Consider the following 112,025-nt stretch of genomic DNA (forward strand, 5'->3'; position numbering starts at 1 on the left):
CGGCCGTACCGCCCCAACACCAGGGGCCCGGGACCCAGCAGCCGCCACAACGCCAGGGCCGGGAACCCCCGGAACCGTGTGCCTCCATGAGGCCCTTCAGCCCCTCGCCTGCGCCGCTCGCGGCGCCCCGCGCACCCACGGCGACACTTCTTCGAGCCCGTGCCACCTGCAGCCCGCCCCCACAGCCGGCCCACCACGCCGCGGCACCCGCCCCTTCAAGCACCGGCTCCAGCTTCAAGCACCGGCTCCAGCCCGGACGCCCGGCCGCACCGACCAGCGGCCCTCTGGCCACCGACGGCCCCCGAGCCCTCGCCCCCAGGCACCCGCGACCTCCGCGCCCCCCGCGACCTCCGCGACCTCTGCGAGATCAACGCGCCCAAGCCGTATGCCAGCGTTTGCCTTTATAGCGCGTGTGCAACTATTGTCGAAGCCTGCAAGAAGCAGTAGCAATAGTAAGAAGGGTCGCGCGATGCCTCTCGCACTCCTCGCCCTGGCCATCGGGGCCTTCGGGATCGGCACCACCGAGTTCGTGATCATGGGCCTGCTGCCCGAGATCGCCGGCGACTACGGTGTCTCCATCCCCACCGCCGGCCTGCTGGTCACCGGCTACGCGATCGGCGTGGTCATCGGCGCGCCGCTGATGACGGTGCTCGGCACCAGGGTCAGCCGCAAGACGATGCTGCTCGTGCTGATGGGCCTGTTCGTGATCGGCAACCTGCTGTCCGCACTGGCGCCCGGGTTCGGCGTGATGCTCGGCGGCCGGATCGTGGCCTCGATGGCCCACGGCGCGTTCTTCGGCATCGGCTCGGTGGCCGCCGCCGGTCTGGTCGCCCCGCACAAGAAGGCCGGCGCCATCGCCACCATGTTCACCGGCCTGACCGTCGCGAACGTCGTGGGCGTGCCGCTGGGCACCTTCATCGGGCAGGCGGTGGGCTGGCGCACCACCTTCGCGATCGTCGCGGGGCTGGGCCTGGTCGGCCTGCTCGGCATCGCCGTGCTCGTGCCCGCCATGCCCCGGCCCGAAGGCACCCGCCTGCGCCCGGAGCTGACGGCGTTCCGCAACCCGCAGGTGCTGCTCGCGATGGCGATGACCGTGCTCGGCTTCGGCGGCGTCTTCGCCGCGATCACCTACGTCGCGCCGATGATGACGCAGGTGGCCGGCTACTCCGCCGACGCCGTCACCTGGCTGCTCGTGCTGTTCGGCGCCGGCATGTTCCTCGGCAACCTGCTCGGCGGCCGGTTCGCCGACCGCGCCCTGATGCCGCTGCTCTACACCACCCTCGGCGGTCTCGCGGTCGTGCTGGCGCTGTTCACCCTGACCGCGCACGACAAGGTCGCCGCCGCGGCGGGCATCTTCCTGGTCGGGGCGCTGGGCTTCGCCACCGTGCCGCCGCTGCAGAAGCGCGTCCTCGACCAGGCGCACGGCGCGCCGACGCTGGCCTCCGCGGTCAACATCGGCGCGTTCAACCTCGGCAACGCGCTCGCGGCCTGGCTGGGCGGCCTCGTCATCGCCGCGGGCCTGGGCTACACCGCGCCGAACTGGGTCGGCGCCCTGCTCGCCGCCGCGGCCCTCGCCCTGGCGTTCTGGTCCGCCGCTCTGGAGCGCCGTGCGCCCGCGCGTGAACCGGCCGGCGCCGCCGTCCCGGTTCCCGCCCTCGTCCGCGACTGAACGTCCTGGCCGCGCGTCCGTCCCACCCTAGGTGGATCATCACGAACGCCACCACCCTCACCCCGCTGACCACCGCCGATGCCGAGGCCCTGATCTCGGCCGCCCGCGCCGCCGCCGAGGCGGCCGGGGTCCGGTCAGCGTCACCGTCCTCGACGCCGGCGGTCATCTGCCGGCCTTCCGCCGCGACGGCCGCTTGATCGGCGCGATCGGCCTCGGCGGCGGCGCTCCCGAGCAGGACCACGGCTTCGCCACCGCCGCACCGGCGGAACTCCCCCGCTGACCACGCGGTTCCCGGGCCAGGTCAGCGCGTGGTCCGCACGCTCCTGGCCGCGGCGGCCATCTCCGTCAGGACGTCGTCCACCGGTGTCGCCACGACGCCGAGGATCTCGACCGTCGAGGACGCGTCGAGCACGTTGGGCCGGTCGTACAGGTACAACATCTCGGGGAGCTCGGCCATGATCGAGTCGGTGCGCCCGATCTCCGCCAGCTCGCGCAGGGACATGCGCCCCAGCCGCGGCGCGGGCGCGTGGGCGGCTTCCGCCAGGCGCCGGGCGAGCCCGCGCACCGGAAGCTCGCTGGTGGAGGGCACGTGCCAGGCCCGTCCCCAGGACGCCTCGTTCCCCGCGGCGGCCACGAGCGTGCGGGCCGTGTCGCCGGTGTAGGACCAGCTGTGCGGCGCGTCCAGATCACCGGGATAGGAGACCGGCGCGCCGGCCAGCACCTGCGCCCCGACCATGAGCGTGAACGGCGAGTACGCGCCGGCGCCGAGGAAGTCGGCGGCCCTGACCTCGGTCACCCGCACCCGGCCCGCCTGGTGGGCGGCGAGGGCGTCCTGCCACATCCGCGCCCGGACCTGCCCCTTGCGGCTGGTCGGCGCCATCGGCGCCCCGTCGGCGACGGGCCCCTCGACCGGCCCGTACCCGTAGGTGTTGCCCAGCATGACGTAATCGGCGCCGCTGCGCCCGGCGGCGGCCAGCAACGCGGCGGCCAGCGGCGGCCACTCGGCCGGCCAGCGATCGTAGGGCGGCATCGCGCAGTTGAACAGGACGGCGGCTCCCTCGGCCAGTTCCGCCAGCCGGTCGGCGTCGCCGGCGTCGGCGGGCACGCGTTCGATCCGGGGATGGACCGGGCCACTGCCACTCCGGGTGACCAGGCGGACCTGCCGCCCGGATTCGGCCAGCAACCGGGCGGTGGCCGATCCGGTGGCTCCGGCGCCGACGACGACATGAAAAGACACGATCTTCTCCAAGGACAGGGGACAGTGACACCGGTTGTCCACCCTGTACCGCCGGCGATCAGTACGATAGTGGCCCGAATGCCAAGTATCTGGAGGTTCGGGCCATGCACCGGGTGGCCGTCATCGCCGTCCCGCCGGCCACGACGTTCGACCTGTCCATTCCGGAGCTGGTGCTCGGCGAGATGACCGTGGACGGCCGGCCCGGCTACGACGTCCGGATCTGCACCGCCGACCCCGGCCCCGTCGCCACCGGCGGCAGCCTCCACGTCACCGTCACGCACGGGCTGGAGATCGTCGAGGACGCCGACACCGTCATCGTCACCGGAACGGGCGCCCGCGACGACGTCGACCCCCGGGTCCTGCGGGCCCTGCGCCGGGCGGCGGAGACCGGCAGGCGCGTCGCCTCGATCTGCACGGGGGCCTTCGTCCTGGCGCGGGCGGGGTTGCTGGCGGGCCGCAGCGCCACCACGTACTGGGCCAGGTCGGAGGAGTTCCGCCGCCGCTTCCCGTCCGTCGACCTGCGTCCTGACGTGCTCTACGTCGAGGACGGCAACATCTGGACCTCCGCCGGCCTGTCCGCCGGCATCGACCTGTGCCTGCACATGGTGCGCGGCGACTACGGCGCCGCCGCGGCCAACGCCGTGGCCCGGCTGGTCGTGGCCGCGCCGGTGCGTCCCGGCGGGCAGGCCCAGTTCATCGCCTCGCCGCTGCCGCCCGAGACCGGGCTCTCCCTCGCCGCCACCCGGGCATGGGCGCTGGAGCGGCTGCACGAGCCCCTCACCCGCGCCGACCTGGCCGCCCACGCCCGCACCAGCGTGCGCACGCTGACCCGTCGCTTCCACGCCGAGACCGGCCACAGCCCGCTGCAATGGCTGCTCCACCAGCGGGTGGAGCAGGCCAGGGAACTGCTGGAGAGCACGGACCTGCCCATGGGCCAGGTGGCCCAGCTCAGCGGCCTGGTCACCACGGACTCGCTGCGCCAGCACATCTCCCACCGCACCGGCCTCACGCCCACCGCCTACCGGGCGGCCTTCACCCGCGGAACCACGGCCGGCGCGCCCGACGTATTGCACCAATCGATGCAAAACCGGTAGCGCGCCCGCATGGCGAGGCCGAGATCGTTCGACGAGGACCGCGCCCTGGACACCGCGATGCGCACGTTCTGGGCGAACGGCTACGAGTCCACCTCCACCCGAGACCTGTGCGAGGCGCTCGGCCTCGACCGCAGCAGCGTGTACAACGCCTTCACCAACAAGCGCGAGCTGTTCAAGCGCGCCCTGACCCGATACATGGACGCCACGACCGCCGACCAGCTGCGCATCCTCGCCGATCAGGAGCTGCCGGCGATCGAGCGCGTCCGCGCGCTGTTCGCCAGGATCCTGCGGACCGAGGCGGAGAACCGGCGCGACGGCCACGGCCTCGGCTGCCTGACCGTCAACACCACGATGGAGCTCGCCGGCCGCGACCCGGAGATCGCCCTGATGCTCGCCCGCGACGCCGAGCGCCGGGCCGCCGGCCTGAGCGCGGTCATCAGGAGCGGGCAGCGCGACGGCGACATCGGCTCCACCCGCGACCCCGCCGAACTCGCCCAGTTCGTCAACGCCGTGATCGCCGGGATCCGGGTGGCCGCGCAGGGCGGCGCCGACGACGCCACCATCGAGGCCATCGCCGCCACGGCCATCGACGCCCTGAGCTGACCGCCGTTCTTTCGTGCCCGAGTTCTACACCGATCGACGCAAAAAGCAGCCCCCTTGCCCAAAGCCGTCTATGTCCTGGCCGTCGGCATCTTCGCGATGGTGACCAGCGAGTTCGCCGTCGGTGGCCTGATGCCCCAGATGGCGGGCGGGCTCGGCGTGACCATCTCCCAGATCGGCTACCTGATCACCGCCTTCGCGGTGGCCATGTCGGCGGGCGGCCCGCTGATGACCGTCGCCCTGGTACGGATCCGCCCCAAACCCGCACTCATGCTGCTGTTCGCCCACCTGAGCGTGCCCGCGGTGATCGCCATGCTGGGCGTCGGGCTGGTCGGCGTGACCATGAACCCGGCGATGGCCGTACGCGTCCAGCGCGTCGGCAACCCGGGGCCTCTGGTCAACACCGTCCACGCCTCCTTCATCACCCTGGGAGTGATCGTCGGCTCGTCGGTCGGCGGGCTGGTCATCGACGGCTTCGGGCTGCGCGCTCCCCTCTGGCTGGGCGCCGGGCCGGCCGTGCTCGGAGTGGTGTCCCTGCTGCCCGAGCTCGGCCGCCGTACCGGGGCGCGGTCTTCGGCGCCGGGCCGCGTCGACCCCTGCCTGGCCTCGCCCGCCGGACAGGAGCGTCCCTAGGAGAACCAGCTTCCGCCGAGCTCCTGGACGGCCTTGCTGCCCTTGGGCACCAGCACCGCCTCGCTCAGCACGTTGTTGACGCTCTTGGCGTCGTTGAGCAGGGCGAACAGGAAGAACATGCCGCCACTCGCCGTACGGAAGCCGAAGACGGAGCCGCGGCCGGCGAACCCGACGTACATCCCCTTGTTGACCTGGGGGAACGCCTTGCGGCTGTAGCTGTCCTTGGCCAGGCGGTAGCCGGAGTCGCCCTCCTTCTTCCTGTCCCCGTTCCAGAAGTTGCGGTACTCCTCGGCCACGGCGGCCGCCATCGCGTCGTCCATGTCCGTGATGTAGCCGTCGGCGTCGAGCAGCGGCTTGGGCATCTGCTGTCCCCAGTGCAGCGGGGTCGCGACGGCCAGCCGGAAGGACTGCCCGGGAGAGCGCAGGAACGCCAGCACGTGCGGACGGCTGTGGCCCTTGGTGTCCCGGTAGGTCGCCTTCGCGATGAACCAGTCCCCGGCCGGTGGCTGCCGCTCCGGCCTGGGCACATAGATCGTCGGGGTGCCCGTCGGGTTGATCGGTTTGTGCGCCGGCTTCCATCCGAAGCCTTCACGGCTGCGTTCCAGGACGCCCTCGTACAGGGCGCCTTCGACGAACAGCGCGTCGAGCCGGGCGTTCGACCGCCACCACTTGCGCTTCTTGATCGCCGCGTTGTACGCGGCCACCCACGTGCGCATGGCCGTCCGGGCCTGGGCGACGGTCAGGGCCCGCACGGTCGCCGAGGGAGCCGGGGTGGCGCTCGCGGACGGCGTGGCGTCCGACGACTGAGACTGAGGCCGAGACGGAGACTGAGACGGCGAGGTGGCGGGCGAGGCGGCCCGGCTCGGCGTCGGCGGGTCGGCGGGGCGATAGGGCAGTCCCGGGATCGCGCCGCAGCCGGCCAGGCTCAGCACGAGAGCCACGATCAGCGGTAGTGCGCGCACCGACAACTCCCCCAAGACAACGCAAAGACCTGACAAACAAGAACATATCGGATGCGTCCCGCCGCGCCGGTATCCCCGCAGCTCAGCAGGCACGCGCGCGAACCGGCACCCGTGGACCGGCTCTGTGGACCGGCGGACCATACACTGCCGGTCATGCCACCCAGGCGCAGGCGCAGCCCTGCGGAATCACGTGCCGAGCTGCTGGCCGCCGCGGCCGAGCTGATCAGGGAACGAGGTCCGGACAACGTCAGCCTGCGGCAGATCGCCGAGGCCGCCGGGGTCGCCCACGGGCTCGTCTCCCACTATTTCGGCACGTACGCCGTCCTGGTCCGGGAGGTGCTGCGGGCCGAGAACGACCGGATCGAGGCCCGCGTACGCGAGCGCATCCAGGCCGAGGACGGCGTGCCCACCGCGGCGGGAATGATGGACGTGCTCTTCGACACCCTGGCCGACGAACGTTATCTGCGCCTGTTCGTCTGGACCGAGATGCACGCCGACTACCGGGGCGCCGCGCGGCCGGAGCTGGTGGAGCTGATCGACACGATGGAGGCCGGGATCCGCGCCGCGCTCGCCGGACGGCCCGCGCCCAGCCGGTCGCGCATCGAGGCGGTCGTCCTGGTGGGCCTGTCGGCCGCGTACGGGTTCGCGATCGGCGGCCGGTCGTGGCTGGCGGGCCTGGGCCACGATCCCGACGACCCGGCCCGCGAGGCGGAGTTCCGCGTCCAGCTCGCCCGGATGATGGGCGCCCACATGGTCGAGGAGTCCGGACTGGAGCCGCCCGGCTGACTTGTTCTCCACTTGGAGAATAGGATGGTCCCGTCACTTCGACCACACGGACAGGACCGCCCATGCCCGAGCACCCCGACCTCATCCCCGCCCGGCCGGTACGCCCCTCCGACGAGGACCGCGAGCAGGCGGCCCGGCGACTCCAGCAGGCCGCCGCCGCGGGCCGGATCGAGCTGGCCGAGCTGGACCAGCGGCTCGGCGAGATCTACACGGCCCGCACCCAGGGCGAGCTCGCGCACGCGGGCCGCGACCTGCCCGAACCGGCCCGGACGGACTCACTGGTGGTCCGGGACGAGCCTCACTCGCGCTTCGCCTTCAGCGTGTTCGGCTGGTTCAGCCGCAAGGGCCGCTGGATCGCCCCGCGCGTGTTCACCTCCCTGTCGGTCTTCGGCGGCGGCGAGATCGACCTGCGCGACGCCCGCTTCGCCGGCCAGGAGATCCGGGTCCGCGCCTTCGCCCTGTGGGGGTACACCGAGGTCGTGGTCCCCGACGACGTCGAGGTGGAGGTCAAGGGCCTCGGGCTGTTCGGCGCGTTCGACCGGAGCGCCGTCAACAGGAGGCAGGGGGCGCCGCGGGTCATCGTCAGCGGCCTGGCCCTGTTCGGCGGCGTCGGAACGAAGACCAAGCGGCCCGCCGCCAGGTGAACCGCCCTTCGCCGGTCAGAGGCGGGGGATCTCCACCTCGCGCACGGCCGACAGCGCGGCCGGCGGGAAGTCCGGCCAGTGAGGCCCGTGGTGCTCCTCGCCCTGGAGGTGCTTGTCGGCGAACGCCTGGGCGGCGGCCAGCACGTCCGCGACCTGCCGCGCGGTGAGCCTCCCGGACGTCAGCGCCTCCCCCAGCTCGTGCAGATCCAGCACCCGGTACGGAAGCCCAGGCGGGCCGACGACGAAGTCGACGTAGTGGTCGGCCACCCGGACCGTGTCACCGCTCTCCCGGATCCCGACCAGGTCGATGTACCACCAGCCGGCGCGCTCCGGCCCGAACACCACGGGCTGGTGGAGTTGCACCGACTCGTCCAGCAGCAGGAACGCCCGTTGCCGGCGCCCCGCGCCGGGACGCACGTACCTGCCCTCCGGGATGTCGAACTCGTACGCCGCCACCCGCCCCACCCGGACCCCCGGGCACGGCAGCTCACCGCGCACAACGGTGACCCGCTCCTGAAGAGTTCGGCCCGCGCTCACACGGCGGATCGTATCGGGGGCCGGCCGTTCAGCGGGACGGATCGGCGGCGGGCGTCTCCCGGGATGGGCGGCCGTCAGGCCGGCCAGGTGCGCCGGCCCCCCCCGCCGCCTGGTGTATGACCAGGTCAGGAGGGGAGGAGCCAGGAACCCGGGATGCTCGGACCCGCTCGCGAACACCTCGTAAGAACGAATCGGAGAACTTCTGATGCGCGCAGCCCTGATGTACGGCGCCGGCGACGTCCGCGTCGAGCAGGTGCCCGACCCGGCCGTCGAACTGCCCACCGACGCGCTGGTCCGCGTCACCGCGTCCTGCATCTGCGGCAGCGACCTGTGGCCCTACGGCTCGATGAAGCCGGAGGAGGGCCCCGCCCGGATGGGTCACGAGTTCATCGGCGTCGTCGAGGACATCGGCTCCCAGGTGACCACCCTCTGGGCGCCGAGCAGATCATCCTCATGGGACGTCACCAGGCCCGCACCGACCTCGGCCGCGAGTTCGGCGCCACCGACGTCGTGGCCGCCCGCGGCGCGGAGGGCATCGAGCAGGTACACGACCTCACCGGCGGCGACGGCACCCACGTCGTCCTGGAGGCCGTCGGCACCATGCCCGCCTACCGGCAGGCACTCGGGGTCGTCCGGCCGGGCGGCGTCATCAGCCGCGTCGGCGTCCCGCAGTACGACGACGCGCCGATCGGCATGGGCAGCCTGTTTCGCCACAACCTGCGGCTGGCCGGCGGCCCGGCCCCGGTCCGGGCCTACATCGAGGAGCTGATGCCCGACATCCTCAACGGCGTCATCGAACCCGGCAAGGTCTTCGACGCCACCACCGACCTCGACGGCGTCCCGGCCGGCTACCGGGACATGGCCGACCGCAAAAGCCTCAAAGTCCTCATCAAGCTCTGACCTGTCGAAGCTCACCCGAGGCGCCGGCCACGCCGGAACACCACCCGCGGGCGAAGCCGCTGCCAAGCGGGAGGAAGGAAACAACCCCGCGAGGAACGATCCTCAGCCCGCCAGGCCACCCCGCCCGTCCCTCCCCGGCGCACGGTCGCCATACTGCAGAAGGCGCACGGTGAAGAGCCCCCTGGCGGCCTGAGCACAGACCACCACGGCACCTCCCGCCGACCCGGTGCTCCGGAGCCGCCGTCGGCCCGGAGCACCCGCGCCCACGACATCCACGACGTCGGAAGGCCCTGATGACAGCCGACCAGCCCATCTGCTGCCCCACCTGCAAGGGAGTCCTCCCCGGCCGGCAGCCCAGCGACTACACGGCCGCCCGCGGACGCCTCGTCGTCGTCAACGGCTACTGCCAGGGCCGCTGCCCGGCCCCCGAACAGCGGCCCCGCCTCCAGGCGCCCGCGGAACACCCCGCACCCGCCGAGCACGGCACCCGGCAGCCGCTGAACGTCCCGGCGCCGGCACTCTGACCCCGGCACACGAGACGGGGCCGCCGCCGCTCAGTCAAGGAGCTCCACGTACCCGTCGGTCCCGTGAACGCGGATCCGCTGCCCGTCCCGGATCAGCCGGGTGGCCCCCTCCACCCCCACCACCGCCGGCAGCCCGTACTCCCGCGCGATCACCGCTCCATGCGTCATCAGGCCGCCCACCTCCGTCACCAGCCCGGCGATGCCCACGAACAACGGGGTCCAGCTCGGGTCGGTGAAGGCGGTGACCAGGATGTCACCCGCCGCCAGATCGGCCCGCGCCATGTCCAGCACCACCCGGGCACGTCCCTCGACGGTTCCCGCCGACACCGCCAGACCGGCCAGCGCCCCCGGTGGCACGTCCTCGCGCTGGTACCGGCCGGCGAGCACCTCGCCGTCCGACGTGAGCACGCGCGGCGGGCGCAGCGTCTCGTGCCACCGGAAGTCCTCCCGACGCCGCAGGACGAGCTCGCCGTCCGCCTCGCCCGTGCGCACGACCTCCTGCAGTTCCTGGAACCGCAGGAAGAAGACGTCCTCCCGGTCCCGCAACACGCCCGCCCGGACGAGCCGATCGGCCTCCCGCCACAACGCCTGCTTGTAGGCCAGGTAACGGCAGACCATGCCGTACTTGGGGAACTCCCGATAGCCCGCGAACGTGCGCACCCGGGCGATCATCCGCTCGGTCTCCGCCGCCTTCCGCTCCCCGTCGGGCAGGGCCCGCAGGCGCGCCAGCACCTCCCGCTCCTTGCGCAGGGCCTCCTGACGTCCCTGCTCGAAACGCCGCGCACCGGCACCCGCCTCGAAATTCCGGACGTTGCCGAGAATCACCGGAACGAGCATGGCGGGCCGCTCACTCCAGCGCGTCCGGGTGATGTCGATCTCCCCCGCGCAACGCATGCCGTACTGCTCCAGGAAGCCCCGCACGGCCTCGGCCGCCTCCTCGCCGCCGGGCAGCTCGCCCAGTTCCTCCAGGAATGCGTCGCCCTCCCGCTCCTCCGCCGCCACCCGCTGCAGGAACGCCACCACCTCCGCGTGCGGACGGATCACGTCCGCCACGTCCAGCAGCGCCAGCCCCATCTCCGACGTGACATTGTGCGGGACGGACTGCGTCAGCACATCGGCCGCGTTCCGCTCCCCCAGCCACTCCTCCAGATGATCGTTCAGCCACCAGGCCGCCTCCATCCCCGCCATGATCGCCTGGAAGCTCCGCGGGCCGAACAGCAGACGCCGCAGCTCCGCGATGTCCGCCAGGATGAACTCGAACAGCTCCGGCCCGGACAGCTCCTCGATGCGGCGCCGCAACGCGGCCACCGACTCCCGGCCGTCCCGGACGAGCTCGGCGACCAGCTCCGGATCGGTCTCGATCGGCGCGGGCGGAGCAGCCGCAGGCGCGACACCCGACTCCTCCTCCGGCACCGCGCCGACGAAGTCGCCACGATCCACCACCGTCTGCAACGCGTCCCGGATGAGCGGATCGGACTTCCCCAGCGTCCCGATGAGGTTCGCCCGGCCCGCCGCCGTCGCCAGGACCGGGGCCACGTCCACGAACAGCCGCCCGCCCGCCTCCGCCATCGGCCGCGACGTCGTCAGCTGCCAGAAGGACAACCCCAGCGGCTTCATCGCGTCGGTCATCATCTGCTGATGCCCCACGGAGACGTAGACGTGGTTTTCCTGGTCGTCGGCGACCGGAACCGGGAACAACGTCGTGATCGGCCGGCTCTGGACGACATGGAACTCCTCACCGGCCAGACACCACTCGATGTCCTGCGGCCGGCCGAACCACGCCTCGATCCGCCGCCCCAACCCCACCAGACGAACCGTCTGCTCATCGGTCAGAGCCCGCCGGACCGACCGCTCGGCCTCGACCGGCCCCTCCTCGGTGCCGCCCGCCGGCGACGCCCGCACCACCCGCGCCTTGGCCCCCACCGACACGTCCACGACCCGGTCGTCCCGCACCGTGTAGACGTCCCCCGCGACCACGCCCGAGACCAGCGCCTCGCCCAGCCCCCACACCGCCTCCACGACGGCGGCCTTGCGGTCCGACGTCACCGGATCGGCGGTGAACAGGACCCCCGCCGCCTCCGGGAACACCATCCGCTGCACGACCACCGCCATCCGCACCCCGCGGTGATCGAACCCGTTGCGACGCCGATAGACCACCGCCCGCTCCGTGAACAGCGAGGCCCAGCACCGCCGCACGTGCCGGAGCACCTCCGCCGGCCCCACGACGTTCAGGTACGAATCCTGCTGCCCGGCGAAGGACGCCGTCGGCAGGTCCTCGGCCGTCGCGCTCGACCGCACCGCGCAGGCGGTGTGCTCGCCGAGCCGGGCCAGCGACTCCCCGATCGCCGCCACCACGTCGTCGGGCACCGGCGCGCCCTCGACGACGGCGCGGATCTCCGCGCTCAGCGCGCGGACCGCCGCACGGTCGTCCGGGTCCACCTTCGACAGCAGATCGAGCTGGGCGTCGAACGACGGCACCGCGGACACGACCTGCTGGAAGGCGTCGGTCGTGACGCAGAAGCCGTCCGGCACGCGGACGCCGTCGATCCGCGAGAGCTCGCCCAGGGCGACGCCCTTCCCGCCGACGTCCGCGAGGTTCGCCGCGTTGATCTGCCCGAACTCCAGCACGTAACCCAATTCCGTCGCTCCATCCTTCGTCGGGGTTGGTTCGCAACGGGCAGTATGAACGACTTTTCGAGGTCTCATGAGGGGCGGGGATCCGCTATAAAGTGAAAGTGAGGGGACGTTTCCCCAGCATCGTGCCCGACCGCCGATCCCGGCCGGTCCGACGAGCCGTTCGATCCAAGATCACATTCGCGCCTGGACATCGCCTTTACTTCGTAGATTAATAGTGGCGCGCCGGGACGAGACGGTGGCGACACGCCCTAGCGCGCGCAATCACCAAAAAGCCGATAAGGCTACCCCCATCCGGGACGCCCCTCACCGCACCATCACCCAGAGACATGAAAAACTAGCGTCCGGGATACGGAAGCACAGCGCCCCCGACGCGGGAGTCGCAAATCCCCATATAACCGGAAATACCCCCAGCTTCCCGGCGCTCCCCGTGCGCGACGGGTTCGGGAATCGCACGAGTTCTCCGCCTTTGTCACCCAGCGAGGCTTTCTGGCGAATTATTCCAAATGCGGGATTTTGCGTTTCCCCCGCCGCCAAAGAGCTGGTCACCCACGCGTCAGGTTCCGTTATAGAGTCTGCACCCGGACCCCGCCGAAGAAAGGTGACAGGCATGCAAGACGCGGCCATCGACCGAGTAAAACTCATCTTCACCCTGTTCGACGCCGACGGCACCGGTTACCTTGAGGCCGAGGACTTCGACCGCATGGCCAACCGGGTATTGGCGGCGTCCCCTCGTTCCACGGAAGCCGCCAAGAGCGCGATCAGTGACGCTTTCCGCCGTTACTGGACAACTCTTGTCGAGGAACTCGATTTGGACAAAGACGGCCGCATCAGCTTCGAGGAGTACAGCGCGTGCGTCCTGTCCCCCGAACGCTTCGACGACGCGCTGACCGACTTCGCCGAGGCGCTGGCCGAGCTGGGTGACCCCGACGGCGACGGCCTCATCCACCGCACCGATTTCATGGCGCTCATGACCGCCATCGGCTTCAAGCGGCGCAATGTCAACACCCTGTTCGACGCGTTCGGCCCCTCCCAGGACGACCAGGTCAAGGTCCCGGTCTGGGCCGAGGGCATCAAGGAGTACTACAGCCCCGAAAAGGCGGACATCGCGGGCGACCTCCTGCTCGGAGAGTCCAGCTGACGGCCGCCACGAGCCGGCGCGTCCGGCCTTCGACGACGAAAAGGGAGCAGTAGTGGAACCAGTCATCGGACTTGCCATCGGCCGGGGGACGGGCCCCGAGCTCGCGGCCGTCTTCGAGCGGGTGCTGGGCGGGATCGCCGACGCCTGCGACACGAAGGTGGCCCTCACCCGCTCTGAGCGGATCTATCACTCCTACGTGTCCTTGAAGGCCGGCGCGGAGGCCGAGGAGATCCGCGAGAGCACGCGGCAGGACGCCGACCACTACACGCGCTTCTGCCGCTCGCTCGCGGCCGCCGGCGTCCCCGCCGTCTTCCGTACGGCGATCAACGCCCAGTCGCTCTACCTGGTCCGCCAGCGCCTGCAGGCGGTGAAGATCGACGCCATCACCACGGCGGGGGCGTCGCTGCTGCTGGTCAGAGACCAGGCCCAGGGCTTCTACACCGGCGAGAACGTGCACCTTCCCGGCGCGCTCGTCCGCACGATGACCTTCAGCAGGGAGATCACCGAGAAGGTCATCGCGCTGGCCGTGCGCCGGGCGCGCCAGGAGTGGCCCGACGGCCGCATCGACGAGATCGTCATGGCCTACAAGTTCCACCTGCTCGACGGCGCGCTCGACGAGTGGGTGGCCGAGAGCGCCGCCCGCCACGGCGTGCAGATCGGCCTGTTCCAGCCCGACACCGTCAACCGCAACCTCATCGAACGCGGCCCCCGCCCCCGCACGGTGATCATCGCGGGCAACGAATGGGCCGACATCATGCACGTGGTGCTGCTCGACCGCTTCGGCTCCGAGCGGCAGGAGAACCGCTGCACCGAGAACGTCTACCTGCATCCCGACGCGCGCGGCCTGGTCGAGTACCAGACCGTGCACGGCTCCGCCGACGACCTGGCGGGCACCGGGAGGGTCAACCCGGTGGCCACCGTCCGGGCCGCGGCGGCCATCGCCGAGCGGCACGCGGGGTGCGCCGGAGCGGTGCGGATGGTCGAACGCGCCCTGATGACGCTCGACCGGCACGGCGTCGCCACCCCTGACGCCGGCGGACGCCACTCCACCACCGGCGTGGTCGACGCCCTCCTCGACGCCCTGGAGCCCGCGGCCCGGCCGGTATCGATGGCGGACTCATGACCGACGAGCAGCCACAGTCCCAGAAGGAACGTTCCATTCTGGTCGGCGGGGAACACCAGGAACGTGCCGCCGGCGTGATCGCCGAGGAGCACCGGCCCGTCCAGGAAGGTGCCGGCCCGGCCGCCGAGGAGCGCCCGCCCGTCCAGGAAGGTGCCGGCCCGGCCGCCGAGGAGCGCCCGCCCGGCACCGAGCGTGCGGCTCTGGTCGTCGTCGACCTGCAGAACGACTTCTGTACCGGTCCCACCGCCCGTGCTCGTTACGCCGGTGACCCGGCGGCTCTGGAGACGGCCGCGGCCAACACGGCCAGAGCCCTCGCATCGGCTCGAGCCCGCGGCATGGACGTGGTGTTCGTCCGCTTCGTCGGTGACGCCGAGCATCAGGGGCCGAGCTGGCGGCGGCGCGACCTCGCCCAGGGCAAACCCCTCAAATGTCTCGAAGGCACCTGGGGCGCGCAGTTCCACAAGGTCGAGCCCGCGCCCGGGGAGCCGGTCTTCACCAAGTGGGCCTGCTTCGACGCCTTCCTCAGCGAGGGCTTCGAGCGGCACCTGCGCGGGCGCGGCATCGTCCGCCTGGTGTTCGCCGGCCTGTACACCGACGTCTGCGTGGACAGCACCGCCCGCACCGCATTCCAGAAGGGCTTCCACATCACGGTGCTGACCGACTGCACCGCCAGCCGCCACCTGCCCGACTCGGAGATTCTGCGCTTCATGGCCGTCCTCTACGGCGCCCATCTCAGCTCCCACGACCTCCCCGGCTCGTGGATCCCGGAACAGGAGACCGCCGCGGTGTCAGCGGACGGTCGACCGGCCCGAGAGGAGCGCACGTGCCGGACAACCGACAGCTCGAAATCGACAGCGGCGTCGGCCTGACCGCGCTCATGGTCGCCGCCGCGCGGGCGATCGAGACCCACCGCCCCGACTCCCTGGCCGCCGACCCCTACGCCGAGCACTTCGTCCGCGCCTCCGCCGCCTCGGCCGCCTGGCCGACCCGTCCGCAGGACGTGCCCGGTGGCGACGCCAACCCTCTGTGGGGCAGGCTCGGGCGCTACTTCGGTCTGCGTACCCGGGTCCTCGACGACTTCCTGCTGCGCGCGGCCAAGGCGGGCATCCGGCAGGTCGTCCTGCTCGGCGCGGGGCTCGACAGCCGGGCTCTGCGGCTCGGCTGGCCTCGGGGACAGGTCGTGTACGAGATCGACCGGCCGGGTGTGCTGGCGTTCAAGGAGCACGTGCTCGCCTCGCTCGCCGTCGAGCCGTCTTCCCCGGTTCGGGGCGTCCCGGCGGCACGGCGTCGGGTGGTCGCGGCCGACGTGGGCGACGACTGGGCCGACGCGCTGCTGGCCGCGGGCTTCGACGCGAACGCGCCGACCGCCTGGCTGGCCGAGGGGCTGCTGCTCTACCTGGATCCGGAGGTCGAGCGGCGGCTCCAGCGGACCATCGACGTCCTCAGCGCCGAGGGGAGCGTCCTGGCGTTCGAGGCGAAGCTCGGGCTGGGGTCGCCGGCGGTCCGCGCCAACCCGGTCTACGCGGCGACCAAGGCGCAGATCGGCGTGGATCTGCTCGCGTTGTTCGACCGGAAGCCGCGTCCTGACTCCATCGGGCTGCTGAGGGGGCGGGGCTGGTCCGCCACCGTCCGCACGCCCTTCGACTTCACCCGTCAACACGGTCGCGGCCCCCTCCCCGAACCGGACGACGCCTTGGCCACCAACCGCTGGGTGTTCGCCGACAAACCACGACAGAGCCACGTCCTGGGCGTCTCCGTGCCCACGTTCCGCGACTGCTGACGGCCGGCTCCCGGGCCAGCCACGAACAGACGGCGAGACCCCCTCGGCTGCCCCGACCGGTCGCGCCCCGCGAACGGTCGGAGAGCGGGGCGGCCCAGGTGGCGGAGCCGCGAATGGTGCCATGTGCGGCTGTCGGGACGCTGGTCCGGCTCGGGTCGGGGCGCTGGTCCGGCTCGGGTCGGGGCTTGGGGGTTGGTGTCTGGGGGCGGTTGATGGTGGGGGTGGTTCTCAGGCGGTGGGGGCGTGTTCTCGTGCTGAGATCAGGATGTCCAGGATTGCGAGGGTTTCGGCCCATGGCACTGGGTTCGGGGCGCCGTTCACCATGCTGAGGAACGCCTCCATCGTCCGGACGTATCCCAGGTTGTGGACCGGGTCGGGGCCGCTTTCGATCACGATCGACTCGCTGCCGTGCCGGCCGTGGAGGGTCACCGTGTAGGCGTTGTCGTCCGAGACGCCCAGGATCTCGACCGTTCCGACTATGCCGTTCGCCCACTGCAGTGCCAGGACGCCGGTGTCCTCGGAGCTGAGTGTCCGGTAGTGGCGTCTGGTTCCGGCTGCGCCGACCAGGCGCACGTCCGGGCCCAGCAGGGCGACCAGCGGCTCGACGCCGTGGATGCCCATGGTCACCATCGTCCCGCCGCCCTCGCCGGGAGTGTCCTGCCAGGCGTTGTAGCCGTCGGCCCACTGGCCCACGTCGTGCCGGACCGTCGCCCGTACCGACAGCACGTCCTGCGCGTCGGCGCGGACCTCGGCGAAGGCGGGCGCGAAACGCAGCACCGAGCCCGACATCACCCGATCGTGCACCAGCAGCCGGCGCAGGGCGTCGAGCTGCTCCCTGGTCGCTGCGGCGGGCTTGTTCACGAAACACGGCACGCCGGTCTCCAGCACCCGGCCGAGGGCGGCGGGCACGTGCGGGTTGGGCAGCGTCAGCACGACGCCGTCCGGGTTTCCCGCCAGCAGCTCGTCGAGGTCGCCCGCCGCCTTCGCCTCGGGATGCTCCTCGGTGAAGCGCCACAGCCGCTCGGCGTCGGGCTCCCAGACGGTCAGCTCGGCGTGGCGGGTGAGGGTTCGGGCGTCGGTGTACGGATGGCTGGTGGCGAGCCCGGCGAGCGCGATGCGCACAGCTTCCTCCAAATGGGCGATATTTCAGGAAATGATCCACATCATGTCAGGACCATGGGAACCGCTCCGGCCCCCTCAGGGGCGAACCCTTTCCAGGGGCGCCAGGCAACCTCATTCCCGGCCCCAGCAGCGAAGCCCTTCCTGGAGCACGTGGGCGGACAGTTGGGCCGGCCGTCCTGAGGTCCGGTGCGGGCGTCATCGGCTTGAGTGAGGTGCAGGGCGGCTACGAGGCCCCCGGTGAAAAACTCGGTGGACCAGACGGACGGTCGCTGCGAGCATGGCCGGTGATGTACCGAGCGTAGGAACACGTCGATCACCGGCAGGGGGACGGCCCAGGAGCCGTCGCTCCCTTGTCGGCAGCTCTCTGACTCTTCCCTCAGACGATCGACGTACGGGCGCCCGAGCGCGCCCGGAGAAGGACTTTCCATGGACATCCATGAGTACGCCAGGTACGACGCCACCGGCCTCCGCGACCTGATCAGGACGGGCGAGGCCGACGCCGGCGAGGTCGAGGCGGCGGCCCGCCAGGCGCTGGCGCAGGTCGACGAACACGTGAACGGCCTGGCGCTGCCGGTGTTCTCGCCGGCGCTCGACCACGCGGCCGACGGCCCCTTCGCAGGGGTGCCGTTCCTCATCAAGGATCACGGGCCGGTGGCCGAAGGGGTGCCGTTCACGCTGGGCAGCCGGGCCTATCCCGGCGTCCTAGCCCGGCGCGACACCGACCTGATGACGCGATTCCGCGCCGCCGGACTGGTCACGCTGGGCCTGACCACGGTGCCCGAGCTGTGCGTCAGCTTCACCACCGAGCCCGTGCGCTACGGGCCCGTACGCAACCCCTGGGACCTGGGCCGCACCGCGGGCGGGTCGAGCGGCGGCGCCGCGGCGCTGGTGGCGGCCGGTGCTGTGCCGGTCGCGCACGCCAGCGACGGCGCCGGCTCGACCCGCATCCCGGCCGCCTGCTGCGGGCTGGTCGGGCTCAAGCTGAGCCGTGGGCGCGGCCCCTGCGGCCCGGACGCCGGCGAACTGGTGCTCGGCATGGCGGACGAGTTCGTGCTCACGCGCACGGTCCGCGACGCCGCGGGCCTGCTGGACGCGGTCCACGGGCCGGGGATCGGCGACAAGTACACCGCGCCTCCCCCGCGCGGGCCGTACGCGCGGGAGCTCGTGACGGATCCGGGCCGGTTGCGGGTCGCGCTGACCACCACCTCCTGGATGGGCACGGACGTGGACCCGGAGGTCGCAGCGGCGGCGGTCGCGACGGCCCGCGTGCTGGAGCAGGCGGGGCACGTCGTGGAGGAGGCGAGCCCCGCGGTCGACCGGGAGGACGCCATGAGGGCGTGGATCATCGAGGCCGTCGGGGTCGCCTCCCCATGCCTGCTCGCGCCACGGCAGCCTGACGAGGCCAGGATGGAGGCGGTCTCGCGGGAGTTCCTGAAGGCGGCCAGGCAGGCCACCGCGCTGGACATGCTGGCCGCCTTCGACGCCCAGAACCGGATCACCCGTTCGGCGGCGGCCTTCTTCGCCGGGTACGACCTGCTCGTCACGCCCACCCTGGGCCGTCTGCCGGTGCCGCACGGCACGTTGCGGTACGACAATCCCGGTCAGACACTGCGGGGATGGCTGGAGACGTTGTCCTGGTTCGGGCCGTTCACGCAGTTGTTCAACACCACCGGGCAGCCGGCGATCAGCCTGCCGCTGGGGCAGAGCGCGGGCGGGCTGCCCATCGGCGTGCAGGTCGCCGCCGCCTACGGGCGCGAGGACCTGCTGTTCCAGGTGGCCGCGTACCTGGAACGGGCGATGCCGTGGCGGGACCGAGTGCCGCCGATCTTCGCGGGCGGCCTGCCCGGGTGACGGGGAGGCGGCCTCTCTGAGGCGGTGGGTGCGGGCGGCTCGGCTTCGAGCGGGGGCATGGTCATGCCCCCGCCCGAGGTCGTGGCCGCCCTTTCGTGCCGGTTCCAGGGCCGTCGCGAGTGCACTGTGGGGTTCCCGCCAACGGCCGCGTCGCGGGAACGTCGCGTGAACTCGGTCGCCGGTTCGGGTGAAAGACGGGCGACACCACTTCCTTGCAAAGGCTCAACCACATGCCGCCCAGTACAACGCTGTCTGACGCCGCCCTGATCGAACGGTCGTGGCGAGATCCCGAGGACTTCGCCTTGCTGTTCGACCGGCACGCAGGACACATCCACCGTTATGTGGCCCGCCGGCTCGGCGACGACACGGCCGACGACGTCGTCTCCGAGACGTTCCTCGCGGCGTTCAGGCAGCGCCGGGACTACGACACCGCCCGTCCGGAGGCTCTCCCCTGGTTGTACGGCTTCGCGACCAACTTCGTCCGCCGGCACCAGCGCGCCGAGATCAATCGCTACAAGGCGTACTCGAAGGTGGGCGCGCTGCCCGACGCGGACGACGCCGCGGAACAAGCGCTTGAGCGGGCGAGCGCCCAGGCCGTACGCCGCCCGCTCGCCCGGGCGCTGGCCTCGCTGAAGGCCCGCGACCGGGACGTCCTCTTACTCGTGGCCTGGGCCGACCTCAGCTACGAGGAGGTGGCCAACGCCCTGTCCATCCCGATCGGAACGGTTCGTTCCCGCCTCAGCCGCGCGCGGGCCATCGTCCGCGACGTCCTCGGCAGCATCGACCCCACGATGGAGCAGACCTCATGAACGACCAGACCGACCTGACCGAGCTGCGTGACCTGTTCGCCGACAAGCCGTTCCCGACGGCGGATCGCCTCGCTCCCGCCCGTGCCGCGCTCCTGGCCGAAGCCCGTACGAAGCGCCGGTTCCGGCCGGCCGGGCCGCGGCGTCTGGTGCCGGCAGCGGGCCTGGTCGCGGCGATGGCCGCGGGGGTGATCGTCGTCCAGACGGTCAACTCCTCCGCGCCCGCGAGCGCCGCCGAGGTCCTGCGGCTGGCGGCCGAGGCCGCGACCGCCGCGCCCTGGCCGCAACCCCGTGACGACCAGTACCTCCACTACGAGCGCATCGCGGAGTCGCACAGCGAGAAGGGGGTCCGCAACGTCGTTCCGCGGCACAACACGGGTGAGGTCTGGGAGTCCGTGGACGGCTCCCGCACAGGGCTCCACTGGCACAAGCCGGCGAAGACCGTCCCCCGAGGGGGCGAGTACAAGGAGCTCCTGATCCGGTGCCCCGGACGCGGCTTCGGGCGTCCCACCTACGCCGACCTGCGCGAGTGGCCGGTCGACCGGGAGCGGCTCCGGCGCAAGCTGGCCGAACTCGGCAACGAGATGGTCGCCGGCACGGACACGGCGACCCGGACCTGGTACGGCGCCCGCTCCGTCCTCGGCAGCCCGGTCCCGCCCAGGCAGCAGGCGGCCATCTTCGAGATCGCCGCGACCCTGCCGGGCATCGAGATGGAGGAGCTCAAGGACGCCACCGGCAAGCCGGGCATCGCAGTGACCCGGGTGGACAACCTGGGGCCCGGGGGTACCGTCTCCCGGGAATCGCTCATCTTCGACAAGACCTCCTACGTCCTTGTGGGCGGGCAGGACTTCGTGCCGGGGCAAGGGCGTGAAGTGTGGTCCGTCACCCGTCCGCAGCTCACCGACGTCCTCCCGGCCTGGTCCGAGTCGGTGAAGCGGAAAGGCTGCGCCTGAGCCCGCGTACGGCGGACGACAGATGAACCGCGTCGGCTGCCCCTCCGCCCTGATCCAGTTACCGGCGCCGCCCCCGGCCACCGGCTCGAACGCCTCGTCCGAGATCAGCGACGGGTTCGGCTTCGCAGGGGCCGGGGCAGCCTCGCGGCTCGCGGCCGCTTCGGCTTTCACGCCGGTGGACGGGCAGACGATCTTCAGGGAACCGCCTGCGTCGCCGAACTCCTGCGCCCCGCCAGGCCCGTCCTCCTCGACCTCGCCGACCGCGCCCACCTTCGCGAGGCCGCCCGCGCCTGGGGGCAGCGCGTCGACGTCCACACCGCCAGGACCGACCGGCGACCGTCCGACGCCCTGCTGATCCGCCCCGACGCGCACGTCGCCTGGGCCGCGTCCGTCGACGAACCCGCCGACACCGCCGTACCGGCGCTGCACGAAGCACTCTCCCTCTGGTTCGGCACCCCTGACGTCGCCGCCGCGACCGCGGGTACGTCGCCGGCGAGGGCACGCTCCCCCGGGTGGCGATCGAGGACGTCGAGATCGGCGGGCAGCTCCTCATCGAAGGCGACGGCGTGCTGATCGTCACCTCCGTCGCCAACCGCGACGAGGCGCTGCTCGACCGACCCCTGGAGCTGGACGTGCGGCGGCCCGCCGGACGACATCTCACCTTCGGCCACGGCGCCCACCAGTGCCTCGGGCAGAACCTGGCCTGCGCCGAGCTGGAGACGGCCTTCCGCGCCCTGTTCACCCGCAGCCCCACGCTCACCCTGGCCGCACCGGCCGGCGAACTGACCACCACGCGCGGATCGGGCCTGGAGAGGCTGCCCGTCACCTGGTGACGGACTCCGTGGACCGGCCCGGACTACTCCCGGCGTCGTAGCCGGCCGCGCACTGGTCCCCTGGCGGTAGCGGCAGGTCACTCCGCCGGCAGGACGCCCCCGGGCGGCGGCGCGTCCATCATGGCGGGCATGAGATCAGCAGTGAATGACCGGGAGAGGTCGGAGGTCCTGGGTTCCGCGCTGGACGGCGTGCGCCGCGCGGGCGTGCCGGGCGTGTACGCCGAGGTGCGCGACGCCGGCCGGGTGTGGCAGGGCGCCGCCGGGGTCGCCGACCTGGAGACCGGCCGTCCCGTCGAGCCCGGGATGGCGCAACGGGTCGGCAGCATCACCAAGACCTTCGTCGCGGCCGCCGTCCTGCAGCGGGCCGAGCGGGGCGACCTCCAGCTCGACGCGCCGATCGGCCGCTACCTGCCCCGGCTGGTGCCGGGCGGGCGCGGGCAGCGGATCACCGTCCGGATGCTGCTCAACCACACCAGCGGCATCGCCGAGTACCTTCCCGCCGCGTTCCCGTCACTGGGCGGATTCCCGTCCCTGCCGGACGTCTCGCCGGACAGCCTGGACGGCAACCGGTTCACCTACTTCCCGCCGGCCGAGCTGATCAGGATGGGGCTCGCGGCGCCTCCGACCGGCGAGCCCGGCGGCTCTCCCGGCGTCTACTCCAACACCAACTACATGATCCTCGGCCGGCTTCTGGAGCACGTGACCGGCGCCACGGCCGAGGGGTACGTCACCCGGCACGTCATCGAACGCGCCGGGCTGCGCAACACCGCCTTCCCCGGCGGACCGAGGATCGAGCAACCGCACCCGCGGATCTACGAGTCGTTCTTCGGCATGATCGACCCGCCCCGCGACTACAGCGTGTACGACATGTCCTGGGTGCGGACGGCGGCGTCCCTGGTGTCCACCATGGAGGACCTCAACACCTTCTACGGCCTGCTGCTCTGCGGCGAGATCGTCGGCCTGTCCATGCTGGCGGAGATGCACCGCACGGTCCCGGTCCGCGCCCACACCGGGGAGATCATCGACTACGGCCTCGGCCTGCAGAAGGTCGAGATCCCGGGAGGCGGCACCTGCTGGGGCCACGGCGGCACGGTCTGGGGGGCCACGACGATGTCGCTGACCCGCGACGACGGCAGGCGGCAGATGTCCATCACGACGAACCTGGCGAGATGGAACAGGCCGGACGCGTCGGGCAGGCCCCGGCCTCATCCGATCGACGCCGCCCTGGCCGCCTTCAGCCGGCAGGTCATGGGTCCTCGCAGCAGAGGCGGCAACCGTGCGTGACCGAACCCGTGCCGCCGCCCGCCGTGGCCGGACGCGGGGGCGGGGTCAGTCCGCGCGCCGGTACTGGAAGTCGTCGAAGTAGTCGCGAAGCCGCTTGTCGTGCCTCTCCACGGCCCCCGCATCGACGATCCAGAACGCGTACGCCTCCGCGAACAGCTCGCCCGCCGAGGTCTGCGCGTACGGGGTGACGTCCTGCCGCACGTTCTCCTTCTTCACGAACACCACGAAGTTGCGCAGGCACGGGGTGATGTCGTTCCCCTGCGGCGTCTTGTACTTCGCCCGCCAGCGGGCCTCCAGGATCTGCGCGTCGCACCACCGGACGACCTCGTCCCGGTAGGTCTGCCAGGTCGTCTGGGTGACCTTGGCCGTCACGTCGAGCTTGAGCTGCTCGAAGGCGCTCTCCTGCTGGTAGATGCCCTTCTCGCCCGCCTCGATCCACCCCTGGACCTTCACGATCGCGTCGAGCAGGGCGTTGTACTCGGCCTTGACGCCGGCGCCCGTGAGCGTGGGGCCGAGCTCGTTCAGCGCGGTGTTGTCGGTTCTGAGCTGGAGGGCCTCGGTCACCGCGTCCTGCGGGACGCGCTCGGCCGGGCGGTACCGCTGCCCGCCGACGCTCTGGACGGCCCAGGCCGCGTTGTTGCGGGACTCGGTCCGGCACGCGGCGCTCTCCACGACATGGCCGACCTCGTGCAGGATGTCACGCACGCTCGGCGAGCAGGCGCGCGTGGAGGCGCCGCCGTAGAAGCCGGTCCCATCGTCCTGGAAGATCGCGTCGGTTATCTTGAGCGTGCCGAGCGATCCGGACCAGGGGCCTCTTTCGTAGACGAACTTGCCCTTGTTGTGACCGTCCGCGCCGGCGAACTCCCGCACCCGCTGGATCTCGACGCCGCGCAGCGCGGACCGGTCGGGGGCGGGGACGAGCCGCAGCGCTTCGTGCAGCCTGACCAGGTGCTCGACGGTCCAGGGGCCGGTGATCGCAGCGAGGTCGTAGGTGTTCGTGAGTGACTGCGTCAGCTGGTTCAGGTCGCGGCTCGGCGGCTCGGCGCCGGCCGGCAGGCCGCGCCCGACCAGGGTCGCGGTCGCGTGGCGGCCCTGGCCGTAGGTGAGGATCACCTGGCCGACGGTGGTGGCCGTGAGGGGCAGGATCTGGTGGTTGGTCTGGGGGCTGTACTCCTGGGGAGCGTACGAAGCGAGCAGCCACGTCAGGGCGTGCCGTTCCGGATCGGTCAGCTGCCCGTCCGGGAAGGTGACGGTCGCCGAGGCGAGGCCGCGCTGCCTGACCGCGGACGCGGCGACGTCGGCGTTCAGCGGTTGCGGCAGCCGCAGGTCCTGGAGTTTCACGAACGTGTAATCGATCGGCATGGGGTCTCTCCTCCTGATCCCCGCACCCTGCGCCGGGTGCCCTGCCCTGTCCCGGAGCGGCCCCGAGCCGGTTCTGATACGGTCCGACGCCTTTACAATGTAGATTCCTTACGTCCGGATGGATCGCAGGCCGTCGGTTGCTCGCGGGGTGGTCGCGGATGGCTCGCGATCAGGTCACGGGCACGGCCTCGGGGCCGTTTGCTGGCTAGCGTCACCGGCATGCCCCTCGCCTCGATTCCCAGCCCCTCCCAGGGGGTCTGGTATCTCGGATTCGTCCCGATCCGGGCCTACGCGTTGTGCTTCATCGTCGCCATCGGGTTCGGCATCTGGCTGAGCGAGCGCCGCTGGCGCGCCCGCGGCGGCGAGCGGGGCACGATCGGCGACATCGCGATGCCGGCGGTGATCTTCGGGCTGGTCGGCGGGCGTCTGTACCACGTCCTCGTCGACTGGCAGACCTATTTCGGCCCGCGCGCGATCAAGGAGCCGTACCAGGCGCTGTTCGTCTGGGAGGGCGGGCTCGGCATCTGGGGCGCGGTCGCCCTGGGCGGCGTGGGCGTGTGGCTGGCCTGCCGCCGCCGGGGGGTGCCGCTCGGGCCGGTGGCCGACACGATCGCGCCCGGCATCGCGTTCGGGCAGGCCATCGCCCGGTGGGGCAACTGGTTCAACCAGGAGCTGTACGGCAGCCCGACCACCCTGCCGTGGGGCCTGGAGATCGACCAGGCGCACGGCGGCCTGCCGGGCACGCTCTACCACCCGACGTTCCTGTACGAGTCCCTGTGGGACGTGGCCCTCGGCTTCACGCTGATCCTGGCCGGGCGGCGGCTGCGGCCGGACCGCGGCCGGCTGTTCGCCCTCTACGTCGCCGGTTACACCGCCGGACGGTTCTGGATCGAGGGGCTGCGCATCGACCCGGTCGGCGGCGTGGACCACGCGGTGACGCTGCTGGGCCTGCGGATCAACCAGTGGACCTCGATCGTGCTGTTCGCCGGCGCGCTGATCTTCCTCTGGGCGACTCGCCGCAAGGAGGACGAACCGGCCCTGGAGCACAGCGCCTGACGGCCAGGACGGCGTCAGCCGGCCGGGGCGCCGAGCAGCCGTCGCAGGTCGGCGACCGGCTGGACCCCGGAGACCGGCGGACGGCCGTCGATCACCAGGCTGGGCACGCCGGTGACGCCGTGCTCGGCCGCGCGGCGCCGGTCGGCGCGCACCTGCTCGGCGTACTCGTCGCCGGCCAGGACGGCGCGCGCCTCCGCGCCGTCCAGCCCGGCCTGACCGGCCAGCCGCCGCAGGACCTCCGCGTCGGCCACGTTGAGCCCTTCGGTGTGGTACGCGTGCAGCAGCGCCTCCAGCATCTCCTCGGCCCGGCCGCGGGCGGCGGCCAGCTTGACCAGCCGGTGGGCGTCGAAGGTGTTCACCGGCCGGGCCAGGTGCAGGTTCAGCTCCAGGCCCTCGGCCGCGCCCACCTCCCGGATGTGGGCGACGCGGGCGGGAGCCCGCTCCCCCCACCAGCCCGCCATGGCCTCGGCGGCGGTCGGGCCGGGGGTCCGGCCCTCGTCGGGCGCGAGTTCGTGGCTGCGCCAGACGATCTCGACGCCGTCGCGGGCGGGGTGCCCGGCCAGCGCGCGGGACAGGCGTCGCTTGCCGATGTAGCACCAGGGGCACAGCACGTCGGCGTAGATCTCAAGCTTCATGAACGTCCTGTCCTGATCGGGAGAAGCGGTCGGGGGGCCAGGACATCGTGCAATCTCAACCGCGCTTGAGGTCAACCCGGCGGTGGAAGGCCGCGCCGGGAGTCCCGGCGCGGCCGTCGACGAGGGACGGGCTCAGCGGGTCGTGATCTCGCTGACGGACAGGTTGCCCCAGGTGTGGTTGGCGGCCTTGACGACCAGGCGCACCTGGGTGGTGGTGACCGGCGCGGGCAGCGGCACCGGCCGCCGCTCGACCGTGGCGGTGTTGCTCGCCCAGCTGATCGCCGCGCCGGCCGTCCGGGTCACCCAGGCCGAGCCGTCCCAGGTCTGGACGTCGAGGGAGGTGATGCCCTGGCCCTGGCCGAAGTGGGTGGCCAGCACGACCTCGCCGACCGTCCTGGGGCTGGGGAAGGTGAGCGTGACGGTGCCCGGATAGGTGACGCCGGAGGACGGGCTGGCCCAGGTCGTGTAGTCCCAGCCGTCGGTGAGGGCGGCGGGGGTGGTGCTCTGGCCGTTGCCGAAGGAGGTGGTCACGGTCGCGGCCGGCTCGGACAGGCCCGCGCCCGCCGTCCGCTGGACGGCGCCGAGGTCGGGCATGCCCGAGGGCAGGGCCGTGCCGGAGACGTCGCGGCCGCCGTCGGAGGCGATCTCCAGGCCCTGCCGCAGGACCGGGGACGACGCCGTCGGGAGGTAGCCGGACAGGTCGGCGAGCGTGGTGGCGGCGCCGGGCGCGGTCAGCAGCGGGTTGCCGGACAGGGCCGCCCGGTCGCCGCCGGGGACCGGCCCGGAGTAGTACAGGTTGCGGTCGTACTGCACGGCGCCGCCGTCGTTGTAGGGCAGGTTGGCGCCGTTGTGGATGACGTTGTTGCGCAGCCGGACGTTGCTCACCGAGCTGCTCCACACCTTCACCAGGCTGAACGAGGCCCGGTCCGGATGGTTCTGGATGAACGGCGTCAGCGGGACCCAGATGGTGTTGTTGTAGGCGTCGACGTTCCTGGTGTTGGTGGAGAAGGCGAAGACCTGGTTGGCGTCGTTCTGGCTGACGTTGTAGCGGATGGTCGCCTCGGCCGGTCCGGTGCCGGTCGAGACGGCGATGAAGAAGCCGCCCTCGTTGTCGTGGCTGAAGTTGTACTGGACCAGGCTGCGGTGGACGGAGGCGTCGGCGTCGAAGGCGTTGCCGTCGCTGGCCAGGCCCCAGTACTTCGTCCCGGACACCTCGTTGAACTGGACCACGGTGTCGTCGGCCCCGGCCCACCAGATGCCGACGTTGCCGTGGTTCTGGGCGGTTCTGGCGACCCGGTTGCGTTCGATGAGCGCGCCCTGGGCCTGCATGACGGTGATGCCGCCCGCCGAGATGTCGTGCACGTCGTTGCCGCGGACGACGACGCCCGTGCTCGGCGTCCAGGGCCGGTAGTCGGCGGCGGGGATGCCCATGAGGTCGCTCCACAGGGACGTCCAGCCTTCGCGCTGCATCCACTGCGACCAGGTGACGATCCCGTACGAGCGGGAGTCGGCGACCTCGTTGCCCTCGATGAGCAGGTCCTGGTAGTAGGTGGCGGTGTTCTTGCCCAGCGCGCTCACGATGATCCCGCCCGCCGACGGGTTGGAGGACTGCGAGCCGGAGGCGGCGCCCTGGATGGCGTGCACGTGGTTGCCGCGCACGGTGATCCGGGGGACGGCGCCGAGGTCGGTCGCGGTGACCGCGATGCCGATGCGCGGGGTGCTCCCCGACCCGGTGTTGGTCACCTCGAAGCCGTCCAGGACGACGTCGTGCAGGTCGGCGAGCTTGACGGCCGCGTCCACGACGCCGCCGCCGGCGATGGACGGCCGGGCGCCGGCGCCGTAGGAGGTGAAGGTGACCGGGCTGCCGGCCGAGCCCGAGCCGCGCGGCGCGAGCCGTCCGGTCCACTGCCCGCCCGCCTTGAAGCGGACGGTGTCGCCGGGCTGGAAGGTCTGGGCGTTGACCTTGTCCAGGGTCCGCCACGCGGTGGACGGGGAGTGCCCGTCGGCCGCGTCGTTCCCTGCGGGGTCGACGTAGTAGGAGGTGGCGGCGTAGGCCGGGGCGGGCGCGGCCACGAAGGTCAGGACCAGCGCGGCGCACGGTAAGAGAACTCGGAACACGGCAACTCCTGGGGAGAGGTGACGGTCGGGCGCCCGAGTTACTAATTAATCAAGGTTTAATATCTTGCCTGAAGAGGGTCAGGTCAAGAGGGAGATCCACGTCGTAGAGAAGCTCGTCCACGTGGTTGAGCGCGTGCCGTACGGCGCCGAGCACGACGGCCTGGTCGGCGAGGGTGGAGATCTCCAGGGCGGGCGGTTCGAGGCAGAGCGGGTCCAGGTGCCGGCGCAGCGGCTCCATGAGCACGTCGCCCGAGCGCGAGACGCCGCCGCCCACCACCACCAGGTCGGGGTCCACGGTCAGCACGATGGCGGCGATGCCCTCGGCCAGGTCGTGCGCGTACTGCTCGACCGCCCACCGGGCGGCGGGGTCGCCGTCCCTGGCCGCGGCGAAGACCAGCCCGGCCACCTCCTCCGGCGCGGCGCCGGGGGCGAAGCGGGCCAGGTGGTCGGGGGCGCGGTGCCAGCCGACCAGGTGCAGCGCGCCGATCTCGCCCGCCATGCCGCGCCCGCCGCGGTGCAGCTCGCCGCGCACCAGGATGCCGGCGCCGGTGCGCACGCCCGACAGCACGAACACCACGTCGTCCACCTCGCGGGCCACCCCGGCCCACCGTTCGGCCAGGGCGGCCAGGTTGCAGTCGTTCTCCACCAGGACTTGGCAGGGGTAGTCGCGGCCCACCTCCGCCGCCAGGTCCAGGCCCGTCCACTCGGGCAGCCCCACGCACAGGCGGACCGTCCCGGACGGGCTCACCACGCCGGTGGTGCCCACGGCCACCGACAACACCTGGTCGGCGGTGACGCCGGCCTCCCGCAGCGCGGCCGCCATCGTCGCGCGGACGGCCGCCAGCCGCTCGGCCCTGCCGTAGTCGGCCTGCACGCGGGTGAAGCCGAGGCCGACGGGCTCGCCCTCCAGGTCGGTCACCTGGGCGCGGACGCTGGAGGAGCCGATGTCGACGCCGACGACGTAGCCGGTCGTGGCCCGGAACCGGTAGAGGCGGGCCGGGCGGCCCATCTGGCCGGCCTCGGGGGCGACCTCCTCCAGCCATCCGTGTCCGTGCAGCTCCTCGACCAGGCCCTCCACGGTCGGCCTGGACAGCCCGGCGCGGCGGGCCAGGTCGGTGAGCGGGACGACGCCCGCCGCGCGGATCGCCCGCAGCGTCGCGATCATGTTGATCCGCCGCAAGCGATGTGCGTCGCTTCCTTGGAGCGCGACCTTCCGCATGGACCCCCCTTGACAGTGCTGCCTGGCGACCAATACAAACAGGGACTAATAAAAACAGCTTTAATTACTAAGTGGCAAACCGGAAGGACATCGATGTCGGAACCCGTCGTCACGCTCGCCGTCGCGGGCGCGGGGCTGCGGAGCACGCTGTACGCCCGCCGGGCCCTGACGACCGGCCGCGCGAGGATCGTGGCGGTCGCCGAGCCTGATCCGCGACGCCGCGCCGCCTTCGCCGCCGAGCACGGCATCGCGCCCGGCAACGTCTTCGCCGACTGGGCCGACCTCGTCGCGGCCGGCAGGCTGGCCGACGCCATGATCATCGGCACCCAGGACCGGATGCACGCCGAGCCCGCGGTCGCCGCGGCCGACCTCGGCTACCACATCCTGCTGGAGAAGCCGATGGCCCCGACCGAGGAGGAGGCCGCGCGCATCGCCGAGGCCGCCGAGCGCAACGGGGTCATCCTGGCCGTCTGCCACGTCATGCGCTACACCGACTACACGCGGGCCCTCAAGTCGCTCCTCGACCGGGGCGCCGTCGGCCAGATCATGAACATCCAGCACCTGGAGCAGGTCGGCTGGTGGCACCAGGCGCACTCCTTCGTCCGCGGGAACTGGCGCAACGAGGCGGAGTCGGCTCCGCTGCTGCTGGCCAAGGCCTGCCACGACCTCGACTGGATGGCCTACGTCAAGGGCAGTCTGCCGCACCGGGTGTCCTCCTTCGGCGATCTCGTCTATTTCCGCGAGGAGCAGGCCCCGGCCGGCGCCACGGCCAACTGCCTCGACTGCCCGGTGGAGGCCGCCTGCCCGTACTCGGCCAAGCGGCTCTACCTGGGCTGCCTGGGCGACCCGGACAAGGAGTGGTGGCCGCTGTCGGCGGTCACCGCCGACCACACGGAAGCGGGCGTGCTGACCGCGCTGCGCGAGGGCCCGTACGGCAGGTGCGTGTTCGCCTGCGACAACGACGTGGTCGACAGCCAGGTGGTGAACCTGGAGTTCGCCGACGGCGCCACCGCCTCGCTCACCGTCACCGCCTTCGCCGCCCTGGAGCACCGCAAGACCCGGATCTTCGGCACGCACGGCTCCATCGACGGCGACGGCGTGCGCCTGCGCCTGCACGACTTCCTCACCGACCGGATCACCGAGATCGACACCAGGACCGGCGCCGGGGCCTCGATGGCCGGCGGCCACGGAGGCGGCGACGACGGCCTGATGGACGCCTTCCTCGACGCCGTGACCAGCGGCGACCCGGCGCTGATCCGGTCCAGCGGCCACGAGAGCCTGGCCACGCACCGCGTGGTCTGGGCGGCCGAGCGCGCCCGCCTGTCCGGCACGGTGATCACTCTCGCCGAGCCCTCCCCCCTTGAAAGGTGACAACCATGACCAACGTCCTCTCCCGGACGGCCGCGCTGGTGGCGGTCGGCGCGCTCGCGTTCGGTGTGACCGCGTGCGGCAACAAGAACAGCGGCGGCCCGGCCGGGCAGGCCGAGCAGAAGTCCCTCGTCTACCGCTCCTCCTGGGGCGAGCAGGAGCCGCAGGCCAAGATCTTCAAGGCGATTCTGGACGACTTCGCCAAGCAGAACAACGTCAAGGTGGACGCGAAGTTCGTCGGCCGCAAGGGCACCGAGAACCTGCCCACCGAGATGGCCGCCGGCCAGGGCCCCGACCTGTTCGACGTCGCGACCGACAACCTGCCCGGCTGGCGGGCCCAGAACCTGAACGCCCCGCTGGACGACCTGCTCACCAAGCAGGTGCCCGGCGACGGCAAGACCGTCGGCGACGTGCTGCCCGACTCGGTCCGGCAGGCCGCCTCCGACGACAAGGGGCTGGGCTTCCTCCCGCACACCGTGATCTCCACCGCCGTCTGGTACGACGCCGCCAAGCGCCCCGAGCTGGCCGACAACCCGCCGCGCAGCTGGGCGGACCTGATCGCCTTCCTCGACAAGGAGAAGGCCGCCGGCCGGACCGGCATCGGCCAGGACGGCACCATCCCCTTCTACAACGTCTACTGGTTCTACTCGGCCCTGGTCCGCGCCAACGGCGCCGGCAGCCTGCTGGCGCTGTCGAAGGACGCCGCCGCCTGGGACAAGCCCGAGGTGCTGGCCGCCGCCAAGCAGGTCGAGCAGCTCACCAAGGGCGGCTACTTCCAGAAGGACCACATGGCCACGAAGTACCCGGCCGCGCAGGACGACTGGGCGCAGGGCAACTCCGCCCTGAACATCAACGGCACCTGGCTGGCCAGCGAGGTCAAGGCGAAGACCCCGCCCGGCGCCAAGATCCGCTCCTTCCAGCTCCCCGTCGGCGGCAAGGACTCCGTCGAGGTCGGCGCGCTCGGCTGGGGCGTCAACGTCAAGGGCAAGAACGTCGAGACGGCCAAGGAGTTCCTGGCCTTCGCGCTGCAGAGCAAGTACCTGAGCCGCATCTCCACCGAGGCGCTCAACATCCCCTCGCGCCCCGACATCCCCGCCCCCGACTTCCTCGCCGACGTGCAGAAGGCGATCGCCGAGGCGCCCGCCGTGCACAAGACCTACGACACCCTGGCCGCCGACAAGGCGTACTGGGTGGACCTCCTGCTGCCCCTGGACGACCAGCTCCTGGCCGGCAAGATCGACGCCGCCGAGTTCGTCGCGCAGGGCAAGAAGAAGACCGCCGACTACCTCGCGAACAAGGGCTGACATGGCATACGGCTCCCTCGTTGCGGAGACGGCGCTCCCGTCGCGGGATCCGTACCGCGGCAAGATCCTGCGGCCGGCGCGGGAACGGGCCTTCTGGCCCTTCCTGCTGCCCGCGCTCGCGCTCTACACGCTGCTGTTCGTGCTGCCCTCCTTCTACGGCGTGTGGGTCAGCCTGTACCGCTGGGCCGGTCCTGGCGCCGAGATGGAGTGGCGCGGCCTGCGCAACTACCAGGCGCTGCTGCGCAACGACGCGTTCCTGCAGTCGTTCGCCAACACCTTCCTCCTGGCGGTCGCGGGCGGCGCGCTGGTCTTCGGGATCACGTTCCTGTCGATGATGGCGCTGCGCCACCTGAAGGGACGGGCCTTCATCCGGTCCGTCGTCTTCCTGCCGATGATCATCTCGGCGATCGCGGTCGGCGCCGCGGTCGGGTTCCTGCTCAACCCCGGCGGCGTCGTCAACCAGGTGCTGGGCTGGGCGGGCATCGACGGGCTGCCCTGGCTCGGCCCCGACCTGGTCTTCCGGTGCGTCATCGGCGGGCTGGTCTGGTCCTCCACCGGCTTCTACATCGCGCTGATGATGTCGGCCGTGGACGGCATCCCGCCCCACCTGTACGAGGACGCGGTGCTCGGCGGCGCGACCAAGTGGGAGCAGTTCCGCCACATCACGCTGCCGCTCACCTGGGACGTGTTCGCGGTCGCCGCCGTGTTGTGGGTGGTCAACAGCCTCAAGGTGTTCGAGATCGTGATCGCCTTCACCACCGGCGGCACGCCCGGCGCCCCGCCGCTGCAGGCCAGGACCGTGGCCGTGCAGCAGTACACGGTGATCACCGGGGGCGGCGTGCCCGATCTGGGGTCCGGCGCCGCGATGGGGGTGGTGGTGACCCTGATCACCATCGTGCTGATCGTCCTGGTGCGCCGCATCACCCGCCGAGAGAGCGTGGAGCTGTCATGACGACCGTCCCGGTGAGGCGTCCGCTGGCCCGGCTGCTGGGCGACCTGCTGCTGCCCCGGCTGACCGCCGTGGCCCTGTGGGCGTGGGTGGTCTTCAACCTGGCCCTGGTCGCCTGGGTCGGCCTGCAGTCGCTGAAGTCCTCCGGCGAGGTGTGGCTGCACCCGTTCGCGCTGCCCGACTCCCCCGCCTGGGAGAACTACGACTCGGCCTGGCAGGCCGGCCAGTTCTCGATCGCCGCGCTCAACAGCGTCGGGCTGACCGCGCTCGGCGCGTTCCTCATCGTCGCGATCGCGGCGCCCGCCGCCTACGCGCTGTCGCGGTCGTCGCGGCGGATCGCCGGGCCGATCACCGGGTTCTTCGCCGTCGGGCTGAGCATCCCGCTGCAGACCATGGCGATCCCGATCGTGGTGGCCAAGCTGTCGGTCTACACGTTCATGGAGGACTGGGTCACCGGCTGGTGGGACAACCGCATCACGCTGCTGGTGTTCGAGGTCGTCCTGTCGCTGCCGTTCGCGGTGTTCGTCCTGACCGGCTACTTCCGGTCGCTGCCCAGGGAGGTCGAGGAGGCCGCCGAGCTCGACGGCGCCGGTCCGCTGACGGCGTTCGTCCGCGTGATCGCGCCGCTGGCCCGGCCGGGCCTGACCACCGTGCTCGTGCTCAACGTGATCGGCCTGTGGAACTCCACCCTGCTGGTCCTGCTCATCACCCCGTTGCCCGAGGAGCGCACGCTCCCGGCGGCCCTGCTCAACCTGTACTCGACCATGCAGTACAGCTCCGACTGGGGCGGCCTGTTCGCCGGGATCGTGATCCTCATCTATCCGATGGTCATCCTCTACATCTGGCTCGGCCGGCGGGTCGTCGAAGGCATGACGGCCGGTATCGGCAAATGACCTGGAAAGGACGCCCGCTCTTGCGCGTCATCGTCACCGCTTTAACGTTGTTCGCCGGACTCCTGGCCGCCACCCCCGCGCAGGCCGCGACCGGCACCACCTACTACGTCGACGCCTCGGCCGGCGACGACGCCGCCGACGGGTCGAGCCCGGCCACCGCCTGGCGGAGCCTGGACAAGGCGAGCGAGCTGCGGCTCGGCCCCGGCGACCGGCTGCTGTTCCGGGCCGGGCAGCGCTGGACCGGCCGGCTCACCCTGAAGGGCGCCGGCGCGCCCGGCGACCCGGCGACGGTCGGCTCCTACGGCCAGGGCGCCAAGCCGCTGATCGAGGGCGGCGGGCTCGACGGCGCCGCCGTCACGATCGCCGACGTGCACGACTTCGTCGTGGACGGCCTCCAGGTGACCAACAGCGACGGCCGGGCCGTCTACCGCACCGGCGTCAACCTGTACGCCAAGGACTCCGGCAAGCTGGCCAACGTCACCCTGCGCAACCTCGACATCCACGACGTGGACGGCGCCGGCGGCCACAGCGTCGCCACCGCCGGGCTGCTGATCTCGATCAGGGGCAACCGGACGCCGACCTGGTTCGACCGGCTGGTCATCGAGGACAACGAGATCTCCAAGATCGGCTCCTACGGGATCATCATGTGGTCCACCTGGTCCCGCCGCAACGGCATGACCAGCCTCTACCCGGTCGAGACCGGCATCCCCGACAGCGAGGTGGTCGCCTGGACGCCGAGCACGGGCGTCGCCATCCGCGGCAACCACGTCCACGACGTGACCGGCGGATGGCATCACCCCGATGCACACCAAGGGCGCGCTGGTCGAGGGCAACAAGGTCGAGCGGGCGGTGACCGGCCGCACCAAGCCGACCGGCGGCAACGTCGGCATCTGGTGGCAGGGCAACGACGACCTCGTCGTCCAGCGCAACGAGGTCAGCGGCACCGGGTTCAACGGGCCGGGCTCCGACGGGCACGGCTTCGACTCCGACGCCGACAACAACCGCAGCATCGTGCAGTACAACTACAGCCACCACAACGACGGCGGCTTCTTCATCGCGGTGTCCTTCGCCGGCGCGCCCACCCGCGACACCGTGGTCCGCTACAACGTCAGCGAGAGCGACGGCTACGAGGTGTTCGGGCTGTCCACGGCCACCCATGGCACCGACATCCACCACAACACCGTCTACGCCGACGGCCGGGTGGTCGAGGTGAAGCCGCCGCTGGCCGGGGCCGGCAAGTATCCCCTGGGCAAGGTCGTGCGGATCTACAACGACGCCGCGGGCGTCACGGTGCGCGACAACGTGTTCCTCAACGCGGCCGGCGCCGGGTTCGACGGCAAGAACGGCGCGATCTACGACCACAACCTGTACTGGGGCACGCCGCAGCCGCCGACGGGGCCCGACCACAAGGCGATCGTGGCCGACCCCCGGCTGGCCTCGCCCGGCTCCGGCGGCCTGGCCGGTTACCGCCCGCTCGACGGCTCGCCGGTGTTCGACGCGGGCGTGAGCGTGCCCGCCGTCTCCGACCTGGCCGGCACGCCCGTCCCGGACGCGGCGCCCGACCTCGGGGCCTACCAGCGGGCCGTCCCGCTCCCCGAGGTGAGCAGCACGTTCACGCCCAAGGGCCATCTGGAGCGGCTGGCCGACCGTGACCCGGACACCTTCTGGCAGAGCGTGCCCAAGCCGCGGTTCCCCGGCACCGTCGACCTGACCTACGCCGTGCCGCGCACCTTCGGCCGCGTCGAGGTGAGCGGCTCGCCGGACATCGCGTTCGACGTCCAGACCTCCGCGGACGGCCGTACCTGGCAGACCAGGGCGAGCGGCGCCAAGCAGGCGGTGACGCTGCCCGAGCAGGTCACCACGCGCCGGGTGCGGCTGGTCGTCACCGGCGAGGGCCGCTTCCGGATCGGCGAGGTGCGGCTGAGCGTGCCCGCCGCCGCCGAGCCGTACCTGCCGCCCGGCGGCGTGCCGGTGGCCACCTCGTCGTTCGTGTCGGCGTCCGCGCTGGAGAACCTGATCGACGGCGACCCCGGCACGCCGTGGGCCTCGGCCTCGACCGGGGTGACCTTCCCCGGCGACGTCACCGTCGACTACCGCACGCCGCGGACCGTCTCCGAGGTCACCCTGCACACCGCCTGGGCCAAGGGCCAGGGCATCACGGACGTCTCGCTCCAGACCTGGGACGGCGACTCCTGGGTCACCCGGGTCGACCACCATCTCATCGACTGGCCGTCCAGCAGCGCCACCGTCGAGACCAGCACGATGCGGCTGCCCGCGCCGGTGTCCACGCAGAAGATCCGGCTGATCGTCCACAAGGCGAACCTCGAATGGGGCAACCTCGCCCTCTACGAGATCGTCACCCGCTGACCAGATCAGGAGAATGAAGGCATGACTCAGGTGCTGTCGGGAGCGACGCATTACTTCCGGGTCCTTCCGGAGCAGTGGCGGCAGCGCCTGGCCATGCTGCGGGCCATGGGCCTGGACACCGTCGAGACGTACGTGGCCTGGAACCTGCACGAGCCGCGACCCGGCCACTTCGACTTCACCGGCCGGGCCGACCTGGGCCGCTTCCTGGACCTGGCGGCCGAGGAGGGGCTGCGGGCGATCGTGCGGCCGGGGCCCTACATCTGCGCCGAGTGGGACAACGGCGGCCTGCCCTGGTGGCTGCTCACCGACCGGGACGCCCCGCTGCGCTGCCACGACGAGACCTTCCTCGGCCACGTCGGGCGCTTCTTCGACGAGGTGATCCCGATCGTCGCCGCCCGGCAGGTCACCCGCGGCGGCAACGTGATCATGGTCCAGGTCGAGAACGAGTACGGCTCCTACGGCTCCGACCGGCGCTACCTGGCCTGGCTGGCCGACGGGCTGCGGGAGCGCGGCCTGGACGTCCCGCTGTTCACCTCCGACGGCGCGATCGACCACATGCTGTCCGGCGGCACCCTGCCGGGCGTGCGGGCGACGGTGAACTTCGGCTCCGACCCCGAAGGCTCCTTCGCCGAGCTGGCCCGCTTCCGGCCCGAGGACCCGCCGGCGTGCATGGAGTTCTGGAACGGCTGGTTCGACCACTGGGGCGACACCCACACCACCCGGGACGCCGCCGAGGTGGCCGGCATCCTGGAGCGCATGCTCGCCGCGGGCGCGTCGGTCAACCTCTACATGGCCCACGGCGGCACCAACTTCGGCACCTGGGCCGGCGCCAACCTGGGCGGCGACCTGCAGGACGGCGCGTACCAGCCGACCGTCACCTCCTACGACTACGACGCCCCGATCGACGAGCGGGGCGCGCCGACCGAGAAGTTCTGGGCCTTCAGGAAGGTGCTGGCCGCCCACCGGGAGGGCCAGGTGCCCGAGCCGGAGCCGCTGCCGCCGACGCTGCCGCCCGGCGCCGTCGAGCTGACGCAGTCGGTGCGGCTGTTCGACGCGCTCCCGCCGGTCGCGGCCCGCTCGGCGCGCCCGCCGACGTTCGAGGAGCTCGGGCTGGCCCACGGCCTGGTGCTGTACCGGGCCACCGTGCACGGGCCGCGGGGTCCGTACGAGCTGCACGTCGACGGCCTGGCCGACCGGGCCCACCTGTTCGTGGACGGCGAGCCGGTGGCGGTGCTCGAACGGGACCGGCTGACCGGCGTGCCCATCGCGGTGCCCGGCCCGTCGGCGGTGGTGGAGCTGCTGGTCGAGTCGATGGGCCGGGTCAACTACGGCCCCCGGCTGGGCGACCGCAAGGGCATCGTCGGCGGCGTGCGGCACGAACGGCAGTACGTGCACGACTGGGAGGCCGTGCCCATCCCGCTGGACGACGTGTCCGGGCTGCCGTGGGGCCGTACCGGCGCGACGACCGGGCCGGTCTTCCACCGCGGCACGCTCACCGTGGCCGAGCCGCGCGACGCCTACCTCGCCCTGCCCGGCTGGACCAAGGGGTACGTCTGGGTCAACGGGTTCTGCCTGGGCCGCTACTGGGACCGGGGCCCCCAGCGCACCCTCTACCTGCCGTGGCCGCTGCTGCGGGCGGGCGGCAACGAGCTGGTCGTCCTCGAACTGGACGGCTGCCGGGAGCCGGTCGTGGAGATCCGCGAGGAGGCCGGCCTTGGCTAACCCGTGCCCGGTCGTCGTGCCCCGCCTGCAGCAGTGGGACGGCGGCGCCGGCGTGCTCCCCCGGGCCGCGCTGGCCAGGGTCGTGAGCGGCGAGAACGCCCTGCGTGACCGGCTCGTCCGGGAGATCGGGCAGGTCACCGGCCTGACCCTGGCCGCGGCCGGCGGGCCGGCGGGCGCCGGTGACGTCGTCCTGACCCTCGACCCGGCGCTGACGTGCGAGGCGGGCGGCGCCCGCTTCGCCGAGGAGGGCTACCTGCTGGCCGTCACCGGCGAGCAGGTCCGGATCTCCGCGCCCACGCCCACCGGCCTGTTCTACGGCACGCGCAGCCTGCTGCAGATCCTGCGCACCACCGCCGAGCTGCCGGTGGGCGCCGCCGCCGACTGGCCCGACTACCCGGTGCGCGGCTTCATGCTGGACGTGGGCCGCCGCTTCTTCACGCCCGGCTTCGTCCGCGAGCAGCTGGCCGTCATGGGCTGGTTCAAGCTCAACGAGCTGCAGCTCCACCTCAACGACAACGGCTTCCTGGCCCCGGACGGAACCTGGGCGGAGGTGCAGGCGGGCTTCCGCCTGGTGCCGGAAGATCCCGCGCTGGCCGGGCTGGCCTCGGCCGACGGCGCCTACGACCGGGCGGACTGGGACTCCTTCGAGGAGGCGGCGGCGGCCGAAGGCGTCACCCTCGTCCCCGAGATCGACGCGCCCGCCCACTCTCTGGCGTTCGTCCGGTTCCGTCCCTCGCTCGGGCTGGGCGACGACCACCTGGACCTGTCGAAGCCGGAGGCCACGCAGTTCGTCAAGGACGTGTTCACCGAGTTCGTCCCCTGGTTCCGCGGCCCGCACGCGCACTTCGGCGCCGACGAGTACCTGGCCGACGAGCCGCGTTACCGGGAGTTCTTCAACGCGATGGCGGCCCACCTGCGGGCGCTGGGCAAACGTCCGCGCGCGTGGGGCAGCCTGACCAGGATGGCGGGCGGCGTCCCCGAGGGCTACGACCGGGACGTGGTGATCAACTGCTGGGCCACCGTCTGGTACGGCCCGCACGAGGCCGGGCGGGACGGCTACTCCTTCGTCAACACCAGCGACTCCCTGCTCTACATCGTCCCGGCCGCCACCTACTACCACCCCGACGGCCTGGACGGCGAGTACCTGTACGACCACTGGGCGCCGCACGTCTTCCCCGACGGCCAGAGCGTGGCCCCCGGCGATCCGCGGCTGCTGGGCGCCATGTCGGCGGTGTGGAACGACATCACCGCGGCGCCCTACACCGAGGACGACGTGCGCGACCTGGTCGAGCCCACCTTCGCCGTGCTGGCCCAGAAGATGTGGAGCGGCGCGGGCGGCCTGCCGTACGACGCCTTCATGGACGCCGTGCGGGAGGCCGGCGGACCGGTGGGCGGGTAGTTCCGTCAGGGGCGGAGGGCGGACACGATGCGCCAGTCGCGCTGGAAGACGAGGTTGTGCAGGTCGGCGGCGGCGATGGCCCTCAGGACGGGGACCAGCTCCGCCGCCTGCTCCGCGTCCGCGACGTTGAGCGGCCACTCCCCCACGGTGGCGCCCCGCAGGTGCGGATGGTGGAATCCGGCGCCGTAGTGGGCGGTCAGGGTGATCGGCGCGAGGCCCGCCGCCCGCTGCGCCGGCCACGACAGCGTCCAGACGGCGAAGCTGCCGCCCGCGGCGTCGGCCCGCGTGCCGGTGGCCTCGACGGCGCCGGCGCCCAGCAGGAGGTGCCGGTCGAACTCGGCCAGCACCTGCCGTGCGGGCGCGTCGAGGAGCGCGACGGCCCGCCGGAAGGCGTCCTGCTTGCCCCGGCGGGTGACGTGCCCGGCGTGGGTGCCGTCCCGCAGGTCGGCGAAGTGGCGGACGAGCGCCTCAAGGGGGGCGGGGGGAACGTTCATCGGTGGTCCTCTCGATGGTCGGACGGGTCCGGCCCGCGCAGAGCCCGCGCGAGCAGCCGGAGAAGGGGACGGCCGGGGCGCAGCACGTCGCCGTGGACGGCGCCCGGCGGGCGGAGCAGCCGCGCCGGGACGCCGTCGGCGCGCAGCCGCCGCGCGTAGGACTCGACGTCGTCGTGCACGGGGTCGTCGCGGCCGACGGCGAGCACGGCGGGGGCCACCCCGGCCAGGGTGGGCGCCTCCCAGTGCGTGGTGTACAGGCGGGTGCCGTCGGCGTCGCGGACGGCGGCCGGCCGGTCGCCGCGCCAGGCGTGCCAGGCCCGGCGCAGCGGCTCCGCCTGCGGGAACGCCGGCGGCGAGCGGTGGTAGGAGGCGCCGGCGCAGGCCGGGTCGAACGGCGGGTAGGCCAGCACCTGCGCGGCCAGCGGCAGCCCTCGGTCGCGGGCGGCCAGGGCGGCGACGGCGGCGAGCGTGCCGCCCGCGCTGTCGCCGCCCACCGCGAGCGGCATCCCGGCCGCCTGGCCGTGGGCCCAGGCGAGGGCGGCGAGGACGTCCTGCACGGCGCCGGGATGGCGATGGCGCGGCGCGAGCCGGTAGTCGACGCTGATCACCGCCCAGCCGGACCAGGCGGCCAGCGCCGCGGTGGCGTCGTGCCAGCCGGCGGCCGAGCCGCGCTGCCAGCTACCGCCGTGCGCCCAGACCAGCAGCCCGGCGGGCGGCGGGCCCTGCGGCCGATGGATGCGGACCGGCACGGGAGGCGAGCCGGGAAGGACGAGACGTGACCACGACGGCTCCCGGCGTCCGCCGGTCACGGCGATCACCGCGCCACTGGGCTGAGGATCCATGAGGTGCTCCGCGACGAGAGAGGGATGGCGGGTCAGGCGTGCGCGCGGTCGCGCCGGCCGCGCAGGAAGATCGCCGCGACCAGGACGCCGAGCAGCACGAGCGCGGCGTTGACCGCGATCGCGACGGTGACGCCGTGCAGGACGGCCGCGCCGGTCACGGCCCCGGCCGTCGCGGCGGTGACGATCGCGGACATGATCGGCGTGCCCATGGTGATGCCGATCTGCTGGGACATCGAGGCCAGACCGGTGGCCAGGCCCTGCTCGCGGTCGGGCAGGCCGGTGGTGGCGGTGACCATGAAGCCGACGATGACCAGCATGTTCCCCACGCCGCCCAGGAAGGTGGCGGGCAGCAGCAACGCCATCGAGCCCGAGGTGCCGCCGAGGAGCAGCAGCGCGCCGGTGCTGACCGCCTGCAGCAGCCCGCCGCCGACCAGCACGGTCACGGTGGAGGTGCGGGCGATCGCCTTCGGGGCGAGCAGGCCGCCGGCCACGGTGCCGAGACCGAGCACGCCGAACGACAGGCCGGCGGCCAGGGCGGTGAAGCCGAGGGTCTTCTGCAGGTAGAGGGTGAGCAGGTACACCAGGGACGTCTCGGTGACGAAGGCCAGCAGGCCGAGCAGGTTGCCCCAGGCCACGGTCGGCTTGCGCAGGACGTGCAGCGGCACGAGCGGCGCGGCGGCGCGCCGCTCGACCAGGTGGAACAGGCCGAGCAGGACGGCTCCGCCCAGCAGCCCGGCCAGGGCGAGGGGGTGGGTCCAGCCGTGCTCACCGGCCTGCGTCAGGCCGTAGACGACGCCGAGCAGCCCGAGGGTCACGCTGAGCGCGCCGGGCAGGTCGAGCCGGGGACGGTCGGCGGGCCGGGACTCGGCGATGACGGCGGGCGCGACGATGAGCACGGCGAGGGCGACGGGCACGTTGACGAAGAACGCCCAGCGCCAGGAGAGCAGGTCGGTCAGGACGCCGCCGAGCACGGCCCCCGCGGTGAACCCGGCCGACATCAGGGCTCCGTTGAGGCCGAGCGCCTTCTGCCGCAGCGGCCCTTCGGGGAAGGACGTGGTGAGCAGGGCGAGCCCGGCCGGGGTGGCCGCGGCCGTCGCGAGGCCCTGGGCGATGCGGGCCACGATGAGGACGTCGGGGGTGGGGGCGAGCCCGCCGGCGAGCGAGGCGGCGCCGAGCAGCGCCAGGCTGCCGAGGAAGATGCGCTTGCGGCCGACCAGGTCGCCGATGCGGCCGAAGAAGAGCGTGAAACCGGCCGCGCACAGGGCGAAGGCGGTGGCGATCCACTGAAGGCCGGACAGGGAGAAGCCGAGGTCGTCGCCGATGGCGGGCAGGGCCACGTTGAGGATCGAGAAGTCGACGGCCAGCATGAACTGGGCGACCAGGAGCACCGCGAGGACGAGGCGCAGGCGGCCGGTCAGGCGCCGTGGCGGGGCCTGGGCGGCGGACGTGGGCAGGGGTGTGGTGGTGGTCATGGCAGGGCTTTCTCTCGGGCGTGCCGGTCGGCATGCCGCCGCAAACGGTTCTTTGGTTCCGTTAAGATGCGAGAACAGTAGCACCGGAACCGACGTTAAGGGAACTGTGGTTCCGATAAGGGTTCGAACGAGGGGAGTCCGTATGGCCGCCGTGCCACCGCCGGGTGCCGTCCGTCCTGGTGGGCGTACCGCCCGCGTCCGCGAGGCCGTTCTGCGGGCCGCCGGCGACACCCTGGTCGAGAAGGGCTTCGCCGGGCTCGACCTCGCCGACATCGCCCGCCTCGCGGAGGTCGGCAAGACCACCGTCTACCGCCGCTGGGGCACGCCCGGCGCGCTCGCCGCCGACCTCCTCAAGGACATGGCGGAGACCTCGCTGCCCCGCGCCCGCAACGGCGACGTGCGGGCCGACCTGCGCGACAACGCCCGCCTGGTGGTGAAGACCCTCACCGACCCCCGCCAGGGACGCCTGTTCAAGGCGCTGATCGCCGCCTCGCTCTGCGACGGGGAGGCCGCGCGGGCGCTGCACCGTTTCTACGCCGTCCGCATCGAGGAGTGGGCGGGCTGCGTCACCGACGCGATCCGGCGCGGCGAGCTGCCGCCCGGCACCGACCCGCGCCGGGTGATCGCCGCCGTGTCCGCGCCCCTGTACTACGCGCTGCTCAACACCGGGGAGGCCCTCGACGAGGCCGCCGCCGACCGGGCCGCCGCGGCGGCGCTGGCCGCGGCCCGCGCCGGAGCCCTGTGAGCCCTGTGAGCCCTGTGAGCCCTGTGAGCCCTGTCAGATCTTGAGCTCGGCGTAGACGGTGTCGAGGTAGCCGGTGAAGTCCGCGGTGTACTCCCGGTACCGTCTCCGCCAGCGCTCCAGGTCGGCGGCCGACACCGAGGAGCCGAGCACCGCCGTCAGGTGGGCGATGAGGAAGGTGTCGTCCTGGCCCGCCTCGAACCGCACCCGGCTCTCGACGATCTCGAACCTGCGCATGAGGTCGAGGCGGAGCAACTGGTAGAGGAAGGACTCGGCGGCGAACCTGAGGGACTCCGGCATCTCCTTGGAGATCGACTGCGGGCCGTGGTACCAGGACAGGTAGATGGCGTCGTCGAAGATCTCGAACCGGTAGGTCGCGGTGTCCTCGATGTAGGCCAGGTCCACCGGGCAGATGTGCCGGTAGTCGAACAGCGCGACCGTGCTCATGACGAGCTCCTCGCGCAGCTCCTCCGACAGGGTGGAGTTGTCCTTGCCCGCCAGCCTGGCCCAGCTGGTGCGGTCGGTGGCGCGGCGCGAGATGGCCAGCTTGTCGCCGGGGTTGAGCATCGCGACCCGGACCTGGTGGGGGAAGTGGCGGGACCTGGTCAGCCGGGCCGACACGTAGCGGGCGCTCGGGCCGCAGAAGGCGTAGAACCCGGTGGCCTCCAGGCTCGCGGTCACGTCCTTGTTGAAGGCGTCCCCGTACGTGCCGTCCACCGGGTCGAAGGACGGGTAGACGGCCGTCGGCATGAACCCCTTGTGCATCGAGGCCACCTCGGCGCGCAGCCCCGTGGCCAGGTCGTCCAGGTGCTGGGCGACGTTCTCCTCCATGCTGCGCTGCTGCACCTGGGAGCTCAGGACGGAGAACACGACGGCGAAGGCCACGGACGCGATCAGGTTGAGGCCGATCGAGGAGAGCACCGCCGCCCTGGTGAGGTGCGGGTCGAAGAACAGCATGAGGACCGCGGCGAGCAGCGTCACCGCGCATGAGAGGCCGAAGGCATACCAGCTCAGGGTGTTGCGGAGCTTGCGCGGGGGCGTAGGCATGCACAGATCTCGCTTCGTCGCCGAGTGTCGCCACGATCCCCGATCCCGTTCCATGCTAACCGCACCGTCGGCGCCGTGTCGTAATCACGACATGGCAGACAAACGGCACGGGTGACACCTGGCGCGCCGCGCGTCCGATCACCCACTCTCGTGTGCACTGATTGTTGCTACGAGAGGTTTCACCCCCATGCACTGGTCCGCCCATGTGACGGTGGCAGGAGTCACCACCGCCGCCCTGTTGAGCTCCCCGTTATCGGCGGCCTCGGCCGCGGCCGAGCCCGCCGGCGGGAGCGTCCACCGCGTCACGCTGATCACCGGGGACGTGGTGACCGTCAGGCAGGCCGAGCCGGGCAGGCAGGCGGTGGAGGTGAAGCCGGGGCCCGGCCGTGAGCGGATGGCGTTCAGCACCACCGAGGAGAACGGCGAGCTGCGCGTCCTGCCCAAGGACGTCGTCCCCCTCCTGGCGGCCAGGCGGCTGGACCCGGCCCTGTTCTCGGTCACCCGGCTGATCGCCCAGGGGTACGACGACGCCAGGTCGGACAAGCTGCCGCTGCTGTTCCTCTACGACGGCGCCGCGCCGAAGAGCGCGTCCGCGCCCGAGCTGGAGAGCGTCAACGGCCGGGTGGTCGCCGCCGACAAACGCACGATCGGCGGGTTGTGGAAGTCGCTCGACGGGCAGCGGGCCACGCTGTCGCAGGGCGTGTCGAAGATCTGGCTGGACGCCAAGGTCAAGGCCACCCTCGACCACAGCGTCCCGCAGGTGGGCGCGCCGGAGGCGTGGCAGGCCGGGTTCGACGGCAAGGGCGTCAAGGTCGCCGTGCTGGACACCGGCGTCGACGCCACCCACCCCGACCTGGCCGGACGCGTCAAGCAGAGCAAGGTGTTCACCGGCGAGCCGAGCGTCCAGGACGGCAACGGGCACGGCACCCACGTCGCCGCCACCATCGCCGGCGGCGACGGCAGGAAGGGCGTCGCCCCCGGCGCCGAGCTGATGGTCGGCAAGGTGCTCGGCGACGACGGCTCGGGCACCCTGTCCGGCGTCATCGAGGGCATGGAGTGGGCCGCCGCCGAAGGCGCGTCGGTGATCAGCATGAGCCTCGGCGGCAGCCCGACCGACGGCACCGACCCGCTCAGCGAGGCCGTGAACACCCTCACCGAGCGCACCGGCGCCCTGTTCGTGGTCGCGGCGGGCAACGACGGCGCGTCCTACTCCATCGGCACGCCCGGCGCGGCGACCTCGGCGCTGACCGTCGGCGCGGTCGACGGCAAGGACGCGCTCGCGGAGTTCTCCAGCCGCGGCCCGCGCCTGGACGACGCGCCCAAGCCCGACCTGACCGCGCCCGGCGTGGCCATCGTCGCGGCCCGCGCGGCGGGCACCAGCATGGGCGAGCCGGTGGACGAGCGTTACACGGCCGCCTCCGGCACCTCGATGGCCACGCCGCACGTGGCCGGGGCCGCCGCGATCGTCAAGCAGCGCCACCCCGCCTGGACGGCCAGGCAGATCAAGGACGCGCTGATCGGCTCGGCCAAGCCCATTCCCGGCCAGCAGATCGACGACGCCGGCGCCGGCCGCCTGGACGTGGCCCGCGCGGTGCGCCAGGGCGTGACCGCGACCGGCGTGGTCGACCTCGGCAAGCACCAGCAGGACCAGGGCCCGGCCACGGCCGAGGGCACCATCACCTACGCCAACGGCACGGCCGCCCCGGTCACGCTGCAGCTGGCCGCCACCCTGGACAAGGCCGAGCTCAGCGCCGCGTCCGTGACGGTCCCGGCGGGCGGGACCGCCGACGTCAAGGTCACGGTGGACCTGGCCGAGCTCTCCTTCGGCCGGTACGGCGGGCTGGTCACCGCCACGGCGGGCACGGAGCAGGTGCACACCACGCTGGCGCTGACCTGGAAGGGACCGCAGCACAAGGTCCGCTTCACCGCCGTCGACGCCGCGGGCAGGCCGACCGGCGCCGACACGCTGTCGATGTTCGGCGCCTCGCAGCAGGACGACCTGTTCACCTGGCTGCCCGAGGAAGGGCTGACCGTGGAGGTGTCCGAGGGCACCTACATGACGCAGTCGCTCAACCTGGGCGGCGGCTGGGGCCGCACCCACCCGCGGGACGGCATGGTCGTCATCCCCGAGCTCAAGGTCGACCGCGACCTGGACGTGGTGCTCGACTTCCGCAAGACCACCCCGGTGACCATCAGGACCAAGGAACCCGCCGAACAGGTGGGCATCTACACCTACTTCACCTATCGCGCGTTCGGCTCGCGCAAGATCTCCCAGGGCGTCATGAACTTCGACGTCATCGAGGGGCTCAACGTCTCGCCGACCCAGCCCGTGCGGGACGGCTCGTTCGAGTTCGCCTCGCGCTGGCAGCTCGTCGCGCCGAAGCTCACCGCCCGCGTGCCCGGCTCGGGCGAGCCGTACCCGATGGGCTTCCTGGGCCGGTCGCCGGGCGTGGACGGGCGGCACATGTGGCGGCTCGCCGACGGGGCCGCCGGGTCCAAGGGCAAGGCCGCGGTCATCCGCAGCGACGACATCGACTGGTCCGACCCGTCCGGGGCCGCGGTCAAGGCGGGCGCGGTCGCCGTGATCCTGGTGCTCTCCCCCGACGACGCGTTCGGCCACGGCTGGAAGCCGGTCGGCGCCGACCTGCCCATCCCGGCGCTGGTGGTCGCCAGCGACGACGGGCAGCGGATGCTGGAGCGGATGAAGAAGGGCAACGCCAAGCTGGAGGTCACGGGGCAGATGGACTCGCCCTACCTCTACGACGTCATGCAGGTCTCCGACGGCCGGGTGCCGGACAAGATCGTGCATGAGGTGAACGACGGCAACACCGCCCGGGTCACCACGACCTATGCCGACAACGGCGGCTTCGGCTGGGCCAAGGAGCAGCGCTTCGGCTGGCGTCCCTGGCAGTCGTACGCGCTGGGCCAGCAGATGGAGACCCAGCGGATCGTCAGGACGCCGCTGCGCCGCACCGAGTACGTCAGCGCCGACGGCTCCTACTGGCAGCACCTCGTCAACCACCAGTACGTCTGGGACGAGATGGGCCGGCTGCTCGACGGCATGACCGAGCAGCCGCGCACCTACCAGCCCGGCGCGCGGATCAGCGAGAGCTGGCACGCCCCGGTGGTCCGCCCGGCGATCCCCGGCTGGCTGAAGCCGTCCACCCGGGAGGGCGACACGATGGAGATCCGCGTCCCCGAGTTCGTGGACTCCTCCGGGCACGTCTCCCGCGCGGGCGTCGACAACGACACCGCCTCGGCCCGGTTCTTCCGCGACGGCACGCTGGTGGCCGAGCGCGACGCCGCCTGGGGCGCGTTCCCCGCGGCGCCGCAGGAGGCCGCCTACCGGCTGGAGCTGTCCACCAGGCGCACCTCGGAGGAGTGGACCACGGCCACCGCCACCGAGACGGCCTGGACGTTCCGCTCCAAGCCGGGCGACCGGGTGCTGCCGTTGCTGCAGGTCGACTATGACGTGCGCCCGGAGCGCCCCGGTCTGGTGGGCTTCGCCGTACGGCATCAGGAGGGCGTGACCGGGGCGCGCGCGAAGGACCTGAAGCTGGAGCTGTCCTACGACGACGGCGTGACGTGGCGGCGGCAGCCGGTGATCCCGCTCGGCGGCGGCCGCTACGACGCGATCGTGCTGCGCCCGCACCCGTCGCTGCGGGTCACCGCCACCGACTCGGCCGGCAACACGGTCCAGCAGACGGTGATCAGGGCCTACTGATCGGTCAGAGCCAGTTCTCGCGGGCGGCGTGCCAGGCCAGTTGCATCCGGGTCTGCGCACCCGCCCGCTCCATCAGGTAGGCGATCCTGCGCTGCACCGTCCGCTGGGAGATCTTGAGCTGGGTGGCGATCGACTTGTCCGGCACGCCCGCGACCAGCAGCGACAGCAGGTAGAGATGGTCGGCGTCGAGCGGGCTGCCCGGGTTGGTGAGGCTGACCGGGGTGGCCCGCTCCCACAGGCTCTCGAACAGGGCCTTGAGGGCGTCGAGCAGGCTGCTGGGCCGGATCAGCGCGGCGGTGAGCTGGGTCAGGCCGTCGGTGTGCTGGATGAGCGGGAGCACGCCGAGCTCGCCGTCCGCGATGATCATCCGTACCGGCAGGACGGGCAGCGCGCGGGCCTGCTCCCCCAGCGTGATGCCGTCGGCGAGGTTGACCAGCATGCCGGGTTCCTCCAGCAACGCCCCTTCGTAGATGACGCGGTAGCCGACGCCGCGCCGCAGCGCCGCGAGCTCCTCGCCGTTCTCCTGCGAGCTCATCGCCACATGCCCGGCCCGGCACAGGCTGAGCACCTCGTGCCGGGCGCCGTCCTGGAGCAGCCGGAGCTGCTCGCGCAGCGCCGCCCGGCTGGTGATCACCTCGATGAGCTGCGCGGCCTCGCGCCGCCTGGCGTGCGCCAGGTACTCCCCCGTGAGCTGCTCCATGGCGTGCCGCGCCCGGTCGACCTCGGCCTGCCGCCGGTGCAGCCGGGCCGCGAGCGCGACGTCGGGGGCGACCGCCGTGAACCGGCCGGGCTCGCCCGCGACGGCGCGCGCCAGGCCCTTGGCCAGCAGTGAGCCGAGCGCCTGCCGCGCCACCTCGGCCGGCACGCCCAGCTCCTCGGCCAGGGCGTCGGACTCCACCTCGGTGGTCCTGACCAGCAGCCGGTAGGCGGCCTCCTCCTCCGCGCCCAGCCCCGCCGCGCTCAGCACGTGCCGCACACGGCCCGATCCAGATTCACCCGGCCATTGTAGAGAGCGGCCGCCGGGGCGGCGGCCGGGCCTGTCACGTCACGAGCTCGGTGCGCAGTTCGTGGCTGTCGTCGGGGAGCCGGGCCTCGTAGAAGACGCGGTGGGCGCCGTCGGGGAGCGGGAGCACGTCGAGGTAGCGGACGTCGGCCACCGGCGGCCCGTCCACCGGCGTCAGCAGCGGCGCTTCTCCGGCCCCGGCCGCGCCGGCGGGCGTGGCGAGGCCGGTGCGTTCGCGCCAGTTCTCCGCCGCCGAGGCGCGCCCGTCGTAGCAGGCCCGGCCGTCGGGCAGGACGCTGGTCAGCCGGGCCCCGCGGGCGTCCCACGAGCCGGGGCGGCCGGTGAGGACGGTGCCGCGCGGCCGCCAGTTCAGCCCGTCGTGGCTGGTGGCGTACGCGGTGCTCATCCGGTCCTCCGCGCCGGGCGTCTCCAGCGGGTGGCAGCAGATCCAGGCCCGCCATCCGGTGCCGTCGTACCGGATCACCGGGTCCTTGACGCCGGTCCGGGCGTCGCCGGTGAGCACCGGCCGGACGTCCGCCCCGGCCAGGCCCTCCGGGGACGCCGCCTCCACGACGCCGATCCACCAGTGCCTGGTCCCCGGCGTGGCGCAGCTGACGTACAACCGCCATCGGCCGGACGGCAGGCGTACCAGGGCGGGGCGTTCCACCATCGCGGCGCCGAAGCGGCCGCGCGGCAGGACGGCGACCGTGGTGAACCGTTCGCCGTCCGTGGAGCGGGCCACCGCGTTGTGGTCCTCGCCGCCGGCGCGTACGCGGTAGGCCAGGACGTACGTGCCGTCGGCGTCGAGCGTGGCGCTCGGCGCGCCGGCCCAGTGCTGCGGTCCGCGACCGGGCGCCGGAACGGCGACGGCGTGACGCTCCTTGCCCAGGCCGGGCAGCGGGAAGGAGGGCACGAGCGGAGAACGGGGGTACGCGCTTGCGGTCATGGTCCGAGTCTGCGCGGGAGGGGGATCGCCAGGCAGTGGCAGTACTGCTCATATACGGGAATTTCCTGCCATACTCGGTGACCGGGATCCGGCACCCCTGACGAAAGGGCGACATGACGGCACGATCGGCACGACAGCCCGCTCCTGCCCGCGCGGGCAGAGCGGCGGACAGGCCGGTTCCGCCCGGCTGCCGCCTCCCCACGGCGGGCGCGTCCGCCGGGCGCGGACGGTCGGCGTGACCGCGGGCCTCGACGTGCCCGACCGGCGTGGCCGTACCGGCCTGGACCAGGCGGGACGCGACCTGACCGGCAACCCCCGGGTGCGGGTGCGCGACGTGCGGCTGCTGGCCTGCAACTGGTACGTCCTGCGCACCACCACCTTCGACTACCAGCACGCCGACGGCCGCTGGAGCACCCAGCAGCGGGAGACCTACGACCGCGGCAACGGCGCCACCGTGCTGCTGTACGACCCCGCCCGCCGCACCGTCCTGCTGACCCGGCAGTTCCGCTACCCCGCCTACGTCAACGGGCACCCCGACGGGATGCTCCTGGAGACCGCGGCCGGGCTGCTGGACGACGACGCGCCGGAGGAGGCGATCCGGCGCGAGGCCGCCGAGGAGACCGGCCACACCGTCGGCGAGGTCGAGCTGGTCTTCTCCGTCTACATGAGCCCGGGGTCGGTGACCGAACGCCTGCACTTCTACGCCGCGCCGTACAGCGCCGCGACCCGCACCTCGGCGGGCGGCGGGGTCGCGGCGGAGGGCGAGGACATCGAGGTCGTGGAGCTCGACTTCGACCACGCCCTCGACCTGATCCGGCGGGGCGAGATCGCCGACGCCAAAACGATCATGCTGCTGCAGTGGGCGGCGTTGAACGGCCCCTTCTCCCCCGCCCGCACGCCGGACCGGCCCGTGGCGCGGCCGTAGGGGCCGTCGCCGAGGTGCGCGGCCCGGCGTCACGGAAGGCGGCGGAAGGCGCGGCGGTAGGCGGCGGGGGCGACGCCGCGCCGGGCGGCGAAGTGGTGGCGCAGGGTGTCGGCGCCGCCGAACCCGGCTCGGACGGCCACGGCCTCCACGCTCAGATCGGTGGTCTCCAGCAGCTCCTCGGCCAGCTGGAGGCGGCGTTCGAGCAGCCAGCGGTGCGGGGTGGTGCCCGTCAGGTCCTTGAACCGCCGGGCGAACGTGCGCGGCGACATGGCCGCGCGCGTCGCGAGCGCCTCCACCGTCAGCGGCCGGTCCAGGTGCTCCTGGATCCAGTCGAGCAGCTCCGCCAGTTCGTACGGGGTGCGCCGCGGCGGCATGGGCGCCTCGACGTACTGGGCCTGCCCACCGGCGCGATGGGCCGGTACGACCAGGCGCCGGGCCAGGGCGTTGGCCGTGGCGGCCCCGTACTCCAGCCGGATGAGGTGCAGGCAGGCGTCGATCCCGGCCGCGGCTCCGGCGCTGCTGAGCACGGGGCCGTCCTCGACGTACAGGACGCCGGGCTCGACGGTGATCCGCGGATGGCGGCGGGCGAGCAGGTCGGCGAACTGCCAGTGGGTGGTGGCGCGCCGGCCGTCGAGCAGCCCGGCGGCGGCCGGCAGGAACGCGCCGGTGCAGACGGTCAGCACCCTGGCGCCGCGCCCGACCGCCTCCCGCAGCGCCGCCAGCAGGGCGGCGGGGACGGGCGCGTCGAGCCGCGGCCAGGCCGGGACGGCCACCAGGTCCGCCTCGGCGAGCCGGTCGAGCCCGTGCTCGACGTGGACGGCGAACCCCGAGGTCGTGGGGATGGCGCCGGGCTCGGCCGCGCAGACCGCGAAGTCGTGCGCGGGCAGCCCGTCGTCGGTGCGGTCCAGCCCGAACACCTGGCAGACGATCCCGAGCTCGAACGCGGCGACCATGTCCCCGACCACGGCCGCGACCCTGCGCATCACGCCCGCCAGTATGGCAGGAACTTCCCGGACCCGGGCATTTCCGCCGCGCGGTCAGGGTGAGTGCCCGGACAGGGCCGCCGGAACCACCGGCGGACCCCGCCGTCGGCGGGCGGCCTCGCGTTTGCGGCGTGCTTCTTCGGGCATGGCGTGCTGACCCAGGAGAACGTGAGTTCGAGGAGAGTCAGCATGAGTCACGGACCGGTGGAGAAGGACCCCGACGAGTGGACGACCGGCGACGAGCCCATGACCGGCCCGCAGGAGTCCTACCTGCACACCCTGGCCAGGGAGGCGGGCAGGGAGGTGCCCGGCGGGCTGAGCAAGGCCGAGGCGTCCCGGTTGATCGACGAGCTCCAGGAGAACAGCGAGCGCCTGCGCGCGTCCGGCGCCCCGCCGCAGGGCGCCGGCTGATCCGCCGGGCGCTGGCCCGCGAAGGGGAGGCGGTTCCCCCTCGGGAGGGAGATCGCCGGCGGGCCGCGCGGCCTACCGTGGGCGGCCATGAGATCACTCACACGGCCCGCGCTGCTGGCCGCGGGCTGGACGGCGGCGGCCGCGCTCGTGCTGGTGGCGCCGGGGAACCTGGTCATGCGGCTGGCGTTCGGCAAGTTCGACGACCCCGCGCTGGCCCGGCAGTCGCTGTTCGCCGCGCTGGGGGTGCTGCTGGCGCTGGCGGCCGTCCGCTTCGGGACGCGTACCGCCGCGCGGCCGCACCGGCGGCGGGCCGACGGGACGGTCCGGCCCGCCCGCTGGGCCAGGGCGGCGACCTGGACGGCGGCCGTCCTGCCGATGCTGGGCTTCTCGGTGCCGCACCTGCTGTGGGGGCTGGGCCTGCCGCTGGGTGTGGCGGAGGGCTCCCGCGCGGGCCTGGCCGGGCTGGGCGGCTCGGCGGTGTTCTGGGCGCTGCTCGTCGCCGGGCCGGTGGCCGGGGGCCTGCTCACCCTGGGACTGATCGCCCCATGGGGACAGATCGTCCCGCGCTGGGTGCCCCTGGCGGGAGGACGGCGGGTGCCGCGCGCGCTCGCGGCGGTCCCGGCGGCGGCCGTGGGCATGCTGGTCGGCCAGTACGGCGCGATGATGACGAGCTGCCTCGCGTTCGGCGTCACCCGCGGGTGCGCGCCCGGCGGCGGCGCCGAGGTCCTGGACGGGAGCTGGGGATTCGCCGGGACCTACCCGGTCTTCCTGCTCTGGGGGACCTCGCTGCTGGCCGCCGCCGCCGGTTACCTGCACACGACCGCGCGGACGCCGGTCAGCGGCTCATCCAGTGGCTCATTCAGTGGCTCATGACGTGCCGGCGCTTCGGGGGCTTGCCGTAGCCGAGCAGGCCCATCATGCCCTGCTCCTGGTGGTAGAGGTTGTGGCAGTGGAACATCCACTCGCCGGGGTTGTCGGCGTGCACGTCGATGCTGATCCGCTTGTACGGCATGACGTTCACGGTGTCCTTCCGCGGCCCGCCGCGCTCGGTGGTCCGGACCTGGAAGGTGTGGCCGTGCAGGTGCATCGGGTGCCACATGTGCGTGTCGTTGTGCATGACGATCCTGATCGTCTCGCCCCGGTCGACCCGCAGGCGCAGCGGGTCGTCGGCGAGGTGCCCGTTGAGCGGCCACTCGCTGCCCGAGGTGCCCTGACGCCAGCCGAGCGTGACGGTGACCGTCCTGGACGGCGGGCGCAGCTGGTCGCGGCGGCGCGCCTGGAGGTCCTGGTAGGCGAGCTGCCGCCGCTGGAGCTCCGGCACGGCGCCGTCCGGTGACGGCGTACGGGCGCTGGGCGAGGTGCGCACCACCGCGAACGCCCGCCCGGCCTTGCCCTCCGCCATCGCCATCAGCGGGAACGCCCCCGCGTCGAGCGTGACGACGAAGTCGTAGCGCTCCCCCATGCCGATCACGACCGTGTCCACGGTGACCGGCTTGACCGGGAAACCGTCGGTGTGGGTGATGGTCAGGCGGTGGCCGCCGAGCGCCACCCGGAAGGCGGTGTCGGCGGCCGCGTTGATCACCCGGAACCTGGCGCGCACGCGGGGACGGCTCATGAAGATGGTGGGCTCGTCGGCGGTACGGCCGTTGACCAGGTAGTACGGGTAGCGGGCGTGCCCGGACGTGCCGCCGAGGACGTGGCTGCTCAGGGTGTCGTCGTGCGGGGTGGTGTTCAGCGCGCGCAGCGTGTCGTCGGGCGTGCCGTTGACGCCGTCCTGCCAGTCGTCGAGGACGACCGTGAACTCCTGGTCGTACCCGAGCGGCTCGTACGGGTCCTCCACGATCAGCGGGCCGTACAGGCCGCGGTCGCTCTGCATGCCCACGTGGGAGTGGTAGAAGTAGGTGCCCGGGTCGGGGACGGTGAACACGTAGTCGAACGTCCCGCCGGGCCGGGTCGGCCGCTGCGAGAGGCCGGGCGCGCCGTCCATGTCGGCGGCGATCCTGATGCCGTGCCAGTGCACGGTGGTCGGCGCGGGCAGGTCGTTGACGAGCCTGGCCCGTACGGTGCCGCCGGCCGTGGCCCGGATGGTCGGGCCGGGCAGCAGGCCGTCGTAGGCCCAGGTGGACACCGTCCGTCCGCCGAGGGACACGGTGGCGGGCGCGGCCCGCAGCACCCTCCTGCCGGCCGTCTCGGCGGCCCTCCCCGCCGACGGCCCCGCGGACGCGCCGGCGGCGGCCGACGGAACGGCGCCCAGGGCGGCGAACATGCCGCTGACGAACAACCTGCGGGACACGGTCCCACGCGAATCAGTCACTACGGATCCCCCTCGTCCATCTCGCAAAATAACGGAGAGTCACCGCGGAAGGACGACGCCACGCGCGTCGGGCGGTTCAAGATCGCCGTACTCCGGCCGGGGACGGCCCGCACCCCGGACCCGGCGCCGTCGCGACGCCGCGATCCCGGCATACTGGGCCATCGGATCATCACGTCCAGGGAGATCATGCGCATGAGCACGCCGTCGTCACAGCCGGGGGCCGGGCGGGCCGGCGGGCCGTCCGTCCGGATCGGCGCGCTCGTCCCGCTCACCCCGCCCGGCTGGGTCGAGGCGGGCCGCCACCTGCTGGCCGGGCTGGAGCTGGCCGTCCGGGACGTCAACGACGCCGGCGGCATCGGCGGCCGGCCGCTGGAGCTGGTGGTCCGGGACACCGCCGCCGATCCGCGGAAGGCGGCGGCGGCCGTGGACGAGCTGGCCCGGCTCGGGGTGGCCGCGCTGACCGGCGAGTACCACAGCGTGGTCGCCCGTGCCTCCGCCGCCCGCGCCGAGGCCGTCGGCCTGCCGTTCCTCTGCTCCTCGGCGGTCCTCGACGCGCTCACCGAACAGCCCGCGACGTGGGTCGCGCGCCTGGCCCCCGCGCAGTCGCGCGGGTGGCGGATCTTCGCCGACTTCCTTCTGGGCGCGGGCCACGAGCGCGTCGCGGTGGCCACGCAGCCGAGCGTCTACTGGGCGTCGGGGCTCGGCGTCCTGCGCGACCGCCTCACCGCGCGCGGCGGCACGGTCACCGAGCTGGACATGACCGCGCTCACCCCCGCGGCCGTGTGCGACGAACTCGCCCGCGACGGCGCGACGGCGCTGCTTCTCCTGGTGGGCCACCCGGAGCCGGCGGTGCCGATCGTGCGGGCCGTGCGCCGCGACCGGCGCCTGGCCGGGACCCTGATCGGCGCGCCGGCCGGACAGCCGGAGTTCCCGGGGTGGGCCGAGTCGCTGGGCGACGACGGCGCCGCGATCCCGTTCCTGCGCTACCTGCCCGAGAGCCTGAGCCCTCTGGGCGTACGGGTGGCGGCGGCCCTTGGCGAGCGGCTGGCCGCGACGCCGTCGTTCGTCGCCTTCGAGGGCTACGACACGGTCACCGTGGTGGCCGAGGCGCTGCGGTCGCACGGCGTGGACCGGGCGGCCGTCGCCGGATCCTGGCCGCACGTCGCGGTCGAGGGCACCCGGGGGCCGATCCGGTTCTCCCGCGCGCCGGGCATCGGCGTCTGGCAGTGGGCCTGGCCCCCGATCCAGGTCGCCGACCGCGACCCGGCGAACCCGGCGCACTTCCGCACCCTGCACACCGCCTGACCGCCGCGCGGGACGCCTCAGGAGGGGTGGCGGGACACGTCGTGTCTCTCCGTCAGCCGTTCGAGGCCGGCCGACCGGTAGGTGGCGACGGCACCGGCGTTGGAGCTCGGGCAGCACACGAGCACGCTGGACGAGCCGGCCTCCCGCAGCGCGCGCGCCGCGGCGACCGTGATCGCCCGGCCGTGCCCGCGCCCCCGGTGGTCCCGGTGCACCCCCATCGGCTCGATCAGCCCCGGCCTGCCCGCACCGGCCGACCACACCGCCACGGCCGCCACCGCCGCGCCCTGGTCGTCGCGGGCGAGCAGGCACCGCGCGCCGGCGTACGGGACGCCCGCCGCCATCGCGTGCCAGCGCTCCTCGGTGAAGGTCGAGCCGTCGAACGACGCCCGGATGACGGCGGCCCACTCGGGCGCCTGCTCCGGCCCCACCGCCTCGACGTGCACGCCGGGATCCGGGACGGGCGCGCCGAGGTCGCGCCCGAGGACCGTCCACGGGTCGTCGGCCGCCCAGCCGTCCTTCAGCAACAGGTCCCGCACCAGCGCGCCCGGCGGCGACTCGACGTACGCCCGCCCCTCGGGCAGCACCCCGCGTCCGGGCTCCGACACGTCGCCGGCCACCCGGCGGGCCAGCTCCTCGTCCTGCGACGCCCCCGGCGCGAACGCCAGCCGCAGCAGGTCGGCGCCGTCCAGCAGCCCGGCCGCGACGACCTGCCCGGCCCGGCTCCAGGTCAGGGTGGCCGCCGCCGTGCGTCCCGGGCCGAACCGCCAGAACCATCCCAGGTCGCCCGGATGCAGTTGCACGGGCTCTCCTTCGCGCTGCCACTCCCCCAGCAGCCGCACCACGTCGCCGAGCCCGTCGATCCCCGGCCTGCCCGTCTCGATCGTCATCCCCCGATCACACACCACCCCGCCCGCCGCCCGCACCCGGATTTCCCGCGGGCCGCGAGGGCGGCCAGGGCGGCGGCATCGCGCTCGGCCCGAACACGCGTCGCGCGCCGCGACATGGCGTCGCGGCGCGCGATGGGAGGGCGGTTCTGCTGGCTCAGGCCACGTCGGGGTGCACGCGGAAGCGGTCCCAGACCCGGTGCAGGGGCAGCAGGGCGAGCACGTCGCGCAGCACCCCCTCGCCGTCCTGGCCGGTGACGACGCCCGGCGCCTGCGCGGGGATCCCCGCGGCCTGCAGCGCCTGCGCGGCCGTGCCCCAGCCGCCCACCGCCTTGGCGTGCCGGTACGCCTCGCCGACCAGGAGCAGCACGCGCGGGTCGACCGGGGTGCCGCCGTCGCCGGCCTTGGCGTCGCGGGCGCCGTACGCGTCGTCGCCCGGGGCGGGCGCCCCGGCCAGCAGCACGGCGTCGAACTCGACGGAGCGGGCCGTGGCGAAGGTGCGCTGGACGGCCAGCGTGCCGCCCAGCATGCCGCCCTTGGGCGCGATGACGAGCGGCGTCATCCCGCCGTCGAGCACGGCCTGGCGGACGGCGCCCACGACGCCGAGGTCGCTGGTCTCGTCCGCGACGATGCCGATGATCCGGCCGTCCAGCGGCCACTCCCGGCCGACCTGCGACAGCGCCGGGCTCGGCGCCGGGTCGGCGAGCGGCACGGTGGGCTCGGGGGCGGGCAGCCCGAGGCCGTCGGCGACCTCCCGGCACAGGACCGGGTCGATGTTGGCCAGCACCCGGAGCTGGCGTTCCTTGACCGCCTGCTCGTAACACTTGCCCAGCTCGAAGGTGTAGGCGCTGATCAGGTGCTCGCGCTCGACCGGGGACAGGCTCAGCCAGAACAGCCGCGGCTGGCTGTAGTGGTCGGAGAAGGTCGCGGGCGCCTCGCGCACCTTGCGTCCGGCGACCTCCAGCGGCACCTCGACGTAGGCGCCCTGCTCGGCGCCGGCCTGGAAGGGGCAGCCGCCGTCCAGGGAGTTCGGCCGGTACGGGGCCACCCCGCGGTGGACGGCCGTCTGGTGGAAGCCGTCGCGCAGCATGTCGTTGACCGGCGCGTGCGGCCGGTTGATGGGGATCTGTGCGAAGTTCGGGCCGCCCAGGCGGGTGATCTGCGTGTCGAGGTAGGAGAACAGCCGCGCCGCCAGCAGCGGGTCGTCGGTGATGTCGATGCCCGGCACGAGGTGCCCGACGTGGAAGGCGACCTGCTCGGTCTCGGCGAAGAAGTTCGACGGGTTGGCGTTGAGCGTCATCAGGCCGACCGGGTGGACGGGGGCCAGCTCCTCGGGCACGATCTTCGTCGGGTCCAGCAGGTCGATGCCCTCGAACATCTGCTCCGGCGTGTCCGGGAAGACCTGGATGCCCAGCTCCCACTGCGGGTGCGCGCCGGCCTCGATGGCGTCGGCGAGGTCGCGCCGGTGGAAGTCGGGGTCGACGCCGCCGGCGATCTGGGCCTCCTCCCAGGTCAGCGAGTGCACGCCGAGCTTGGGCTTCCAGTGCCACTTGGCCAGCGTCGTCTCCCCCGCCGCGTTGACCAGGCGGAAGGTGTGCACGCCGAAGCCTTCCATCATGCGGAACGAGCGCGGGATGCCGCGGTCGGACATGTTCCACATCGTGTGGAAGGTGGCCTCGGTGTGCAGGGAGACGAAGTCCCAGAACGTGTCGTGCGCGCTCTGCGCCTGCGGGATCTCCCGGTCGGGATGCGGCTTGCCGGCGTGGATGACGTCGGGGAACTTGATGCCGTCCTGGATGAAGAAGACCGGGATGTTGTTGCCGACCAGGTCGAACACGCCCTCGGCGGTGTAGAACTTGGTGGCGAAGCCGCGGGTGTCGCGGACGGTGTCGGCCGAGCCGCGCGAGCCGAGCACGGTGGAGAAGCGGACGAAGACCTGGGTCCTGACGCCCTCGGCGAGGAAGGCCGCCTTGGTGATGTTCGAGGCGGTGCCGTACGCCTGGAACACGCCGTGGGCGGCGGCGCCGCGGGCGTGCACCACCCGCTCGGGGATGCGCTCGTGGTCGAAGTGCATGACCTTCTCGCGCAGGTGGTGGTCCTGCAGCAGCACCGGGCCGCGCGGGCCGGCCTTCAGCGAGTGGTCGGTGTCGCGCAGCCGCACCCCCTGGGCGGTGGTCAGGTACTCGCCACCCTGCGCCATCTGGTCCTGCGAGGCGCCGGTCGGCTGCCCGGTGGGCGAGACGGTCTCGGGCCCGGTCTGGTCCGGCTTGGGCGGCAGCGGTTCCCGCGGCTCGGTCGGCTCCTCAAGCTGGGGCGGCAGGCTGTTGGGCACGCCGGGGATCTCGGCCGCCTGCACGGCGTCGTGGTCGGTGACGGCGCCGACGACCTTCTCCACGGCGGACTTGAGCGGGTGCGACTCGTTCATGCTTGGTTCCTTAGGAAGGGCCACAACGGATTGACCAGGTCTGGCGCCTCCCTACCCATGCTCAGCCGTATAACGCGAATAGTCGCACTTCAGGGCGGTTCGCGACCGCGCGCGAACACGCTCGGAGCGCTTCGGGAGCAGCGCGGGACGCCGATCCCCTTTTCACGTTCTTTGCCCTGCGTTGGGGTGTTCCTGGTTTGGCGGAGGCCGTCCGGGTAGCCACAGGCGGCATCAATCCCACGAGGAGGGCACCCATGAGTGAATACCCGACGGGGACCGGCCGGGAGGGAACGCTCCATCAGGGCAAGGCCGCCGCGCAGGAGGTCGCCGGGACCGCCAAGGAGGCCGGCGTCCAGGTGGCCGGCGAGGCCAGGGCCCAGGCCAGGAACGCCGTCGACGAGCTGCGCGACCGGGTGCGCGCCCAGTCCGAGCAGCAGAGCCGGCGTGCCGCGCAGAGCCTGCGGGAGTGGTCGGAGGACCTGTCGGCCATGCACGAGCAGGCCAAGCCCGACTCGCCGGTGACCAACGTCGTACGCCAGGCCGCCGACCAGGGCCGGCGTGCGGCCGACTACCTCGACAGGCACGGCCTGGCCGGGGTCGTCGGCGAGGTGCAGAGCTTCGCCCGCCGCCGCCCGGCCGCGTTCCTGGCCGGCGCCCTGGCCGCGGGCTTCCTGGTGGGCCGCGTCATCAAGGCCTCCGGCGACAGCTCAGGGACGGCCTCCCAGCCCGCGGTCCCGCCGCCGCCCGCCGACCCCACCCTGCCGAGCGTCGCGCAACCCGGCACGGCGCCGCCGCAACCGCTGCACCGGCCGCTCGGCGACCCCCTCGGGCAGGACGACACCCGCCCCGTGCCGCCGCTCACCACGCCACCGGCCGCCCCGGCCGCTCCCGCGGCGCCCGCCTACGGCGCCGGGAGTGACCTGCCATGACCGCGCAGCCCGAGGAACCGACGCTCGGCCAGCTGGTCGGCGAGATCGGCGAGGACATCTCCAAACTGTTCCGCCAGGAGGTGGAGCTGGCCAAGATCGAGCTCCGCCAGGAGGCGACCAAGGCGGGCAAGGCGGCCGGGATGCTCGGCGGCGCCGGCTTCGCCGGTTACATGATCGCGCTGCTGGTGACCCTGGCCGTCATGTTCGGCCTGGGCGAGATGATGGGCCTGGGCTGGGCCGCGCTCGTTCTCGCGGTCGTCTGGGCGGTCATCGGCGGAGTGCTGTACGTCAACGGGCGCAACCGGCTGCGCGAGATCAACCCCAGACCCGAGCAGACCATCGAGACGCTCAAGGAGGACGCGCAATGGGCACGCGACCTGAGGAAGTGAGAAACGAGATCGCCGCCACGAGGGCCGAACTCGCGGCCGACGTGGACCGGCTGGCCGACCGGACGAGCCCGGCGCGGATCGCGCGCCGCCGTACCGAACGGGTGCGGGAGGCGGCGCGATCGTTGCGGGAGCGGGTGATGGGAACCCCCTCCCATGGCGCGTCCCATGCCGCCGGACGGGCGCGGCACGGCGTCGCCGCCACCGCCGGCTCGGTGGGCGAGGGGGCGCACCAGGCCGGCCACGCGGTGCTGGAGGGCGCCCACCAGGCGGCCGGCACCGTGCGGCACGGCGCCCACGTGGCCGCCGAGACCGTACGGGCCGCGCCGGAGCAGGCCAGGCGGGGCACCCAGGGCAACCCCCTGGCGGCCGGGCTGATCGCCTTCGGCGCCGGTCTGCTGGCCGCCACGCTCATCCCCGCCACCGAGGCGGAGGAGCAGGCCGTCGGCCAGCTCCGCGAGCAGGTCGGCGACGTGCTGGAGCCGGTCGTGGAAGCCGGCCGCGAGTCGGCGCAGCAGCTCGGCCAGGACGCCAGGGAGCTGGCCGGGCAGGCCGTCCAGCAGGTCAAGGACAGCGCGTCGGAGGCGGCCGCCGCCACCGCCGACCAGGCCCGCGAGCAGGCCCGCCAGGTGGGCGGACACCGCTCCGGCTGACGCCCGCCCGGACGTGCCGAGGCCCTCACCGCCGCGTCAGGCCGTGAGGGCCTGCGCCGTTGTCCGGCGGGTCACCTGGCGTCCCCGGCCTCCTCCGTGGCTCCGGTGTCCGGGGGCTCGAAGGACAGGGGCGGGCCCAGTCCGGTCTGCGCGACGGTCGCGCACCGCCAAACGGTCGTCAGCAGCGGCTCATGGATGGGTGGCCGCCGCCGGGGCGGCGGGCGTCCGGAGGGTGCGCAGCTCGCCGAGCAGGTCGCGGATCAGCGCGGAGCCGGCCAGTTCGCGGGTGGTGACGTAGCCCACCCGGCGGCGGGGGGCGCCCTCGCCGAGCTCGGCCGTGGCGACCCTGGCCGGGGCGTCCACCGTGGACAGGCGGGGCACGATCGCCGCGCCGAGCCCGTGCCCGACCATCGACATGACGACGCCGTCGTCCTCGGCCGTGATGTCGCCGGGCGGGATCCACTCCTGCGCGGCCAGCCAGCGCCGGGTCTCGCCCGAGCAGTTCTCGTGCCAATCGATCATGGGGAGCGACCGCGGGTCCGGATGCCCCAGCGGATGGGCCAGCACGTACGGCTCCTCGTACAGCTCCTTGCAGACCAGGCCGTCCACGTGCATCGGCAGGGTCAGGACGCCCACGTCGGCCCGGCCGTCGGCCACCTCGCCGGCGATGCCCCTGCCCAGGTCCGGCACGACGCGCACGTCCACGGTGACCTTGGGGTGCCGCCGGCCGAACCGGACCAGCACGCGCGGCAGCAGGTGGAAGGCGGCGCTGCGGAAGGCGGCCAGCCGGATGGTCCCGGTGGCCTCGCCGCGGGCGGCGGTGCGCGTGTCGGCCCGCATGACCTCCATGAGCCGCAGGATGTGCCGGGCGTGCCCGACCGCGGCCCGCCCCGCCGCGGTGGCCCGCGCGCCGGCGCGGCCCCGCTGGAACAGCACGGCTCCCATCTTCCGCTCGGCCGCGCGCAGGGCGTGGGAGACGGCCGACTGGGTCAGCCCCAGCCGTACGCCGGCCGCCGTGACGCTGCCCTCGCCGTCGACGGCGACCAGGACGCGGAGTTCCGCGGGGGTGAGATCGTCCACGGCGGCGACAACGGATGAAGACCTCTCATGCATTCCGCGACCGCTGAGGAAGGCCGCCGGTCCGGGCTAGGCGATCAGCAGGCGGAGGCCGAGCTCGGCCTCGTCGAGTTCGAGCAGGTCCCGGTTGCGCGCGGCCCACCGGCCGGAGGCGAGGTCGGCACGCAGGTCGCGCACCGCGCGCCGCTCGACGTCCGGCCCGAGCCTGGCCCAGACCGACATCCCGCGGCGGACGTCCTCCTCCAGGTACGCCTCCGGCCGGCGCCAGAAGGCCTCGAACAGGCCGTCGGCGCAGTCCCACGGGATGGGCACGGGTTCCAGCCGGGCCCCGATCGCCGCCGCCAGCTCGGTCACCGAGGGCCGGCCTGCCACGAGGCCGGCGACCTCGGGCAGGTAGTCGCGGGACAGCCAGAACCGGTCGCGCCAGCCGGCGTCGCCGGTGTCGTGGGTGAACACCACCACGCGCCGGGCGACCCGCCGCATCTCGCGCAGCCCGCCGAGCACGTCCGGCCAGTGGTGGACCGACGAGACGGCCATGGCGGCGTCGAAGGCCCCGTCGTCGAACGGCAGACGCTCGGCGGACCCGGCCAGGCACGGCGCCGCCTCCGCCGGGCGCTGCGAGCGCATGAGCGCCGACGGCTCCACGGCCAGGACGTAACGGCCGGGCGGCTCGTAGGACCCGGTGCCCGCGCCGACGTTCAGCACGGTCCGGGCGTCGCCGAGCGCGGCCCAGATGCGCGCGGCGATGCGCGGATCGGTGCGCCGCGTCGCGGTGTAGGCCGCTCCGATGGTGTCGTACAACGGCGCTCCGGACATCCGGCACCGCCTTCCCGGCCGTCACCGTCCGACGGGAGGCCGCTTGATCGTTGTTTTCGGATCGATCGGCAGGTGAAACCTCTTCACGGCCCTGGCTCGGACGTCGTCACAACCGCCGGACGCGCAACACGGCGGTCAGCATCGGCAGGGTGAACTCGCCGTCGGCGGTCTCGGGCCGGCCGGCGAGGTAGGCGCGGATCCGGCCGAGCCGGGCCGCGCGTTCCCCTGCGGGCATGACGAGCATGCCCGCCCTGGTCGCGAGCGTCTCGGCGAGGGAGTCCGCGGTGCGGCGCTGGCCGTGCGGGAACTGCTCCTGCTCCGGCGTCCCGAACCGCGGCGCGCCCGACCTGGGCAGGTGCATCCCTGCCGTCTCTGCGCGCCAGGCGGCGGGCGTGTCGCGCGGGCCGACCGCCTCGCCGCCGCCGGCCCGCGCGAGCCCGGCCACCCAGTCGACGCCGTCGTCGAGCACGTTCCACAGGCCGGCCAGGACGCCGCCGGGAGCCAGGACCCTGGCGATCTCGGGCCCCGCGACGGCCATGTCGAACCAGTGCATGGCGTTGCCGGCCAGCACCGCGTCGACGGACGCGGCCGGCAGCGGGATCGCCTCGGCGCTGCCCGGCAGGGCGCGGACGTCCGGCAGCGCCCGGCGCAGCTCGGCCAGCATCGCCGGGTCGGGCTCGACCGCGACGACCTCGACGCCCAGCTCGACCAGCGTCGCGGTCAGCTTGCCGGTGCCGGCCCCGAGGTCGAGCACCCGAAGCCCGGGCGCCGTCTCCAGCGCCCAGCGCACGGCGGCGTGCGCGTAATCCGGCCGGTGCTCGGCGTACGCGGCCGCCGCGGCTCCGAATGACGAGCTGTGACGTAGCCGTTCGTCCGGCTCCACGCGCTCTCCTTCCCCGCCCCGCCGCCCGGCGGCGCCCTGAGTCACCCGCATCCTAAGATCACCGATCCCGGAACGCGCGGCGGCGTCTAGGAGCGGGCGGGATCGGTGGCGCCGGTGTAGGCGGGGACGGGCAGCGGGCGGTCGAGGAGGAAGGCGCGGATCAGGCCGCGGTAGAGGTCGGGACGGCCGTTGGCGATCGAGTGGCCGGCACCCGGGACGTATACCAGGGTCGAGTCCGGCAGGGTGCGCCGGTAGTCGTAGGTGACCTCCCACTTCAGGTAGTCGCACTGCCCGCGCATGATGAGCACCGGCACCCGTACCCCGCGCAGCCGGGGCCGCGGGTCGGGGACGGCGGCGGCGTCCTCGGCGGTGACCTGGTTGCTGTAGAAGCCGGGCAGGTTCCCGTGCACGGGGGCGGGTTTCGCGTCCGCGCAGCCCGTGGCGTCCTTGGCCACCAGCAGCAGCGCGCGCATCCGGGCGTCGGCCTCGGCGTCGGGCACCAGCGCCCGTGCCGCGGCCGGGTTCACGCCCAGGAGCAACGACTGGACCAGCATGCGCGGGGAGCTCGTCAGCGCGTCGGCCTGGGCCTGGAGGGGGGCGGGCAGGCCGTCCCACGGGCTGCCGACGCCGCCGGGGAAGGCGGGCTCCCAGATCGCGCCCGGCGAGGTGAGCACGGCCTTGGCCACCCGGTCGGGGTGGGCGGCGAGGTAGGCGGCCGACAGGGTGCCGCCCCACGACCTGCCCACCAGGACGATCTTCGGGGCGCCGATGGCCTGGCGGACGGCCTCCAGGTCGGCGACGTGGCGGGCGACCGTGTACCCGGCCGGGTCGGCCAGCCGGGTCGAACGGCCGGCGCCGACCTGGTCGTAGGCGTAGACGTCGAACCCGGCGGCGGCCAGCTCCTCGCTGCCCTCCGGCAGCCCCTCCCCCGGCGTGCCCGGCCCGCCGTGCAGGAAGATCACGGGCGGGCGGCCGGCCGTGCCGGATCCGGCGAGCTTGACGTAGGCGAGCCGGGAGCCCGTCGGGAGCTGCCAGTACGCGACCCCGGCGGGCGCCGCGGCCGGCGGCGGGACGGGGAAGGGCCGGAAGGCCGCCAGCCCGGCGAGGGCGGTGACCGCCACGGTGTTCACCACCACGTAGGGCGGCACCAGCCGGGGCAGCCCCAGCAGGCGGAGTGCGGGACGTCCGAGCAGCCAGGAGACGGCGGCGACGGCGAGCACCCCCGCCCCCGCGAACAGCGGCACGACGGCCGTCACGGCCGCCACGAGCAGGAAGACCAGAGCCCCGGCGGCGACCGCGGCGATCTCGGCGCCCACCAGCAGGATCGCGCCTGACACACGTTTCATGTGCCACAACGTTAGGAACGCGCGCGCCGCGTCTCCTCCTGCCGGCGACCGAACCGTGCCCCCGCCACGCGGCGGGGGTCAGCCGGCCCCGGGACGGATCAGGCCGGACTCGTAGGCGTGGATGGTCGCGTGCAGCCGGTCGCGCACGCCCAGCTTGGCCAGGATCGCCGCCACGTGGTCTTTGACCGTGGCCGGGCTGAGCGCCAGGACGGCGGCGATCTCGGCGTTGGACAGCCCGCGCGCGACGTGCCCGAGCACCTCGCGCTCGCGGGCGGTGAGCCCGTCGGGCCGCGCGGGCGGGCCGGGGTCGGCGGCCGCGGCGAAGCGTTCGAGCAGCCGCCGGGTGATCACCGGGTCGAGCAGCGCGTCGCCGCGCGCGATCACCCGCACCGCGTCCACGACGCGCGCCGGCTCGGCGTCCTTGAGCAGGAACCCGGACGCGCCGGCGCGCAGCGCGCCGAACACGTACTCCTCCAGGCCGAACGTGGTCAGCACGACGATCCGGGTGCCCGGCGTGCCGGCGGTGATCCGGGCGGTGGCGGCGAGCCCGTCGAGGCCGGGCATCCGGACGTCCATGAGCGCCACGTCCGGGCGCAGCTCGGCGGCGAGCGCCACGGCGGACTCGCCGTCGGCGGCCTGCCCGACCACGTCGAGGTCGGGTTCGGCGGCCAGCACCGCGGCGATCCCGACCCGGACCACCGCCTGGTCGTCGACGACGATCACCCTGATCATCTGGGCAACCATACCCGCACGTCGTCCGGGCCGCCGGTGGCCAGCGTCCCGCCGTACCCGTCGGCCAAAGTGCGCAGCCGGCGGCGGGCGCGCCGGGCCGCCGCGCCTTCGACGAGCACGCCGTCGGGCAGGTACGACACGGTGATCCGGTCCCCGGCCAGCTCCTCGACGGCCCGGAACACGCCGACCTCCAGCTCCGGCGTCAGGCCGCCGGGGTCGCCGAGGTGGCGGACGCCCGACTGCCGCCGGGCGGCCAGCAGCTCCAGCCCGGCGAGCGTCGGCGGCGGGCCGTCGGATCCGGCGGGGCGGCGCAGCTCGTCCAGCAGCCTCCGGAGCGCGTCGATCGCGGCGCGGGCGGCGTCGCGCACCGCCGTCAGGTCGCCCTTCCCGGCCGCCGCGACGACCGCGTCCGCGTGCCGGGCCGCCGTGCTGCGCAGACCCTCGACGATTCGTTCTCGTTCGCCGCGCGCCACGTCCGCCAGCCGGCCGGCCAGCAGGTCGCGTTCGGCGGTCGCGGCCGCCCGCCGCCGCGCCCGCGCCCGGCCGACCAGGACGCCCGCCGCCCACGCCGGAGCCGACAGGAGCGCCACGGCCGTGGCGAGCACCGCCCAGGCGGCCGTCGGGTCGCCGGCGATGTCCGGCCCGAGGGCCAGCGCGAGGCCGCCCACCAGGCCGACGGCGAGGATCGCGAGCACGCCCCGGCGCCTGGGGTGGTGGGCGCCGAAGGCGTAGAGCTGGGCCAGCTCCACCCACCACGCCCAGAGGAACAGGTCGCCCGCGGGGGTCGGGGTCAGGCCCGCCATCGCCACCGGATGGATCGACAACATCGCGGCGAGGCTCCACGCGGGCCGCCGCACCCGCCACCACAGAGGCAGGGCGTGCAGGACGAAGAGGGGGCCGAGCACGAGGAACTCCCGCGGCGCCGGAGTGCCTCCCGGCAGCAGGCTCGCCCCCATCGTCAACGCGACGGCGAGCCCGGCCAGCGCCGCGTCCCAGGCCCGCCGCCCGCGCCACCACGTCCGCCGGAACGGGGGCGGCCCGGCGGGGGCGGGGAAGGCGGCCCGGACCGTCCAGCCGCCGGCGTCCGGGCCCGCCGTGAGCGTGCCGCCGCAGGCCGCCACGGTCGTGGCCAGCCCGGACAGGCCGTGGCCGGTGCCCAGGTCGTCGTGCTCCCGCGCGCCGCCGGTGTCGCGCACCTCGACGGTCAGCCGGCCGGGTCCGCCGAGGACGGCGACGTCCACCCGGGCGCCGCCCGCGTACCGCGCGGCGTTGGTGAGGCCCTCCTGGACCACCCGGTAGGCGGCCGCCGCGACCTCGGGCGGCGCGGCGGCGGCCGTCCTGCGGTAGCCGACCCGGCCGGGGTCCGCGCCTGGCCCATGCCGGTCGGCGACCAGGGCGTCGATCGCCGGCAGGTCGCGGACGGCCTCCCGCGCGCCCGCCAGTTCGGCGCGGGCCAGGCGGGCGGCGTCCCCGGCGTGGCGCAGGGCGGACTCCCGCATCGCCGGGTCGGCCACGTGCAGCGCGGACGCCGCGGCCACCGCGATGCCGGTGAGCCGGTGGGCGGCGGTGTCGTGCAGTTCGGCGGCCATCCTGAGGCGCACGGCGTCCGCCACGGCCGCGGCCGCCCGCGATCGCGCCGCCCGGTGCGCGGCCAGGGCCGCCCGCCGCGTCCGGCCCCGCCGGTGCGCCCGCCCGAACGCCCAGACGACCGCGCCCACGCCGCCCGCCACCAGCGCCACGCCCGCCAGCGCCTGCGGCGGCCAGCCGCGGGCCGCCGCGACGGCCGTCGCCGCCGCCACCAGGGCCGCGGCGACCGCGATCGTGATCCCGGCCGTGCCGCGGACGGCCGCGCCGTACAGGAGGGCGACGCCGACGAGCGCGCACCACAGCAGAACGGAGCTCACGGCGTCAGGCTAGCTTCCGCGGATCGGCCGCGCCCATGCGCGCGTTCGTCGGCCCCCCGTCGGGGCACGATCCCGTCGCCGGACAGGGGCGGTGTTCCGCGGGGACCTCGCGCGGATCGGCGGCCGCGACTAGCGGCGCACCTTGTACCGCAGGTGCAGCACCCCCTCGCCCTGGACGACCACGTGCGGGTCCGCCAGGAGGTGCTGCCCGGCGACGCGGCCGAAGTAGGGCTTGCCGGAGCCGAACACCACCGGCACGACGTCCATCGCCACCTCGTCCACCAGACCGGCCGCGAGCAGCTGGCCGCCGACGTCGCCGGCGTTCACGCTGACGACCCGGTCCCCGGCGAGCTCCTGGGCCCGGGCGACGGCGGCCGTCACGTCGGCGGCGAAATGGTAGGACGCCTCGGGGTGCCAGCCCTCGGGCTTGGGCCGGTGGGACACCACGACCACATGCTCCCCCGCGGGCGGCCGTCCTTCCCAGCCGTTCACCAGGTCGAACAGGGTGCGGCCCATGATGATCACGCCGACCGACTCCCAGATCGGCCGGACGTACTCCGCCGACGCCTTGGAGACCCTGAAGCGGCCGCCCGCGCCGGAATGGTCGTAGTCCGGGTCGTCGCCCAGCGTGAGCGGGGTGTCGCCGTTCCAGTACCAGTCGTGCAGGGGGCCGACGTCGTCGTTGCCGTCGGCGATGAAGCCGTCCACCGACACCGCGCTGTTCATGATCACTGCGCCCACGGGGTCTCCTCGGTCCTCGTCAGAAGTACGCCTGCGATCCTGCCGTCCCGGCAGGCTGCCGGGCTTGTAGAAAATCAATCGGCGGGCATCGGGCCGTCGTCCGGCGGGAAGCCCCGCTCGGCGGGGAAGCGGCGCCGCAGGGCCAGGTACCCGGTCGGGGTGTGGCCGGTGAAGTCCTTGAACTCCCTGCTGAAGTGGGCCTGGTCGAAGTAGCCCACCGTGTGGGCGAGCGCCGTCCAGTCGACCGGGCGCGACGCGTCCACGGACAGGATCAGCCGGGCGAAGCGGTAGATCCGGGCCACCCGCTTCGGAGTGACGCCGACATGGGACTTGAACTGCGCGGCCAGGTGGTTGCCGCTCACCCCGGCGGCGTCGGCCAGCGCGCCGACCGGGACCGCGCCGTACGTGGCCGCCAGGCGGCCGCCCGCGTGCCGGATCAGGTCGAGATTGCGCGACGCCGTCCCCGCGAACCGCGCCCGCAGCTCCTCCTCCACCACCCGCAGGACGCCGGCGGCCGAGGCGAGGTCGCCGGCCCGGTCGCGGATCCGGTCCAGGGACCGCTGCCAGAGGGCGTCGGCCGGCACCCACCGGTCGCGCAGCTCGCCCGCCGGCACGCCGACGAACGGCGTCATCCCCCACGGCTTGAAGTGCACCCCGACCAGCCGCACCCGGGCGGGGTACTCGTAGCGGAACCGCCTGGTCCACATCCCCATGAACCAGCCGTCGGCGAACACCGCCGGCGGCACGGCAGGGTCGGAGTCCCACAGGCGGGCGGGGTCGCCCAGGTTGACGAACAGGTGTCCCGACGGCATCGGCGGGACGTTCATCAACCGGTGTCGCGGCACCCCGGTCAGGCAGTAGATGTCGTCGATGAACCGGTCGAGCGGCGGCGCGGGCACCCGTCCGACGTATTCCATGGGACCAGTGTGGCCGAGGTGATCGGGGCCGTGCACCGAATCTTCACCTCGGGTGCGCATCGACCGCAAACCGGTCTGCTTCGATGTCGGCGTGACCGATCGGAGCGGGCCGTCGTCCGGGGCCGGGGATGTTCGCCGGGCCTTCGGCTGCGCGTTCCCGGCCGTCGCTGCGATCGCGTGCGCGGCGGCTGCCGTGGGCGGCCCGGCGGCTGTGGCCGCAGCTCCTCCTGACGGTGCTCGCCCTCGCCGTCACGGTCTCCGGGCCGGTCGCGCTGACCCTGTACGACGTGGCCACCCAGGGCACCCCCGGCGACTGCGTCCTGCCCTGGTGGCCTGCGTGGCTGCCCACGTAGGGACGGTCTCCGGGGCTCGGCGGGCCGGGCCGCCCGCCTAGGGTAGGGGCTTGTGCTCTACGGCAGATCTGCGGAAATCAGCGTTCTCGACGAGGTGATCGCGCGCGCCCGCGACGGCGCCGGCGGCGCGGCGGTGTTGCGCGGCGAGGCGGGGGCGGGCAAGACGGCCCTGCTCGACGCGGCGGCCGCGCGCGGCGGCGCGATGCGGGTGTTGCGGCTCACCGGCGTCGAGTCGGAGTCCGACCTGGCGTTCGCGGCGCTGCACCAGCTTCTGTGGCCGGTGGCCGGTTCGCCCGGCGCGCTCGACGCGCTGCCCGAGCCGCAGCGCCTCGCCGTCCGCGCGGCGCTGGGGCTGGCGGCCGGGGGCGCCGGTGACCGGTTCCTGCTGGCGGCCGGCGTGCTCTCGCTGCTGGTCGAGGCCGCCGCGCCGGACGGGCTGGTCTGCGTGGTGGACGACTTCCAGTGGGTCGACCGGGCCTCGGCCGACGCGCTGCTGTTCGCCGCCAGGCGGCTCGCGACCGAACGCGTCGCGATGCTGCTCGCGGTGCGCGGGGACGCCGCGGTCAAGGGCGTGCCGCTGACGGTGGAGGTGCGCGGCCTGGCCGAGGCCGCCGCGGACGAGCTGCTGGCGTCCCGCCACGGCACGCTGCCCGTCCAGGTGCGGCGCGAGCTGGTCACGCTGACCGGCGCGAACCCGCTCGCCCTGCGCGAGATCGCCGCCCGTCTGACGCCCGCCCAGCTCGCCGGACGCGAACCGCTGCCCGACCCGCTGCCCGGCGGCGCCCGGCTGTTCGGCGACCGGGTGGCCGCGTTGTCCGCCGCCGCCCGGCTGGCCGCCCTGGTCGCCGCCGTCGAGGGCGACCTCGACGTGGTCCTGCGCGCCACCGGCCGGCTCCTCGCCGAACGCGCGGAGTCTGAGCCGGAGGCCGGGCGGGCGGCGTTGGCCGAGTTGGAGGAGGGCGGGCTGGCGGAGGTGTCGGGCGCCGGCGTGCGCTTCCGCCACCCGCTGATCCGTTCCGCGGTGCACGAGGCGGCCGCTCCGGCCGAGGTGCGCCGGGCGCACGCCGTCCTGGCGGAGCTGACCGCCGACGACCGCCGCGCCTGGCACCTGGCCGGAGCCGCCCTGGGCCAGGACGAGGAGGTCGCCGCCGCGCTGGTGGCCGCCGCCGGCCGGGCCCGCGACCGCGGCGGGTACGGCGCCGCCGCCACCGCCCTGGCCAGAGCCGCCGAGCTGACCCCCGAGCCGCGCGAACGCGCCGTCCGGCTGAAGGACGCCGCCGTCGCGGCCTGGCTCGGCGGCCGTCCCGGCCAGGCGGAGTCGCTGCTGGCCGAGGCGCGCGAACGGGCCGGCGGCGACGTCGCCGTGACCATGGAGATCGCCCAGCTCCGCGGCCGGTTCGAGCTGAACTCGGGCAACGCCGCCGAGGCCGTGCGGATCCTGGCGGCGGGCGACAGCCTGGACATGCTGGCCGACGCCTCCGAGGCGGCCGCGTACGTCGGCGACACCGCGATGATCGTCGAGCTCGGCCGCCGGGCCGCCGCGCACCCGGAGGGTTTCCTGCGGGACACGGTGGCCGGCATCGGCCTGACCCTGGGCGGCGACGCCGCCGGGCCCGGACTGCTGCGCCGCGCGCTGGCGCGGGCCGGTGAGCTGAAGGACCCGGCGGGCCACCTGTGGGCGGCGGCCGCGGCCAGCCAGCTCGGCGAGACGGACCTGGCCGCCGAGCTCAGCGACCGGGCCGGGCAGGTGGCCAGGGTGTCGGGCATGGCGGGGCAGTTGCCGGTCGTGCTGGAGTTCGTGGCGACCGCCGAACGGCTGGCCGGGCGGCTGGCGCGCAGCCAGGCCCTCTCGGAGGAGGGCCTGGAGCTGGCCCGCGAGGCCGGTTACGAGAACACGGTGGCCGCGCACCTGGCCAACCTGGCGGTCGTGGCGGCGCTGCGCGGCGAGGAGGAGGACTGCGAGCGGCAGGCCCGCGCGGCGCTGGCCATCGCCGTCCCCCATCGGGTGGGGCTGCGCGCGGGGGTGGCGGCGTACGCGCGGGCGATGCTCGACCTGTGCCTGGGCCGGCACGCGGCGGCGCGCGACCGGTTCGCGGCCATCGCCGCGGCCGGGCCGGGCACCGGGCATCCGGCGATCGTCTGGCGGACGACCCCCGACCGCGTCGAGGCCGCCGTCGGAGCGGGCGACGAGGAGGGCGCGCGGGCGGCGCTGGAGGCGTACGAACGGGGGTCGCGGCACGCGGCGACGCCGGAGTCCCGCGCGCTGCTGGCGCGCTGCCGCGGCCTGGCCGAATCGCGCGAGGACGCCTTCGACGAGGCGCTGCGGCTGCACACCAACCCCTTCGAGGCGGCCAGGACGGCCCTGCTGCTGGGCGAGCGGTTGCGCCGCGGGCAACGTCCGGGCGAGGCACGGGCGCATCTGCGGATGGCGTGGGAGACGTTCGAACGGGCGGGCGCGCGGCCGTGGGCGCGGCGCGCGCAGGAGGAGCTGCGGGCCGCGGGCGAGAGCGGGCAGGCGCCGCCCACGGCCGTGCTCGACGCGCTGACCCCGCAGGAGTTGCGCATCGCGGGCCTGGTAGCCGACGGGTTGTCGAGCAAGCAGATCGCCGCCCGGCTCTTCCTGAGCCCGCGGACGGTCGAGTACCACCTGTACAAGATTTATCCGAAGCTCGGCATCGGCTCCCGTACTGATCTGGCGCGGCTAGTAGTTCTACAGAAGGCGCCCGTAGCCGGGCCGGGCAAGCTGTGAGGCATGCAAAACGTGAACATCTGGAGTGAAGAGTTCGGCGCCGCCACCGACGAGCCGATCCTGCTGATCATGGGTTCGATGTCGCAGGGCGTCCTGTGGCCGGACGAGTTCGTCGGGCTGCTGACCGCGGGCGGCCGCCGGGTGATCCGGTACGACCACCGTGACACCGGCATGTCGGACACGGTCGACTTCGCGGCGCACCCGTACACGTGGGACGACATCAAGGACGACGTCTACCGGGTGATGGACGCGCACGGCCTGGACAGCGCGCATCTGGTCTGCCACTCGGCGGGCGGGCTGCTGGGGCAGTTCGTCGCGGTGGAGCGGCCGGAGCGGGTGCGGTCGCTGACGGTCATCGGCTCCTCGCCGCTGGGCGGCGGCGAAGGGAAGGTCATCATGCGGGCGCTGCTGGGCCAGCCGCAGCCGGAGGGCAGCCTGCCGGTGCCGCTGCCGGAGTTCGTGGCCTTCTACCAGGCCCTGATCGCGTCGCCGCCGCCGCAGGACCGGCGGGCGGCGATCGAGGGCATGATCGCCGAGCAGCGTCTGCTGCACGGGACCGGGCTGCCGTTCGACGAGGACGCGGCGCGCCGGTTGCAGGAGCGCATCTACGACCGGGCGCGCGACCTGTCGGCGACGGTCAACCATCGGCTGGCGGCGGGCGCCAAGCCCGATTTCGAGCCGGTGGGCGTGCTGCACCAGGTCAAGGCGCCGACGCTGGTGATCGAGGGCACCCACGAGGTGGCCAAGCCGGGTCATGGCGCGCTCATCGCCGAGCAGGTGCCGGGGGCGCGGCTGATGATGGTGGAGGGCCTGGGGCACACGCTGCCGCCGGAGGTGCACGAGGAACTGGCCACCGCCGTCCTCGCGCACACGGCCCCTCGCGATCGTTGACTCCGTGGTCCCCGCCGGGTCGGTTCGCCGGCCCGGCGGGCGGGTTTCGGATGGCCTGAACTGCTCGTTTTCCGTCCGTAAAGAGATTTAGTACGGTAGGCGTCCACGTTACAGCTGCGGCACAAGTCGCCCCTGGTACGAGAGGTACGCCGTTTGAGCGACGAGTTCGGGCTGACAGTCGAAGCGTTGGCCAGGGAGTACAACCGGCAGGCCCGCGAGCTGCGGACGGCGTACGGCAAGCTGTCGGAGCTGGTGGCGACCGCGCAGAGCCGCGACGGCCTGGTCAGCGTGACGGTGGGGCCGCGCGGTCAGGTGCAGGACATCGCGCTGGACCCCCGGGTGTACCGCAGGCTCGCGCCGTCGCAGCTCGCCCGCTCGATCATGGAGCAGATCGGCGCCGCCACCGAGCAGGTGGCGGACCGGACGAAGGAGCTCATGACGCCGTTCATGCCGCAGGGGCTGCCTCTGGAGGAGGTGCTGGGCGAGGGGACGGGCATCGAGTCGTTCCTGCCGAAGCCCGTGCGGCTTCCGCCGGAGGACGGCGCGGCGCATGAGTGACACCCGCGGCCAGGGATACAAGGCGGTCTTCAGCGGCCTGCGGCAGCGATCCGCGCAGGCCGACGCCAGCGCCACCGCCCTGCGGGACCTGTACAGCGCGCTGGGCGCCGTCTTCTACCGCGAGGGCAACCCGCTGGGCGACGACCACTACGGCAGGGAGCTGGCGAAGAACCAGTACAGGATCGAGAGCACCGTCCTGCTCGCCTTCGACGCCTACATCCAGGCGGTGGAGGCCGTTCGGGACGGGCTCCGGGGCAACGCGCGGAACTACGAGGACGCCGAAGGCCCGGACACCCACGACGCCGGGTATCAGGCCCCGCCCCTCGACGGCCAGGCGCCGTCTCCGCCGAGTCTGCCGGGGACGTGAGCTTGGGGTTCGACGGTTTCCTCGTCCCTGACTGGGCGAAGCCGTTCGTCGGCTACGCCGTCGGCATGGACTGGCCCGAAGGTGACGAGGACGGCTGTTTCCGGCTCGCCGACGCGTGCGCGTCCACCGCGCGGGGCGTCCTGGAGGCGCGGGGCGTGGCGGTCTACACCCGGCTGGGCGACGACTGGGACGGCGACGCGCTGCGGGAGTTCGTCACGTACGTCCAGGAGGGGCCCGATCAGATGCTGGCCGAGCTCGTCAAGGAGCTCGTCTCGGCCGCCCTCCACTACAACGAGCTCGGCGTCCAGGTGCAGTACACCAAGCGGATGATCGAGGTCTCGGTCTGGTTCCTGATCCTTCAGCTCATCTGGCTGCTGGCCGCGGCGGCCGGCCCCTGGGGACCGGCCGCCATGGCCGTGGCCGGCTCGCGGATCCAGCTCACCCGGCTGGCCATCGCCCAGCTCGGCAAACGGCTGCTGATCAACATCGGGCTGTTCGGCGGCCTGATGGGCGGCATGGACCTCGGGGTGCAGGCCACGCAGTCCCGGCGCGATCACGTGGACTGGGACCAGGTCATGACGTCGGCCGGCACGGGCGCCCTCCTGGGCGCCTTCCTGACGGGCTTCACGGGCATCCTGCCCCCTCGGTCGATGCTCGGGTTGATGGGCCGTTCGGGCCTGGCCGGCGTGGCCACGGACGTGGCCACGCAGATCTACGGCGGGCAGCCGTTCGACCCGGACAGGCTGCTCAAGAGCCTCACCTCCGGCGTGCTGGGCGGCGCGGACGCGCACTGGGCGAGCTGGAGCCCGGGAGCGCACGTCAAGCCTGACGCCGGCCCGCCGGCGCACTCCCCGGTGAATTCGGCGGTGAAGTCGGCGGCGAAGTCGGCGGTGAAGTCCGGCGTGGACCCGGGTTCCGCCGCCACGCTTCCCCCCGAGTGGCTGAACGGCGCGTACCACTCCTACGACCACCAGCCCACGTCGTCGTCGTACTACGCGGACGGTTCGGCGGGGCTTCCGTCCGGGCCCTGGCCGGAGAGCACCACGCTGGCCGGCGCGGCCGCCAAGCAGGACCCGTCCTTCGGCGGCGGGCACGACTTCGACGCCCTCCTCAACGACGTGCGGGCCGCGGACGGGCCCGCCGCCTCCCACGCGGGCGGGGGCGTCCTGCCCGGCGGCGCCGCCAAGCCGCAGGGACCGTTCCGGATCCTGGAGAACCCCGGCAAGTCCGGCGACGGCTACGTGAGCGGCGGCCAATGGGGCAAGTACGGCGCGGCGGGCGTGCTGATCCGGGGCATCGACCCGCACGGCGAGCCGCGTTACCTGCTCATGCAGCAGAGCGAGCTGGTCTCCAACGCCGGCAAGTGGCAGCTGCCCGGCGGCGCGCTCGACAGCCTGGAGAGCCCCGTGCACGGCGCGGCCCGGGAGATCAGCGAGGAGCTGGGCGTCGACCAGGTGTACCTGGACGAGCTGCGGCTCAAGGGCGAGCACGCCGTGCACGTCGGGGACGACGGCTGGACGTACACCAATCTGGCCGCCGACGGGCCGATGTTCGCTCCGAAGCTCGACACGTTCGAGACCAGCGGCGCCCAGTGGTTCACGCTGAGAGAGCTCACCTCGATGGCGAACGGCGACAAGCTGCACCCCGCGCTGGCCAAGGCCCTGCCGGACATCCTGGGCCTCTACCACCAGGACGCGGGACCGGCCGCCGCCCCGCCGAAGGACCACTACACCGCGCCGGACACGGCCGGCCGGGTCAAGCCCCCGGTGGACTTCGACGCGCGCTCCGGCGACCTGTCCCCGTCCGCCCTGCCCCATGGCAAGGGCGGCGCGCCGCCCGCGTACTCGGGGCTGGTCGCCGACGGGCCGAACCCGTCGCTGGGGCAGACGATCCGCCGTACCGAATCGGGTCTGTACTACACCGCGCCCGCGCCGCACGTCCCCGTGGACGCGCCCTTCGGCTCCCGCATGGTCTCGGCCTCGTTCGGCGAGGCCGTCTGGTCGGACGTGTCCGCCGGGCTGTCCCAGGCCGAGCGCGCGGCGGCCAAGGAGTACTCCGAGGGCGGCTACCTGGGGATGAACGACTACCTGCGGTACGGCGACTCCTCCATCGAGGGCCTGACGCCCGAGGAGGTCGCCAGGAACAAGGCACGTATCATCGCGGAGATCGAGCTGCTGCAGGAGATCATGGAACGCCGGCCGGTCCCCGAGACGATCGACGTGTTCCGGACGCTGCGGCTGACCCCGAAATTGTTCACCGTGCCCGTCGAGGAGCTGGCGGGAACCGTGCAACGCGACCCCGCCTTCTTCTCGACGAGCATCGGCGACGGGCCCGCCTCCCCCGGGGCCGGGCACGTGGAACTGCACCTGCGCGTGCCCGAAGGCACCCCCGCCTTCTACCTGGACCTGCTCAGCCGGCACCAGGAGAGGGAATTGCTGCTCGGCACTGGTTTGTCATGGTTCGCCGAGGACGTGCAGCGCAAGGACGGCCGATGGCACGTCTACGGCTGGGTGCTGCCGCCCGAGGCCGACGGCTGACGGGAAGGACGAAGAGGTGTCGCTGAAGGACCAGCCCGAGTTCCGGACCGTCCACGCCCCGGACGCCTACCCCCGCACGACGACGGCCGCGGTCCGCTACGTCCCGGTGCTCAAGGACGGCGCCGTGATCGGCTACCTGTGGGCCGCCGCCACGGACGACGCTGCCCGGTACGTGCCGCGCGAGCAGGCCGGTGACGCCGCCTTCGACGCCGCCGTGGTCTGGACCCGGCGGCTGCGCTGGGCCAAGGCCAACGGCGTCACCCCGCTGGAGGCGCTGCGGCACTGGGCGGGCGAGGCCGAGGACGCCCGCGCCGGGCAGGTTCCGGTGCGGCAGCCGTTCGAGCTGCCGTCCCTGCGCGCGCTGGAGGAGCTGGCCGCGGCCGCATGACGTCCCGCCGCGGGGGCCGCCCGCGGACCGGGCCTCACCGAGCAGGCGCCGCGGGAGCGCCGGCGGGCAGGGCGCGGCGCGCCAGCGTGACGTAGAAGTCCGTCCCCGTCCGCAGGACGGCGTCGTTGAAGTCGTACTCCCTGCTGTGCAGCGGGTCGCCGCCCCGGCCGGGTTCGGTGCCGTTGCCGAGGAAGGCGAAGCAGGCCGGCACGGCCCCGGCGAACACGCCGAAGTCCTCGCTCGGCATGACGGGCGCGCAGTCGGGGTCGACGCCGTCCTCGCCGGCGACCGCGACGGCCGCCTCGACCGCCGCGGCGACGCAGGCGGGGTCGTTGACGGTGGGCGCGAACTCGTGGGTGTAGGTGACGGCGCACGTCGCGCCGTGGGCGGCGCCGATGCCCTCGCAGAGCCGCCGGACCCGGTCCTCCAGGAGTGCGGCGACGGCGGGGTCGAAGCTGCGGGTGTCCCCTCTGATGACGACCTCGCCGGGGATGGCGTTGCGCGTGCCGTCGGTGCTGATGTCGGTGCAGGACACCACGGCGGGCAGCGCGGGGTCGACGTTGCGGGCGACGACCGTCTGCAGGGCCAGGACGATCTCCGCGGCCACCACGATGGGGTCGACGACCATGTGCGGGCGGGCGGCGTGCCCGCCGCGGCCCCGGATGCGGATCTCGAAGTTGTCCTCGCCGGCCATGATGCTCCCGGCGCGGGTCAGGAAGTGGCCGGCGGGGACGCCGGGCCAGTTGTGCAGCCCGTACATGGCCTGGACGGGGAAGCGGGCGAGCAGGCCGTCGTCGAGCATGGCCCGCGCGCCGCGGCCGGGCTCCTCGGCGGGCTGGAAGACGAACCGGACGGTTCCCTCGAAGCCGCCCTCGGCGGCCAGGACGGCGGCGGCGCCGAGCAGCATCGCCATGTGCCCGTCATGGCCGCAGGCGTGCATGAAGCCGGGGTTGCGGGAGACGTGGGCGTGCGTGCCCGGCTCGTCGAGCGGCAGGCAGTCCATGTCGGCCCGCAGCCCGACGGCCCGGCCGGTGCCGCCCCTGGTCAGGGAGGCGACGACGCCGGTGCCGCCGACGCCGGTGACGACGTCGAGGCCCGCCGCCTCCAGCGCCGCGGCGAGGTAGGCGCTCGTCGCGTGCTCGGCGAAGGCCGGCTCGGGCCGCCGGTGCAGGTCGTGCCGCCAGGCGCGCAGCCGGGAGTCGAGATCGGTCACGAGCGGGTCCTTCCGTGCCGGTGGGGCACCATGATGGACGCGTCCGGCCGCCCGATCAATGCGGGGCGGGCCGCAGGTGCTCGTCGAGCCAGTTCAGCACCTTGGAGACGAGGCTGATGCGGTTGGCGCGGTTGCGGATCTCGTGGCCTTCGTCCTCGAAGAGCAGCAGGTCGCAGGGCACGCCGCGGGCGCGGGCCGCCCCGAACGCCTGCCGGGCCTCGTGCACCGGCACGTTGGTGTCCTGCGCCCCGTGCACGACCAGGAGCGGGGCGGCCAGCCGGTCGAAGGCGCGCAGCGGGGACAGGGCGTGCAGCAGGTCGCGGTCCGCCTCCGGGTGCCCGTACTCGGACACCGCCGCGGCGGCGATCCACGGTTCGGTACGGGCGTAGAAGGTGGCGAAATCGGCGATGCCGCTCATGTTCACGCCCGCGCGGAAGAGGTGCGGATGGGTGACGAGGGCGGCCAGGGTCAGGTAGCCGCCGTACGACCAGCCCATGCAGGCGAGCCTGGACGGGTCCGCCGCGCCCGTCCGCACCAGCGCGGCGGCGCAGTCGGCGACGTCCTCGACCGCGCGGAAGCGCAGCGCCAGGTCGTCGGCCTGGCGGAAGGCCCGCCCGTACCCGCCCGAACCGCGCACGTTGGGCGCCAGCACCCCGATCCCGGCGGCCAGGAGGTTCTGGTAGAGCGGGTTGAAGGTGGGGCGTTCCTGGTCCTCCGGCCCTCCGTGCAGCGACACCACGAACGGCGCGGGCCCGTGGACGTGCGCCGGGCGGTAGAGCCAGGCGGCCAGCTCCAGCCCGTCGCGGGCGGGGAAGCGCAGCAGCTCGGCGCCGGTCGCGACCGGGAGCCGCCCGGCCCCGGCGGCGTATCGGTACGTCCCGGAGGTCAGGTCGCACAGCAGCACGTGCGAGGGCTCCTCGGGGCTCTCGGCGGCGAGCACCGCCGTGCGGCCGTCCCAGGCGACCCGGACCGAGGTGACCACGTCGGCGGGCGGCGGCGGAAGCGACCTGACGTGCGCGGCGGGCAGTTCCACGACGTCCAGCGCCGAGCGGCCGTGCTCGTTCCACAGCAGGACGCCGCGGCGGCCGTCGGCGCTGAGCGCGAACCGGTCCAGCTCGGCGTCCGGCCGCTCGGCCAGCACGACGGGATAGGCGTTGCGCCGCACCGCCAGCAGCGCGGCCCGGTCGCGGCCCGCGTCCGACACCAGGTAGGCGATCTCGCCGTCGGGCGACAGGGCCCCCTGGTCGGTCGAGCCGGGCAGGCCGGGCAGCAGGTCGCGCTCGCCGCCCGGCGGGTGACCCGGGACGGCGTCGGCCGCGTACATCCGGCGCAGGCCGCGCGGCCCGCGCCGGAGCAGCATGCGCGCGTGGTCGCGGCTGACCGCGGCCGGCCACAGCAGCTCGCCTGCGGCGATGACCTGGCGCGCGCCGGTGACGGCGTCGGCCAGCTCGGCCCTGGTCAGGCCGGCGGCGGAGGTCTCGGCCACCAGGACCGACTCGCCCCGGCCGGTCCAGCGGACGAGCGCGGCCGACCCGTGCGGCGGAACGGCGAGCGGCCGCAGCTCGCCGCCGTGCGGGCGCACGGTCCACACCTGCGTGTGCTCGCCGCCGTCCGGCGCCACCAGGACCGCCAGATGTTCCCCCGTGGGCCCCCAGCTCACGTCCACGACCGGGTGGTGGCCGGTGTCGACCGGCCACGCGTCCAGATCCGCGCCGAGCGGCTGGACCCACACCCGGGGCACGCCGTCCTGGTCGCCGACGAAGGCCACGGCGCTGTTGTCGGGCGCCAGCGCGGGCCGGCGGCAGTTCCAGGCGCGCAGCGCGGCGGCCGACGGCAGGTGCGACAGGTCGCCGAGGATGTCCGGCATCACATCTGGTGGGCCTGGAGCCACAGTTCGAGCAGGCCGATCTGCCACAGCGTGTTGACGCCGGTCGTCGCCCTGTCGGACTCGGGGTCGGCCAGCAGCCGCCGCACGAACTCCGGACGGAACAGGCCCCGCGCGCGGGCGGCCCCGCTGGTGAGGGCGTCCCGGACGAGGTCGAGCAGGGGCCCTTCGACGTGCCGGACGGCGGGCACCGGGAAGTAGCCCTTCGGCCGGTCGACGATCTGCGCGGGCAGCAGCCGGCGGGCGGCGTCCTTGAGCACGCCCTTGCCGCCGTGGGCCAGTTTGAGCCCGTCGGGGCAGGCGGCGGCCAGCTCGACCAGGTCGTGGTCGAGGAACGGCGTGCGGGCCTCCAGCCCGTGGGCCATGGTCATGTTGTCGACGCGTTTGACCGGGTCGTCGATCAGCATGGCCGTGGTCTCCAGGCGCAGCACGGCGTCGAGCGCGGTGTCGGCGCCCGGCCGCGCCACGTGCTCCCGGACGAAGTCGCCGCTGACGTCCCGGTCCAGCAGGTAGCCGGGGGCCAGCACGCCGGACAGCTCCTGGTGCGGGCGGTCGGCGAACTCCCTGCGGTAGACCTCGGCCGCCCGCTCGCGCGGCACGCCCGCCAGCGGCGGGAACCAGCTGTAACCGGCGAACACCTCGTCGGCGCCCTGGCCCGACTGCACGACCTTCACGTGCCGGGCGACCTCCTGCGACAGCAGGTAGAAGGCGACGCAGTCGTGGCTGGCCATCGGCTCGCTCATGGCGCCCACCGCGCGTTCCAGCCCGTCCAGCAGGCGGTCGCCGGGGATCCGGATGCGGTGGTGGTCGGTGCCGAACCGGCCGGCGACCAGGTCGGAGTAGGCGAACTCGTCCCCCTGCTCGCCGCCGGCCGCCTCGAAGCCGATGCTGAACGTGGTCAGGCCGCTCTGCCCCTCCTCGGCCAGCAGCGCCACGATGAGGCTGGAGTCCAGGCCGCCGGAGAGCAGCACGCCGACCGGCACGTCGGCGACCATCCGGCGGCGCACCGCCGTGCGCAGGGCGTCCAGGGTGGCCCGGCGCCACTCCTGCTCGCTCAGCCCCGCGTGCTCGGGCATCGCGGAGCGGGTGTAGGGCGGGTCCCAGTAGCGGTGGTCGGTGCTCGTCCCGTCCGCCTCGACGACCCGCACGGTGGCCGCCGGCAGCTTGCGCACGCCCGCGAGGATCGTGCGCTCGCCGGGCACGAGCGAGTGGAAGGTCATGTAGTGGTGCAGCGCCACCCGGTCGATGCCGGTGTCCAGGCCGCCGCCCGCGGCCAGGGCGGGCAGCGTCGAGGCGAAGCGCAGGCGGCGGGCGTCGCGGCTGACGTACATGGGCTTGATGCCGAGCCGGTCGCGGCCGAGCACCAGCCGGCCGCTGTCCCGCTCGTGGATCGCGAAGGCGAACATGCCCTTGAAGTGCCCGACGCACCCGGCGCCCCACCGGTGGTACGCCTTGAGCAGCACCTCGGTGTCGGAGGTGGAGTAGAACCGGTAGCCCGCGCCGCGCAACTCCTCGCGCAGCTCGCGGTAGTTGTACAGGCAGCCGTTGAACACCACCGCCAGGCCGAGCCCGGCGTCCACCATCGGCTGGGCCGCCTTCTCCGACAGGTCGATGATCTTGAGCCGCCGGTGGCCCATCGCGACGGCCCCCTGCGCCCACAGGCCGGAGCCGTCCGGCCCGCGGTCGTGCATGGCGTCGGTCATCCGGCCCACCGCGCCGATGTCGGCCTCCGCGCCGTCGAACCTGAACTCGCCGCTCAGCCCGCACATGCCAGCACCCCCGTCTCGCCGAGGCCGGCCATCAGGCCGCCGGCCGGCACGAAGGGAGGTCGTGGTCGCCCGTCGGCCGGTCCCACTCGCAGGTGCGGGTCTCGCTGAGCACCAGGTCGACCACGTCCGCCAGGCTGCCCCGCTCGGCGTACGCCGCCCGCTGGCGGGCCGCCGACGTGCCCGTCTGCAGGACCTGCCGGGTCAGCCCGGTCACCAGCTCCCAGTCGCCGGCCGCCTCCAGTTGCGGGCGCAGGCCCGTCACCAGGTCCTCGACCACCTCCTTGGCCGGGCGCGGCACGCCCTCCACCGGATCGACCAGGTCGCCCTCCAGCCCCCATCGGGCCGCCTGCCAGGTCGCCGCGCGCGCCGCCTCCACCTGCACCTCCGGCCCGGGGCCGCGGCGCGCCGCGGCCACCTCCCTGGCCACCAGCGCCCGGAACAGCCCGGCGATCAGCACGACGTCCTCCACCCGGGGGCAGGCGTCACAGATGCGCAGCTCCACCGTCGGCACATGTTGCGAGGGCCGGACGTCGAAATAGAGCATCCCCGCGTCGCTGATCACCCCGGACCGGATCAAACCCCGCACCATCTCCTGGTACTCGGCCGCCGAGCCGAACTTGCCGATCGGCCCCGTCGTCGGCCACCGCTGCCACACCAGCGTGCGGTAGCTGGCGTAGCCGGTGTCGGCCCCGTCCCAGAACGGCGAGCTGGCGCTGAGTGCCAGCAACGGCGCCAGCCAGGGCGTCAGCCGGTGCGCCACCGCGACCGCCAGGTCCGGGTCGGGCACCTCGGCGTGCACGTGCGTGCCGCAGATGAGCTGCTCACGGGTCAGCACCTGGAAGTCGCTGAGCATCTTCTCGTATCGCTGGTCGGGGAAGACCTTCACCTCGTCGAGGTCGGCCAGCTGCGGCGTGCCGACCGCCGCGATCCCCAGCCCCAGCTCGTCGGCGGTGGAGATCAGCTTGCGGCGCAGGCGGCACACGTCGCGGGCCAGGTCGTCCAGGGCCAGGAACGGCGCGCTGTTGGCCTCGACCATCGACCGCTGCAGCTCGTGCGTGAAGCTCTCCTCGGGCAGCGCGCTCAGCAGCGCCCCCGCCCGCGCGGTCACCCGGCGTGTGGTCGCGTCGACGATGTGGTACTCCTCCTCCACACCGACCCGGATCGCTCCCCCGGACCCCTCCACGGTCACCACTCCCATCATCAGGCGTTCGAAGCCACCCCCTTCTCCCCCGAAAACGCGCTTCAGCACCTCTTGACCTCCACAAATGAAGGTCAGGCCGCGAATACGGCCTGTCGGATGCTCAGTGAGAGTGCCGGTGGGGGTCGGCGTGGATGTGGGTGCGCATGCCCTGGGGGTCGAACAGGATGAGCAGCTCGACCGTGCCGCCGTCGGCGCTGCCCAGCCAGTGGGGCATGGACGTGTCGAACTCGGCCGCCTCGCCGACCGGCAGCGTGAGGTCACGGTCGCCGAGGACGAGCCGCAGGCGTCCGGTGAGGACGTAGAGCCATTCGAAGCCGTCGTGGGTCTGCGGGGCCGGTTCGAGCGGTTCCGGCCGCGCGGGGATGATCATTTTGAACGCGTGGACCCCGCCCGGCCGCCGGGACAGCGGCACGAACGTCATCCCGAACCGGGTGATCGGCTTGAGGTGGATCCGGGGGTCGCCGGTGCGCGGGGCGCCGACCAGGTCGTCGAGCGGGACGTCGTAGACGCGGGCCAGCGGCAGCAGCAGCTCCAGCGTGGCCCGGCGCTGCCCGCTCTCCAGCCGGGACAGCGTGCTCTCCGAGACGCCGGTCGTGGTGGCGAGCTCGGCCAGGGTGATGCCGCGGTGACGACGCAGGGCCCGAAGACGCGGCCCCACCGCGCCCAGCACCTCGTCCATGTCGTCGTGCACGACGGCCATCTTGCCATAACCGCAAGTTTTCGTGCCAGATCGGCGGGCTGCTGGTCGGATTGATCCCACACCGATCGACGGCAGCACCGGCCGTCGACCCCGCCACTCTCCTCAGGACAGGACCACATGACCACCGCTCCACGGCCGTCGCCGGGCCGTCTCGCCCGATCCGCGCGCACGGCCGCGACCGTCGCGCTCGCCCTCCTGCTCCCGCTCGGCGCCACGGCCTGTTCGACGCCCGCCGCCGCTCCCCCGCCCGCCGCCTCCTACACCACCGCCACCCAGGACGACCCGCGCTTCGGCACGACGTTCCGGCACGAGTTCGCCGACGTGGACGGCGTGCGCATGCACTACGTGAAGGGCGGGACCGGCACGCCGGTGGTGCTGATCCACGGCTGGCCCCAGACCTGGTACGGCTGGTGGCCGATCATGCCGGACCTGGCCCGGCACCACACCGTCTACGCCGTGGACCTGCCGGGGCTGGGCGACAGCGAAGGCTCGCCCACCGGCTACGACAAGGCCACGCTGGCGCGGTACGTGCACCAGCTGATCGCCGGGCGGCTCGGGATCCGGGACGCCGCCGTCGTCGGCCACGACTTCGGCGCCGCGGTGGCGTTCCAGTACGCGAGCCGGTTCCCCGCCGACACCGCCCGCCTCGGCTACCTGGACCTGCCGCTGCCCGGCCCGGCCGTCGACGCGGCCACGTACCGGTCGCTGAGCTGGCACATCGCCTTCCACTCCCAGCGCCGGGTGCCCGAGGCGGTGGTGGGCGACGACGTCCGCGAGTACCTGGCGCTGTTCTACCCCCAGGTCTCCTACGGCGGAACGGCGTTCGGCGGCACCTCTCAGCGGTCCCCGTTCACCGACGCCGAGATCACCGAGTACGCCCGCACCTACAGCCGGCCGCAGGCCCTGTCGGGCGGCTTCGAGCTCTACCGCGCCCTGGACCAGGACGTGCGCGACACGACGGCGGCGGCGCCGGTACGCGTCCCGGCGCTGCTCATGACCGCCCAGGGGCAGCTCGACGCGATCCGGTCCACGGTGTCACCGCGCCTGACCAGGATCGTCCGCGCGGTGGACGTCCCGCGCGCCGGGCACTGGCTCGTCGAGGAGAACCCCGGTTTCGTCACCGCCGAGCTGGAGCGGTTCCTCGACGGCTGACCCGGCCGACGACCAGGACGGCGGGTCCACCCGTTCCAGCTTGCTCCAGCCGGTCCAGCCCCGCCGGCGCAGCAGCTCGATCAGCCGGCGGGCGGGCGGGACGGCGTCGAACGCCAGGGCGTCCATCAACCGGACGAACTGCGGTTCCACGTCGAGGTCGTCGACGTAGCCCTCGTCCCGCTCGCCGGTCAGCCGCGTGAGGCAGGCCGCCAGCTCGTCGGCCAGCTCCTCCAGCCGCGGGTCGTCGGCGGACCGGGTGAGGGCCTGGCCCAGGTTGCGGAAGAAGCCGACGAAGTCCGGGTCGTCGAGCTGCTCGCGTTTGCGGGCCATCCACTCCGGCACGCGTCCGGGCGAGTGCGCCGCCAGCAGGATCCAGCCGTCGCGTTCGGCCTGGACGATATGGTCGTCCACGCCGAGTGCCCGCAGCCGGTCGAGGTAGCCGACCACCTCCGGCGGCAGCGCCAGGCCGTCCCCGGCGGCCAGCCGGGCGATCCGGGCCCGGTGGCGCTGCTGCCGCCGGATCTCCGCGCGCAGCCGCCGGTCGATGTCGGCGAGCGCGGCGGCGAACTCCTCCTCGCCGGCCCGCAGCAGCTCCCGCACCCGCGCGAGCGGCACCCCGGCCTCGGCGAGGGTGCGGATCCTGATCAGCTCGACCGCCGCGGCGGCGTCGTACCTGCGGTAGCCGTGGCGGTCGCGCTCGGGCTCCGGCAGCAGTCCCTTGGCGTGGTAGTGCCGCACCGCCCGCACGGTCACCCCCGCGTACGAGGCCAGTTCGCCGATGGTCAGCATGGGACCAGCCTTCCAGAGGTCGTCAAGAAGCCGCCTGCCGGATGATCCGGGCGATCTCGGTGGCGTGCGTGAAGACCAGCCCGTGGTCGGCGTCGAGCCACGTCGTGGCGATGCGCGGCTGCCGCCGGACGAGCCGCTCGATCCCGGCCCGCCAGTTGCGGTTGAACCGCGCGGCGGGGCCGCCCTCGCCGGCCATCGAGGTCGACATGATCATGCTGATCGGCCGGTCGATCAGTGGGTACCGGGACAGGATCTCGGACCGCACCACGTCGACCTCGACGTTCAGGTCGAGGATCTGGCGCGCGGTGAGCAGCACCTGGCGCGGGGTGCCGCGCCGGGCCTGCTGCTGCGCGGCCAGCTCCGTCCACATCGCCCGGAACGCCGGCAGGACGTCCTCGGTGAGGAACGGCTCGGGAACCGGGTTCGCCCCGTCGATCAGGACGAGCCCGGCGACGCCCCCGGGATGCCGGGCGGCGTGATGGACGGCCAGGTCGGCCCCCAGCGAGTACCCCACGAGCACGGGGGGCTCGCCGAGGCCGAGCCGGCCCACCCGGGCCATCACGGCGTCCAGGTCGCCGAGGAACGCCTCGAAGGAGTACCGGTCCGCGGCCGGGGTGCGGCCGTGGCCGCGCAGGTCGAAGGTGACCACGTCGTGGTCGCGCCGCAGCAGCTCGATCAGCTCGCCGAGGTCGGCCTGGGTCGCGTTCAGCCCGGGGCACAACACCAGCGGGCGGCCCTGCCCGCCGCGGGACAGCGGGATCGTGAGGCCGTCGTGGTGGGCGGTCAGCTCGCCGGACGGCGGGCGGTTCGTACTGGTCGGAGAGGTCATGCCCCCATGCTGGGACATTGACCCTGCGTCAGGGGAAGAGCGCCGGACGCGGCCCGGGAACGTGAGTTCTCCCGGTTCGGCATGATCCTGCTAGCCTGATCGCCGTTTCTGCCGGAGCGCGGGAGCCGAGCCGCTCGGCCCGCGCCGCCATGGAGTCTGGGGCCGACTGACGATGAGCGCGGAAGAGGATTTCCTGCAGGTCGGCGCCGAGCTGGCCGACCTGGGGGTGCGGGTCTCCAGGATGATGGGGAGGCCGGCGCTCAAGGATCAGGCGGGCAAGGTGTTCGCCAGCCTGCAGCGTGACGGCGCGATGGTGTTCCGGCTGGTCAGGGACACCCCTGAGCACGCGGCCGCGCTGGAGCTGGCCGGGGCGTGCCTGTTCGATCCCTCGGGCACGGGCAGGGTGGTCAAGGACTGGGTGGTCGTGCCGCACTCCTCGGCCGAGCAGTGGACGGATCTGGCCGAGGCCGCCCTCAGCCGGCCCCGCTGACCGGCGGGCGCCCCTACGACGGGTGTGCCCGGCGCCTCGACTCCCAGGCCCAACCGGCCGTGAGCACCAGGACGGACGTGATCACGATCAACGGGATCACCCAGATCCGGTCGCCACGCCCGACGTCGGCCATGGCCAGGAACACGGCGATGCCGTCGAAGGCGAGCGCCACGGCGCCGATCCCGGCGAGAAACCCGGCGGCGCCCCCGGCGACCGCGACGGTCGTACCGGTGAGCGGCCTCAGGAACCGGGCGACCCGGGCGCACAGCAGGCCGGCCAGACCGGCGTCCAGGACGAGGACGGCGGCCAGGGCGGCGCCCCAACGGTGTCCCGTCACCAGCGAGCTCATGTAATCCCAGGGGTCGTCGGCTTCGACGAGGCCGAGCACCTTCGTGAGGCCGAGCACCGCCAGTACGCCGACGGCCGCCGTCATCACCGTGACGGCCCTGCGCTGCCACCCCCGCACGGGGACCTCGGCGGGCGGCAGAACCTTGGTGCGGTCCCCGGCATCGCGCCGGCCCGGCTGCTGCCCGCCGAGCAGGGCCGGCGCCTCCTCGGCGGTCGGCCTGCCGTGCGGCTCCTTGTCGAGCAGCCGGGCGATGAGCGGCGCGAGCCGGCCGGCCCGGCGTGGCGGCGGCGGCTCCGCCAGCAGGACGGCGGTCAGCGTCGCCGGCTGGGTGTCGCGACGGAACGGCGAGACGCCCTCGACGGCCTGGTAGAGGGTCACACCGAGGGAGAACAGGTCACTGGCCGGGAGCCCGTCGGTGCCGCGTAACCGTTCGGGAGCCGTGTACTCGGGCGAGCCGACGAGCATCCCGGCGGTCGTCAGGGCGGTGTCGGCGGTGTGGACGGCGATGCCGAAGTCGGTGAGCAACACCTTGCCGTCCGTGGCGAGCATGACGTTGGCCGGCTTGACGTCGCGGTGCACGATGCCGGCCCGGTGCGCCGCGCCGAGCGCCGCCAGCAGCCCCGCGGCCAGCTGTGCGGCGCGGTCCACCGGCAACGGCCCGTGCGTGTCGAGGTGCTCCTGCAGTGACCGACCCTCGACCAGCTCCATCACGATCCAGGGCAGCCCGTCCTGGACGATGTCGTGGACGGCGACGACGTTCTCGTGCGCCCGCAGCCGGACGGCGTTGCGCGCCTCGCGCGCGGTGCGCTCCAGCCGCCTGTCCTGCTCCGCCTGCGGCAGACCGGGCGGCAGGCGCAGTTCCTTGATCGCCACCTCGACGTCCAGGACCTGGTCGTGGGCGCGCCAGACCTGCCCGAACCCGCCGGTGCCAAGAAGGGCGACCAGCCGGTAACGTCCGCCGACCAGGTGACCAGGCTGCGCCGATGTCATGACCGTCCGCCCTCTTGCCCTGCATGTCGATGATCACAATAGCCACCGGACGGGGTGGCCGGCGGGTCACAGGACGATCAGAGGCCGCCGGGGTCGAGGCGGGCGCGCAGGGTGCTGGGCGTCTCGGCGAGGTGCTTGCGGACCGTCCGGGTCAGGTGCGCGTGGTCGGCGAAGCCGTACATGGTGGCCAGCTCGGCGAGCTGGGCGCCGCCGTCGGCCAGGTGCTCCAGCACGGCCCGCACCCTCAGTTCGTTGCGGTACTCGCTGATCGTGCGCCCGGTGACGTGGCGGAAGATCCTGCCGACGTGCTTGGGCGAGGCGCCGACCAGCCGCGCCAGGTCCTCGGCTCCGTCGTTGAGATGACCGCAGGAGAGCGCTTCCTGCACGGCCAGGGCCATGCGGCGGTGGATCACCCGCGTCGTGGGCGGCGCGCCGGGGCCGGGCCGCTCGGTCCGGGGCGGAAGAGCCGCCAGCAGGCTCCGCACCCGTTCACCCACCTCCAGGGGGTCGGCGCCCTTCCTGCAGGCGGACAGCAGCTCGCGATGGCGCAGGTCGAGCAGGGCGCTGATCGCCAGCATCCAGCCCGGGGCGCCCTGGACGCCCGCGACGTGCTCGTCGTAGGCGTCAGGGGTCAACGCGATCCAGGTGTAGCGGATCTCGCCCGCCGACGGATAGGCGAAGCGCTCCTCCAGCCCTTCGCTGGTCACGTAGCCGCCGGCCGCGTCGAGGAAGGAGTCCTGCCCCGAGGCGTGCCGGCGGAAGCCGCCCATCCGCATCAGCACCACGGCGTGGCCGACGTCCGGAGCCCACGGCGACCAGCCCTTGACCTGCCCTCCCGTGCGCATGTCATGGACGGACACGCCCGAGCCGGGATCCTTGCCGAGCTCCTGTCGCCACATGACATCCAGACTCGCCGCCCGATCGCCCTCACCGGCGCCGCGTTCATCGCAATTCGGCAACACCTGGGCCGGTGGCGCGATCGTCCGGCGTAGCGCGACGCCGGCGACGGGGCTCTGACGGCGGGCGACCGGCGTCAGCGAATCGGCTGGATCAGCTGGGTGCGCCAGGTCTCCGGGGCCGGCCAGCTCGCCGGATCGGGTCGCGCGCCGAGGTCGAACCAGTGGTAGACCTCCCACGCCCCGCCGTCGGGCTCGTGGTCGTGCTTCCTGAGCCATGCGTCCAGCATGGCGTAGGTCTCGCCCAGACTGTCGTGCGATCCGAGGTGCCAGGTGGCGACGGCCGTGCCGCCCGGCAGTTCGGCGGCGGCGACCCGTCCCGCGCCGAGCGGGCGTCCGGCCACGGGCACGCCGACCTCCACGTCCGTCTCGTCCCCCGCGAAGGTGTGGTACCTGACGAAGGGCTGCCCCTCCACTCGCACGCCGGACTCCTGGGTGTACCTCCACAGTTCCGCGAACCCCGCACCCTGGGCCTCCGCAAGGCGGGCGATCGCGACCGTCGTCCTGATGCTCACCGTGGTCCGGGGATCGCGGTGGAGGGTCTCGAACGTGGGGTCGTGCGGCTGTCGCGTCATCGTCGTCCTTTCCTGGCCGGCAGATCGCGTCTCATCCTGTCCGAACCGGTCGGGGCAAGGCTTGAACATCGGTGCGCGACCGGCCTCCGTATGCTGTACGGTACGTTGTACGACTTGGGGAGGAGCAGCATGTACCAGCCGAGCGCCGAGGAACTGAAGAACATCGACGATTGGTTCGCCGCCTACGACGCGCTGGCCGAGGAGGGCGCGATCGAGCAGCTCGCCGATCTGGCGGTCTTCCCGATGAACGTGGCCACCGACGTGCCCGGCGGCCACGCGAGCGTCCGCCAGTGGACGCGGGCCGAGTACGTCGAGAGCATGAAGCAGTCCATGGGCGGCGGAACCGCCGGGCTCGACCTGCGCTCCACGCGCACCCCGCGCTTCGTCAGCCAGAACCTGGTGGTCGTGGAGACCGAGGCGACGATGACGATCGAGGGCGAGGAGCACCGCATGCACTACGCCGACCTGCTGGTGCGCACCGAGGACGGGTGGGCGTTCCAGACCATGGTCCAGGGCGGCTGGGGGCACGACTGGCCGTCCGCCAGGCGCGGCTGACCCCGCCGCCCCCCGGTCAGGGCGCACCCGACCGGGCGCTACCGGACGCCGCCGCGGGTCATCCGCGCGGCGGCGCCCCGGAGCAGCCCGGGAGCCAGCCGGCGATGGATCGCCGACAGGGGCGGCCACACGACGCGCCCGAGGCGCCGGTCATAGCGCAGGAGGGTGGTCAGCGACACCCGCCCGTCCGCCGCCCGGACGACGAGGTTGGCGGTCAGGAACCAGGACGCGGTCTCCAGCCGGATCCAGTCGTCGCCACGCGCGGCGATCCGCCACCCGGCCACGGTGGCGGGCGATCGGCCGCGGGCGAGCCGGAGCCCCAGGAGACCCCGCCAGATGAACCGCTCCCCCGCGCTGGGCACGTCGCCGAACATCGCCCGCGCCCACCGCTCCGCCGTCGCCCCGGCCTCGGTGGCGACGGCGTTCACGGTGAGGGCGAAGTGGTCGGCGTAGTCGACGACGGGCAAGGAGCTCAGCGCGCGGACGGACGGCGGGATGCCGCCCGTCCCGACGGCGGACTCCAGGACGCCCGCGTCGCGCTCGCGCCAGGCCCGCTCCAGCCGCCGGACGAAGGCCGGCAGGACGAGGGTGCGGCGGAACGGCATGATGGCGGCCATGTAGCAGCGTCCCAGCAGGCCGTTGGGGCGCACGAGGACGGCCATGCGCAGCTCGTGCCCGCCGCCGGCGGCCGGCGCCCATGCCAGGTGCATCACCGCGTGCACGGTGCGGTTCGCCAGCTCCAGCGCGCATTCGTCGTCCAGGGCGTAGACCGGGGAGAAGGGCGCCAGGCCGGCGTCGGAGTCGTGCGGTGCCCGGCGCAGGTCGGCGGGCAGGCGCTCGCACAACGACGGGACGCGCCTTCCGAGGCCCGCCGACGCCCTGTCCCAGCCGAACAGGGCGCCCAGCTTCCAGCGCGCCGCGAGCAGCAGCCGCAGCGGCAGGGGGCCGCCGCTGGAGTCGCGCATCGCGGCGAGCACCGCGGAGAAGTCCTCCCGTCCGGCGCTGGGGGTGCGGATCACCCACACGTCCTCCAGCTCGAAATCTCCGGCGATGTCGTGGATGCGCCATGGCCGTCCGGTGTGGGCGGCGTTCGCCAGCCTCATGATCCCTCCCTGTCTATACGCTGCCGTATATACTGAGGTTAACCACGGTTATACGGTGGCGTATACATATGTTCCGAGTGAGGTGGCACACACTGTGGGCGCGGTCCGTACGACACGGGAGGGGTGGATCGAGGAGGGGTTGCGGGCGCTGGCCGCCGGCGGCCCCGACGCGGTGCGCGTGGAGGCGCTGGCCAAGCGGCTCGGCGTCACCAAGGGCGGGTTCTACGGGTACTTCGCCGACCGGGAGGCGCTGCTCGAGGCGATGCTGGACACCTGGGAGCGGGAGAGCACCGACGAGGTGATCGAGCGCGTCGAACGCGAGGGCGGCGACCCGCGAACCAAGATCCAGCGCGCCGGCGTGCTCACCTTCTCCGACGACCGCCTGCTGCCCATCGACCTCGCCGTCCGCGACTGGGCCAGGCGTGACGAGGCGGTCGCCGAACGCCTTCGGCGGGTGGACAACCGGCGCATGGCGCTGCTGCGCGAGATGATCGGCAGCTTCTGCTCCGACCCCGAGGAGGTCGAGGCCCGCAGCCTGCTGGCCTTCTGCGTGGCGATCGGCGAACACTTCCTGGCCGCCGACCACGGCGGCCGCACCCGGGCCCAGGTGCTCACCCGGGCGGCCGCCCTGCTGCTCGACAGGACGGACGACCAGCCGGGGCCGGCGGACGGGCCGCATCTCCGCGCTCCCGGGACATGCGGGCCAGAATGACCCCTATGACGACCATGCCCGAGAACCGCGTCGCGGACTCGCCCGAGAGCAACGCCTACGACGCGATCGCCGAAGGTTACACGGCCGAGAACGAGACCAGCCTGGCGAACGCGTACTACGAGCGGCCCGCGATGCTGGAGCTCGCCGGGGACGTGACCGGCCGGCGCATCCTCGACGCCGGGTGCGGCTCGGGCCCCCTGTTCGCCGAGCTGCGCGATCGGGGCGCCGTCGTGACCGGCGTCGACGCGAGCGCCGGGATGCTGGAGATGGCCCGGCGGAGGCTGGGCCCCGAGGCGGACCTGCGGGTCGCCGACCTGGCCGGCCCGCTGCCCTTCCCCGACGAGGCGTTCGACGACGTCATCGCGTCGCTGGTGCTGCACTACCTGGAGGACTGGGGGGCCGGCCCTGGCCGAGCTGCGGCGCGTGCTGCGGCCCGGCAGCCGGCTCCTCGTCTCGGTCGAGCATCCCTTCGTCATCACCCTCATGCAGCACAAGGCCGGGGAGAGGCCCGGTTACTTCGGAACCCGCAACCGGATCGAGGAGTGGACCATGGGCGGGCAGACCAGCCGGCTGAGCTTCTGGGACCGGCCGCTGCACGCGATGACCGAAGCCTTCACCGCGGCGGGCTTCCGCATCAGCGTGATCAGTGAACCGCCGTACGCGCCGGAGGCCCGCGAGCTGTTCCCCGATGAGCTCCGCGAGATCTCCGGCGCGAGGTTCCTGTGCTTCCTGTTCTTCGTCCTGGAAGCCGGCTGAAGCCCCCGGCGTCAGGACGTCGCGCGGGCCGCTAGCGGACGGTGACCACGTGAGTGGTGCGCGCCGGCCCCACATCCGAGTTGCCCGCCAGGTCGACGGTGTAGGTGTGCTCACCGGCCGCGGCCGGCGTGTCGGAGAAGCTGAACGTCCCGTCGGGGGTGGGGACCAGTTTCGCCACGTTCTTCGAGGTGACGGCGCCGTCCGGGCCGACGACCTGCAGCGAGACGGTGATGGTCGTCCGCGGGAAGGTGATGCCGCCGGCGCCGAAGGTGCCGCTGAACGCGAGGCGCGTGCCGACGTGGCCCGTCGCCGGTCCGGTCACGGTGAGCGTCGGCTCGTACGGGCCCACCGTGACGGTCACCGAGGAGCCGCTCCCCCGGAACCATGAGTTGCCCGGCCAGTACACCTGATACTTGTACGCCCCGGTGGACGGCGGCGTGTCGGTGAACCGGTAGGTCCCGTCCGCCGCCGTGGTGACCTCCTCGAACGGCCTGGAGGTGCCGTCGGGGAGCCAGCGGTACAGTTCGAGCGTCTGCACGCCGGGCGGCAGTCCGCTGCTCAGCGTGACCCGTCCGGTGAAGGCCGACTCCTGGAGCGTGGTCACCTTGGCGGGAGCCGTCAGGGTGAGCGTGGAGGAGTGGTAGGGCGAGGGCGGCAGCCGCCAGAGGTGCATGCGGCCGGTGCCGGGCTCCTTCAGGACCGCGAAGGTGACTGTGCCGTAGAACGCGACGCTGCCCGCCACCACGGTCTTCCCCTGGTGGACGGCCGTGTAGATGACCTCCGAGGTGGTCGCGTCGTACACCACGAGCTCGGCCGCGTCGCCTGCCTGGGAGTTCCAGCCGCCCACGACGTAGGCGTCGTTCGGGCTGGCCCCGACGGTGACGGGGACGCCCTGGTCGCCGAATCCGTTGGTGTCGTAGGCGCGGCCCCGCGTCAGGGCCGCCGTGTCCCAGGCGTCGAACCGGCGGGTGTCGTGCAGCGCCGACAACGCCGTCGCGCCGTGCTCGGCGAGCGCGAGATCACGCAGGGCCGGCAGGCCGTTCGCCTCCCCCCGGATCTCGCCGCTCGACGTGGGCGGCGTGGTGCTGATGTCGTACACCCTGACCGTGGCGGGGCTGACCCCGGACTCCCCGGCCACCAGCGTGTTCCCGGCGACGGCGACGAGCGGGGCACCGGTCGTGGCCGGCCCGACCCGGACGAGGGTGGGGGTCGCCGCCGACGTGACGAGGCCGAGGACGCCTCCCCCGCCCGCTCCGCCGCAGCCGAACCCGATCCACAGCCGGTCGTACTCCTGCGCCAGGCTCGACGGGCACGGGTACGCGGTGAGGTCGATGCGCCTGCTGATGGCGAGGGTGGTGCTGTCGATCTCGATCACTTCGTTCGAGCCGCGCAGCGCCGCGTACACCTTCCTGCCGTCCTCCGGCGAGGCCAGGGCGACGGCGCCGGACAGGCCGGGGATCGTGCCGACGACCTTGCCGTCTGTGGAGGCGACCACGATCCGGTCGCCGGCGGCGACGAAGACCTTTCTGTTGCGCGCCACCACGTCGCCGCCCTCCCCGGCGACGCCGAGGTCGGAGACGGTCGCGGCGTCCGCGGCGGTCGCGGCGGTGGGCGTCTGGGTGACGAGCAGGGCCGCCGCCAGGAGCAGGGGCCCGGCCCACGCGACTAATCGGCGGGGCAGAGGAGCACGGGCAGAGGTCGATGTGCGCACAGGCACTCCGTTCTGGAGACGTCCCGGCATGACTGCGGGGCTCGCCTCCGTTGACGATCTTCAATAATCGAACACATATTCGCATATTGGTGGGGTGTCGTCCAGAGCGCCGCGATCACGGAGCTCCTCGAAGCAGGCGCTTGACTTACCAGGGCGCGCGTCGGTTACTGGACATGACAACGGCGAGCGCGGGTGCGTCAGGCGGGAAGTCGATGAGCGCCGTCCGGGCCAGGCAAGGGGAAGGAACACCGTCATGACGGCCGCCCCCGATCAGGACATGTCCGGCTCGTTGCCCGAGTTCCCCGGCGTCAGGGCGGCGGCGTGCCCGTTCGACCCGCCGCCGGCCCTGCAGGCGCTCCGGCAGGACGCGCCGCTGACCCGGGCGCGGCTGCGCGGCGGCGGCACCGTGTGGCTGGTCACCGGCTACGCCGAGCAGAAGGCGGTGCTGAGCCATCCGCAGGTCAGCTCCGACGTCACCCGGCCCGGCTACCCGCTGCCGGTCCTGGCGCCCAACCGGCCCGACAGCGCGATCAGCTTCGTCTTCATGGACGATCCCGAGCACCACCGGCTGCGCCGCATGGTGCAAGGGGCGTTCACCGTCAAGCGGGTCGAGAGCATGCGCCCGGCCGTGCAGCGCATCGTCGACCGTCTCATCGACGACCTGCTGGCGGGGCCGAGGCCGGTGGACCTTGTGGAGGCGTTCGCGCTGCCGGTGCCGTCGCTGGTGATCTGCGAGCTGCTCGGCGTCCCGTACGCCGACCACGGCTTCTTCCAGGACAACAGCCAGATCATCGTCAAGCGGGACGTGTCGGTCGAGGACCGGACGGCCGCGGGCGGGCGGCTGCGGCAGTACCTGGACGGGCTCGTCGGCGACAAGCTCGTCCGCCCCGGCGACGACCTGCTGTCCCAGGTGGCCGCCCGGGTCACGGCCGGTGAGCTGACCAGGCAGGAGGCGGCCCAGATGGGCGTCCTGCTGCTCGTGGCCGGCCACGAGACCACCGCCAACATGATCGCCCTCGGCACCCTCGCGCTGCTCCGCCATCCCGGCCAGCTCGCCCTGCTGCGCGGGAGCGACGACCCCGCGCTGATCGCGGGCGCGGTGGAGGAGCTGCTGCGCTACCTGAACATCACCCACGGCGGACGCCGCCGGGTGGCCAAGGAGGACATCGAGATCGGCGGCCAGGTCATCCGCGCGGGCGAGGGCATCATCGTGGCCAACGACATCGGCAACCGCGACCCCGGGATCTTCCCCGCCCCGGACGAACTGGACGTGCGCCGCGACGCCCGCCGGCACGTGGCCTTCGGCTTCGGCGTCCACCAGTGCCTGGGCCAGCCCCTGGCCCGGCTGGAGCTGCAGGTCGCCTACGGCACGCTCTACAGGCGCATCCCCACCCTGGCCCTGGCCACCGAGTTCGAGAAGATCCCCTTCAAGCACGACGGCCAGGTGTACGGGGTGTACGAGCTCCCCGTGACCTGGTGACCGCACCAGCTCCGCAAATCCGGCGCGCCTGAGCGGACGGAGCTGCCGGCGGCGCCTCGGGGCTCGTGGGCGAGCGACGTCGCCTGCCGAAGACCCCTGCTCAGGGCCGGGTTCACGCTCACGGACGGCCCCGCTCAGCACGTCCTTCCCGACGGGCTGCTGATCAGCAGCCTGTGATTCCGGAGCGGCCCGGGGCCCTTCCCTGCCCGGTACGCCTGAGGGCGGAGGACGTCGAGAGCCGACCGCCACCCCGCCGTGGAAGGGCGTCAGCCCTTGCGTCCTCAGGAACGAGACCTCACGGCCGACAGGCCACCTCGCAGGGCGACGGCCAGGAGCACGGTGGCGGCGACGTACAGGCAGAGCTCCACGGTCGAACGGAGGCCGGCAGCCGTTCCCATGACTCCACCGGCTGCCGCTCCGATCGCCGTGCCGAGCTCAAGAACGAGGGCGCCGACGGCCATTGATCTCGCGACCGCGTCCGACGGGACGGATACGGGTATCGCCGACATCATGAGGACGACGAAGACGCTGCCGCCGACGCTGCCGACCAGTTCGTAGGCACCGCAGCCCAGCGCCCCGGACAAGCCCTTGTCGGCGAACACGAGGAATCCCGTCGCCCCCGTGGCCAGAGCGCCCGCCACGAACGCCGCCCGGTTCCTGCCGAGCTTCGTCTCCCAGAAGGAGGCGGTGGCGGATCCGATGAGGCCGCCCGCCGCGCCGGTGGCCAGGATGACCGCGTACGCGTCGGCCGACAGGCCGAGATCACGCGTCGCGTACAAGGGGAGCAGGGCGATGACGGCACCGTTGATCAGGCAGATGAGCGCGGCACCTGCCATATAGATCCGGATGTCCCCACGGAACACGTGCCGGAAGCCTCGAAGGCCCCGGTCCGGCGCTCTCGCCTGGGTGCGTGACAGGGCCCGCCGACGGAGCGGCAGGATCAGAAGGCCCGACACGAAATAGCTGAGCGCGTCCACGACCAGCACCAAGGGCATCGCCAGGAACTGGAGGAGAAAACCGAAGATCCCGGGTCCGGCGATGGTGGAGAGGTGCGCGACCCCGGCCATCGCCCCGTTGGCCTTGGTCAGCCGGCCGGGATCGACGAGATCCAGGACCACAGGCGCGGAGAAGGACCCGAACGCCCCGGACAACCCGGCGATGATCGAGACCAGGGCGATGAGCCCCGGAATCGACAGGTCGTGGGAGACGGCCCGGAGAGTGACGGCGACGACGCACAGACCGGACGTCACCTCCATGGCCGCCAGGGCAGTGACACGCGAGCGTGAGCGCTCAACCAGGACGGCCGCCAGGAGCCGTCCGGCGACCCGTGAGACGAACGGGACGGCGACCAGCAGCCCCATCTGTGTGGCGCTCGCCCCCATCCACGTCGCGGCGATGAGCGGGGTGGCCGTCGCCGTGATGGACGAACCGATCTGCGATTGCGCCCGGGCGGCGAGATAACCAAGGAATGGCAGGTTCCTGGTAAGAGGTGCGGAGCCTTGGGACCTTTCGCCTTGAGCCGGGTCATCGGAAAGGGTCATGCCGGCTTCGATTCTCTTTCGCGACTCCTGGTCACGGCCAGGCGGATCACCGGCTCCGGACCGGCAGGCTGAGGACTCTGCACTGATCGAAGCTCAGCACGCAGCAGTCACCGTCGATGTCCTCGTCGTTGACACCGTCGGGATGCGGTGTCCCGTCATCCGCCGGTCTCGACAGATCGATCTCACTTCCGTCGTCCAGAGTGACGATGCCGCCCGTCGCGATGAGATCGAAATGAACGTCGCAGCGGTAGTCGACGATCTGGAACGGCTGATTGTGTTCTCCGAAGCCGACATGAACGCCAGGAAAACGTTCGTTGATGTGGGAGTTGAGCGGAACGAGCCGGTCGATGCCGGCGTTGGTGCCGAAGCCCAGCTCCCCCACGCGGCGCGCGTGCGGAACGGCCCAGCACATCTCGATCAGTTCGGCGACCTGGGCATCGTCGCACGAAAAGTCCACAGCCCGCCCTTCCACGATGTCGACGGTCACGGGACGGGCGCCGAGGCGTGCATCCAGCGTCGTGTAAATGTTGGCGTTGAAGGCGGCGTCGGCGACCAGGCGTCCATTGATGCGGGCCGGATAGGTGGCGAGCTCGCCGGCGGGCAGCACCAGAAAGGCGCCCTTCCTGAGGGTGCCCCGGTTACTGGTCCAGGTGAAACGTTCCTGATCGAGTTCGATTTCCAGGTGCGTGCCACGCGAGGTCCGGATGGTGACCTTCCGCGCCTTCCGCAGACGCCCGTACAGCGAGGCGTTGTACGCGCTCAGCTCCGCGGGCGTGGTGTTGAAGGCATGGGAGAAAAGCTCGGGACCGGCGTTGGTGACGCGTACGACATCGCATCGGTCGTCGCCGAGCAGGTCCTGGGCTTCCCGCAGAACGGCGAAGTGGGACACGCTGTTCTTCTCCAGCGTGAGAATCACCACCCTGTTGGACCGGCGCATCGAGGGAAGCAGCGCCTCGCGCAGGCGGGGGACCAGAGAGGGGTCCTCCATGGGCCGCATGGCGAGCGCGACGGGCGACAGCCCCCGTTCCTCCGCCGCGACCATGATCCAGGCCGCGGGCGGGCGGCATTCGGCCGTGTACAGAATCACCAGCTGATCGCCGGCCGAGATTCGCAGATAGGAGTCCAGAAGCGCCGACACGCCGGCCCATGCCTCCGCAGTGACTACCGCAGCCACCGAGGCCACCTCCGTAGTGAGTGAACTGCACTTGTTGACGGTCGGCCGAGCAGGCAGGGCACCTCTCGGGCCGGTCGGGGGACCGGCCCGAGAGAGCTACGCGCGCAGGCTCGGCGAAAGAGCGAAGGCGAAAGCGAAAGCGCCTGCCCGGCTCACCGGCTACGCGGCGGAATGGCGATGTTGTAGGTCGCGAGCGGGAAGCCGGCGCTCCCCGAGAAAACGGCCTGCTCGGAGCTCTCCGGCTCTTCGAGCCGCAGCAGAGCATCCTGGATCTGGACTGTACGGTTGCTCATCATGTGAAGCCTTTCTCTTCCATGGAGAGGAATCCGGAAGCGCCGGCACGCCGGCCCGCGCCTCCGCAGTGACTACCGCAGCCACCGAGGCCACCTCCGTAGTGAATGAACTGCACTTGTTGACGGTCGGCCGAGCAGGCAGGGCATCTCTCGGCTCGGCGAGAAAGCGAAAGCGCCTGCCCGGCTCACCGGCTACGCGGCGGAATGGCGATGTTGTAGGTCGCGAGCGGGAAGCCGGCGCTCCCCGAGAAAACGGCCTGCTCGGAGCTCTCCGGCTCTTCGAGCCGCAGCAGAGCATCCTGGATCTGGACCGTACGGTTGGTCATCATGTGAAACCTCTCTCTTCAATCGGTTGCGGGTTGTTCGGTCATCAGGCAAAGGGACGCTGTCAGCGGTTCAACCGCCTGACCACCGTCGCCCTTATGCTTTCCAGCGGTATGAAGCCGAGCTGCCGCGAATCCATGCTGTGCGCGGGATTGTCGCCCAATATGAGCGTGTGCCCTTCAGGCACGATCTCGCCCGGCAGAATGACCTGGTTCTTCGGTATGACGTCACAGCGGATCCCGTCGGGCACGACGTCACCCGCCACGGCGACGACGCGCTTGACCAGCCAGCCCGTGTCCACCTCCGGACGCGGATGCCGCAGGACGACGACCTGGCCCGCCTGAAGTGCGTCCTGCGGACGCCGGCGACGTGCGAGCAGCCGGTCTCCCGGCCGGTAGCTCGGCAACATGCTGACCCCGGACACGACCGCGATCATTCGATGCCGCCGTAACAGCACGTAGCCGAGAACGAAGGACAGTCCTGCCAGGACCGCCACGGCAAGGACGATCATCCGGGTACCGTCTCGTGGTAACCCGCGGCCTGCAGGTTGAACAGGCGGGCGTAGATGCCGTCCAGGCTGATCAGCTCGCTGTGCGTCCCGCACTCGGCGATGCCGCCATCGGCCAGCACCGCGAGCATGTCCGCGTCGCGAACCGCGCTCAGGCGATGCGAGATCAGGATGCTGGTGGATCCCTTGCGGTACTCCCGGAGGCCGGCGTGGATGTCGTGTTCCGCCGCCGCGTCGAGGCCCGAGCTCGGTTCGTCGAGAATGAGCAGGTCCCGGCCTTCTCGCACCAGCGACCGGGCGACCGCGACGCGTTGTGCCTGGCCACCGGAAAGACGTACGCCCTCCGAGTCGTCGGAGGCGAGGAAGAATCGTGTGAGCAGGTTGTCGTAACCCTTCGGCAGGGCGGCCAGCGTCTGGTGAACGCCCGCTCGCCTGGCCGACTCCTCGATCAGCGCACGGTCATCGATCTTCTCGATGTCCCCGACGCCTATGTTCTCGGCAGCCGAGAGGTCATATTCCATGAAGTCCTGGAAGACGGCCGAGATTCTGGAACGCAGGCTCTTCACGTCGATCTCGCGGGTGTCGACGCCGTTCCACAGAATCGTGCCTTCGGTGGGCTCGTAGAACCTGCACAGCAGCTTGACCAAGGTGCTCTTTCCGGAGCCGTTCTCGCCCACCAGCCCGAGGCTGCTGCCGAAGGGAATGGTCAGGTTGATGCCGCGAAGCACCCACGGATGGTCAGGGCCGTACCGGAACCACACGTCTTTGAATTCGATGCGATCAAAGGCGGCCGGCAAGTTCCTGATCTCGGCCTGAGATTCCGCCGGAAGGGAGACGATCTCCCGGTAGTGCCCGAAGAGGGTCAGCTGCTGGTACGCGGAGGCGATCAGCGACACGAGGGCGGAAAGGCCTGCCTGCACGCCGGCCATGGAGGCGACGTACATGGTGATGTCGCCGAGGGTGAGCCGTCCGTTCAGTGCTTGCGCGGCCGTCCACACCAGCCCCGCTCCGGCGGTCACTGCCCCCAGGACTCCGAGCCCGAACTGAACCCGAAGGGTCGCCCTGTCCATGCGCCTTTTCTCTTCGTCGATCGCCCGCCGCTCGTTGAGCATCCTCATGTGGAAGAAGTCACCCAGGCCGAACAGGCGGACCTCCTTCGCCGCCGCGGTGGTGGAGATCAACTGGCTGTAGGCGATCTCCCGCCTCTCGGTGGGGCTCATCCGCCAGATCCGGACGGCATGCCGCTTGGCCAGCGAGATCTCCGCCAGCAACATGGGCACGGCTCCGACGATCGTCGCCGCGGCCATCATCGGGCTGATCAGCAGCAGGGACACGGCGAACCCGCCGATGGTGAGCGATCCGGCGAACAGTCCGAGCGCCGCCTGGAACACCTGGCTCGGCGTGTTCCCGCCGGCCTGCGCCGCGAGCCGGAGCTGATCGAGGAACTTGGGGTCCTCGAACTTGGAGAGCCCGGAGATGTTGTTCACCGCACGATGGATGGTGTCCTGTGCGTACAGGTTGACCCTTCTGTCGTGCTCAGCGTCGCAGTACCGGCGCAGCGCCGCGGATCCGGATATCAGCAGACCGAGGAACGCGAGGAACCCGGCCAGAAGGAGCACCGTCGACAACTGAGCCCCGTGGGTCAGCCGGTCGAGCAGCAGCTTGGTCAGCCAGGCCATCGAGATGGGGATGAGGGCTGAGAGTAGGGCGAGAACGGTGATCGAGGTCGCCCAGGGCGCTCCCGCCCGCCAGGCGAGGGAAATGGCCGGCAGGGCGTTTCGCACGGGCGTTCCGTTGCTCATCTTCTTCCACATGTGCCTAGCCCAGAGCGCCTTCCGCGACTTGGGGAAGGCCGAAGTCGGCGATCTTCCCGCTGACCACAGTGATGAAAGTGGGCGTGCTGGTGACCCCGAAAGCGGTGGAGATCGCCCCTTGAACGGGCTCGACGGCCACGTCGCCGACGGACTCGAGCCGGCCCAGGTCTTCGACGGCGTCGGCGTCCGTCGTCAGCATGACGGTCAGCGTCGGGGTCTGCGAGGAGCTCGCGAACTCCATATAGGTCGGCAGAATTTCTTTACAGGGTCCACAGGTCGGCGACATGAAGGCGACCACCGTGCCGTCCTGCAGGGAGCCGGCGGTCACCACCTTGTTCCGGGTGGTCATCGCGGAGAAGTCGTCGATCGTGTCGCCCACCGCGAGACGCGCCGGCTGTTGCGCGGACTCGGAAAGCTGCCGCAGGCGCCGAATAACCCCGAAGACAAGAAGGAGGTTGAACAGAGAAAGAGCACTCAGGAGGCCAATGGCCACGGTTGTGTAAAGCAAGTTCCAGCTCTCCTGTGAAGTGCGGCCGCCGGGGCGGCCTGTGCAATCTGGGCCCGCGGTCAGATCCGCCGGGAAGGGCGGCTCCGTCGGCCCTGACGGAGGTTCCGTCAGAGCCGACGGCGCTCACCGATCGTGCCGGCGGCTATCGGATCCTCAGCAGTCCCAGCCGCACTGGCGACCGCCCACGCTGATCATGCAGCAGGTCCGGTACCCGCAGTTGTTGCCTTCGCCGCAGATGGGGACCTGCTCGCAGATCCGGGGACATCCCGCGTGGACAGTGGTCCGAGGAACGAACAGTACAAGCAGCTTGTCGCTCAGCTTCTGTATGACTTTGGTCATGACATTCCTCCAGATTGAGATGCGAGTCATGCGCCAGACTTTTTTCTGACACACCTGACCGGCCGGCGATCGCCTTGCCTTTTCACCTCGCCGCACGGCGATTCATCAGCACAAAGGCTGAGGCTTTCGCCAGATGTCGGCGATCGTCATGAGTCCGAGCGGATGTGCGCTGCGGAAGCGGCCCGATGGAGTGGCTTGACGTTCATCACCTTGCCGCACGCACGAAGTGCGGGTCATTGGCCGGGCCTGCAGACATCCTTGGCAAATCCTGCAGCAGCCTCGACTTACCGGGGTCGGGCGAGATCAGCTCTCCCTGTGTGACAGGCGGCGATAGTAGCCAGGCGGCACGCCGTAGGCGGCGCGGAAAGCGCGGCTGAAGGTGGTCGGATCGGTGAAGCCCCAGCGTGCGGCGATGGTGTGGACGGGATAGCCGCGCAGTCTCGGGTCGGCCAGGTCCCGGCGGCAGCGTTCCAGGCGAAGGTGCCGGATCCAGGCCGCCGGGGTCCGGTCGTACTCGGCGAACAGCTCGTACAACTGCCGTACCGAGATCTGTGCGGCGGCGGCGACGGCCTCGGCGCCGAGCGCCGGATCGGCGAGATTTCGCTGGATGAAGTCGTCGATCTGGAACCTGAGCCGGCGTCGGCGGGCCTCGGAGCTGTCATGCAGAGCGCTGTTCGCGTGCGGGGCCAGTGCGGCGGCCAGCAATGTGGTGGTGACCGAGGCCAAGGTGGAAACGTCGTCGTGGGTGAAGTAGCCGGGATCCCGTACGAGTCCGGTCACCCAGCGGGCGAAGACCGCGCCCATGCCGTGCCGCGTGTCGAAGGCGATCGCGGTCAGCCGGTCGGCCACGTTCGACGGGAGGGGCATCATCAGGCGGGGGATCTGGAGCGTGAGCGTCGAGTGCGGTGCGCTCGCCCGATCGCACCTGCGCCAGCCCTCGTAGGGGCGTGAGGTGTCGAGCACCACGAATTGCCCGGCGGTCATGGCGGCCTGCCGTCCCGCCTGGGACAACCCCCCGTCACCGGCGAGGAAGAGATTGATGTTGTACGCCTCCGGATCGAACTGCCTGATCAGCGACGTCGGCCGGCGTACTTGGATAGGGCCGTGGTTCAGCATGGCCACCTGCACGCCCTGCAGCTCCAGCACCCGTCCGGGAAGAACGGGTTCACCGGGTTCGTCGCTGTGAATGAGTGAAGGCGCGAGGTCCAGGACCCCTTGCTGCTGCCAGCGCGCCTGCGCGGCATTCGCGGAGCGGCTTTCCGCGGACCTGTCCGCGCCGAAATCATCAATGTGCACGCCGTTCCCTTCCGGTTAATCGGTCATGACATTCACGGAATCGCACACGTAGAAGCTGCTGGACCCAGCGGGCGCCAGTCAAACAAATATGTGCGCGAAAAGGCGTGGCGCTGCGTGATCGGCTACCTCCGTTTACCGTCCGAAGCACGACGCCCCCACCGGTCGCGGCCACGGACCCGATTCCATGCCGGAGCGACGAGATCCCCAGCCACCCCACCAAGTCGGACCGCCACCCCAACCGCGACCAGCTAGTCGAGATACTGCTCAAAAACAGGCGGACACGCGCAAGGAGCCGGTCGTCACGTTCGAGGCGCAGCAGGCCGGCGCTGCCGGCTTCCGCTCGCACCACGGGCGACGAGATCGGACCGTTCATCGAGGCCATCGACACGTTCGCGGAAGTGCTTCAGGTACGCGCCGGACGCATCTGAAGACTGTCTGCGTCGTGTGCTGCGCGGGAAGGTGATGACCCCACAGACGAAGCGACCGGCTCGGCGCGGACTTTCCATAGCGACGGCGAGCCGCCATCGACGATCAGACTGAGGGCTTTCGGGTTATATGCGAAGAATTAGCTACTCCAGTACGTAGTCATCTCAGGTGGCGCATACCTCTTGGTAACCCCCGCTGACGGTGCCGTCTCCGGGGAGCCGGTACACCACGTCGGCCCGCAGCGCAGGCCCTCAACACCTGATGCGAGGCGAACCTTGAGGTTTACTGCCGTCAAGGGCAGTGTGGCTACCCGTTTCGGGATCGGTTCTTCACCGGCTTCGGCGACATCTACGACGCCCGCACGGAGACGACCGTGATCTTCAAGGGCGCCGAGCTGCCGTCGGGTGGCAGGCAGTGGTCGGCAGGTAGCGGTGTCATCTTCTGGACGCAGGGCGCCGGCGTCCGCGTGGTGAACCTGGCCGCCCTTGCTCAGCCGTAGCGTATGCGTACAACGAGATCACTGTCACCGACGTGGGGGCGCCGCTGGATGGAGCTCTGACCCCAGCGGCGCCACTCCCGTCAGCCCTGGTGCCGGCTCAGTGGTGTCCCTGTCCACCCGAGGGGTCGGCCATCTGCCCCTATGCGTCGCGCAGCCGTAGGAGCAGCCCGCCGCCCAGGAGCGCCGCGGTGGCCCATGCGGTGAGTACGCACAGGCCGGCCCATGGGCTGAGGGGGAGGGTGGACAGGTGGGTGGTGGCCTGGATGGCGAGCCCGGCGTTCATCGGGGAGATCTGCCAGAGCAGCCGCTGCCAGTCATCATCAGCGATCACGAGGATGAGGGCGGGGAAGAGATAGAGCAGGCCGAGCACAACCCCGATGGCGGTGGCGGAGTCTCGTACGGCGGCGCCGACCCCCAGGCCGAACAGGGCGATCAGCGCCAGGTAGAGGACCGAGCCGACGGCGGCGCGCAGCACGGGACCGCTGGTGAGAAGGAGCACGTCGGCGGGAAAGCCGTTGTCGAGCAGGACGCGACGCGCGGCCAGCGCGGAGGCGAGCACGGCGACGCTCCCGACGATCGAGGTCAAGCAGACCAGAATGATCGCCTTCGCGGCCAGGACGCCTGTCCGGCCCGGCATGGCGGTAAGGGTGAGGCGGATCATGCCGGTGCCGTACTCGCCGGTGATCGCCAGGACGGCCAAGATGGCGACGACCGCCTGGCTCACCTGGACCCCGAAGAGGCCGATCTCGGCGGGGTCGTAGCCACAGCTTTCCGAGGCGCAGGACACGACGGCGGAGGCCGCGACGCTGACGCCGACGGTCAGCACCACGATCGTGAGCAGCAGCCGGCCGGTGCCGGCCAGGGTGCGCAGTTTCGTCCACTCCGCGTGCAGGTGCTCTCTCATGCGTCCCTCCGGCGGAGTCGGAGGACGGCCAAGCCGAGGGCGAGCGCGGCATGGCCGGCCAGCACGGCCAGGCCGGCCCACGGCGGCAGCGGGTAGAACCCGGCGATGGGCGCGTAGTGACCGAGCACGTGCGCGTATTCCGGGATGCTCTGCTGGATGGCGAAGCCGGCCGCCGGGGTGAGACGCAGCAGCCATTGCGCGGCGCCGTCGGGCAGGACCGAGGTGGTGGCGAGAACGTGCGGGACCACGATCACCGCGATGGCGGTGATGACCGCGGCGACGCTGCGCCGCAGCAGCGCGCCGAGGGCGAGGGCGAGCACGGCGGCCAGTGCGAACAGCGCCGCCATGCCGACCACGATGCGCACCTGGGTGAACCCGGAGACCGGCAGGACGGCGTTGCCGTTGTCGAGCAGGATCCGCCGGCCGGCCGCGAACGTGATCGCGGTGGCGGGCAACGCGACGGCGAAGGTGACCAGGCCGAGCGCCAGCGCCTTGGCCCCCAGCGTCCGGCCGCGGCGCGGGCCGGCCAGCAGGGTGATGCGGATCAGGCCATGGCGGTACTCGGCGGTGATGAACATGACCGCCACCACGATCACCAGGGTCAGGCCGGTCAGCGCGCTGCTGAGGGGACGTTCGGGAGCCTGGCCCTCGATGGCCGGCGCGATGTCGCCGACGCCGGTGACGGAGAAGGCGCCGCCGGCCCGGCCGGCGCGGCCCGGGTGGTGCTCGGTCCCGTCGGGCGCGACGCTGACGCCTATGTCGTCGTCGCGCCACGCGCCAGGCGCGCTGCCCTGCAGCCTGACCTGGTCGAACTCGCCGGTGGCTTCCGCGAAGCGGGCCGCCGCGACGGACCCGCCGAGATCCCCCTGCGTGACCGTCACATCGCCGGGGGAGGTCGCGAACAGCCCGACCTGGACGGTCGCCGGTAGCCCGGCCAGGGCCGCGGTGCCGATCTGGGTCCAGTTGGTGCCGTCCGCGGACTCGTACCCGGTGAGAGTGTCGCCGGCGCGGGTCAGCCGCAGCCAGCGCGGCGATTGCGGGGAGACGCCGCCCGGCCTGCCGGGCACGTCGTGGGTGAAGTTGTGCTGCATCCGCACCCCGTGCGCGCCGGTCATCATCACCGCCGCGTAGGCAGAGCCCTGCTTGGTGCTTTCCTTGATCATGACTCCGGCCTTCGCCCACGGCACGAGCCCGGCGACCTCGTTCCGCACCCCTGGGGTGACGTCGGGCTTACGGATCTTGCCGGTCATGGAGGTGAGGCGGGCGGTGATGCTGCCGTCCCCGGCCAGCGTCCGATGAACGAAAAAGAACTTGTCGTCCACCGCTGCGCCATCCGGCCCCGTCAGAGGCGGTGGACAGGCGACCTCGACCGTACCGGCGCCGCACGAGGCGTGGTTGCTGGACGCCGACAGCAACCCGAGCAGCACGGTGACCAGCGCCGCTGCCGTCAGGGCGACCACCCAGCCGCGCACCGTCCTGAACTTGGTCCACTCGGCGCGCAGCAACCGCCCGAACTCTCCGCGCCCGGCCTGCGGTTCGGAGCGGCGTGAGGCGCGGTGTGAAAGGGCGCTCATCGTGCCGCTCCCCGGTATTCGACCGCATCGGCGGTGAGGTCCATGTAGGCCTGCTCCAGAGTCACCCGGTGCGTCGCCACCTCGGAGAACGGCACTGCGCCGGCGTTGAGTACCGCCACGATGCGCTCCGACGGCAGCCCCGAGACGACGATCGTGTCGCGATCGGCCACGGCCGTCGTGGCGCCGGCGTCACCCAGCACCGACATCGCCTCCGAGCGCGCCGCCGTCCGCAGGGTGACCCGGCCGCGGGAGGCGGTCGTGATGAGATCGGCCACGCTGGTGTCGGCGATGACGCGGCCCTTGCCCACCACCACGAGATGGTCGGCGGTGTCCTCCAGTTCGCTCATCAGATGGCTGGACACCAGCACGGCCCGCCCCTCGCCGGCCAGCGACCGCAGGAAGGCGCGCATCCACACGATGCCCTCGGGATCAAGACCGTTGACCGGCTCGTCCAGCATGAGCACCGGCGGGTCCCCGAGCAGCGCGGCCGCGATGCCGAGCCGCTGGCGCATGCCCAGCGAGAAGCCGCCCGCCTTGCGCCGGGCGGCGGACTGCATCCCCACCTGATGGAGCACCTCATCGACCCGCCTGCCGGCCAGGCCCTGGGAGTGAGCCAGCCACAGCAGGTGGTTGCGCGCGGTGCGGCCCGGCTGCAGCGCGCCGGCGTCCAGCAGCGCGCCGACGTGGGTGAGCGGGTTGCGCAGGCTGGTGTACGGTCGTCCGCCGATCAGCGCGTGGCCCTCCTCGGCCGCGTCCAGGCCGAGGATCACCCGCATCGTGGTGGATTTGCCCGCCCCGTTGGGGCCGACGAACCCGGTGACCCGGCCGGGCAGCACGGTGAACGACATGCCGTCCAGCGCCAGGGTCGGGCCGAACCTTTTGCGCAGCCCGCTGACGTCGATGGTTGCTTGCATGCGATCGGTTGTACGGACGTGGCCCTAACACGGGTCGAACAGAGGCCGTCACCTCGCTGTTAGGTCCGGCCCAACCTCCTGGAACCCGCGCGAAAGTGGCGAGGATCGGCGTGCGCCGTACGGCTGCGCTTCACCGTCTTGTACGGCGCCATGCTCATGCTGTCCGCCGTCGGACTGCTGGCCATCACCACCCTCGTGGGCCTTGGAGGGACGCGGGTCAGCCGATCCGCACCCCCTGGGGCCCGCCGGTCGAGTCGGCCGCCCTCGCCGCTGCCATTGAGCGCATCGCATGGCTCCGGCTCAGTTGCCGGAGCACGCCTACGGCCGGCCAGAAGAGCGTGAGCGCCAGGTGGGTCACGCAGACGACCAGGACGCTCGCAAAGTGAGCCGGCGCGGGACTGCCGTTCTCCTCCAGTGTTCCTGCGCGGTCTCGTGGTCACCCGCGTCGGCGGCCAGAGCGCCGAGCCGGAGGTTCGCCACCGAGCGTGCCGATTCGGGTGGAGATCGAATCCGATCGAGATCACATGCGCCGAACAGGACAAAGAGCAACCCGATGAAGACCCGACAAGGTGCTCGTGTCGTGTTGTCAGATCACGATGACCGGCTTCTCATGATGCAGGTCCGCAACGATGGCAACATCGTCGTCCCTGGTCATCCCGTGCCGGACTGACAGCCAGGACATCAGCAGGAACCGTCTGGAACCCGGAGAGCACGAAGCGATCGCCGAGTACCGATGCTGGTCGCTCGCCGACCTGGTCGCCGCGCAGATCACCCACACCCTCCGGCCTCCAGGGCTGCCGCTTCTCCTGGAGGTCTGGGACGCCGAGCCCCCGGCGCCCGGTGCGCCCTGGGCCGAGGCCGGGCAGGTCGTCTGCCTCAGTCCGGGCGGCGTGGTGCACCTGTGCGGTCTCATGCGCGCCCCTTCCGGGCAGGCCCTGCTGCTGGGCCCGCCGCCGGCCCGGTTCTGCGGGCGGAGCCGGAGGCGATCGGTTGGGACACCGACAGGATGCGTGACATCCTCCCGCTCGACCTCGGCTCCCCCGTGACCCGGCCGGCGCAATGGCCAGCACTGCATCCCTCCGACGTGCCCGAACCGCAGGCCCGCCCCTTGTTCCCGTACGCCCCCTCCACCGCGGACGAGCCGAGCCGCCTCCGTGGCCTCGTTCCCCAGGAGACGATCGAAGCAGGGCGGCGGATCGAGGAGACCCTGGGCAGCCTGCGCATCGACATGCTCGGCAACCTTCCCGCGAACATCGAATCCTGGTCGCAGAAGGAGCTCGACCGGTACGCCAGGCAGTTGCGCGTGAGCATGCGCATCGGCAAGGAGCTGAACCCGCACGCCGTGCCCACCTACCGGCTGGCGCCCTCCGACGTCCGCACGGTCCTGCTGCGTCCGGGCCCCGGAGTCAGCGGCCGCGCCTGGACCTGGGGCAGTGACGACAACGCCCATGCCGCCGTGTTCTCCGTCGACCGGCAGGTCGTCGCCCGGGACCGCATCCGCCGGCTCACGCTGCTGACCGGGATCGTCACCATCCTGCGCCACGAGAACGATCTCGTCGAAGTGCGCGCGGCGACCGAAGCTGAGGCGGCGCGGGTGCTCACGGTCGAGGGGATGCGAAGCTGACCGTGCCGTCGGCGACGTCTTGGACCAGCTTTCTCCGGAGATGGGCCGGGATGCCGCAGGCGTGCACCTCGTCCTCCGGGACGACGCCGTCGCGACCTCCGGACGAGCCGGCCGAGACCCGGTGACGATGTGCGCGGCATCCCCACGGCAGCAGAGCGGGCCCGGTGAACACCTCTCCCCCGCCAAACCGTCCCACAACCGTGCCGACCCCCGCTCAACTGGCTGCACCAACTCCATCGCGTCAGTGGCTGACGGAGACCACGGTGAGGGCGCACGTCAACCGGGTGCTGAGCAAGCCGGCCGCCCTCGCCTGGACCGGGCCGCATCACACCTGGATCCACCCGATCTCCGGCGCGCGGACGCTCGACCAGCTCACCGACAACCTCGCCGCCTGCCACCTGCGGGTGCCGCCGGAGGTGGTCGAGCGGCTCGACCGGGCCAGCGCCTTCCCGCTCGGTTCCCGCAGAGCTTCATCGAGATGTCGCGAGAGTTCGTCCACGGCCCTTCGATCAGCCGCTTCGACCGCCGGGCGCCCTGAGCGGCGGGTTCCCGCAGTACCGCGACCGCAATCCTGGCCGGACGGCGACACCTTGAGCACCCGCTGATGGCAAATGCTGGTCGCGCGGACGCTGGGCGGACGACGCGGAGCGGTTCACTATACGTAAGCGCCCGATGGCAGGAGGTTCCTGGCAAGGTACGCCACCCGGCCCAGCCTGCCCGTCCACCTTCACGGAAGGGGCCCCGCCCATGTCGCCGCGACGTACCGCCCGAGGCTCGGCACGATCCGCGCCCGCTGTGTTCCTGGCCCTCGCCGTGCTGGTTGCGGTGGGGTTGAGCCTGCTGCCCGCGTCCGTCGCGCACGCGGCCTCCCTCCAGGTCTGCACCCTCCAGGAGGACATCGTCTACCAACCGCCGCTGACGAACACGCCCCAGACCCTGACGTACGCCGTCCACGGCCGGCTCACCGCCTGCACGGACAGTGCCGCCCCCACCGGCTGGTACGAGGAGTCCGGGACGGCGACGGGCGCCACCTGCACCAGCCTGCTCACCTCGGCCGGCGGGACCCGGACCTACCATTGGAGCGCCGGGGAGCACAGCACGTTCGCCTACACCCGGGTCGTGAACCGGCTCGCCGGCTACATCCAGGTCATCGCCACCGGCTCGATCCAGGACGGCAGGTACGAGGGCCTGCCCGCCATCTCGCAGGGCCTCGGGTTGCAGCCCGACCCGCTCGCCTGCGCCGCCGGTGGCGTCGCGCGGCTCACCGCGCCCGGAACCCTCACGATCGGCGTCTGACCGGCCGGGAGCTGCTTCCGCGCACGTCCTTGCGCACGTGGAAGCAGGCCCCGGGACGGTTGCGCGGAGAGGTCAGTCGGTCGGGTGGTCCGAAGCGGGGTTCTCCTTGAGCCGCATGCACTCGTCGTAGTAGAGGAGCGCCTCGTTGGCGGCCTTCTCAGGGCTCCACCCCCGAGAGACGAGGGCCTGGTAGTTGTGGTTGAAGATCTGGTAGCAGTCGGTCCGGCTGTCGGCCTGGGCGGGAACGGTGGCGGGGACCACCCAGGCGGCGGCCAGGAGCGCGGCGACGACGAGGCGGCGTGCGTGACGCATGGCGTTCCTTCCTGTCACTTGGTTCCCCAGCCCGGCGAGTGGCAGGCGGGTCCGTTCGGTCCGGTGTTGCACGACTGGCCTTCGGTCGCCTGGGCCGGCAGGGACAGCGCCCCCACGGTGGCCACGGCCAGCAGCGCGACGGTGAATACGGGACGAAGACGGGTCACATGGGCTCCTGCGGTGAGGTCGCGACGTACGCGAGGTGCGTCCGTTAC

At 72.7% G+C, this 112,025-nt stretch carries 103 protein-coding genes and 2 pseudogenes; 52 read left to right on the top strand and 53 right to left on the bottom strand.

Annotation, left to right across the window (positions count from 1 at the left end):
• Positions 1-469 precede the first annotated feature (469 nt).
• A complete protein-coding gene (locus ACIBQ6_RS36275) occupies positions 470-1,669 on the top strand; it encodes an MFS transporter (RefSeq protein WP_397217504.1) in 1,200 nt (399 codons plus the stop codon).
• A gap of 301 nt (positions 1,670-1,970) precedes the next feature.
• On the opposite strand, the gene ACIBQ6_RS36280 is transcribed toward ACIBQ6_RS36275, so the two are convergent.
• Positions 1,971-2,906, bottom strand: coding sequence for an NAD-dependent epimerase/dehydratase family protein (locus ACIBQ6_RS36280; RefSeq protein WP_397217506.1), 936 nt, complete (start codon positions 2,904-2,906; stop codon positions 1,971-1,973).
• A gap of 104 nt (positions 2,907-3,010) precedes the next feature.
• Here ACIBQ6_RS36280 and ACIBQ6_RS36285 point away from each other — a divergent pair, with 104 nt between their 5' ends.
• The 3 genes from ACIBQ6_RS36285 to ACIBQ6_RS36295 are packed head-to-tail and all read left to right on the top strand — an operon-like array spanning position 3,011 to position 5,233.
• Entirely contained in the window at positions 3,011-4,000 is a 990-nt protein-coding gene (locus ACIBQ6_RS36285) for a GlxA family transcriptional regulator (protein WP_397217508.1), read from the top strand.
• Positions 4,001-4,009: 9 nt separating this feature from the next.
• Positions 4,010-4,603: a TetR/AcrR family transcriptional regulator gene (locus ACIBQ6_RS36290; protein ID WP_397217510.1), complete on the top strand. Its 594-nt coding sequence runs from the start codon at positions 4,010-4,012 to the stop codon at positions 4,601-4,603.
• A 54-nt stretch (positions 4,604-4,657) separates the two neighbouring features.
• Entirely contained in the window at positions 4,658-5,233 is a 576-nt protein-coding gene (locus ACIBQ6_RS36295; protein ID WP_397217512.1) for an MFS transporter, read from the top strand.
• Here the strand turns inward: ACIBQ6_RS36295 and ACIBQ6_RS36300 are convergent.
• The gene (locus ACIBQ6_RS36300; protein ID WP_397217514.1) at positions 5,230-6,195 is read right to left on the bottom strand and encodes a hypothetical protein; all 966 of its coding nucleotides are present in this window, start codon (positions 6,193-6,195) and stop codon (positions 5,230-5,232) included. The two genes, ACIBQ6_RS36295 and ACIBQ6_RS36300, sit on opposite strands and share 4 nt — an antisense overlap.
• Positions 6,196-6,348: 153 nt before the next feature.
• Between ACIBQ6_RS36300 and ACIBQ6_RS36305 the strand changes: the two genes are divergently transcribed.
• A complete protein-coding gene (locus ACIBQ6_RS36305) occupies positions 6,349-6,981 on the top strand; it encodes a TetR/AcrR family transcriptional regulator (RefSeq protein ID WP_397162791.1) in 633 nt (210 codons plus the stop codon).
• A 62-nt stretch (positions 6,982-7,043) separates the two neighbouring features.
• Positions 7,044-7,625, top strand: coding sequence for a DUF1707 domain-containing protein (locus ACIBQ6_RS36310; RefSeq protein WP_397217516.1), 582 nt, complete (start codon positions 7,044-7,046; stop codon positions 7,623-7,625).
• Positions 7,626-7,640: 15 nt separating this feature from the next.
• Here ACIBQ6_RS36310 and ACIBQ6_RS36315 read toward each other — a convergent pair whose 3' ends face one another.
• Complete coding sequence (locus tag ACIBQ6_RS36315; protein ID WP_397217518.1) at positions 7,641-8,162, bottom strand: hypothetical protein; 522 nt, start codon at positions 8,160-8,162, stop codon at positions 7,641-7,643.
• A 205-nt stretch (positions 8,163-8,367) separates the two neighbouring features.
• Between ACIBQ6_RS36315 and ACIBQ6_RS36320 the strand changes: the two are divergent.
• A pseudogene (locus ACIBQ6_RS36320) lies at positions 8,368-9,062 on the top strand (zinc-binding dehydrogenase).
• A gap of 293 nt (positions 9,063-9,355) precedes the next feature.
• Complete coding sequence (locus tag ACIBQ6_RS36325) at positions 9,356-9,586, top strand: hypothetical protein (protein ID WP_364341369.1); 231 nt, start codon at positions 9,356-9,358, stop codon at positions 9,584-9,586.
• A gap of 30 nt (positions 9,587-9,616) precedes the next feature.
• Here ACIBQ6_RS36325 and rph read toward each other — a convergent pair whose 3' ends face one another.
• Positions 9,617-12,214, bottom strand: a complete 2,598-nt coding sequence (rph, locus tag ACIBQ6_RS36330; RefSeq protein ID WP_397217880.1) for a rifamycin-inactivating phosphotransferase — start codon at positions 12,212-12,214, stop codon at positions 9,617-9,619.
• Between the two features lie 616 nt (positions 12,215-12,830).
• Here rph and ACIBQ6_RS36335 point away from each other — a divergent pair.
• From ACIBQ6_RS36335 to ACIBQ6_RS36350, 4 genes are read left to right on the top strand one after another with little or no spacing between them, the layout of a single operon-like run.
• Complete coding sequence (locus ACIBQ6_RS36335) at positions 12,831-13,361, top strand: EF-hand domain-containing protein (protein WP_358297003.1); 531 nt, start codon at positions 12,831-12,833, stop codon at positions 13,359-13,361.
• A gap of 52 nt (positions 13,362-13,413) precedes the next feature.
• Positions 13,414-14,484 (top strand): isocitrate/isopropylmalate family dehydrogenase, encoded by a 1,071-nt coding sequence (locus ACIBQ6_RS36340; protein WP_397217521.1) that lies wholly within the window; start codon positions 13,414-13,416, stop codon positions 14,482-14,484.
• A complete protein-coding gene (locus ACIBQ6_RS36345; RefSeq protein WP_397217523.1) occupies positions 14,481-15,353 on the top strand; it encodes a cysteine hydrolase family protein in 873 nt (290 codons plus the stop codon). The genes ACIBQ6_RS36340 and ACIBQ6_RS36345 overlap by 4 nt, the downstream gene beginning before the upstream one ends.
• A complete protein-coding gene (locus ACIBQ6_RS36350; RefSeq protein WP_397217525.1) occupies positions 15,308-16,264 on the top strand; it encodes a class I SAM-dependent methyltransferase in 957 nt (318 codons plus the stop codon). Before ACIBQ6_RS36345 ends, ACIBQ6_RS36350 begins: the two co-directional genes overlap by 46 nt.
• Positions 16,265-16,492: 228 nt before the next feature.
• On the opposite strand, the gene ACIBQ6_RS36355 is transcribed toward ACIBQ6_RS36350, so the two are convergent.
• Positions 16,493-17,386 carry a Gfo/Idh/MocA family protein gene (locus tag ACIBQ6_RS36355; RefSeq protein WP_397217527.1) on the bottom strand — a complete coding sequence of 298 codons (894 nt, stop codon included), beginning with the start codon at positions 17,384-17,386 and terminating at the stop codon, positions 16,493-16,495.
• Positions 17,387-17,812: 426 nt separating this feature from the next.
• On the opposite strand from ACIBQ6_RS36355, the gene ACIBQ6_RS36360 reads away from it, so the two are divergent.
• The 6 genes from ACIBQ6_RS36360 (at position 17,813) to ACIBQ6_RS36385 (ending at position 23,113) form a co-directional block, all read left to right on the top strand.
• On the top strand, positions 17,813-19,237 hold the full coding sequence (locus ACIBQ6_RS36360; RefSeq protein ID WP_397217529.1) for an amidase: 1,425 nt from the start codon (positions 17,813-17,815) through the stop codon (positions 19,235-19,237).
• Positions 19,238-19,467: 230 nt separating this feature from the next.
• Entirely contained in the window at positions 19,468-20,046 is a 579-nt protein-coding gene (locus tag ACIBQ6_RS36365; RefSeq protein WP_358296987.1) for an RNA polymerase sigma factor, read from the top strand.
• Positions 20,043-20,996 carry a CU044_5270 family protein gene (locus ACIBQ6_RS36370; protein ID WP_397217531.1) on the top strand — a complete coding sequence of 318 codons (954 nt, stop codon included), beginning with the start codon at positions 20,043-20,045 and terminating at the stop codon, positions 20,994-20,996. Before ACIBQ6_RS36365 ends, ACIBQ6_RS36370 begins: the two co-directional genes overlap by 4 nt.
• A gap of 36 nt (positions 20,997-21,032) precedes the next feature.
• Complete coding sequence (locus ACIBQ6_RS36375; protein ID WP_397217882.1) at positions 21,033-21,569, top strand: hypothetical protein; 537 nt, start codon at positions 21,033-21,035, stop codon at positions 21,567-21,569.
• Positions 21,509-21,829 carry a cytochrome P450 gene (locus ACIBQ6_RS36380; RefSeq protein WP_397217533.1) on the top strand — a complete coding sequence of 107 codons (321 nt, stop codon included), beginning with the start codon at positions 21,509-21,511 and terminating at the stop codon, positions 21,827-21,829. The genes ACIBQ6_RS36375 and ACIBQ6_RS36380 overlap by 61 nt, the downstream gene beginning before the upstream one ends.
• Positions 21,830-21,958: 129 nt before the next feature.
• Entirely contained in the window at positions 21,959-23,113 is a 1,155-nt protein-coding gene (locus ACIBQ6_RS36385) for a serine hydrolase domain-containing protein (RefSeq protein ID WP_397217535.1), read from the top strand.
• A gap of 45 nt (positions 23,114-23,158) precedes the next feature.
• On the opposite strand, the gene ACIBQ6_RS36390 is transcribed toward ACIBQ6_RS36385, so the two are convergent.
• Positions 23,159-24,475 carry a hypothetical protein gene (locus ACIBQ6_RS36390; protein ID WP_397217537.1) on the bottom strand — a complete coding sequence of 439 codons (1,317 nt, stop codon included), beginning with the start codon at positions 24,473-24,475 and terminating at the stop codon, positions 23,159-23,161.
• 219 nt (positions 24,476-24,694) lie between these two features.
• Here ACIBQ6_RS36390 and lgt point away from each other — a divergent pair, with 219 nt between their 5' ends.
• Positions 24,695-25,531, top strand: coding sequence for a prolipoprotein diacylglyceryl transferase (lgt, locus tag ACIBQ6_RS36395; protein ID WP_397217539.1), 837 nt, complete (start codon positions 24,695-24,697; stop codon positions 25,529-25,531).
• 14 nt (positions 25,532-25,545) lie between these two features.
• Here lgt and ACIBQ6_RS36400 read toward each other — a convergent pair whose 3' ends face one another.
• The 3 genes from ACIBQ6_RS36400 to ACIBQ6_RS36410 all read right to left on the bottom strand — a co-directional run bounded on the left by ACIBQ6_RS36400 (position 25,546) and on the right by ACIBQ6_RS36410 (position 29,464).
• A complete protein-coding gene (locus ACIBQ6_RS36400; protein WP_397217541.1) occupies positions 25,546-26,166 on the bottom strand; it encodes a DsbA family protein in 621 nt (206 codons plus the stop codon).
• 132 nt (positions 26,167-26,298) lie between these two features.
• A complete protein-coding gene (locus ACIBQ6_RS36405) occupies positions 26,299-28,284 on the bottom strand; it encodes a right-handed parallel beta-helix repeat-containing protein (protein WP_397217543.1) in 1,986 nt (661 codons plus the stop codon).
• 49 nt (positions 28,285-28,333) lie between these two features.
• Positions 28,334-29,464, bottom strand: a complete 1,131-nt coding sequence (locus tag ACIBQ6_RS36410; protein ID WP_397217545.1) for an ROK family protein — start codon at positions 29,462-29,464, stop codon at positions 28,334-28,336.
• A gap of 132 nt (positions 29,465-29,596) precedes the next feature.
• On the opposite strand from ACIBQ6_RS36410, the gene ACIBQ6_RS36415 reads away from it, so the two are divergent.
• From ACIBQ6_RS36415 to ACIBQ6_RS36430, 4 genes are read left to right on the top strand one after another with little or no spacing between them, the layout of a single operon-like run.
• Positions 29,597-30,874: a Gfo/Idh/MocA family protein gene (locus ACIBQ6_RS36415; protein WP_397217547.1), complete on the top strand. Its 1,278-nt coding sequence runs from the start codon at positions 29,597-29,599 to the stop codon at positions 30,872-30,874.
• A 5-nt stretch (positions 30,875-30,879) separates the two neighbouring features.
• The gene (locus tag ACIBQ6_RS36420; RefSeq protein ID WP_397217549.1) at positions 30,880-32,175 is read left to right on the top strand and encodes an ABC transporter substrate-binding protein; all 1,296 of its coding nucleotides are present in this window, start codon (positions 30,880-30,882) and stop codon (positions 32,173-32,175) included.
• A 1-nt stretch (position 32,176) separates the two neighbouring features.
• A complete protein-coding gene (locus ACIBQ6_RS36425) occupies positions 32,177-33,127 on the top strand; it encodes a sugar ABC transporter permease (protein ID WP_357977939.1) in 951 nt (316 codons plus the stop codon).
• Entirely contained in the window at positions 33,124-34,017 is an 894-nt protein-coding gene (locus ACIBQ6_RS36430; RefSeq protein ID WP_397217552.1) for a carbohydrate ABC transporter permease, read from the top strand. Before ACIBQ6_RS36425 ends, ACIBQ6_RS36430 begins: the two co-directional genes overlap by 4 nt.
• A 424-nt stretch (positions 34,018-34,441) precedes the next feature.
• On the opposite strand, the gene ACIBQ6_RS36435 is transcribed toward ACIBQ6_RS36430, so the two are convergent.
• Entirely contained in the window at positions 34,442-34,639 is a 198-nt protein-coding gene (locus tag ACIBQ6_RS36435; protein ID WP_397217554.1) for a hypothetical protein, read from the bottom strand.
• A gap of 179 nt (positions 34,640-34,818) precedes the next feature.
• On the opposite strand from ACIBQ6_RS36435, the gene ACIBQ6_RS36440 reads away from it, so the two are divergent.
• Genes ACIBQ6_RS36440 through ACIBQ6_RS36450 form a run of 3 tightly spaced genes read left to right on the top strand, consistent with a single transcriptional unit; the run spans position 34,819 to position 39,505 of the window.
• Complete coding sequence (locus ACIBQ6_RS36440; protein WP_397217556.1) at positions 34,819-36,384, top strand: discoidin domain-containing protein; 1,566 nt, start codon at positions 34,819-34,821, stop codon at positions 36,382-36,384.
• Between the two features lie 21 nt (positions 36,385-36,405).
• On the top strand, positions 36,406-38,106 hold the full coding sequence (locus ACIBQ6_RS36445; protein WP_397217557.1) for a beta-galactosidase family protein: 1,701 nt from the start codon (positions 36,406-36,408) through the stop codon (positions 38,104-38,106).
• The gene (locus ACIBQ6_RS36450) at positions 38,099-39,505 is read left to right on the top strand and encodes a glycoside hydrolase family 20 protein (protein WP_397217559.1); all 1,407 of its coding nucleotides are present in this window, start codon (positions 38,099-38,101) and stop codon (positions 39,503-39,505) included. Before ACIBQ6_RS36445 ends, ACIBQ6_RS36450 begins: the two co-directional genes overlap by 8 nt.
• A gap of 5 nt (positions 39,506-39,510) precedes the next feature.
• Here the strand turns inward: ACIBQ6_RS36450 and ACIBQ6_RS36455 are convergent, their stop codons facing one another.
• Genes ACIBQ6_RS36455 through ACIBQ6_RS36465 form a run of 3 tightly spaced genes read right to left on the bottom strand, consistent with a single transcriptional unit; the run spans position 39,511 to position 42,313 of the window.
• Positions 39,511-39,999, bottom strand: a complete 489-nt coding sequence (locus ACIBQ6_RS36455) for a hypothetical protein (RefSeq protein ID WP_397217561.1) — start codon at positions 39,997-39,999, stop codon at positions 39,511-39,513.
• Complete coding sequence (locus ACIBQ6_RS36460) at positions 39,996-40,841, bottom strand: alpha/beta hydrolase (RefSeq protein WP_397217563.1); 846 nt, start codon at positions 40,839-40,841, stop codon at positions 39,996-39,998. Before ACIBQ6_RS36460 ends, ACIBQ6_RS36455 begins: the two co-directional genes overlap by 4 nt.
• 32 nt (positions 40,842-40,873) lie before the next feature.
• Positions 40,874-42,313: an MFS transporter gene (locus ACIBQ6_RS36465; RefSeq protein WP_397217565.1), complete on the bottom strand. Its 1,440-nt coding sequence runs from the start codon at positions 42,311-42,313 to the stop codon at positions 40,874-40,876.
• A 142-nt stretch (positions 42,314-42,455) separates the two neighbouring features.
• On the opposite strand from ACIBQ6_RS36465, the gene ACIBQ6_RS36470 reads away from it, so the two are divergent.
• Positions 42,456-43,058: a TetR/AcrR family transcriptional regulator C-terminal ligand-binding domain-containing protein gene (locus ACIBQ6_RS36470; protein WP_397217567.1), complete on the top strand. Its 603-nt coding sequence runs from the start codon at positions 42,456-42,458 to the stop codon at positions 43,056-43,058.
• A gap of 33 nt (positions 43,059-43,091) precedes the next feature.
• On the opposite strand, the gene ACIBQ6_RS36475 is transcribed toward ACIBQ6_RS36470, so the two are convergent.
• Positions 43,092-44,102 carry a hypothetical protein gene (locus ACIBQ6_RS36475; protein ID WP_397217569.1) on the bottom strand — a complete coding sequence of 337 codons (1,011 nt, stop codon included), beginning with the start codon at positions 44,100-44,102 and terminating at the stop codon, positions 43,092-43,094.
• A gap of 238 nt (positions 44,103-44,340) precedes the next feature.
• Here ACIBQ6_RS36475 and ACIBQ6_RS36480 point away from each other — a divergent pair, with 238 nt between their 5' ends.
• Positions 44,341-47,826 carry a S8 family peptidase gene (locus tag ACIBQ6_RS36480; RefSeq protein WP_397217571.1) on the top strand — a complete coding sequence of 1,162 codons (3,486 nt, stop codon included), beginning with the start codon at positions 44,341-44,343 and terminating at the stop codon, positions 47,824-47,826.
• A gap of 4 nt (positions 47,827-47,830) precedes the next feature.
• On the opposite strand, the gene ACIBQ6_RS36485 is transcribed toward ACIBQ6_RS36480, so the two are convergent.
• Positions 47,831-48,802: a helix-turn-helix domain-containing protein gene (locus tag ACIBQ6_RS36485; protein ID WP_358296920.1), complete on the bottom strand. Its 972-nt coding sequence runs from the start codon at positions 48,800-48,802 to the stop codon at positions 47,831-47,833.
• A 64-nt stretch (positions 48,803-48,866) separates the two neighbouring features.
• Entirely contained in the window at positions 48,867-49,775 is a 909-nt protein-coding gene (locus tag ACIBQ6_RS36490; RefSeq protein ID WP_397217573.1) for a hypothetical protein, read from the bottom strand.
• 235 nt (positions 49,776-50,010) lie between these two features.
• Here ACIBQ6_RS36490 and ACIBQ6_RS36495 point away from each other — a divergent pair, with 235 nt between their 5' ends.
• Positions 50,011-50,700 carry an NUDIX domain-containing protein gene (locus ACIBQ6_RS36495; protein ID WP_397217575.1) on the top strand — a complete coding sequence of 230 codons (690 nt, stop codon included), beginning with the start codon at positions 50,011-50,013 and terminating at the stop codon, positions 50,698-50,700.
• Between the two features lie 29 nt (positions 50,701-50,729).
• Here ACIBQ6_RS36495 and ACIBQ6_RS36500 read toward each other — a convergent pair whose 3' ends face one another.
• Positions 50,730-51,683: a helix-turn-helix domain-containing protein gene (locus ACIBQ6_RS36500; RefSeq protein ID WP_358297294.1), complete on the bottom strand. Its 954-nt coding sequence runs from the start codon at positions 51,681-51,683 to the stop codon at positions 50,730-50,732.
• A gap of 189 nt (positions 51,684-51,872) precedes the next feature.
• On the opposite strand from ACIBQ6_RS36500, the gene ACIBQ6_RS36505 reads away from it, so the two are divergent.
• The gene (locus ACIBQ6_RS36505) at positions 51,873-52,094 is read left to right on the top strand and encodes a DUF3072 domain-containing protein (RefSeq protein ID WP_397217577.1); all 222 of its coding nucleotides are present in this window, start codon (positions 51,873-51,875) and stop codon (positions 52,092-52,094) included.
• Positions 52,095-52,181: 87 nt separating this feature from the next.
• Complete coding sequence (locus ACIBQ6_RS36510) at positions 52,182-52,967, top strand: hypothetical protein (protein WP_397217579.1); 786 nt, start codon at positions 52,182-52,184, stop codon at positions 52,965-52,967.
• Here the strand turns inward: ACIBQ6_RS36510 and ACIBQ6_RS36515 are convergent.
• Positions 52,954-54,387 (bottom strand): multicopper oxidase family protein, encoded by a 1,434-nt coding sequence (locus ACIBQ6_RS36515; RefSeq protein WP_397217581.1) that lies wholly within the window; start codon positions 54,385-54,387, stop codon positions 52,954-52,956. The two genes, ACIBQ6_RS36510 and ACIBQ6_RS36515, sit on opposite strands and share 14 nt — an antisense overlap.
• A 213-nt stretch (positions 54,388-54,600) precedes the next feature.
• On the opposite strand from ACIBQ6_RS36515, the gene ACIBQ6_RS36520 reads away from it, so the two are divergent.
• Positions 54,601-55,713, top strand: a complete 1,113-nt coding sequence (locus tag ACIBQ6_RS36520; protein WP_397217583.1) for an ABC transporter substrate-binding protein — start codon at positions 54,601-54,603, stop codon at positions 55,711-55,713.
• A 17-nt stretch (positions 55,714-55,730) separates the two neighbouring features.
• Here the strand turns inward: ACIBQ6_RS36520 and ACIBQ6_RS36525 are convergent, their stop codons facing one another.
• Both ACIBQ6_RS36525 and ACIBQ6_RS36530 read right to left on the bottom strand, forming a co-directional pair.
• Complete coding sequence (locus tag ACIBQ6_RS36525; RefSeq protein WP_397217585.1) at positions 55,731-56,600, bottom strand: GNAT family N-acetyltransferase; 870 nt, start codon at positions 56,598-56,600, stop codon at positions 55,731-55,733.
• Positions 56,601-56,754: 154 nt separating this feature from the next.
• A complete protein-coding gene (locus ACIBQ6_RS36530) occupies positions 56,755-59,022 on the bottom strand; it encodes a catalase (RefSeq protein WP_397217587.1) in 2,268 nt (755 codons plus the stop codon).
• Positions 59,023-59,276: 254 nt separating this feature from the next.
• Between ACIBQ6_RS36530 and ACIBQ6_RS36535 the strand changes: the two genes are divergently transcribed.
• From ACIBQ6_RS36535 to ACIBQ6_RS36545, 3 genes are read left to right on the top strand one after another with little or no spacing between them, the layout of a single operon-like run.
• A complete protein-coding gene (locus tag ACIBQ6_RS36535; RefSeq protein WP_397217589.1) occupies positions 59,277-59,951 on the top strand; it encodes a hypothetical protein in 675 nt (224 codons plus the stop codon).
• Entirely contained in the window at positions 59,948-60,340 is a 393-nt protein-coding gene (locus ACIBQ6_RS36540; RefSeq protein ID WP_397217591.1) for a phage holin family protein, read from the top strand. Before ACIBQ6_RS36535 ends, ACIBQ6_RS36540 begins: the two co-directional genes overlap by 4 nt.
• Positions 60,337-60,990 carry a DUF3618 domain-containing protein gene (locus ACIBQ6_RS36545; RefSeq protein WP_397217593.1) on the top strand — a complete coding sequence of 218 codons (654 nt, stop codon included), beginning with the start codon at positions 60,337-60,339 and terminating at the stop codon, positions 60,988-60,990. Before ACIBQ6_RS36540 ends, ACIBQ6_RS36545 begins: the two co-directional genes overlap by 4 nt.
• A 189-nt stretch (positions 60,991-61,179) precedes the next feature.
• Here the strand turns inward: ACIBQ6_RS36545 and ACIBQ6_RS36550 are convergent, their stop codons facing one another.
• From ACIBQ6_RS36550 to ACIBQ6_RS36585, 8 genes are all read right to left on the bottom strand, one after another.
• On the bottom strand, positions 61,180-62,070 hold the full coding sequence (locus ACIBQ6_RS36550; protein ID WP_397217595.1) for a LysR family transcriptional regulator: 891 nt from the start codon (positions 62,068-62,070) through the stop codon (positions 61,180-61,182).
• Positions 62,071-62,136: 66 nt separating this feature from the next.
• Entirely contained in the window at positions 62,137-62,883 is a 747-nt protein-coding gene (locus ACIBQ6_RS36555) for a class I SAM-dependent methyltransferase (protein ID WP_397217597.1), read from the bottom strand.
• Positions 62,884-62,989: 106 nt separating this feature from the next.
• Positions 62,990-63,766, bottom strand: a complete 777-nt coding sequence (locus ACIBQ6_RS36560) for a class I SAM-dependent methyltransferase (RefSeq protein ID WP_397217599.1) — start codon at positions 63,764-63,766, stop codon at positions 62,990-62,992.
• Positions 63,767-63,852: 86 nt separating this feature from the next.
• Entirely contained in the window at positions 63,853-65,112 is a 1,260-nt protein-coding gene (locus ACIBQ6_RS36565) for an alpha/beta hydrolase (protein ID WP_397217601.1), read from the bottom strand.
• A 78-nt stretch (positions 65,113-65,190) separates the two neighbouring features.
• Positions 65,191-65,844, bottom strand: a complete 654-nt coding sequence (locus tag ACIBQ6_RS36570) for a response regulator transcription factor (RefSeq protein ID WP_357977843.1) — start codon at positions 65,842-65,844, stop codon at positions 65,191-65,193.
• On the bottom strand, positions 65,841-67,748 hold the full coding sequence (locus ACIBQ6_RS36575) for a sensor histidine kinase (RefSeq protein WP_397217603.1): 1,908 nt from the start codon (positions 67,746-67,748) through the stop codon (positions 65,841-65,843). Before ACIBQ6_RS36575 ends, ACIBQ6_RS36570 begins: the two co-directional genes overlap by 4 nt.
• A 129-nt stretch (positions 67,749-67,877) precedes the next feature.
• Entirely contained in the window at positions 67,878-68,489 is a 612-nt protein-coding gene (locus tag ACIBQ6_RS36580) for a dihydrofolate reductase family protein (protein WP_358296868.1), read from the bottom strand.
• A gap of 74 nt (positions 68,490-68,563) precedes the next feature.
• A complete protein-coding gene (locus tag ACIBQ6_RS36585; RefSeq protein ID WP_397217605.1) occupies positions 68,564-69,406 on the bottom strand; it encodes a helix-turn-helix domain-containing protein in 843 nt (280 codons plus the stop codon).
• Positions 69,407-69,534: 128 nt separating this feature from the next.
• Here ACIBQ6_RS36585 and ACIBQ6_RS36590 point away from each other — a divergent pair, with 128 nt between their 5' ends.
• The 7 genes from ACIBQ6_RS36590 (at position 69,535) to ACIBQ6_RS36620 (ending at position 77,249) form a co-directional block, all read left to right on the top strand.
• Positions 69,535-69,759: a hypothetical protein gene (locus tag ACIBQ6_RS36590; RefSeq protein ID WP_397217607.1), complete on the top strand. Its 225-nt coding sequence runs from the start codon at positions 69,535-69,537 to the stop codon at positions 69,757-69,759.
• Between the two features lie 52 nt (positions 69,760-69,811).
• The gene (locus ACIBQ6_RS36595; protein ID WP_397217609.1) at positions 69,812-72,508 is read left to right on the top strand and encodes a LuxR C-terminal-related transcriptional regulator; all 2,697 of its coding nucleotides are present in this window, start codon (positions 69,812-69,814) and stop codon (positions 72,506-72,508) included.
• A 3-nt stretch (positions 72,509-72,511) separates the two neighbouring features.
• Positions 72,512-73,399 (top strand): alpha/beta hydrolase, encoded by an 888-nt coding sequence (locus tag ACIBQ6_RS36600; protein WP_397217611.1) that lies wholly within the window; start codon positions 72,512-72,514, stop codon positions 73,397-73,399.
• Positions 73,400-73,552: 153 nt separating this feature from the next.
• Positions 73,553-73,957, top strand: coding sequence for a YbaB/EbfC family nucleoid-associated protein (locus ACIBQ6_RS36605; RefSeq protein WP_358296856.1), 405 nt, complete (start codon positions 73,553-73,555; stop codon positions 73,955-73,957).
• Positions 73,950-74,324 (top strand): hypothetical protein, encoded by a 375-nt coding sequence (locus ACIBQ6_RS36610; RefSeq protein ID WP_358296853.1) that lies wholly within the window; start codon positions 73,950-73,952, stop codon positions 74,322-74,324. The genes ACIBQ6_RS36605 and ACIBQ6_RS36610 overlap by 8 nt, the downstream gene beginning before the upstream one ends.
• Positions 74,321-76,861 carry an ADP-ribosyltransferase gene (locus tag ACIBQ6_RS36615; RefSeq protein ID WP_397217614.1) on the top strand — a complete coding sequence of 847 codons (2,541 nt, stop codon included), beginning with the start codon at positions 74,321-74,323 and terminating at the stop codon, positions 76,859-76,861. Before ACIBQ6_RS36610 ends, ACIBQ6_RS36615 begins: the two co-directional genes overlap by 4 nt.
• Positions 76,862-76,877: 16 nt before the next feature.
• A complete protein-coding gene (locus ACIBQ6_RS36620; RefSeq protein WP_397217616.1) occupies positions 76,878-77,249 on the top strand; it encodes a hypothetical protein in 372 nt (123 codons plus the stop codon).
• Between the two features lie 34 nt (positions 77,250-77,283).
• On the opposite strand, the gene ACIBQ6_RS36625 is transcribed toward ACIBQ6_RS36620, so the two are convergent.
• The 5 genes from ACIBQ6_RS36625 to ACIBQ6_RS36645 are packed head-to-tail and all read right to left on the bottom strand — an operon-like array spanning position 77,284 to position 84,017.
• Positions 77,284-78,462 carry an amidohydrolase gene (locus tag ACIBQ6_RS36625; protein ID WP_397217618.1) on the bottom strand — a complete coding sequence of 393 codons (1,179 nt, stop codon included), beginning with the start codon at positions 78,460-78,462 and terminating at the stop codon, positions 77,284-77,286.
• Positions 78,463-78,517: 55 nt separating this feature from the next.
• Positions 78,518-80,329 (bottom strand): S9 family peptidase, encoded by a 1,812-nt coding sequence (locus tag ACIBQ6_RS36630; protein ID WP_397217620.1) that lies wholly within the window; start codon positions 80,327-80,329, stop codon positions 78,518-78,520.
• On the bottom strand, positions 80,329-82,116 hold the full coding sequence (locus ACIBQ6_RS36635) for an N-acetylglutaminylglutamine amidotransferase (RefSeq protein WP_397217622.1): 1,788 nt from the start codon (positions 82,114-82,116) through the stop codon (positions 80,329-80,331). Before ACIBQ6_RS36635 ends, ACIBQ6_RS36630 begins: the two co-directional genes overlap by 1 nt.
• A 31-nt stretch (positions 82,117-82,147) precedes the next feature.
• Entirely contained in the window at positions 82,148-83,365 is a 1,218-nt protein-coding gene (locus ACIBQ6_RS36640) for a glutamate--cysteine ligase (protein ID WP_397217624.1), read from the bottom strand.
• A gap of 52 nt (positions 83,366-83,417) precedes the next feature.
• Positions 83,418-84,017, bottom strand: a complete 600-nt coding sequence (locus ACIBQ6_RS36645; protein ID WP_387680668.1) for a helix-turn-helix domain-containing protein — start codon at positions 84,015-84,017, stop codon at positions 83,418-83,420.
• 117 nt (positions 84,018-84,134) lie between these two features.
• Between ACIBQ6_RS36645 and ACIBQ6_RS36650 the strand changes: the two genes are divergently transcribed.
• Entirely contained in the window at positions 84,135-85,169 is a 1,035-nt protein-coding gene (locus tag ACIBQ6_RS36650; protein WP_397217626.1) for an alpha/beta fold hydrolase, read from the top strand.
• Here ACIBQ6_RS36650 and ACIBQ6_RS36655 read toward each other — a convergent pair.
• Complete coding sequence (locus tag ACIBQ6_RS36655; protein ID WP_397217628.1) at positions 85,053-85,958, bottom strand: MerR family transcriptional regulator; 906 nt, start codon at positions 85,956-85,958, stop codon at positions 85,053-85,055. The genes ACIBQ6_RS36650 and ACIBQ6_RS36655 overlap by 117 nt on opposite strands.
• A gap of 22 nt (positions 85,959-85,980) precedes the next feature.
• Positions 85,981-86,787 (bottom strand): alpha/beta fold hydrolase, encoded by an 807-nt coding sequence (locus ACIBQ6_RS36660; RefSeq protein WP_397217630.1) that lies wholly within the window; start codon positions 86,785-86,787, stop codon positions 85,981-85,983.
• 172 nt (positions 86,788-86,959) lie between these two features.
• Between ACIBQ6_RS36660 and ACIBQ6_RS36665 the strand changes: the two genes are divergently transcribed.
• On the top strand, positions 86,960-87,277 hold the full coding sequence (locus ACIBQ6_RS36665; protein ID WP_397217632.1) for a hypothetical protein: 318 nt from the start codon (positions 86,960-86,962) through the stop codon (positions 87,275-87,277).
• A 13-nt stretch (positions 87,278-87,290) separates the two neighbouring features.
• On the opposite strand, the gene ACIBQ6_RS36670 is transcribed toward ACIBQ6_RS36665, so the two are convergent.
• From ACIBQ6_RS36670 to ACIBQ6_RS36680, 3 genes are all read right to left on the bottom strand, one after another.
• Positions 87,291-88,616, bottom strand: a complete 1,326-nt coding sequence (locus ACIBQ6_RS36670) for a serine/threonine-protein kinase (protein WP_397217634.1) — start codon at positions 88,614-88,616, stop codon at positions 87,291-87,293.
• Between the two features lie 77 nt (positions 88,617-88,693).
• The gene (locus ACIBQ6_RS36675; RefSeq protein WP_397217636.1) at positions 88,694-89,515 is read right to left on the bottom strand and encodes a helix-turn-helix transcriptional regulator; all 822 of its coding nucleotides are present in this window, start codon (positions 89,513-89,515) and stop codon (positions 88,694-88,696) included.
• 134 nt (positions 89,516-89,649) lie between these two features.
• A complete protein-coding gene (locus tag ACIBQ6_RS36680; protein WP_397217638.1) occupies positions 89,650-90,147 on the bottom strand; it encodes a GyrI-like domain-containing protein in 498 nt (165 codons plus the stop codon).
• 129 nt (positions 90,148-90,276) lie between these two features.
• Here ACIBQ6_RS36680 and ACIBQ6_RS36685 point away from each other — a divergent pair, with 129 nt between their 5' ends.
• Positions 90,277-90,702, top strand: coding sequence for a nuclear transport factor 2 family protein (locus ACIBQ6_RS36685; RefSeq protein WP_397217640.1), 426 nt, complete (start codon positions 90,277-90,279; stop codon positions 90,700-90,702).
• Positions 90,703-90,740: 38 nt separating this feature from the next.
• On the opposite strand, the gene ACIBQ6_RS36690 is transcribed toward ACIBQ6_RS36685, so the two are convergent.
• Positions 90,741-91,805, bottom strand: coding sequence for a DUF2867 domain-containing protein (locus ACIBQ6_RS36690; protein WP_397217642.1), 1,065 nt, complete (start codon positions 91,803-91,805; stop codon positions 90,741-90,743).
• A gap of 82 nt (positions 91,806-91,887) precedes the next feature.
• Here ACIBQ6_RS36690 and ACIBQ6_RS36695 point away from each other — a divergent pair, with 82 nt between their 5' ends.
• Positions 91,888-92,517 (top strand): TetR/AcrR family transcriptional regulator, encoded by a 630-nt coding sequence (locus tag ACIBQ6_RS36695; RefSeq protein ID WP_358302507.1) that lies wholly within the window; start codon positions 91,888-91,890, stop codon positions 92,515-92,517.
• Positions 92,514-93,273, top strand: a pseudogene (locus ACIBQ6_RS36700) (class I SAM-dependent methyltransferase). The gene ACIBQ6_RS36695 and the pseudogene ACIBQ6_RS36700 overlap by 4 nt, the downstream one beginning before the upstream one ends.
• Positions 93,274-93,304: 31 nt before the next feature.
• On the opposite strand, the gene ACIBQ6_RS36705 reads toward ACIBQ6_RS36700, so the two are convergent.
• Entirely contained in the window at positions 93,305-94,984 is a 1,680-nt protein-coding gene (locus ACIBQ6_RS36705) for a YncE family protein (protein ID WP_397217645.1), read from the bottom strand.
• Between the two features lie 253 nt (positions 94,985-95,237).
• Here ACIBQ6_RS36705 and ACIBQ6_RS36710 point away from each other — a divergent pair, with 253 nt between their 5' ends.
• The gene (locus tag ACIBQ6_RS36710; protein ID WP_397217647.1) at positions 95,238-96,464 is read left to right on the top strand and encodes a cytochrome P450; all 1,227 of its coding nucleotides are present in this window, start codon (positions 95,238-95,240) and stop codon (positions 96,462-96,464) included.
• Between the two features lie 281 nt (positions 96,465-96,745).
• Here the strand turns inward: ACIBQ6_RS36710 and ACIBQ6_RS36715 are convergent, their stop codons facing one another.
• From ACIBQ6_RS36715 to ACIBQ6_RS36750, 8 genes are all read right to left on the bottom strand, one after another.
• Complete coding sequence (locus tag ACIBQ6_RS36715; protein WP_397217649.1) at positions 96,746-98,005, bottom strand: MFS transporter; 1,260 nt, start codon at positions 98,003-98,005, stop codon at positions 96,746-96,748.
• Between the two features lie 46 nt (positions 98,006-98,051).
• Positions 98,052-99,179 (bottom strand): hypothetical protein, encoded by a 1,128-nt coding sequence (locus ACIBQ6_RS36720; RefSeq protein ID WP_397217651.1) that lies wholly within the window; start codon positions 99,177-99,179, stop codon positions 98,052-98,054.
• Positions 99,180-99,331: 152 nt separating this feature from the next.
• Positions 99,332-99,475, bottom strand: a complete 144-nt coding sequence (locus ACIBQ6_RS36725; RefSeq protein WP_397217653.1) for a hypothetical protein — start codon at positions 99,473-99,475, stop codon at positions 99,332-99,334.
• Between the two features lie 182 nt (positions 99,476-99,657).
• On the bottom strand, positions 99,658-99,801 hold the full coding sequence (locus tag ACIBQ6_RS36730) for a hypothetical protein (RefSeq protein ID WP_397217655.1): 144 nt from the start codon (positions 99,799-99,801) through the stop codon (positions 99,658-99,660).
• 59 nt (positions 99,802-99,860) lie between these two features.
• On the bottom strand, positions 99,861-100,307 hold the full coding sequence (locus tag ACIBQ6_RS36735) for a S26 family signal peptidase (RefSeq protein WP_397217657.1): 447 nt from the start codon (positions 100,305-100,307) through the stop codon (positions 99,861-99,863).
• Positions 100,304-102,118, bottom strand: a complete 1,815-nt coding sequence (locus tag ACIBQ6_RS36740; protein WP_397217659.1) for an ABC transporter ATP-binding protein — start codon at positions 102,116-102,118, stop codon at positions 100,304-100,306. The genes ACIBQ6_RS36735 and ACIBQ6_RS36740 overlap by 4 nt, the downstream gene beginning before the upstream one ends.
• A 4-nt stretch (positions 102,119-102,122) precedes the next feature.
• Positions 102,123-102,626, bottom strand: coding sequence for a thioredoxin family protein (locus ACIBQ6_RS36745; protein WP_397217661.1), 504 nt, complete (start codon positions 102,624-102,626; stop codon positions 102,123-102,125).
• Positions 102,627-103,268: 642 nt separating this feature from the next.
• Complete coding sequence (locus tag ACIBQ6_RS36750; RefSeq protein ID WP_397217663.1) at positions 103,269-104,261, bottom strand: AraC family transcriptional regulator; 993 nt, start codon at positions 104,259-104,261, stop codon at positions 103,269-103,271.
• A gap of 799 nt (positions 104,262-105,060) precedes the next feature.
• Here ACIBQ6_RS36750 and ACIBQ6_RS36755 point away from each other — a divergent pair.
• Positions 105,061-105,186 carry a hypothetical protein gene (locus ACIBQ6_RS36755; RefSeq protein ID WP_358302519.1) on the top strand — a complete coding sequence of 42 codons (126 nt, stop codon included), beginning with the start codon at positions 105,061-105,063 and terminating at the stop codon, positions 105,184-105,186.
• A gap of 139 nt (positions 105,187-105,325) precedes the next feature.
• Here the strand turns inward: ACIBQ6_RS36755 and ACIBQ6_RS36760 are convergent, their stop codons facing one another.
• From ACIBQ6_RS36760 to ACIBQ6_RS36770, 3 genes are read right to left on the bottom strand one after another with little or no spacing between them, the layout of a single operon-like run.
• Positions 105,326-106,090, bottom strand: coding sequence for an ABC transporter permease (locus ACIBQ6_RS36760; RefSeq protein WP_397217665.1), 765 nt, complete (start codon positions 106,088-106,090; stop codon positions 105,326-105,328).
• Positions 106,087-107,664 (bottom strand): hypothetical protein, encoded by a 1,578-nt coding sequence (locus ACIBQ6_RS36765; protein ID WP_397217668.1) that lies wholly within the window; start codon positions 107,662-107,664, stop codon positions 106,087-106,089. Before ACIBQ6_RS36765 ends, ACIBQ6_RS36760 begins: the two co-directional genes overlap by 4 nt.
• Positions 107,661-108,578, bottom strand: coding sequence for an ATP-binding cassette domain-containing protein (locus tag ACIBQ6_RS36770; protein WP_397217670.1), 918 nt, complete (start codon positions 108,576-108,578; stop codon positions 107,661-107,663). Before ACIBQ6_RS36770 ends, ACIBQ6_RS36765 begins: the two co-directional genes overlap by 4 nt.
• A gap of 1,006 nt (positions 108,579-109,584) precedes the next feature.
• Between ACIBQ6_RS36770 and ACIBQ6_RS36775 the strand changes: the two genes are divergently transcribed.
• From ACIBQ6_RS36775 to ACIBQ6_RS36785, 3 genes are all read left to right on the top strand, one after another.
• Complete coding sequence (locus ACIBQ6_RS36775; RefSeq protein ID WP_397217672.1) at positions 109,585-110,202, top strand: hypothetical protein; 618 nt, start codon at positions 109,585-109,587, stop codon at positions 110,200-110,202.
• Positions 110,203-110,465: 263 nt separating this feature from the next.
• Positions 110,466-110,807 carry a hypothetical protein gene (locus ACIBQ6_RS36780; RefSeq protein WP_397217674.1) on the top strand — a complete coding sequence of 114 codons (342 nt, stop codon included), beginning with the start codon at positions 110,466-110,468 and terminating at the stop codon, positions 110,805-110,807.
• 142 nt (positions 110,808-110,949) lie between these two features.
• Positions 110,950-111,498, top strand: coding sequence for a hypothetical protein (locus tag ACIBQ6_RS36785; RefSeq protein ID WP_397217676.1), 549 nt, complete (start codon positions 110,950-110,952; stop codon positions 111,496-111,498).
• 72 nt (positions 111,499-111,570) lie between these two features.
• Here the strand turns inward: ACIBQ6_RS36785 and ACIBQ6_RS36790 are convergent, their stop codons facing one another.
• Entirely contained in the window at positions 111,571-111,810 is a 240-nt protein-coding gene (locus ACIBQ6_RS36790) for a hypothetical protein (RefSeq protein ID WP_397217678.1), read from the bottom strand.
• Between the two features lie 14 nt (positions 111,811-111,824).
• Positions 111,825-111,977 carry a hypothetical protein gene (locus ACIBQ6_RS36795; RefSeq protein WP_397217680.1) on the bottom strand — a complete coding sequence of 51 codons (153 nt, stop codon included), beginning with the start codon at positions 111,975-111,977 and terminating at the stop codon, positions 111,825-111,827.
• Positions 111,978-112,025: the final 48 nt, after the last annotated feature.

Origin of the sequence: Nonomuraea sp. NPDC049655, assembly GCF_044465465.1 — a bacterium.
Lineage (GTDB): Bacteria > Actinomycetota > Actinomycetes > Streptosporangiales > Streptosporangiaceae > Nonomuraea.

Excerpts from the sequence above, each read along its gene's own strand:
- ACIBQ6_RS36670 (WP_397217634.1), bottom strand. The coding sequence starts at position 88,616 with ATGACATCGGCGCAGCCTGGTCACCTGGTCGGCGGACGTTACCGGCTG.
- ACIBQ6_RS36475 (WP_397217569.1), bottom strand. The coding sequence starts at position 44,102 with ATGCCTACGCCCCCGCGCAAGCTCCGCAACACCCTGAGCTGGTATGCC.
- ACIBQ6_RS36715 (WP_397217649.1), bottom strand. The coding sequence starts at position 98,005 with ATGACCCTTTCCGATGACCCGGCTCAAGGCGAAAGGTCCCAAGGCTCC.
- ACIBQ6_RS36685 (WP_397217640.1), top strand. The coding sequence starts at position 90,277 with ATGTACCAGCCGAGCGCCGAGGAACTGAAGAACATCGACGATTGGTTC.
- ACIBQ6_RS36540 (WP_397217591.1), top strand. The coding sequence starts at position 59,948 with ATGACCGCGCAGCCCGAGGAACCGACGCTCGGCCAGCTGGTCGGCGAG.
- ACIBQ6_RS36610 (WP_358296853.1), top strand. The coding sequence starts at position 73,950 with ATGAGTGACACCCGCGGCCAGGGATACAAGGCGGTCTTCAGCGGCCTG.
- ACIBQ6_RS36520 (WP_397217583.1), top strand. The coding sequence starts at position 54,601 with ATGAGCACGCCGTCGTCACAGCCGGGGGCCGGGCGGGCCGGCGGGCCG.
- ACIBQ6_RS36305 (WP_397162791.1), top strand. The coding sequence starts at position 6,349 with ATGCCACCCAGGCGCAGGCGCAGCCCTGCGGAATCACGTGCCGAGCTG.
- ACIBQ6_RS36510 (WP_397217579.1), top strand. The coding sequence starts at position 52,182 with ATGAGATCACTCACACGGCCCGCGCTGCTGGCCGCGGGCTGGACGGCG.
- ACIBQ6_RS36660 (WP_397217630.1), bottom strand. The coding sequence starts at position 86,787 with ATGACCTCTCCGACCAGTACGAACCGCCCGCCGTCCGGCGAGCTGACC.
- ACIBQ6_RS36725 (WP_397217653.1), bottom strand. The coding sequence starts at position 99,475 with ATGATGAGCAACCGTACAGTCCAGATCCAGGATGCTCTGCTGCGGCTC.
- ACIBQ6_RS36430 (WP_397217552.1), top strand. The coding sequence starts at position 33,124 with ATGACGACCGTCCCGGTGAGGCGTCCGCTGGCCCGGCTGCTGGGCGAC.
- ACIBQ6_RS36345 (WP_397217523.1), top strand. The coding sequence starts at position 14,481 with ATGACCGACGAGCAGCCACAGTCCCAGAAGGAACGTTCCATTCTGGTC.
- ACIBQ6_RS36775 (WP_397217672.1), top strand. The coding sequence starts at position 109,585 with ATGCGTGACATCCTCCCGCTCGACCTCGGCTCCCCCGTGACCCGGCCG.
- ACIBQ6_RS36455 (WP_397217561.1), bottom strand. The coding sequence starts at position 39,999 with ATGAACGTTCCCCCCGCCCCCCTTGAGGCGCTCGTCCGCCACTTCGCC.
- ACIBQ6_RS36385 (WP_397217535.1), top strand. The coding sequence starts at position 21,959 with ATGAGATCAGCAGTGAATGACCGGGAGAGGTCGGAGGTCCTGGGTTCC.
- ACIBQ6_RS36530 (WP_397217587.1), bottom strand. The coding sequence starts at position 59,022 with ATGAACGAGTCGCACCCGCTCAAGTCCGCCGTGGAGAAGGTCGTCGGC.
- ACIBQ6_RS36440 (WP_397217556.1), top strand. The coding sequence starts at position 34,819 with ATGCACACCAAGGGCGCGCTGGTCGAGGGCAACAAGGTCGAGCGGGCG.
- ACIBQ6_RS36275 (WP_397217504.1), top strand. The coding sequence starts at position 470 with ATGCCTCTCGCACTCCTCGCCCTGGCCATCGGGGCCTTCGGGATCGGC.
- ACIBQ6_RS36465 (WP_397217565.1), bottom strand. The coding sequence starts at position 42,313 with ATGACCACCACCACACCCCTGCCCACGTCCGCCGCCCAGGCCCCGCCA.
- ACIBQ6_RS36740 (WP_397217659.1), bottom strand. The coding sequence starts at position 102,118 with ATGTGGAAGAAGATGAGCAACGGAACGCCCGTGCGAAACGCCCTGCCG.
- ACIBQ6_RS36710 (WP_397217647.1), top strand. The coding sequence starts at position 95,238 with ATGACGGCCGCCCCCGATCAGGACATGTCCGGCTCGTTGCCCGAGTTC.
- ACIBQ6_RS36400 (WP_397217541.1), bottom strand. The coding sequence starts at position 26,166 with ATGAAGCTTGAGATCTACGCCGACGTGCTGTGCCCCTGGTGCTACATC.
- ACIBQ6_RS36655 (WP_397217628.1), bottom strand. The coding sequence starts at position 85,958 with ATGCTGACCATCGGCGAACTGGCCTCGTACGCGGGGGTGACCGTGCGG.
- ACIBQ6_RS36600 (WP_397217611.1), top strand. The coding sequence starts at position 72,512 with ATGCAAAACGTGAACATCTGGAGTGAAGAGTTCGGCGCCGCCACCGAC.
- ACIBQ6_RS36290 (WP_397217510.1), top strand. The coding sequence starts at position 4,010 with ATGGCGAGGCCGAGATCGTTCGACGAGGACCGCGCCCTGGACACCGCG.
- ACIBQ6_RS36390 (WP_397217537.1), bottom strand. The coding sequence starts at position 24,475 with ATGCCGATCGATTACACGTTCGTGAAACTCCAGGACCTGCGGCTGCCG.
- ACIBQ6_RS36505 (WP_397217577.1), top strand. The coding sequence starts at position 51,873 with ATGAGTCACGGACCGGTGGAGAAGGACCCCGACGAGTGGACGACCGGC.
- ACIBQ6_RS36630 (WP_397217620.1), bottom strand. The coding sequence starts at position 80,329 with ATGCCGGACATCCTCGGCGACCTGTCGCACCTGCCGTCGGCCGCCGCG.
- ACIBQ6_RS36445 (WP_397217557.1), top strand. The coding sequence starts at position 36,406 with ATGACTCAGGTGCTGTCGGGAGCGACGCATTACTTCCGGGTCCTTCCG.
- ACIBQ6_RS36285 (WP_397217508.1), top strand. The coding sequence starts at position 3,011 with ATGCACCGGGTGGCCGTCATCGCCGTCCCGCCGGCCACGACGTTCGAC.
- ACIBQ6_RS36790 (WP_397217678.1), bottom strand. The coding sequence starts at position 111,810 with ATGCGTCACGCACGCCGCCTCGTCGTCGCCGCGCTCCTGGCCGCCGCC.
- ACIBQ6_RS36365 (WP_358296987.1), top strand. The coding sequence starts at position 19,468 with ATGCCGCCCAGTACAACGCTGTCTGACGCCGCCCTGATCGAACGGTCG.
- ACIBQ6_RS36760 (WP_397217665.1), bottom strand. The coding sequence starts at position 106,090 with ATGAGAGAGCACCTGCACGCGGAGTGGACGAAACTGCGCACCCTGGCC.
- ACIBQ6_RS36785 (WP_397217676.1), top strand. The coding sequence starts at position 110,950 with ATGTCGCCGCGACGTACCGCCCGAGGCTCGGCACGATCCGCGCCCGCT.
- ACIBQ6_RS36585 (WP_397217605.1), bottom strand. The coding sequence starts at position 69,406 with ATGGAATACGTCGGACGGGTGCCCGCGCCGCCGCTCGACCGGTTCATC.
- ACIBQ6_RS36765 (WP_397217668.1), bottom strand. The coding sequence starts at position 107,664 with ATGAGCGCCCTTTCACACCGCGCCTCACGCCGCTCCGAACCGCAGGCC.
- ACIBQ6_RS36690 (WP_397217642.1), bottom strand. The coding sequence starts at position 91,805 with ATGAGGCTGGCGAACGCCGCCCACACCGGACGGCCATGGCGCATCCAC.
- ACIBQ6_RS36555 (WP_397217597.1), bottom strand. The coding sequence starts at position 62,883 with ATGTCCGGAGCGCCGTTGTACGACACCATCGGAGCGGCCTACACCGCG.
- ACIBQ6_RS36490 (WP_397217573.1), bottom strand. The coding sequence starts at position 49,775 with ATGACCGCAAGCGCGTACCCCCGTTCTCCGCTCGTGCCCTCCTTCCCG.
- ACIBQ6_RS36370 (WP_397217531.1), top strand. The coding sequence starts at position 20,043 with ATGAACGACCAGACCGACCTGACCGAGCTGCGTGACCTGTTCGCCGAC.
- ACIBQ6_RS36565 (WP_397217601.1), bottom strand. The coding sequence starts at position 65,112 with ATGAAACGTGTGTCAGGCGCGATCCTGCTGGTGGGCGCCGAGATCGCC.
- ACIBQ6_RS36770 (WP_397217670.1), bottom strand. The coding sequence starts at position 108,578 with ATGCAAGCAACCATCGACGTCAGCGGGCTGCGCAAAAGGTTCGGCCCG.
- ACIBQ6_RS36645 (WP_387680668.1), bottom strand. The coding sequence starts at position 84,017 with ATGGCCGTCGTGCACGACGACATGGACGAGGTGCTGGGCGCGGTGGGG.
- ACIBQ6_RS36735 (WP_397217657.1), bottom strand. The coding sequence starts at position 100,307 with ATGATCGTCCTTGCCGTGGCGGTCCTGGCAGGACTGTCCTTCGTTCTC.
- ACIBQ6_RS36635 (WP_397217622.1), bottom strand. The coding sequence starts at position 82,116 with ATGTGCGGGCTGAGCGGCGAGTTCAGGTTCGACGGCGCGGAGGCCGAC.
- ACIBQ6_RS36665 (WP_397217632.1), top strand. The coding sequence starts at position 86,960 with ATGAGCGCGGAAGAGGATTTCCTGCAGGTCGGCGCCGAGCTGGCCGAC.
- ACIBQ6_RS36500 (WP_358297294.1), bottom strand. The coding sequence starts at position 51,683 with ATGCGCAGGGTCGCGGCCGTGGTCGGGGACATGGTCGCCGCGTTCGAG.
- ACIBQ6_RS36460 (WP_397217563.1), bottom strand. The coding sequence starts at position 40,841 with ATGGATCCTCAGCCCAGTGGCGCGGTGATCGCCGTGACCGGCGGACGC.
- ACIBQ6_RS36310 (WP_397217516.1), top strand. The coding sequence starts at position 7,044 with ATGCCCGAGCACCCCGACCTCATCCCCGCCCGGCCGGTACGCCCCTCC.
- ACIBQ6_RS36425 (WP_357977939.1), top strand. The coding sequence starts at position 32,177 with ATGGCATACGGCTCCCTCGTTGCGGAGACGGCGCTCCCGTCGCGGGAT.
- ACIBQ6_RS36730 (WP_397217655.1), bottom strand. The coding sequence starts at position 99,801 with ATGATGACCAACCGTACGGTCCAGATCCAGGATGCTCTGCTGCGGCTC.
- ACIBQ6_RS36680 (WP_397217638.1), bottom strand. The coding sequence starts at position 90,147 with ATGACGCGACAGCCGCACGACCCCACGTTCGAGACCCTCCACCGCGAT.
- ACIBQ6_RS36650 (WP_397217626.1), top strand. The coding sequence starts at position 84,135 with ATGACCACCGCTCCACGGCCGTCGCCGGGCCGTCTCGCCCGATCCGCG.
- ACIBQ6_RS36675 (WP_397217636.1), bottom strand. The coding sequence starts at position 89,515 with ATGTGGCGACAGGAGCTCGGCAAGGATCCCGGCTCGGGCGTGTCCGTC.
- ACIBQ6_RS36470 (WP_397217567.1), top strand. The coding sequence starts at position 42,456 with ATGGCCGCCGTGCCACCGCCGGGTGCCGTCCGTCCTGGTGGGCGTACC.
- ACIBQ6_RS36335 (WP_358297003.1), top strand. The coding sequence starts at position 12,831 with ATGCAAGACGCGGCCATCGACCGAGTAAAACTCATCTTCACCCTGTTC.
- ACIBQ6_RS36360 (WP_397217529.1), top strand. The coding sequence starts at position 17,813 with ATGGACATCCATGAGTACGCCAGGTACGACGCCACCGGCCTCCGCGAC.
- ACIBQ6_RS36590 (WP_397217607.1), top strand. The coding sequence starts at position 69,535 with ATGTTCGCCGGGCCTTCGGCTGCGCGTTCCCGGCCGTCGCTGCGATCG.
- ACIBQ6_RS36570 (WP_357977843.1), bottom strand. The coding sequence starts at position 65,844 with ATGATCAGGGTGATCGTCGTCGACGACCAGGCGGTGGTCCGGGTCGGG.
- ACIBQ6_RS36535 (WP_397217589.1), top strand. The coding sequence starts at position 59,277 with ATGAGTGAATACCCGACGGGGACCGGCCGGGAGGGAACGCTCCATCAG.
- ACIBQ6_RS36415 (WP_397217547.1), top strand. The coding sequence starts at position 29,597 with ATGTCGGAACCCGTCGTCACGCTCGCCGTCGCGGGCGCGGGGCTGCGG.
- ACIBQ6_RS36325 (WP_364341369.1), top strand. The coding sequence starts at position 9,356 with ATGACAGCCGACCAGCCCATCTGCTGCCCCACCTGCAAGGGAGTCCTC.
- ACIBQ6_RS36525 (WP_397217585.1), bottom strand. The coding sequence starts at position 56,600 with ATGACGATCGAGACGGGCAGGCCGGGGATCGACGGGCTCGGCGACGTG.
- lgt (WP_397217539.1), top strand. The coding sequence starts at position 24,695 with ATGCCCCTCGCCTCGATTCCCAGCCCCTCCCAGGGGGTCTGGTATCTC.
- ACIBQ6_RS36420 (WP_397217549.1), top strand. The coding sequence starts at position 30,880 with ATGACCAACGTCCTCTCCCGGACGGCCGCGCTGGTGGCGGTCGGCGCG.